This window comes from Micromonospora sp. CA-244673 (assembly GCF_050948395.1).
GTDB lineage: Bacteria > Actinomycetota > Actinomycetes > Mycobacteriales > Micromonosporaceae > Micromonospora.
In genome coordinates this window covers 557,635-668,202 of sequence record NZ_CP192019.1, presented here as the reverse complement: position 1 = coordinate 668,202, position 110,568 = coordinate 557,635, and the positions used below count along the sequence as shown (strand labels likewise).

Annotated in this window: 112 protein-coding genes, 1 tRNA gene and 1 pseudogene (2 of these 114 cut by a window edge); 54 read left to right on the top strand and 60 right to left on the bottom strand. The window is 73.9% G+C overall.

Going from position 1 to position 110,568, the window contains the following annotated elements:
• From ACQP12_RS03375 to ACQP12_RS03330, 10 genes are all read right to left on the bottom strand, one after another.
• Positions 1-102 carry the 5' end (the start) of a MarC family protein gene (locus ACQP12_RS03375; RefSeq protein WP_189193044.1) on the bottom strand. The gene continues 513 nt to the left of window position 1, outside the view, so the window shows 102 of its 615 coding nt (coding positions 1-102); the start codon lies at positions 100-102; its stop codon lies beyond the left edge, outside the window.
• Between the two features lie 31 nt (positions 103-133).
• Complete coding sequence (locus ACQP12_RS03370; RefSeq protein WP_433284933.1) at positions 134-1,000, bottom strand: PHP domain-containing protein; 867 nt, start codon at positions 998-1,000, stop codon at positions 134-136.
• Between the two features lie 21 nt (positions 1,001-1,021).
• On the bottom strand, positions 1,022-2,227 hold the full coding sequence (locus ACQP12_RS03365; RefSeq protein WP_433284931.1) for a hypothetical protein: 1,206 nt from the start codon (positions 2,225-2,227) through the stop codon (positions 1,022-1,024).
• A gap of 56 nt (positions 2,228-2,283) precedes the next feature.
• Positions 2,284-2,949 carry a SigE family RNA polymerase sigma factor gene (locus tag ACQP12_RS03360; protein ID WP_357940683.1) on the bottom strand — a complete coding sequence of 222 codons (666 nt, stop codon included), beginning with the start codon at positions 2,947-2,949 and terminating at the stop codon, positions 2,284-2,286.
• A gap of 102 nt (positions 2,950-3,051) precedes the next feature.
• The gene (locus ACQP12_RS03355; RefSeq protein WP_357940681.1) at positions 3,052-3,927 is read right to left on the bottom strand and encodes a PH domain-containing protein; all 876 of its coding nucleotides are present in this window, start codon (positions 3,925-3,927) and stop codon (positions 3,052-3,054) included.
• Between the two features lie 6 nt (positions 3,928-3,933).
• Positions 3,934-4,092, bottom strand: a complete 159-nt coding sequence (locus ACQP12_RS03350; protein WP_013283898.1) for a hypothetical protein — start codon at positions 4,090-4,092, stop codon at positions 3,934-3,936.
• A 118-nt stretch (positions 4,093-4,210) separates the two neighbouring features.
• Positions 4,211-4,852 (bottom strand): DUF6758 family protein, encoded by a 642-nt coding sequence (locus ACQP12_RS03345; protein WP_433284928.1) that lies wholly within the window; start codon positions 4,850-4,852, stop codon positions 4,211-4,213.
• 110 nt (positions 4,853-4,962) lie between these two features.
• Complete coding sequence (locus tag ACQP12_RS03340; protein ID WP_433284926.1) at positions 4,963-5,586, bottom strand: TrmH family RNA methyltransferase; 624 nt, start codon at positions 5,584-5,586, stop codon at positions 4,963-4,965.
• A 53-nt stretch (positions 5,587-5,639) separates the two neighbouring features.
• Complete coding sequence (locus tag ACQP12_RS03335) at positions 5,640-6,131, bottom strand: hypothetical protein (RefSeq protein ID WP_433284924.1); 492 nt, start codon at positions 6,129-6,131, stop codon at positions 5,640-5,642.
• Between the two features lie 92 nt (positions 6,132-6,223).
• Positions 6,224-6,739 (bottom strand): MaoC family dehydratase, encoded by a 516-nt coding sequence (locus ACQP12_RS03330; RefSeq protein ID WP_091314480.1) that lies wholly within the window; start codon positions 6,737-6,739, stop codon positions 6,224-6,226.
• 548 nt (positions 6,740-7,287) lie between these two features.
• On the opposite strand from ACQP12_RS03330, the gene trxA reads away from it, so the two are divergent.
• The 3 genes from trxA (at position 7,288) to ACQP12_RS03315 (ending at position 9,143) form a co-directional block, all read left to right on the top strand.
• Positions 7,288-7,656 (top strand): thioredoxin, encoded by a 369-nt coding sequence (gene trxA, locus ACQP12_RS03325; RefSeq protein WP_357940673.1) that lies wholly within the window; start codon positions 7,288-7,290, stop codon positions 7,654-7,656.
• Between the two features lie 147 nt (positions 7,657-7,803).
• Entirely contained in the window at positions 7,804-8,244 is a 441-nt protein-coding gene (locus ACQP12_RS03320) for a hypothetical protein (protein WP_433284921.1), read from the top strand.
• The gene (locus ACQP12_RS03315; RefSeq protein WP_357940669.1) at positions 8,241-9,143 is read left to right on the top strand and encodes an MFS transporter permease; all 903 of its coding nucleotides are present in this window, start codon (positions 8,241-8,243) and stop codon (positions 9,141-9,143) included. Before ACQP12_RS03320 ends, ACQP12_RS03315 begins: the two co-directional genes overlap by 4 nt.
• Here ACQP12_RS03315 and ACQP12_RS03310 read toward each other — a convergent pair.
• From ACQP12_RS03310 to ACQP12_RS03300, 3 genes are all read right to left on the bottom strand, one after another.
• Entirely contained in the window at positions 9,057-10,523 is a 1,467-nt protein-coding gene (locus ACQP12_RS03310) for a dynamin family protein (RefSeq protein ID WP_433284919.1), read from the bottom strand. The two genes, ACQP12_RS03315 and ACQP12_RS03310, sit on opposite strands and share 87 nt — an antisense overlap.
• Entirely contained in the window at positions 10,520-12,379 is a 1,860-nt protein-coding gene (locus ACQP12_RS03305) for a dynamin family protein (protein WP_433284917.1), read from the bottom strand. Before ACQP12_RS03305 ends, ACQP12_RS03310 begins: the two co-directional genes overlap by 4 nt.
• Before the next feature lie 101 nt (positions 12,380-12,480).
• Positions 12,481-13,395, bottom strand: coding sequence for an IniB N-terminal domain-containing protein (locus ACQP12_RS03300; RefSeq protein ID WP_357940663.1), 915 nt, complete (start codon positions 13,393-13,395; stop codon positions 12,481-12,483).
• Positions 13,396-13,684: 289 nt separating this feature from the next.
• Here ACQP12_RS03300 and ACQP12_RS03295 point away from each other — a divergent pair, with 289 nt between their 5' ends.
• The 6 genes from ACQP12_RS03295 to ACQP12_RS03270 all read left to right on the top strand — a co-directional run bounded on the left by ACQP12_RS03295 (position 13,685) and on the right by ACQP12_RS03270 (position 21,070).
• On the top strand, positions 13,685-14,953 hold the full coding sequence (locus tag ACQP12_RS03295) for an Hsp70 family protein (protein ID WP_433284915.1): 1,269 nt from the start codon (positions 13,685-13,687) through the stop codon (positions 14,951-14,953).
• A gap of 5 nt (positions 14,954-14,958) precedes the next feature.
• Positions 14,959-17,517, top strand: a complete 2,559-nt coding sequence (locus ACQP12_RS03290) for a LuxR C-terminal-related transcriptional regulator (RefSeq protein ID WP_433284913.1) — start codon at positions 14,959-14,961, stop codon at positions 17,515-17,517.
• A complete protein-coding gene (locus ACQP12_RS03285) occupies positions 17,514-19,451 on the top strand; it encodes a nitrate- and nitrite sensing domain-containing protein (protein WP_433284911.1) in 1,938 nt (645 codons plus the stop codon). The genes ACQP12_RS03290 and ACQP12_RS03285 overlap by 4 nt, the downstream gene beginning before the upstream one ends.
• Entirely contained in the window at positions 19,448-19,894 is a 447-nt protein-coding gene (locus ACQP12_RS03280) for a roadblock/LC7 domain-containing protein (protein WP_433284909.1), read from the top strand. The genes ACQP12_RS03285 and ACQP12_RS03280 overlap by 4 nt, the downstream gene beginning before the upstream one ends.
• Complete coding sequence (locus tag ACQP12_RS03275) at positions 19,872-20,252, top strand: DUF742 domain-containing protein (protein ID WP_357940653.1); 381 nt, start codon at positions 19,872-19,874, stop codon at positions 20,250-20,252. The genes ACQP12_RS03280 and ACQP12_RS03275 overlap by 23 nt, the downstream gene beginning before the upstream one ends.
• A gap of 71 nt (positions 20,253-20,323) precedes the next feature.
• Entirely contained in the window at positions 20,324-21,070 is a 747-nt protein-coding gene (locus ACQP12_RS03270) for a cellulose binding domain-containing protein (protein ID WP_433284907.1), read from the top strand.
• A 16-nt stretch (positions 21,071-21,086) separates the two neighbouring features.
• Here ACQP12_RS03270 and ACQP12_RS03265 read toward each other — a convergent pair whose 3' ends face one another.
• Positions 21,087-21,467 (bottom strand): thiol-disulfide oxidoreductase DCC family protein, encoded by a 381-nt coding sequence (locus ACQP12_RS03265; protein ID WP_357940649.1) that lies wholly within the window; start codon positions 21,465-21,467, stop codon positions 21,087-21,089.
• Between the two features lie 83 nt (positions 21,468-21,550).
• Here ACQP12_RS03265 and ACQP12_RS03260 point away from each other — a divergent pair, with 83 nt between their 5' ends.
• Both ACQP12_RS03260 and ACQP12_RS03255 read left to right on the top strand, forming a co-directional pair.
• Positions 21,551-23,599, top strand: a complete 2,049-nt coding sequence (locus tag ACQP12_RS03260) for an intein-containing Rv2578c family radical SAM protein (protein ID WP_433284904.1) — start codon at positions 21,551-21,553, stop codon at positions 23,597-23,599.
• Between the two features lie 352 nt (positions 23,600-23,951).
• Positions 23,952-24,359 carry a CoA-binding protein gene (locus tag ACQP12_RS03255; RefSeq protein ID WP_433284902.1) on the top strand — a complete coding sequence of 136 codons (408 nt, stop codon included), beginning with the start codon at positions 23,952-23,954 and terminating at the stop codon, positions 24,357-24,359.
• On the opposite strand, the gene ACQP12_RS03250 is transcribed toward ACQP12_RS03255, so the two are convergent.
• Positions 24,356-24,964, bottom strand: coding sequence for a TetR/AcrR family transcriptional regulator (locus ACQP12_RS03250; RefSeq protein WP_433284900.1), 609 nt, complete (start codon positions 24,962-24,964; stop codon positions 24,356-24,358). The genes ACQP12_RS03255 and ACQP12_RS03250 overlap by 4 nt on opposite strands.
• A gap of 94 nt (positions 24,965-25,058) precedes the next feature.
• Here ACQP12_RS03250 and ACQP12_RS03245 point away from each other — a divergent pair, with 94 nt between their 5' ends.
• Positions 25,059-25,709, top strand: coding sequence for a PH domain-containing protein (locus ACQP12_RS03245; RefSeq protein ID WP_433284898.1), 651 nt, complete (start codon positions 25,059-25,061; stop codon positions 25,707-25,709).
• Positions 25,710-25,782: 73 nt separating this feature from the next.
• On the opposite strand, the gene ACQP12_RS03240 is transcribed toward ACQP12_RS03245, so the two are convergent.
• Positions 25,783-26,979 carry an acyl-CoA dehydrogenase family protein gene (locus tag ACQP12_RS03240; protein WP_357940637.1) on the bottom strand — a complete coding sequence of 399 codons (1,197 nt, stop codon included), beginning with the start codon at positions 26,977-26,979 and terminating at the stop codon, positions 25,783-25,785.
• Positions 26,980-27,161: 182 nt separating this feature from the next.
• Here ACQP12_RS03240 and ACQP12_RS03235 point away from each other — a divergent pair, with 182 nt between their 5' ends.
• Positions 27,162-27,593 (top strand): DUF4190 domain-containing protein, encoded by a 432-nt coding sequence (locus ACQP12_RS03235; RefSeq protein WP_433284896.1) that lies wholly within the window; start codon positions 27,162-27,164, stop codon positions 27,591-27,593.
• Between the two features lie 3 nt (positions 27,594-27,596).
• Here the strand turns inward: ACQP12_RS03235 and ACQP12_RS03230 are convergent, their stop codons facing one another.
• Positions 27,597-28,487 carry an SDR family NAD(P)-dependent oxidoreductase gene (locus tag ACQP12_RS03230; RefSeq protein WP_433284894.1) on the bottom strand — a complete coding sequence of 297 codons (891 nt, stop codon included), beginning with the start codon at positions 28,485-28,487 and terminating at the stop codon, positions 27,597-27,599.
• A gap of 114 nt (positions 28,488-28,601) precedes the next feature.
• Here ACQP12_RS03230 and ACQP12_RS03225 point away from each other — a divergent pair, with 114 nt between their 5' ends.
• Positions 28,602-29,138, top strand: a complete 537-nt coding sequence (locus ACQP12_RS03225; protein ID WP_433284893.1) for a DUF4190 domain-containing protein — start codon at positions 28,602-28,604, stop codon at positions 29,136-29,138.
• A gap of 55 nt (positions 29,139-29,193) precedes the next feature.
• Here the strand turns inward: ACQP12_RS03225 and ACQP12_RS03220 are convergent, their stop codons facing one another.
• Positions 29,194-30,150, bottom strand: a complete 957-nt coding sequence (locus ACQP12_RS03220) for an HpcH/HpaI aldolase/citrate lyase family protein (protein WP_357940630.1) — start codon at positions 30,148-30,150, stop codon at positions 29,194-29,196.
• A gap of 126 nt (positions 30,151-30,276) precedes the next feature.
• On the opposite strand from ACQP12_RS03220, the gene ACQP12_RS03215 reads away from it, so the two are divergent.
• From ACQP12_RS03215 to ACQP12_RS03205, 3 genes are read left to right on the top strand one after another with little or no spacing between them, the layout of a single operon-like run.
• On the top strand, positions 30,277-31,101 hold the full coding sequence (locus ACQP12_RS03215) for an SDR family NAD(P)-dependent oxidoreductase (RefSeq protein ID WP_357940628.1): 825 nt from the start codon (positions 30,277-30,279) through the stop codon (positions 31,099-31,101).
• 49 nt (positions 31,102-31,150) lie between these two features.
• Positions 31,151-31,924 (top strand): GNAT family N-acetyltransferase, encoded by a 774-nt coding sequence (locus ACQP12_RS03210; RefSeq protein ID WP_433284890.1) that lies wholly within the window; start codon positions 31,151-31,153, stop codon positions 31,922-31,924.
• Between the two features lie 31 nt (positions 31,925-31,955).
• Positions 31,956-32,600 carry a hypothetical protein gene (locus tag ACQP12_RS03205; protein WP_357940624.1) on the top strand — a complete coding sequence of 215 codons (645 nt, stop codon included), beginning with the start codon at positions 31,956-31,958 and terminating at the stop codon, positions 32,598-32,600.
• Positions 32,601-32,603: 3 nt separating this feature from the next.
• Here the strand turns inward: ACQP12_RS03205 and ACQP12_RS03200 are convergent, their stop codons facing one another.
• Both ACQP12_RS03200 and ACQP12_RS03195 read right to left on the bottom strand, forming a co-directional pair.
• Positions 32,604-34,760 carry an APC family permease gene (locus ACQP12_RS03200; RefSeq protein WP_433284888.1) on the bottom strand — a complete coding sequence of 719 codons (2,157 nt, stop codon included), beginning with the start codon at positions 34,758-34,760 and terminating at the stop codon, positions 32,604-32,606.
• 54 nt (positions 34,761-34,814) lie between these two features.
• Complete coding sequence (locus ACQP12_RS03195) at positions 34,815-35,771, bottom strand: DMT family transporter (protein WP_433284886.1); 957 nt, start codon at positions 35,769-35,771, stop codon at positions 34,815-34,817.
• Positions 35,772-35,875: 104 nt separating this feature from the next.
• Here ACQP12_RS03195 and ACQP12_RS03190 point away from each other — a divergent pair, with 104 nt between their 5' ends.
• On the top strand, positions 35,876-36,571 hold the full coding sequence (locus tag ACQP12_RS03190; protein WP_357940618.1) for an HAD family hydrolase: 696 nt from the start codon (positions 35,876-35,878) through the stop codon (positions 36,569-36,571).
• Between the two features lie 52 nt (positions 36,572-36,623).
• Here ACQP12_RS03190 and ACQP12_RS03185 read toward each other — a convergent pair whose 3' ends face one another.
• Together ACQP12_RS03185 and ACQP12_RS03180 are read right to left on the bottom strand one after the other, a co-directional pair.
• Positions 36,624-37,154: a hypothetical protein gene (locus ACQP12_RS03185; RefSeq protein WP_433284883.1), complete on the bottom strand. Its 531-nt coding sequence runs from the start codon at positions 37,152-37,154 to the stop codon at positions 36,624-36,626.
• A gap of 56 nt (positions 37,155-37,210) precedes the next feature.
• Positions 37,211-38,080 carry a PhzF family phenazine biosynthesis protein gene (locus tag ACQP12_RS03180; protein WP_357940614.1) on the bottom strand — a complete coding sequence of 290 codons (870 nt, stop codon included), beginning with the start codon at positions 38,078-38,080 and terminating at the stop codon, positions 37,211-37,213.
• Between the two features lie 33 nt (positions 38,081-38,113).
• Between ACQP12_RS03180 and ACQP12_RS03175 the strand changes: the two genes are divergently transcribed.
• The 3 genes from ACQP12_RS03175 to ACQP12_RS03165 all read left to right on the top strand — a co-directional run bounded on the left by ACQP12_RS03175 (position 38,114) and on the right by ACQP12_RS03165 (position 41,317).
• Complete coding sequence (locus ACQP12_RS03175; RefSeq protein ID WP_357940612.1) at positions 38,114-39,400, top strand: magnesium transporter MgtE N-terminal domain-containing protein; 1,287 nt, start codon at positions 38,114-38,116, stop codon at positions 39,398-39,400.
• Positions 39,393-39,998, top strand: coding sequence for a DUF1003 domain-containing protein (locus ACQP12_RS03170; RefSeq protein WP_151463925.1), 606 nt, complete (start codon positions 39,393-39,395; stop codon positions 39,996-39,998). Before ACQP12_RS03175 ends, ACQP12_RS03170 begins: the two co-directional genes overlap by 8 nt.
• 170 nt (positions 39,999-40,168) lie before the next feature.
• Complete coding sequence (locus ACQP12_RS03165; protein ID WP_433284880.1) at positions 40,169-41,317, top strand: Mrp/NBP35 family ATP-binding protein; 1,149 nt, start codon at positions 40,169-40,171, stop codon at positions 41,315-41,317.
• Between the two features lie 167 nt (positions 41,318-41,484).
• On the opposite strand, the gene ACQP12_RS03160 is transcribed toward ACQP12_RS03165, so the two are convergent.
• Both ACQP12_RS03160 and ACQP12_RS03155 read right to left on the bottom strand, forming a co-directional pair.
• Positions 41,485-41,907, bottom strand: coding sequence for a preprotein translocase subunit TatB (locus ACQP12_RS03160; protein WP_357940607.1), 423 nt, complete (start codon positions 41,905-41,907; stop codon positions 41,485-41,487).
• 72 nt (positions 41,908-41,979) lie between these two features.
• Positions 41,980-43,287 carry a S1C family serine protease gene (locus tag ACQP12_RS03155; RefSeq protein ID WP_433289104.1) on the bottom strand — a complete coding sequence of 436 codons (1,308 nt, stop codon included), beginning with the start codon at positions 43,285-43,287 and terminating at the stop codon, positions 41,980-41,982.
• A gap of 284 nt (positions 43,288-43,571) precedes the next feature.
• Here ACQP12_RS03155 and ACQP12_RS03150 point away from each other — a divergent pair, with 284 nt between their 5' ends.
• Positions 43,572-44,144 (top strand): O-methyltransferase, encoded by a 573-nt coding sequence (locus tag ACQP12_RS03150; RefSeq protein WP_433289102.1) that lies wholly within the window; start codon positions 43,572-43,574, stop codon positions 44,142-44,144.
• Positions 44,145-44,157: 13 nt separating this feature from the next.
• Here ACQP12_RS03150 and ACQP12_RS03145 read toward each other — a convergent pair whose 3' ends face one another.
• Positions 44,158-45,618, bottom strand: a complete 1,461-nt coding sequence (locus ACQP12_RS03145; RefSeq protein WP_433284878.1) for a leucyl aminopeptidase family protein — start codon at positions 45,616-45,618, stop codon at positions 44,158-44,160.
• 144 nt (positions 45,619-45,762) lie between these two features.
• Complete coding sequence (locus tag ACQP12_RS03140) at positions 45,763-45,930, bottom strand: DUF3117 domain-containing protein (protein ID WP_013283866.1); 168 nt, start codon at positions 45,928-45,930, stop codon at positions 45,763-45,765.
• Between the two features lie 190 nt (positions 45,931-46,120).
• On the opposite strand from ACQP12_RS03140, the gene ACQP12_RS03135 reads away from it, so the two are divergent.
• Both ACQP12_RS03135 and ACQP12_RS03130 read left to right on the top strand, forming a co-directional pair.
• Positions 46,121-46,939 (top strand): PaaX family transcriptional regulator, encoded by an 819-nt coding sequence (locus ACQP12_RS03135; RefSeq protein ID WP_357940603.1) that lies wholly within the window; start codon positions 46,121-46,123, stop codon positions 46,937-46,939.
• A gap of 4 nt (positions 46,940-46,943) precedes the next feature.
• Positions 46,944-47,735, top strand: coding sequence for an enoyl-CoA hydratase/isomerase family protein (locus tag ACQP12_RS03130; protein ID WP_357940601.1), 792 nt, complete (start codon positions 46,944-46,946; stop codon positions 47,733-47,735).
• A 10-nt stretch (positions 47,736-47,745) separates the two neighbouring features.
• Here the strand turns inward: ACQP12_RS03130 and ACQP12_RS03125 are convergent, their stop codons facing one another.
• The 4 genes and pseudogenes from ACQP12_RS03125 to ACQP12_RS03110 form a co-directional block, all read right to left on the bottom strand.
• Positions 47,746-48,369: a hypothetical protein gene (locus ACQP12_RS03125; RefSeq protein WP_433284874.1), complete on the bottom strand. Its 624-nt coding sequence runs from the start codon at positions 48,367-48,369 to the stop codon at positions 47,746-47,748.
• A gap of 54 nt (positions 48,370-48,423) precedes the next feature.
• Positions 48,424-49,008 carry a DNA-3-methyladenine glycosylase I gene (locus tag ACQP12_RS03120; RefSeq protein WP_433284872.1) on the bottom strand — a complete coding sequence of 195 codons (585 nt, stop codon included), beginning with the start codon at positions 49,006-49,008 and terminating at the stop codon, positions 48,424-48,426.
• A gap of 43 nt (positions 49,009-49,051) precedes the next feature.
• Positions 49,052-49,549 (bottom strand): SRPBCC family protein, encoded by a 498-nt coding sequence (locus tag ACQP12_RS03115; RefSeq protein ID WP_357940595.1) that lies wholly within the window; start codon positions 49,547-49,549, stop codon positions 49,052-49,054.
• Positions 49,550-49,916: 367 nt separating this feature from the next.
• Positions 49,917-50,283 (bottom strand): annotated as a pseudogene (locus tag ACQP12_RS03110) (DivIVA domain-containing protein); the annotation flags it as partial.
• A gap of 174 nt (positions 50,284-50,457) precedes the next feature.
• Between ACQP12_RS03110 and folP the strand changes: the two are divergent.
• Positions 50,458-51,327, top strand: coding sequence for a dihydropteroate synthase (folP, locus tag ACQP12_RS03105; protein ID WP_433284870.1), 870 nt, complete (start codon positions 50,458-50,460; stop codon positions 51,325-51,327).
• Between the two features lie 6 nt (positions 51,328-51,333).
• Here the strand turns inward: folP and ndhC are convergent, their stop codons facing one another.
• Complete coding sequence (ndhC, locus tag ACQP12_RS03100; protein ID WP_154229793.1) at positions 51,334-51,711, bottom strand: NADH-quinone oxidoreductase subunit A; 378 nt, start codon at positions 51,709-51,711, stop codon at positions 51,334-51,336.
• A 129-nt stretch (positions 51,712-51,840) separates the two neighbouring features.
• On the opposite strand from ndhC, the gene ACQP12_RS03095 reads away from it, so the two are divergent.
• The 3 genes from ACQP12_RS03095 (at position 51,841) to ACQP12_RS03085 (ending at position 56,437) form a co-directional block, all read left to right on the top strand.
• A complete protein-coding gene (locus ACQP12_RS03095) occupies positions 51,841-53,274 on the top strand; it encodes a hypothetical protein (RefSeq protein WP_433284867.1) in 1,434 nt (477 codons plus the stop codon).
• A 288-nt stretch (positions 53,275-53,562) separates the two neighbouring features.
• On the top strand, positions 53,563-55,410 hold the full coding sequence (locus ACQP12_RS03090; RefSeq protein WP_433284865.1) for a 2-oxoacid:acceptor oxidoreductase subunit alpha: 1,848 nt from the start codon (positions 53,563-53,565) through the stop codon (positions 55,408-55,410).
• A complete protein-coding gene (locus ACQP12_RS03085; RefSeq protein ID WP_433284863.1) occupies positions 55,403-56,437 on the top strand; it encodes a 2-oxoacid:ferredoxin oxidoreductase subunit beta in 1,035 nt (344 codons plus the stop codon). The genes ACQP12_RS03090 and ACQP12_RS03085 overlap by 8 nt, the downstream gene beginning before the upstream one ends.
• A gap of 71 nt (positions 56,438-56,508) precedes the next feature.
• On the opposite strand, the gene ACQP12_RS03080 is transcribed toward ACQP12_RS03085, so the two are convergent.
• Positions 56,509-57,156 carry an FMN-dependent NADH-azoreductase gene (locus ACQP12_RS03080; RefSeq protein WP_433284861.1) on the bottom strand — a complete coding sequence of 216 codons (648 nt, stop codon included), beginning with the start codon at positions 57,154-57,156 and terminating at the stop codon, positions 56,509-56,511.
• 84 nt (positions 57,157-57,240) lie between these two features.
• Between ACQP12_RS03080 and ACQP12_RS03075 the strand changes: the two genes are divergently transcribed.
• The gene (locus ACQP12_RS03075) at positions 57,241-57,723 is read left to right on the top strand and encodes a MarR family winged helix-turn-helix transcriptional regulator (protein ID WP_357940580.1); all 483 of its coding nucleotides are present in this window, start codon (positions 57,241-57,243) and stop codon (positions 57,721-57,723) included.
• Between the two features lie 31 nt (positions 57,724-57,754).
• Here ACQP12_RS03075 and ACQP12_RS03070 read toward each other — a convergent pair whose 3' ends face one another.
• A complete protein-coding gene (locus ACQP12_RS03070; RefSeq protein WP_357940578.1) occupies positions 57,755-58,768 on the bottom strand; it encodes a potassium channel family protein in 1,014 nt (337 codons plus the stop codon).
• Between the two features lie 163 nt (positions 58,769-58,931).
• On the opposite strand from ACQP12_RS03070, the gene ACQP12_RS03065 reads away from it, so the two are divergent.
• Together ACQP12_RS03065 and ACQP12_RS03060 are read left to right on the top strand one after the other, a co-directional pair.
• A complete protein-coding gene (locus tag ACQP12_RS03065; protein ID WP_433284858.1) occupies positions 58,932-59,504 on the top strand; it encodes a helix-turn-helix domain-containing protein in 573 nt (190 codons plus the stop codon).
• A 126-nt stretch (positions 59,505-59,630) separates the two neighbouring features.
• On the top strand, positions 59,631-60,224 hold the full coding sequence (locus tag ACQP12_RS03060) for a ClpP family protease (protein WP_433284856.1): 594 nt from the start codon (positions 59,631-59,633) through the stop codon (positions 60,222-60,224).
• A 97-nt stretch (positions 60,225-60,321) separates the two neighbouring features.
• On the opposite strand, the gene ACQP12_RS03055 is transcribed toward ACQP12_RS03060, so the two are convergent.
• Positions 60,322-62,247 (bottom strand): adenylyl cyclase, encoded by a 1,926-nt coding sequence (locus ACQP12_RS03055; protein ID WP_433284854.1) that lies wholly within the window; start codon positions 62,245-62,247, stop codon positions 60,322-60,324.
• 96 nt (positions 62,248-62,343) lie between these two features.
• Entirely contained in the window at positions 62,344-62,700 is a 357-nt protein-coding gene (locus tag ACQP12_RS03050; RefSeq protein WP_357940571.1) for a winged helix-turn-helix transcriptional regulator, read from the bottom strand.
• Between the two features lie 123 nt (positions 62,701-62,823).
• On the opposite strand from ACQP12_RS03050, the gene ACQP12_RS03045 reads away from it, so the two are divergent.
• Complete coding sequence (locus ACQP12_RS03045; RefSeq protein WP_433284852.1) at positions 62,824-63,669, top strand: SDR family oxidoreductase; 846 nt, start codon at positions 62,824-62,826, stop codon at positions 63,667-63,669.
• Between the two features lie 40 nt (positions 63,670-63,709).
• Here ACQP12_RS03045 and ACQP12_RS03040 read toward each other — a convergent pair whose 3' ends face one another.
• Both ACQP12_RS03040 and ACQP12_RS03035 read right to left on the bottom strand, forming a co-directional pair.
• Positions 63,710-64,486, bottom strand: a complete 777-nt coding sequence (locus ACQP12_RS03040; RefSeq protein WP_433284850.1) for an HAD-IIB family hydrolase — start codon at positions 64,484-64,486, stop codon at positions 63,710-63,712.
• A gap of 176 nt (positions 64,487-64,662) precedes the next feature.
• Positions 64,663-65,364, bottom strand: a complete 702-nt coding sequence (locus ACQP12_RS03035; protein WP_433284848.1) for a VOC family protein — start codon at positions 65,362-65,364, stop codon at positions 64,663-64,665.
• A gap of 81 nt (positions 65,365-65,445) precedes the next feature.
• On the opposite strand from ACQP12_RS03035, the gene ACQP12_RS03030 reads away from it, so the two are divergent.
• Entirely contained in the window at positions 65,446-66,429 is a 984-nt protein-coding gene (locus tag ACQP12_RS03030; RefSeq protein WP_433284846.1) for a helix-turn-helix transcriptional regulator, read from the top strand.
• A gap of 14 nt (positions 66,430-66,443) precedes the next feature.
• Positions 66,444-67,181: a class I SAM-dependent methyltransferase gene (locus ACQP12_RS03025; protein ID WP_433284844.1), complete on the top strand. Its 738-nt coding sequence runs from the start codon at positions 66,444-66,446 to the stop codon at positions 67,179-67,181.
• A gap of 84 nt (positions 67,182-67,265) precedes the next feature.
• Here the strand turns inward: ACQP12_RS03025 and ACQP12_RS03020 are convergent, their stop codons facing one another.
• Positions 67,266-68,237, bottom strand: coding sequence for a helix-turn-helix transcriptional regulator (locus tag ACQP12_RS03020; protein WP_357940557.1), 972 nt, complete (start codon positions 68,235-68,237; stop codon positions 67,266-67,268).
• Positions 68,238-68,456: 219 nt separating this feature from the next.
• Between ACQP12_RS03020 and ACQP12_RS03015 the strand changes: the two genes are divergently transcribed.
• From ACQP12_RS03015 to ACQP12_RS03000, 4 genes are all read left to right on the top strand, one after another.
• Entirely contained in the window at positions 68,457-68,663 is a 207-nt protein-coding gene (locus tag ACQP12_RS03015; RefSeq protein WP_433284842.1) for a hypothetical protein, read from the top strand.
• Positions 68,654-68,923 carry a hypothetical protein gene (locus ACQP12_RS03010; RefSeq protein WP_433284840.1) on the top strand — a complete coding sequence of 90 codons (270 nt, stop codon included), beginning with the start codon at positions 68,654-68,656 and terminating at the stop codon, positions 68,921-68,923. Before ACQP12_RS03015 ends, ACQP12_RS03010 begins: the two co-directional genes overlap by 10 nt.
• A 62-nt stretch (positions 68,924-68,985) precedes the next feature.
• Complete coding sequence (locus tag ACQP12_RS03005; protein ID WP_433284838.1) at positions 68,986-70,413, top strand: CHAP domain-containing protein; 1,428 nt, start codon at positions 68,986-68,988, stop codon at positions 70,411-70,413.
• A 304-nt stretch (positions 70,414-70,717) separates the two neighbouring features.
• Positions 70,718-71,098 (top strand): VOC family protein, encoded by a 381-nt coding sequence (locus ACQP12_RS03000; RefSeq protein WP_357940551.1) that lies wholly within the window; start codon positions 70,718-70,720, stop codon positions 71,096-71,098.
• A 49-nt stretch (positions 71,099-71,147) separates the two neighbouring features.
• On the opposite strand, the gene ACQP12_RS02995 is transcribed toward ACQP12_RS03000, so the two are convergent.
• Positions 71,148-71,223 (bottom strand) — tRNA-Arg (locus ACQP12_RS02995).
• Positions 71,224-71,430: 207 nt separating this feature from the next.
• On the bottom strand, positions 71,431-72,810 hold the full coding sequence (locus tag ACQP12_RS02990; RefSeq protein ID WP_433284835.1) for a glycoside hydrolase family 6 protein: 1,380 nt from the start codon (positions 72,808-72,810) through the stop codon (positions 71,431-71,433).
• 209 nt (positions 72,811-73,019) lie between these two features.
• Between ACQP12_RS02990 and ACQP12_RS02985 the strand changes: the two genes are divergently transcribed.
• The 5 genes from ACQP12_RS02985 (at position 73,020) to ACQP12_RS02965 (ending at position 77,478) form a co-directional block, all read left to right on the top strand.
• A complete protein-coding gene (locus ACQP12_RS02985; RefSeq protein ID WP_433284833.1) occupies positions 73,020-73,484 on the top strand; it encodes a hypothetical protein in 465 nt (154 codons plus the stop codon).
• Between the two features lie 23 nt (positions 73,485-73,507).
• Positions 73,508-74,149 (top strand): PadR family transcriptional regulator, encoded by a 642-nt coding sequence (locus ACQP12_RS02980; protein ID WP_433284832.1) that lies wholly within the window; start codon positions 73,508-73,510, stop codon positions 74,147-74,149.
• The gene (locus tag ACQP12_RS02975) at positions 74,146-75,366 is read left to right on the top strand and encodes an FAD-dependent oxidoreductase (RefSeq protein WP_433284830.1); all 1,221 of its coding nucleotides are present in this window, start codon (positions 74,146-74,148) and stop codon (positions 75,364-75,366) included. Before ACQP12_RS02980 ends, ACQP12_RS02975 begins: the two co-directional genes overlap by 4 nt.
• Before the next feature lie 505 nt (positions 75,367-75,871).
• Complete coding sequence (locus tag ACQP12_RS02970; protein ID WP_433284828.1) at positions 75,872-76,537, top strand: hypothetical protein; 666 nt, start codon at positions 75,872-75,874, stop codon at positions 76,535-76,537.
• 290 nt (positions 76,538-76,827) lie between these two features.
• Entirely contained in the window at positions 76,828-77,478 is a 651-nt protein-coding gene (locus ACQP12_RS02965; RefSeq protein ID WP_433284826.1) for a hypothetical protein, read from the top strand.
• Between the two features lie 234 nt (positions 77,479-77,712).
• Here the strand turns inward: ACQP12_RS02965 and ACQP12_RS02960 are convergent, their stop codons facing one another.
• On the bottom strand, positions 77,713-78,375 hold the full coding sequence (locus tag ACQP12_RS02960; RefSeq protein ID WP_433284824.1) for a hypothetical protein: 663 nt from the start codon (positions 78,373-78,375) through the stop codon (positions 77,713-77,715).
• A gap of 106 nt (positions 78,376-78,481) precedes the next feature.
• Complete coding sequence (locus ACQP12_RS02955; protein WP_433284822.1) at positions 78,482-79,504, bottom strand: fatty acid desaturase family protein; 1,023 nt, start codon at positions 79,502-79,504, stop codon at positions 78,482-78,484.
• A gap of 361 nt (positions 79,505-79,865) precedes the next feature.
• On the opposite strand from ACQP12_RS02955, the gene ACQP12_RS02950 reads away from it, so the two are divergent.
• Entirely contained in the window at positions 79,866-80,387 is a 522-nt protein-coding gene (locus ACQP12_RS02950) for a hypothetical protein (RefSeq protein WP_433284820.1), read from the top strand.
• The gene (locus ACQP12_RS02945; protein ID WP_433284818.1) at positions 80,380-83,088 is read left to right on the top strand and encodes a M48 family metalloprotease; all 2,709 of its coding nucleotides are present in this window, start codon (positions 80,380-80,382) and stop codon (positions 83,086-83,088) included. The genes ACQP12_RS02950 and ACQP12_RS02945 overlap by 8 nt, the downstream gene beginning before the upstream one ends.
• A gap of 34 nt (positions 83,089-83,122) precedes the next feature.
• Here ACQP12_RS02945 and ACQP12_RS02940 read toward each other — a convergent pair whose 3' ends face one another.
• The 4 genes from ACQP12_RS02940 to ACQP12_RS02925 all read right to left on the bottom strand — a co-directional run bounded on the left by ACQP12_RS02940 (position 83,123) and on the right by ACQP12_RS02925 (position 86,288).
• Positions 83,123-83,989: a MauE/DoxX family redox-associated membrane protein gene (locus tag ACQP12_RS02940; RefSeq protein WP_433284816.1), complete on the bottom strand. Its 867-nt coding sequence runs from the start codon at positions 83,987-83,989 to the stop codon at positions 83,123-83,125.
• Positions 83,990-84,108: 119 nt separating this feature from the next.
• On the bottom strand, positions 84,109-84,705 hold the full coding sequence (locus ACQP12_RS02935) for a cell wall protein (protein ID WP_433284814.1): 597 nt from the start codon (positions 84,703-84,705) through the stop codon (positions 84,109-84,111).
• Positions 84,706-84,720: 15 nt separating this feature from the next.
• Positions 84,721-85,131 (bottom strand): hypothetical protein, encoded by a 411-nt coding sequence (locus ACQP12_RS02930; RefSeq protein ID WP_151463010.1) that lies wholly within the window; start codon positions 85,129-85,131, stop codon positions 84,721-84,723.
• A 128-nt stretch (positions 85,132-85,259) separates the two neighbouring features.
• Positions 85,260-86,288, bottom strand: coding sequence for a DUF4331 family protein (locus tag ACQP12_RS02925; RefSeq protein ID WP_433284811.1), 1,029 nt, complete (start codon positions 86,286-86,288; stop codon positions 85,260-85,262).
• A 277-nt stretch (positions 86,289-86,565) separates the two neighbouring features.
• Here ACQP12_RS02925 and ACQP12_RS02920 point away from each other — a divergent pair, with 277 nt between their 5' ends.
• The gene (locus tag ACQP12_RS02920) at positions 86,566-87,783 is read left to right on the top strand and encodes an MFS transporter (RefSeq protein ID WP_433284809.1); all 1,218 of its coding nucleotides are present in this window, start codon (positions 86,566-86,568) and stop codon (positions 87,781-87,783) included.
• A 41-nt stretch (positions 87,784-87,824) separates the two neighbouring features.
• On the opposite strand, the gene ACQP12_RS02915 is transcribed toward ACQP12_RS02920, so the two are convergent.
• From ACQP12_RS02915 to ACQP12_RS02875, 9 genes are all read right to left on the bottom strand, one after another.
• A complete protein-coding gene (locus ACQP12_RS02915) occupies positions 87,825-88,940 on the bottom strand; it encodes a magnesium and cobalt transport protein CorA (RefSeq protein WP_433284807.1) in 1,116 nt (371 codons plus the stop codon).
• Positions 88,941-89,004: 64 nt separating this feature from the next.
• A complete protein-coding gene (locus ACQP12_RS02910) occupies positions 89,005-89,703 on the bottom strand; it encodes a response regulator (RefSeq protein WP_357940517.1) in 699 nt (232 codons plus the stop codon).
• On the bottom strand, positions 89,700-92,255 hold the full coding sequence (locus ACQP12_RS02905; protein WP_433284805.1) for a DUF4118 domain-containing protein: 2,556 nt from the start codon (positions 92,253-92,255) through the stop codon (positions 89,700-89,702). The genes ACQP12_RS02910 and ACQP12_RS02905 overlap by 4 nt, the downstream gene beginning before the upstream one ends.
• An 84-nt stretch (positions 92,256-92,339) precedes the next feature.
• Positions 92,340-93,221 carry a potassium-transporting ATPase subunit C gene (locus ACQP12_RS02900; protein ID WP_433284803.1) on the bottom strand — a complete coding sequence of 294 codons (882 nt, stop codon included), beginning with the start codon at positions 93,219-93,221 and terminating at the stop codon, positions 92,340-92,342.
• Complete coding sequence (kdpB, locus tag ACQP12_RS02895; RefSeq protein ID WP_433284801.1) at positions 93,221-95,413, bottom strand: potassium-transporting ATPase subunit KdpB; 2,193 nt, start codon at positions 95,411-95,413, stop codon at positions 93,221-93,223. The genes ACQP12_RS02900 and kdpB overlap by 1 nt, the downstream gene beginning before the upstream one ends.
• Positions 95,414-95,433: 20 nt before the next feature.
• Positions 95,434-97,089: a potassium-transporting ATPase subunit KdpA gene (kdpA, locus tag ACQP12_RS02890; protein WP_357940509.1), complete on the bottom strand. Its 1,656-nt coding sequence runs from the start codon at positions 97,087-97,089 to the stop codon at positions 95,434-95,436.
• Complete coding sequence (gene kdpF, locus ACQP12_RS02885; RefSeq protein WP_357940507.1) at positions 97,089-97,178, bottom strand: K(+)-transporting ATPase subunit F; 90 nt, start codon at positions 97,176-97,178, stop codon at positions 97,089-97,091. Before kdpF ends, kdpA begins: the two co-directional genes overlap by 1 nt.
• A gap of 444 nt (positions 97,179-97,622) precedes the next feature.
• Positions 97,623-97,838: a hypothetical protein gene (locus ACQP12_RS02880; RefSeq protein WP_357941053.1), complete on the bottom strand. Its 216-nt coding sequence runs from the start codon at positions 97,836-97,838 to the stop codon at positions 97,623-97,625.
• 65 nt (positions 97,839-97,903) lie between these two features.
• Entirely contained in the window at positions 97,904-98,938 is a 1,035-nt protein-coding gene (locus ACQP12_RS02875; protein WP_433284798.1) for an extracellular catalytic domain type 2 short-chain-length polyhydroxyalkanoate depolymerase, read from the bottom strand.
• A gap of 160 nt (positions 98,939-99,098) precedes the next feature.
• Between ACQP12_RS02875 and ACQP12_RS02870 the strand changes: the two genes are divergently transcribed.
• The 4 genes from ACQP12_RS02870 to ACQP12_RS02855 all read left to right on the top strand — a co-directional run bounded on the left by ACQP12_RS02870 (position 99,099) and on the right by ACQP12_RS02855 (position 101,816).
• Entirely contained in the window at positions 99,099-99,848 is a 750-nt protein-coding gene (locus tag ACQP12_RS02870) for an Fpg/Nei family DNA glycosylase (protein WP_433284796.1), read from the top strand.
• Between the two features lie 130 nt (positions 99,849-99,978).
• A complete protein-coding gene (locus tag ACQP12_RS02865; RefSeq protein WP_433284794.1) occupies positions 99,979-100,734 on the top strand; it encodes an SAM-dependent methyltransferase in 756 nt (251 codons plus the stop codon).
• Between the two features lie 82 nt (positions 100,735-100,816).
• Positions 100,817-101,242, top strand: a complete 426-nt coding sequence (locus ACQP12_RS02860; RefSeq protein WP_357940499.1) for an ATP-binding protein — start codon at positions 100,817-100,819, stop codon at positions 101,240-101,242.
• A gap of 172 nt (positions 101,243-101,414) precedes the next feature.
• Entirely contained in the window at positions 101,415-101,816 is a 402-nt protein-coding gene (locus ACQP12_RS02855; RefSeq protein WP_433284792.1) for a hypothetical protein, read from the top strand.
• A 75-nt stretch (positions 101,817-101,891) separates the two neighbouring features.
• Here ACQP12_RS02855 and ACQP12_RS02850 read toward each other — a convergent pair whose 3' ends face one another.
• Positions 101,892-102,872 (bottom strand): aldo/keto reductase, encoded by a 981-nt coding sequence (locus ACQP12_RS02850; RefSeq protein ID WP_433284790.1) that lies wholly within the window; start codon positions 102,870-102,872, stop codon positions 101,892-101,894.
• 40 nt (positions 102,873-102,912) lie between these two features.
• The gene (locus tag ACQP12_RS02845; protein ID WP_433284788.1) at positions 102,913-103,752 is read right to left on the bottom strand and encodes a DUF3152 domain-containing protein; all 840 of its coding nucleotides are present in this window, start codon (positions 103,750-103,752) and stop codon (positions 102,913-102,915) included.
• Positions 103,753-103,917: 165 nt separating this feature from the next.
• Between ACQP12_RS02845 and ACQP12_RS02840 the strand changes: the two genes are divergently transcribed.
• The 4 genes from ACQP12_RS02840 (at position 103,918) to ACQP12_RS02825 (ending at position 107,483) form a co-directional block, all read left to right on the top strand.
• The gene (locus ACQP12_RS02840) at positions 103,918-105,111 is read left to right on the top strand and encodes a DUF2786 domain-containing protein (protein WP_433284786.1); all 1,194 of its coding nucleotides are present in this window, start codon (positions 103,918-103,920) and stop codon (positions 105,109-105,111) included.
• A gap of 103 nt (positions 105,112-105,214) precedes the next feature.
• A complete protein-coding gene (locus ACQP12_RS02835; RefSeq protein WP_357941051.1) occupies positions 105,215-105,577 on the top strand; it encodes a YciI family protein in 363 nt (120 codons plus the stop codon).
• A complete protein-coding gene (locus ACQP12_RS02830; RefSeq protein ID WP_433284784.1) occupies positions 105,574-106,818 on the top strand; it encodes an RNA polymerase sigma factor in 1,245 nt (414 codons plus the stop codon). Before ACQP12_RS02835 ends, ACQP12_RS02830 begins: the two co-directional genes overlap by 4 nt.
• 29 nt (positions 106,819-106,847) lie before the next feature.
• Positions 106,848-107,483: a dihydrofolate reductase family protein gene (locus ACQP12_RS02825; protein ID WP_433284782.1), complete on the top strand. Its 636-nt coding sequence runs from the start codon at positions 106,848-106,850 to the stop codon at positions 107,481-107,483.
• 253 nt (positions 107,484-107,736) lie between these two features.
• On the opposite strand, the gene ACQP12_RS02820 is transcribed toward ACQP12_RS02825, so the two are convergent.
• From ACQP12_RS02820 to ACQP12_RS02810, 3 genes are all read right to left on the bottom strand, one after another.
• Entirely contained in the window at positions 107,737-107,910 is a 174-nt protein-coding gene (locus ACQP12_RS02820) for a CsbD family protein (RefSeq protein ID WP_091260889.1), read from the bottom strand.
• Positions 107,911-107,983: 73 nt separating this feature from the next.
• Positions 107,984-110,236, bottom strand: a complete 2,253-nt coding sequence (locus ACQP12_RS02815) for a heavy metal translocating P-type ATPase (protein WP_433284780.1) — start codon at positions 110,234-110,236, stop codon at positions 107,984-107,986.
• A gap of 14 nt (positions 110,237-110,250) precedes the next feature.
• Positions 110,251-110,568, bottom strand: the end of a protein-coding gene (locus ACQP12_RS02810) for a hypothetical protein (RefSeq protein WP_433284778.1). Its footprint extends 663 nt past the window's final position; only the last 318 of its 981 coding nucleotides appear in the window; its start codon lies beyond the right edge, outside the window — the gene reads right to left on this strand; the stop codon is at positions 110,251-110,253.

Here is a 110,568-nt window from a genome sequence, read left to right as displayed (position 1 = left end):
GGCCAGCGGGCCGGTCAGGGCCAGGAAGATCGGCATCATGCCGGGCGGGTCGACGATCACCAGCAGGGTCACGAAGACCTCGCCGAAGAGCTTGAGATCCACTCGGACACGGTAGCCGCGTGGCCGGAACGCTTCAGCTCGAAGCGACCGGGGTCACCCCCCGGGCCAGTTCGACGATCCGCTCGTACGCCCCGGCGCCGGTGGTGAACGCGCCGAGCCGGACGGTCTTGTGCGTGCCGTGGAAGTCCGACGAACCGGTGACCAGCAGCCCCAGCTCGGCGGCGAGCGCGCGGACGTGCTCGCGCTCGGCCGGGCTGTGGTCCTCGTGGTCGGCCTCCAGGCCGGCCAGCCCGGCCGCGGCCAGGTCCACGATCAGCTCGTCCGGCACGATCCGGCCGCGGCGGCTGGCCCGGGGGTGGGCGAAGACGGGCACCCCGCCGGCCGCCCGGACCAGGGCGACCGCCCGGAACACGTCGATGTCCTCCTTGGGCAGCCGGTAGCGCTCGCCCAGCCAGCGCGGCCCGAACGCCTCGGTGGTGGTGGCGACGAGCCCCGCCCGGATCAGCGCCTGCGCGATGTGCGGCCGGCCGACCGTCCCGCCGGCGGCGCCGGCCAGGATCTCCGACCAGCTCACCGGGATCCCGTCGGCCTGGAGCAGCCGGACGATGCGCTCGCCGCGCTCCTCCCGGGCGCGCCGGACCCGGGCCAGCTCGGCGGCCAGCTCCGGTTCGGCCGGGTCGAAGAGGTACGCCAGCAGGTGCAGCGGGATCGCCGGCTCGACGCCGAACCAGCGGCAGGAGAGCTCGGCGCCCCGGATCAGGGTGAGCCCGGGTGGCAGGGCCGCGACGGCGGGCTCCCAGCCGGCCGTGGTGTCGTGGTCGGTGAGCGCCACGACGTCGAGACCGGCCGCGGCGGCGGCCCGGACCAGCTCGGCCGGGTTCAGGGTGCCGTCGCTGGCGGTGGAGTGGGTGTGCAGGTCGATCCGGGCGGCGGCGCTCACGCCGCCGACGCTACGCCCCGGTCAGGAGCGGGTGTCGGCCACCACCACGAGGCGCTCGCCCGCGGCCACCCCGTCGAGCCGGGAGGCGGAGGGGGCCTCGCCGGCCAGCACCCGGTCGGGCCGGACCCGGACCAGGCCGCCGGTGGCGTCGACGTGCAGCGCCGCCCCGTCGCGGGTCCAGGCCACCGCACCGGCGACCGCCGGGCCGGCCGGGTGGGTCGTGGCGGCGGCGCCGAGGTTGGCCAGGTCGACCAGCAGGGCGTTCCTGGGCGCGGCGTTGAGCAGCAGCCACCGCCCGTCGGCGGAAACCGCGCCGAGACCGTCGGTGGCCACCGCCGGGCCGCAGCCGGTGCGGACGGGGGTGAGTTCGCGGCCCGGGTCGAGCAGCGCCACGCAGGGCCGCCGGGGCGTGCCGGCGGAGACCAGGCCGACCACCCGGCCGTCGGGCAGCGTGCCGTAGACGCCGAGCACGTCCGGGTTCGCCGCGCCCGGCACCCCACCCGCCGGCCGCCGCCAGACGCTGACCCCGCCCCGGTCGGGCTGCCGGACCAGCACGGCGTCGCCGGCGAAGCCGATCGGCGTCGCCCCCTCGGGAGCCGCCGTCCGGCTGCTGGCCAGGAGTTGACCGCCGACCACGCCGGCCGCGGCCAGGTAGGCGCCGTCGCGCCAGGCGACCTGCCGCCCGTCGGCGGCCACCACGACGGCGTCCGCCCCGGCGAGCAGCACCTGCGGGTCGCTGCCGTTGGGCGGCACCCACCAGAGGGTACGGCCGGCCGGGGTGGCCGCCGAGGTGATGAGCCAGCCGCCGTAGTCCGGTACCCGCTGTGCCCGCTCGACGGCGCTCAACCCGGTCAGTTCCCGGCGCTCGCCACCGCTGGTGTCCAGCCGCGAGCCGGCGATCAGGTCCAGCTCGGCGCGGACCGGACCCTGCGCGGGCGCCGGGCTGCTGGCGGTGGGCAGCGGTGAGGGCGCGAACCCGCCCGGGTCACCGAGCACGACGGTGGGCGTGCCGCTGTGCCCGGTCGGCCCGCCGAGCTGGGCCATGCCGGTGGTGACCAGCACGGTCGCCACCCCGGCCAGGGCGAGCCCGGCCAGCGTCCGGCGCCGCCCGGCGGCCCGGGCCCGCCGGAGCGCGGCGCCGGCCGGGTCGGCGGCGAGCGGCCGGGACGTGGCGACGCGGCCGGCCAGCGTCTGCCGCAGCGCCCGTTCCAGCTCGTCCTCGGTCACGGGGAATGGACGCTTCGGGCCGGCCGTCCGGTTGTCGCAGTCCTCCGACGTGCGGCTCATCGGGATTTCACCGGGACGGACGCGGAGGGGCGCGCGGGAGCCGCGGCGGGTCGTGCGGCCGGCCGGACCACCGGCGGCGCCGGGGCGGGCGGGGCCGGCTGCCGGACCACCCGCGGCGGGGCAGGCGGCGCGGCCTTCTCCTCCGGCGCGGCCGGCAGGCCGAGGGCGGCCTCGGAGCCGAGCCGGCGGCGCAGGGTGTTCAACGCCCGGGAGGTCTGGCTCTTCACGGTGCCCGGGGAGATCTCCAGCAGGGCGGCGGTCTGGGCCTCGGACATGTCCTCGTAGAAGCGGAGCACGAGCACGGCCCGCTGCCGGGCCGGGAGCGCCTGGAGGTGCCGCCACAGCGCGTCCCGGTCGAGCTGCTGCTCGATCTCGTCGACCCCGGCCCGCTCGGGCAGCACCTCGGTCGGGCGTTCACCGTGCCAGCGCCGGCGCCACCAGCTCGTCGAGGTGTTGACCAGGACCCGGCGGGCGTACGGCTCGATGGCGTCGATCCCGCCGAGCCGCTTCCAGGCCAGGTAGGTCTTGGTCAGCGCGGTCTGGAGCAGGTCCTCGGCCGTCGCCCAGTCACCGGCCAGCAGGTAGGCGGTGCGCAGCAGGGCACCGGAGCGGGCCGCGACGAAGTCGCGGAACTCCTCCTCCAGCGGATCCCTGCTCGCCACGCCCACCTCCACACCCCGTCCTGCCTGGCAGGCTCCCACGGTAGAGCGGGGTGGGTCGACGGCAAAAGGTGCGCAGTTCCTCCGATGTTCGGACAGAAAGCTTCAGGCGCCGTCGTCGGCCTTCGCCTCGTCCTGCTCCTTGCCGATCCGCGCCTCGACGGCCTGCGGCTCGTACATCTCCTCCACGACGCGGAGGTAGAGCTCGTTCGGGTTGGGCAGGTTCTTGATCTCCCGGAGGGCCTGCTCCTGGCCGGCCGACTCCAGCACGAAGGTGCCGTAGTTGAGCGCGCGGCCGCTCGGGGTCTGCTCGTATTTCATGTCGGTGACCCGGACCAGCGGCATCATCGCCACCCGGCGGGTGATGATCCCGTTGACCACCATGACCCGCTTGTTGGTGAGGATGAAGCGGTCGTACCACCAGTCGGCGACCCGCCAGGCGACCCAGCCCATGACGGCGAACCAGAGCAGCACCGCGACGGTGGTCAGCGCCCCGACGTCGCGCCCGGCGAGGAAACCGGAGAGGTAGCCGAGCACGAAGGTCGCCGCGATGCCGACGATGATCGGCGTGGAGAGGTGCACCCAGTGCCGCTTCCACTCGCCCCGGAAGCGCTCCGTCGGGAAGAGGTAGCGGGCCGCCAGCGCGCTCGGCTCGTCCTCCATCGGCAGCACCCGGCGCGGCGCCATGCCGGAGGCGTCGGCACGCAGGCCGGCCAGCTCCTCCTCGGAGATCTGCGGGTTCTGGTAGCCGGCCTCCGGGTCGCGGATCCAGGCGCGGCCGGACCGCCCCTCCCCGGCGTAGCCCGGGCCGTCGCCGAAGGCGGCGTCGTCCGAAAGGGAGGGGCCGCCACCGTAGCCGGAACCGGAGCCGAAGCCCGGACCGTCGTCGGGGTCGATCCGAGGGATCGGCTCGGTGTCGCGCTCCCGGCGCTCCCGGTCGGGGTCGTCCGGGTCGAAGGGTGGACCGGAGGGGCTTCCCATGGGCGGCTAGGCGACCAGGTTGGTGAAGAAGTCGCCGAAGCCCTGCGCGATGTCCATGATGCCGCCGCCCAGGGACTTGAACACGTCGGCGGCGGAGTTCGGCCGGTAGGCAACGAAGAAGATCAAGAATGCGATGCCGGCCCAGGTGAGGACCTTCTTGACCATAGCGGGCCATCCTCTCGCGCGGAGCCGGGTCCGTTTACCGCAGCGGCACCCAGAGTATCAGTATGGTGTCGTAGAGTGAATATCTGCGTCTGTTCCCCGACTTGCCGGTGCCGGCCGGTCAGGCCCGTCCGTGCAGGTACGGAGATGGTGCGCCGTACACGAGCTCGGGCGGTGTCCACTCGGTGAGGTCGTGCAGCACGACTTCTTCCGCGAGGAGGTGACCCGCACTCGCCGGCCAGGCTATCGCATGGAGCCACATTCCCCGAGCCTCGCCGGCGTACGCGCTTCGATCGGTCGGGGAATTCACGAGCCACAGTGGAGTGGGATGGCCGCCCACCCGGATCTTGGCGTGCGGCACCCGTTCGGGGTGACCAGGGCCGGGATCGGTGAGCGCCTCCGCCATCTCGGGCCCCGGGTCGGGGCCGGGCAGGCCGGCGAGGCGGGAGCCCAGCCCGACGCCCGGCTCCTCGGCGACGAAGAGCAGGTCGGCCGGTCCACCGTCGAGCGGGGCCGGGCCGGCGCAGGCCACCGCCGTGGCGCGCACCCCGGAGCGGTCGTCCCCCACCCAGGCCACCCCGGTCAGCGTCCAACCGGTGGGCAGCGGCCACGGGCACCAGAGCGGCATTCCCGGCCGCCCCGCCGGGTCGGTGTCGGCGGCCACCCGCTCCACCACGCTCGCCATGATCTCGGCGCCGATGTGCTCCGGCACGTGCAGCGGCGGCACGGGACCGCAGCGTAGGCACCGGTATTCGCCGTGCATCAGGTCCGGCTCCCGGACCGTCCCCGCGCACCTGGGACAACTCACCGCGACACTCACGCCTTCACGGTCACCCCGGACCGCCGGGCCGTCAAGCGGAGCGGCCGGATCGGTCAGTCCGGTGGCGGCCCGGCGTACGCCCGGATCCAGGCGTGCATGGCGATCCCGCTGGCCACGCCGGCGTTGATCGAGCGGGTCGAGCCGTACTGGGCGATCGAGATGAGCTGGTCGCAGGCGTCCCGGGCGACCTCGGACAGCCCCGGCCCCTCCTGGCCGAAGAGCAGCACGCAGCGGCGGGGAAGCGTGCTGGTCTCCAGCGGCTTCGAGCCGGGCAGGTTGTCGATGCCGACCACCGGCAGCCGCTCCGCGGCCGCCCAGGCCACGAACTCCTCAATGGTCGGGTGGTGCCGGACGTGCTGGTAGCGGTCGGTCACCATGGCGCCCCGCCGGTTCCACCGCCGCCGCCCGACGATGTGCACCTCGGCGGCGAGGAAGGCGTTGGCGTTGCGGACCACCGTGCCGATGTTGAAGTCGTGCTGCCAGTTCTCGACGGCCACGTGGAAGTCGTGCCGGCGGCGGTCCAGGTCGGCCACCACGGCCTCGCGCCGCCAGTAGCGGTACCGGTCCACGACGTTGCGCCGGTCGCCCTGGGCGAGCAGCTCGGGGTCGTAACGCGGGTCGTCCGGCGGGTCGCCGGGCCACGGCCCCACGCCCACGTCGAGCTGGTCGTCGGTCACGATCTGCAGAGGGTACGGCCCGACCGGCGGGACGGCCGCCACGGGCCCGCAGGTCAGCGGAGGTCCAGCGCCCCGGCGAGCCGGTCGAGAAAGCGCCGGTCGGCGGGGCTCGGTGCGGCCTCGCCGGCCCGGCACACGCGCGCGGCCACCGACTCCACCCACTGCCGGTACGCCGCCGAGTCGGCGGGGTCGGCGCGCCGCCGCAGGACCCGTACCGCGGCCCGGGCGGCGGCGAGCAGGTCGACCAGGTCGGTGAGGCGCTCGTCCCGGTCGGTGGCGCCGTCGTGGCGGGCGTAGATCGCGGCGACCACGGCCCGGATCAGGTCGCTGTCGAAGGCCCGGCCGGCGGCCACCGCGTCCAGCCCCGCGAGCCCGGCGGCGACGCCGCGCGGCGGACGGCCCGGCCCGGGCGTGGCGGCGGCGACGAGGACCCGGCCGGGCAGGTCGGTCAGCAGGTCCCACTCGGCCGCGGAGTAGACGGCGGTGGTCAGCGGTGCGGCACGGCGGCCGGCAGAGGGCGGCTCTCCGGCGACGGAGTGGCTCATGGTGACCTCCGGCGTCAGCATATGCCCCGGAACGGGAAAAGGGCCCCTTCCCGACGGATCGGCGAAGGGGCCCTTCCGGGCGTAGGGAGAGGTCAGCGCGGCTCGGGGAAGCTGGGCCGCTCGGGGTCGACGCCCTCGGGCAGGGCGGCGGCCGCGTACTCCTTCTTGGGGACCATGACCTTGCGGCGGAACACGCAGACCAGCGTGCCGTCCTGGTTGTAGCCCCGGGTCTCCACCGCGACCACGCCGCGGTCCGGCTTGGAGGAGGACTCCCGCTTGTCCAGCACCGTCGTCTCGCCGTAGATGGTGTCGCCATGGAACGTCGGGGCGACGTGCCGCAGCGACTCGATCTCCAGGTTGGCGATCGCCTTGCCGCTGACGTCCGGCACCGACATGCCGAGCAGCAGGGAGTAGATGTAGTTGCCGACCACCACGTTGCGCTTGAACTGGCTCGCCGACTCGGCGTAGTGGGCGTCCATGTGAAGCGGGTGGTGGTTCATGGTGAGCAGGCAGAAGAGGTGGTCGTCGTACTCGGTGACCGTCTTGCCGGGCCAGTGCCGGTAGACGGCGCCGACCTCGAACTCCTCGTAGTAGCGGCCGAACTGCATCCTTGGTCCCCTTCGACGGGCGGCGATGGAGTTCGGCACAGCATGCCTTACCGCTTGTTAAGGCGGTGGACGGGGCGCAGCCGGTGCGGAAAAGTCACACCCGGACCGACCCGGGTGGAGACGCAATGAGCGGCGGGGCCCTCCCCGGCACCCGCCGCCCACGCTCTGATGCGACAGATTCTGCCGTACGCCGGTACTGTGACGACAGAGACGGACGTCACATTTATCTTTTCGTAACACTACGCGTAGTGACTCGTGATCACTCCACAAGCGATCTCCGCAGGCCGGATCCCCGCTTGTCAAGCGTCAAGTTACCGATTCGTAGCGCGAACCGGGCGCGATCTCCATGGAAACGCTCCCATCACGTCCCGTCACGCAAATGCGTCGTGCACTTGCGTTCCGCAGGACGGGGGTAAACAGACCTCGCTCGATGCGTCTCTCCGTCACCGCGGGGCTGCGCAGTGTTTGGTCGCGCACGTCACGGGAATGCCAAGCCATCCACCCTGGTTCCACGGGACGTAGGCAATCCGCGCTGATCGGAGAGTGCAATGGCAACGGTTGAGCTGACCACGGCCAACTTCGACGAGGTGACCGAACGCGACGGCATCGTCCTGCTCGACTTCTGGGCGGACTGGTGCGGCCCGTGCAAGCGCTTCGCCCCCGTCTACGAGCGCTCGTCCGAGAAGCACCCGGACATCGTCTTCGGCAAGGTCGACACCGAGGCGGAGCAGGAGCTGGGCGCCAAGTTCAACATCAGCTCCATCCCGACCATCATGGCGATCCGCGACGGCGTGATCGTCTTCGCCCAGCCGGGCGCCCTGCCCGAGTCGGCGCTGGAGAACCTGATCGAGCAGGTCGAGCAGCTCGACATGGAGGACGTCCGCAAGAAGCTCGCCGAGCACGGCCACCAGCACTGAGCCGACCGGCTCCGACACCACCGGCCGGGTCCCCACGGGGGCCCGGCCGGTGTCGTCGGGCGGGCCGGAAAGAGCGACACGGGCAGCGAGGAATGGACGACGGTACGACGTCTTCCGGCCATGTTCATCCCGTATCGTCACCAGCCGATGGAGACCTTGACCTCCCGCGGGCGTGCCGTCCGGCTGGGCGCCACTCTGCTCGGGCTGGCGCTGCTCCTTCTCGGCACCGTGCGCGGCACCGACGACGACTTCCCGTTCGGGCCGTTCCGGATGTACTCGACCTCGGACCCGCCCGACGCGCCCGCCCCCGACACCCGCGTCGAGGGCGTCGACCGCAGCGGGGCCGTGGTGCCGCTCGGCCAGGACGCCACCGGCATCCGGCGCGCCGAGATCGAGGGCCAGCAGGACCGGTACGCCGCCGACCCGAGCCTCCTGCGCCGGGTCGCCGAGGCGTACGCCGAGCGCCACCCGGCCGCCCCCGCGCTGGCCGAGGTGCGCATCGTGGTCCGCTGGTACGACATCCAGGGCGGCCGGCCGACCGGCCGCTGGACCGACCGCACCGCCGTACGCTCGGAGACCGTCCCGTGACCGGCTGGCTCACCGAGGCGGTCCCGCGCGGCCGGGTGGCCGCGTTCCGCACCCTCGTCTACCTCTTCGTCGCCGCCGACCTGGTGGTCTTCACCCCCTGGGTACGCACCCGGGTCGACGTGCCCGGCGACCTCTACCAGCCGCTGCTGATCGGCCGGCTGCTCCCGCTGCCCACCCCCACCCCGGCCCTGGTCGGCGTGATCTTCTGGGTGCTGCTGGCGGTCTCGCTGCTCGCCGCCACCGGCCGGGCGCCCCGGCTGCTCGGCTGGACGGTCTTCGCCCTCTACTTCGAGTGGATGATCGTCGCGATGAGCTACGGCAAGGTCGACCATGACCGGGTCGGGCTGCTCGTCGCGCTGGCCGTGCTGCCCACCGCCGGGCGGGCGCGGCACGGCGATCCCACCCGCACCGAGGCGGGCGGCTGGGCGCTGCGGGTCACCCAGATCGCGGTCATCTGCACCTACTTCCTGGCCGCCTGGGCCAAGTTCCGCTTCGGCGGCCTGGACTGGGCCACCGGCTCGGTGCTGGCCCGCGCGATCATCCGGCGCGGCACCGACCTGGCGGACGTGATCGCCCAGGTGCCGCACCTGCTGATCGTCGCCCAGTTCGGCATCCTGGCCTTCGAGCTGCTCAGCCCGCTCGTCTTCCTGCTGCCGGAGCGGTGGCGGCTGGCCATGGTCGGCTTCTTCTACTCGTTCCACCTGGTGACCATCGCGACGATCACCATCTCGTTCGCGCCGCACCTGGTGGCCATGACCAGCTTCCTGCCGCTGGAGAAGGTCCGCCCGATCGCGTGGCTCCGCCGGCGCCGGTCACCGGCCCCCCTCGGCCAGCTCGGCGAGCATCCCCTCGCAGCTGCGGACGACGACCTGGGCGCCGCGCCGCTGGGCCAGGCGTAGCAGCGGATCCTCCGCGCGGTTCCGCCACCGCCACTGGGCCTCCGAGGCGACGTCCCAGAGCCGGTGCACCGTCGCGTCGTGCTCCACGCCGAGCCGGGCCGCCAGGCCGACGCCGTCGCCGCCGACCAGCCGCGCGGCCTCCGCGGCCAGCTCGGCGTCGAAGCCGAGCCGGGTGGTCCGCAGCGCGGCGAGCAGGCGCAGCTCGCGGAACTCGTGCGCCCCGACGAGGATCTGCTCGACCCGGCCGAGCAGTTCCTCCGTGCCCCGGCCGGGCTCGGCCCGCAGCAACGCCTCGACGGCCGCCAGCGCCGAGCGCGCCTTGAGCGTGTCCCGCCGGTCGACGAGGAAGCGGGCCATCGACTCGCGCAGCTCGGTCAGGCCGCTGCGCCGGATCAGCTCGGCGGAGAGCTTCGCGCGGCTGTCGCACCCGGTGCGGATCAGCGTGGTCGCCAGCCGGATCCCGAAGAGCCCGAGCCGGTCCAGCAACGCGGCGCGCACCCCGGTGTCGAGCCGGACGGGCAGGTCGCCGCGGAGGAACCGATCGGCCGAGAGCAGGTGCGTCTCCAGCTCCGGCCGGGGCACCCGGGCCAGCGCCGCGAGCACGGCGTAGTCCGACTCGCTGAGAATCCGGCCGGCCAGGCCGAGCAGGCCGCTGCACGGGACGACGTGCACGCTGAGTTCGTTCACCCGCGGGTCCCGGTGCTGGCGGCGGGCGAGCCGGCGGGCGGTGAGCAGGCCGTCGATCCGCCCACCGCCGGTCTCGTCCACCCGGGACAGCACCATGATGACGTGCACCGCGGCGGCCTGCCCGACCGCGCTCTCCCGGCTGGTCTCCAGCACCCGCAGATCGCTGTCGCGGCCGTCGCGGGTCAGGTACAGCACCGCGTCCGCGTCCCGCAGCACCCGCTCCATCACCGGCGCCCGGCCCTGCTCGTCGCGACCGGTGGCCGGGGTGTCGATGAGGGTGACCTGGCGCAGCGTCCGGGTCGGCCACTGCACCACGATGTCGCGCAGCTCGCCCGCCCGCCAGCCGACGAGGTCCACCCGCATGCCGGTCGCCGACTTGGCGATCGCCAGCTCCTGCGGCGGCTGGCCGTTCGCGTACGCGGTGGCGCTCGGCTGCGGCCCGTCCTCGTACCAGGTGAAGACGGTGCTGCCGTCCACCCCGTCGACCGGCGCGACCTCCTCGCCCATGATCGCGTTCAGCATGGTCGACTTGCCGGACCGCCACGGGCCGGCGATCGCGATCCGCAGCGGCTGCTCCAGCCGCGCCAACTGGTGCCGCAGGTGGTCCGTCGCCCGGGGGTCGTCCCGGTAGTGCTGGAGCGCCTGGTGCAGAAGTCCCCAGACCGCCTCGTCCAGCCGCAGCCCGACCGTCACGGCCGGGGCTCCAGCGGCGCGGGAGCGGGTCGCGCGCCGGTCAACTGCTGGGCCTGCTCGAAGAGCCCGGCCAGCCGGGTCATCTTCACCCGGATCTCCCGCTGCCGCTGGTCGCGGACGGCCGCGTCGGTGTCGGCGGCCTGCTTGGCGCTGCGGAACGACCGGATGATGGCCTCCTGGAGTTCCTCGGTCAGCGCCGTGAAGTGGTCCCGCAGCATCCGCTGCACCTGCCGGACGGCGTCCCGGCGGTCCTTGGTGACCCGGACGAAGAAGTCGTCCACGTGCCGCTGGATCGCCGTCTTGACCACCGCCTGCCGGCGGCGGAGCAGCTGCTTGCTCTCGTCGCGGATGCTCTTCCCGCCGAACAGCGCGCCGACACCGACCGACAGCGGGTTGATCATGGGCATGCCGGCCAGCGTCGTCGCCAGCCCGACCATCAACAGGCCACCGTACGAACCCCGCATACCGCTGATCAGCTTCTGGCTGGTGGTGAACCGGTCGACGGCGGGCCGTTCCAGCTCGGGCAGGCCGTCGCCGAGATCCGGGGGCGTCGTCATCGACCAGGGGGGCAGCACGTCGCCGCCGTACCGAGCGAAGTTGTCCGCCACCCGCCGCGCGGCCCAGTCGCAGCGCCGCACCAGCCACTCGTGGTTGGCCTCCGCCGCCTCCGACAGGCTGCGTTCCAGCCACTCCTGGAACGTGTCCCAGCTGATCAGCGGGTCGGCGCTGTCGAACGCGTCGTCGACCTCGCGCAGGATCTGCCGGGTGCGGTCGCGCAGGTCGTACTCGATGTCGGACAGCAGGTCGGCCATCTCGTCGGCGAGCGTGTTCTGCCACCTCGTGGAGCAGCGGCGCAGCTCGTCGACCTCGCGCTGCGCCGCGTGCAGCCGGGAGATGGGGCCGGACTGCTCCTCGACCTCCTGGCTCTCCAGCTCGGCGCGCAGCGGCGCGGCCAGCTGTTCCACCACGCTCCGGGCGATCGCGCCGACCGCGGCCCGGGCCAGGCGGTCGGACTTGCCGGCGAGGTCCCGCTGCAACCGGCCGATCAGCACGGGAAAGCCGGACTCGGCGTTCAGCTCCCGGTCGTCCACGACGGCCGCGCGCAGCCGCAGGGCCGCCGAAACCGGGATGACCGGCGCCGGCACGCCGGCCTCGGCGAGGTGCTGCCGGTTGCGCTCGGCGACCGCGCGCCAGTCCGGCACGAGATCCGTCTTGGTCTGCACCAGCACCACGTTCGGGTGCGACCGCGCGACGTGCAGCAGCATGGTCAGCTCGCCGGCCGAGAGTTCCCGGGTGGAGTCGGAGACGAGCAGCACGGTGTCCGCCCACGCCGGCGCGGCGGCCGGGCCGGCCGCGCCCAGTGCGGCCGCCTCCTCGGTGCCCGGCGTGTCCACCAGCACCAGCCCGGAGCCGAGCAGCGCGCGCGGCAGTCCGATCTCGACGTACGCGGGCCCGCCGCCCGGCCGGCGGCCGAAGGTGCCGGCGACCCCGGCGGCGACCTGGTCCAGCGGCACCGGGGTCCGCTCACCGGTCACCGGGAGCACCGCGCCGGCGGCCCGGCCCGGGGTGGGAGGTGGCGTCTGGACCAGGGCGGCGGACGGGACCTCCGCGTGCTGCACCACGGTCGGCAGCACGGTGGTGCGGCCGTCGCCGACCGGGCAGGCCGGCGCGTTGACGATGGCGTTGATCAGCTGGCTCTTGCCCTGCTGCGACTCGCCAATGACCAGGACGCGCAGCCTGGGGTCCAGCAGTTGCACCCGCTTCTGCCGCACCGTCTGAAGCAGGTCGCCTCGCCCGTGTGCGCCGCACGTACGGGCGATCTCATCGAGCACATCCAGCCAGATCCCCGCGATCACGCACCAAGTGTGCTGATTTCGGCTCAATTATCAAGAGGGTCCTGAACGGAAGAGGAGCGGAAGGCCGGATCGGGCCTCCCGCTCCCTGCCTGAACCCTCCGTCAGAGCAGCCCGCCCAGCAGGCCGCCGTCGGACGAGGCGTGCACGTCGCCGTGGACCCCGGCGCCGTGCGCCCCGGCATCCCCGGTGAGCCCGCCGGTCAGACCGCCGACGGTGCCCGTCACGCCGCTCACCGTGCCGGTCACGCCGGAGAGCGTGCTGTCCACCTGGTGCGTCACACCGTCCACGGTGGCCGGCACGTGCACCGGCGGGACCACACCGCTGCCGTCGCCCAGGCCGAGCCCGCCCAGCGTCTGGTCGACGCCGAGCGAACCGACCACACCGTGGACCTGGGCCTGCGTGCCGGACAGGACACCCAGGTCGCCGCCGAGCACGCCGCCGTCATGCAGCAGGTCGGTGCCGGCCGTGGCGCCGAGCGGGTCGCCGACCGCCCCGGTGACATCCCCGACGACCGGGTCGACGGCGGTGTTCACCGTGCCCACCACGTCGGAGTCGAGGGTGTCCGCCACGTCGTGCACCGCGGTCAGGTCGGTGCCCAGCCCGCCCGGCCCGACACCCAGGCCGATGCCCGGGACCAGGGCCGCCCCGGCGTACAGGCCGGCCGGGTCGACCGCGATGGCGCCCAGCGCGCCGGCCGACACGTCCACACCGCTGTGCGAGCTGCTCACGCCGATCTGGTGCGGCACCGCCTGGACCTGGCCGACCACGTCGGTGACGTCGCTCGTGAGCGGGTCGAGCCCGAGCTGCCCGACCACGGGGGCCACCGGGGCGAGCCCCGCCGCGCCGGGGGCGTAGTCGACCACCAGCGGCACGACGTCCTGCACGTCGGCGGCGGTGACGTCGGTGAGCCCCGCGGCCTGCAGCGCGCCCTCCGGGTCGAGGTCGAAGGCCGACCGCGCGTCGGGGTCGGTGAGCAGGTTGAGCACGAAGTCGTGCAGGGTCTGGTGCGAATCCATGGGGGCTTCTCCTCGAACGTAGCGTCAGCACCGTCGTGCCGCGACAGTGACGCTAGGGCCGGGGGTCACCGGTCGTCATCGGGGCGCGACCCGCAACCGGCCCCCGCCGATTAGGGGCCCTCGCCCCCTCGTGCGTTAGGGGGACAGGGGGAGGCGGGCCGGCCGGAGTTAGGGTACCGGGTCGGAGGCGATCTCTGGTACGAACGTAGGAGCCCACGGGGTTCGCCGGGGGTGGGTCGCCACGGTGCCGACACCGTCCCCAGGCCACTCGCGGTGGAGGAAGAAACACATGCCGTACGTCCTGGGGTTGGACATCGGGAACACCGGCACGGCCGCCGCCGTCGCGAGGCGGCGGGGCGGGTCCTGGGCGCGCCCCGAAGTCGTCGCGCTGGGTGACCGGTCGGCCGCGGTGCCGTCGGTGCTGCACCTGGCGCCGGACGGGTCGCTGCGGGTGGGCGAGCCGGCGACCGAGGACCGCAGCGGCACCACCCGCGATTTCGTCCGGCGCGTCGGTGACGACGTGCCCCTCCTGCTCGGCGGCGAGCCCTGCCCGCCGGAAACGCTGGTCGCCGAGCTGGCGGCCTGGGTGGTGCACCGGGTCTCCGCATACGAGGCCGCGTTCGCCGAAGCCGTCGTGCTGAGCCACCCCGCCGGGTGGGGCCCGCACCGGCGTGACCTGCTGCACCGGGCGCTGTGGGCCCTCGACCTGCGGAACGTCACGCTGCTCCCGCGTACGGTCACGGTGGCTGAGAGCCATGCCGCGCGGGGCTTCCCGGGCACCACGGCCGCGGTCTACGCCCTGGGCGGCAACTCGTTCGAGGCGGCGCTGGTCCGCCGGAACGCGCGGGGCAGGTACGAGACGTTCGGCCTGCCGCAGGGCCTGGAGGCGCTCGGCGGCACCGACTTCGACGAGGCGCTCGCCGAGCACGTGCGCGCCGCGCTCGGCCGGGAGTTCGCCGGTCCGACCGGCGGGGAGGCGTACCCGACCCCGCACGGGCTGCTGGCCGAGTGCGACCGCGTCAAGCGCGAGCTGACCATCGGTACGGAGGCCGACGTCATGCTCACCCTGCCGAGCGGCCCGGTCCGGGTGCCGGTGACCCGGGCGCAGTTCGAGGACCTGATCCGTCCCGCGGTCCGCGCCACCGTCGACCTGCTGGCGCAGACCGTGCACTCCGCCGGCCTGACGCCGGCACAGCTCGACGGCGTCCTCCTGGCCGGCGGCTCGGCCCGGATCCCGCTGGTCACCGAACTGCTCGCCGCGGCGCTTCCCGTCCCGGTCGAGGTGGAGCCGGACCCTCAACTGACCGCCGCCACCGGGGCGGCGCTGGCCGCCTGCCAGGTGGTGGCACCGCGGCCGCGCCGCCCGGCCCCGGTCCCCGCCACCGCACCGTCCGGTGACGCGGGACCGGCCGTTCCGGCGCGGCGGCACACCGAACCCGACCAGCCCCGCCACGGTGAGCCCCCGGCCCGCCCCCCGGTGCGGATCACCCCGCTGAACCTGCCGAAGGCGTCCCGCCTGGCGCTGGCCCGCGGCCGGGGCCGGGACCGCGAAGGATGACCCACATGATCATGAATACCGTCACCGACGCCCGGCTCGTGCTGGGCACCGGGCCGACCGCCCTGCTCGGGGCGGTCGTGGCGGACCCCGGGCGCCCCCTCGCCGTCGGCGTGACGGGCCCCGGCGGCCACGGAAAGACGGCCCTGCTCCGGGAGCTGGCGCGGACTTACCGGGACGCGGGTGGCACGGTGCGGGAGGGCGCCCCGAGCCCGGACGTCCCGCTTGACCCCGGGGCCGTGCTGCTGGTCGACGACGCGCACCTGCTGGACGACGCGCGGCTCGAAACGCTGCGCCGGCTGGTGACCGGCGGCCGGCACCGGCTGCTGATCGGTTACCGCCCGTGGCCCCGGCCCGCGCCGCTGGCCGGGCTGGCCGAGGCGCTGAAGCGGGACGGCCGGCAGGTCGTGCTCGACCCGTTCACCGCCGAGCAGACCCGCGACTACCTCGCCGGCGTACCCGACCTCGGCCGGGCAGGCGAGCTGGCCGCGTTCGTGCACGCGCAGACCGGCGGGGTGCCGCGGGACGTCGAGCGGCTGGCCGTCGGGCTGCGCGGGTCGGCGAACCAGAACGCCCTGCCGACCGAGCCCCCGCGGCCGGCCGTCCTCGCGTTCGGGCCGGACCTGGAGGAGCTGCCGCAGGACGTCCGGCGGTTGCTGCTGGCCGTCGCCGCCGGGTTGCCGCTGCCCGTGGACCTGCTCGGCCCCCTGCTCGACCGGGAGCCGGCCGCGGTGGACGACCTGGTGGCGTACACCAGGGCGGCCGGCCTGCTCGGCGCCGACGGCCGGCTCGCGCCGATCGTGCGGCGGGCGGTCGTCGCGCTCAGCCCGGCCACCGAACGCACCGCCATCTGGCGCCGCCTCACCGAGGGGCAGCTGAGTCGTGGTGCGGCGGTGCTCCCGCTGGTCCGGTCGCTGCGCACGGCCGGCGCCCTCGACGACTGCCCGGCGGCGGCCCTGGAGGCCGCGGCCGAGGAGGCGCTGGGCGGTGAGCCGGCCCTCTCCGCCGAGCTGTTCGCCGCGGCCGCCGCGCGAGGGCTGCCGGCCGGCGCCCGCCAGGCCGTCGCGGCGGCGCTCGCCGGCGACCTGGAGGACGCGCTGCGGCTGGCGAACCGCCTGCTCGCGACGGCCCCGCCGCCCGTGCGGGCGGAGGCGGCCACGGTGGCCGCGACGGCGCTGGCGCACCGGGGCCAGGTGGAGCGCAGCGTCGAGCTGTACCGGTGGTCCGGCCTCGCCCCGTCCGCGGCGTTCGCCGCCGTCGGAGCGCTCGCCCTGGGCCGCCCGGTCGCGGGGGTCGACCTTCCCGACGATCCGGCCGGGGCGCCGCCGACCCTGCACGCCAGCGCCGCGCGGCTCATGGCCGAGGGGGTACGCGAGAGCATCACCGCCCCGCCGACCAGCGCCCTGTCCCGGCTGGTGCAGGCGACCGCACTGCTGGAGCCCGACGGGCGGCGGGTGCTCCTGCCGGACAGCCCGGCCGCGCTCGCCGCGTTGACGGCCGTCCACTGTGCCGAGCTGGACATCGCCGAGGGCGTGCTGGAGCGGGCCGTGGCGACCGGCATCGGTGGCCCGCTGATGGCCCGCCGCCACCGGTTGCTGCAGGCCTGGATCCTGATGGTCCGCGGCCAGACCGCCGCCGCGGCCGACCACCTCGCCGCGGTGACCGCCGGCGGCCGGCCGCTGGAGTCGCGCGACCTGCTCCTGGCCAGTGCGCTGCACCTCGGCATCGCGCGGCGCAACAGCGATGTCGCGGGGCTGCAACGCGGTTGGGGCCCGGCGCTGGAGGCCGTGGTCCGGCACCCGGTGGACCTGTTCACGCTGCTGCCGCTGGGCGAGCTCGCGGTGGCCGGCGCCCGGCTGGGCGACCTGGCCCGGCTGAAGCCCCACCTGCGGGAGGCGTGGCTGCTGCTGGACCGGCTCGGCGGCCCGGTGCTGTGGAGCGCGCCGCTGCACTGGACCGGGCTGCACGCCGCTATCCTCACCGAGGAGCCGGCGGTCGCCGACGCGCACGTCGCCGCCCTGCTCGCCGCCGCCGACCACAGCCGCTACGCCGCCGTGGCCGCCGGAGCCGCCACGGTCTGGGTCGAGGTGCTGCGCGGCGTCGTGGACCCGGTCCGGGTGGAGGCCGCCGCCCGTGGGCTGCACGACGCCGGGCTGTGCTGGGACGCCGCCCGCCTCGCCGGGCAGGCCGCCATCCGCACCTCGGACCGGCGTGCGATGACCACCCTGCTGGAGTGCGCCCGGGTGCTCCAGGCCCGGCCGCCCGCCCGCACCGACGCCGCGGGTGACGGCTCCGCGCCGGTGACCGACGCCGCCACCGGTCCCACCCGGTACCGGCTCAGCGACCGGGAGCACGAGGTGGCCGAGCTGGTGCTGGCCGGGTTGACCTACCGGGAGATCGGGGACCGGCTCTTCATCTCGGCGAAGACGGTGGAGCACCACGTGGCACGGATGCGGTCCCGGCTCGACTGCGCCAACCGGGCGGAGCTGCTGGCCCTCCTGCGCACCGTCGTGGCGGACCGGTCGAGCGCCGGCCGGCAGCCGTGGCCGGAACGGGACCCACGGTGAGCCGGCCGGCGGGGCGGACCGGTGACCGACGGACACGCCTGAAGCTCGGCGCGCTGGCCGCCGTGCTGCTGACCCTCTGGGCGTACGCGGCGGTGCTGACCGGCCGGGACGCCGCCGACCTCGTGCGGGTCCGGGCCCTGGCGGACACCCTCGGCCAGCCCACCGACCTGCTGATCCTCAACCTTCAGCTCGAACGCCGGCTGACCGCCGAGACGATCGCCGGTGCCGGACGGGCACGGGACGCCCTGGACGGGGCGCGGGACCGGACGGACGGCGCCGTCGCCCCGGTGCGCGCGTTCACCGAGGGCCACGACCCGCGCCTGCTCACGGCGGGAGCGGTGCGGGACCGGGCCGACGAGCTGGTCCGGCAGTTGACCGGGCTGGCCACGCTCCGGTCCGAGGTGGACGGCGGCCGGCTCGACCGGCCCAGCGCGGTCGCCGCGTACGACCGGCTTGTCGACGCCGCCTTCGCGGTGTACGGCCCGGAGTGGGGCGGGCGCGAGGACGAGCTGGCCGCCGAGACCCGCGCCGTCGTCGCGCTGGCCCGGGCCCGCGAGCTGCTCGCCCGCGAGGACACCCTGGTGACCGCCGTCCTGACCGCCGGCGGGGTCGGCGACGACGACCGGCGCCACCTGGCCGAGCTCGTGACCGTCCAGCGGTACGCCCGGACGGCGGCCGCCGCCGCGCTGCCGGCCGGCGCACGGGACCAGCACCAGCGGCTGGTGGAGGGCCCCCGGTTCGCCGGCCTGCTGCGGCTGGAGGACCGGCTGCTGCGGTCGGCGGACACCGGCGGCACGACCGGGATCAGCGCGCGGAGCTGGCGGCAGGCCGCCGACCCGGCCCTGAGCGGGCTGCGGGACCTGGTGACCACCACGGCCCGCGGCAGCGTCGAGCGGGCCGCGCCGGCCGCCGCGCTGGTGGTCACCCGGACCGGCGTGGTGGTGGGGCTCGGACTCATCGCCGTGCTCGTCGTGCTGGTCGGCTGGTCCCGCACGGTCCGCCGCCTGACCGACGGGCCGGACCGCTCGGAGACCGTTCCCCGGGCGGGCGCCCCGGGCCACGTCGCCCGCCGGACCGGCGACGACGGCGGTTCCACACCGACGGTGGCCGCCTCCGGCGAGCTGTTCCTGCGGCTGACCCGGCGCAACCAGGCCCTCCTGCGCGAGCAGCTCGACCTGCTGGGCGCCATGGAGCGGCGGGAGCGGACGGCGGAGGAGACGGCCGACCTGTTCCGGCTCGACCACCTCGCCACCCGGATCCGGCGCAACGTGGAGAAGCTGGTGATCCTCGCCGGTGCGACGCCGGCCCGCCGCTGGCGGCGGCCGGTGCCGCTGCTCGACGTGGTACGCGGGGCGGTCGCCGAGGTGCCGGACTACCAGCGGGTCCTGGTCGCGCCGCACTGGCCGTGGACGCTCGCCGGCTCCGCGGTCACCGACGTCGTCCACCTGCTGGCCGAGCTGATCGAGAACGGGCTGGCCTGTTCGCCGGAGCACACCACCGTCCGGGTCGCCGGCGAGCCGGGGCCGCAGGGCTGCGCCGTGGTGGTCCTCGACGACGGGCCCGGCCTGGACGCCGCCGCGCTGGCCGAGGCGAACGAACTCCTGGACCGTCCGCCGCCGGACAGCCCGCCCGCCGGCCGCGCCGGACTGCACGTCGCCGCCCTGCTCGCGGCCCGCTGCGGTGCCCGGGTGTCGCTGCGTCCCGGCCCGCGCGGCGGGACCGCCGCCGTCGTGCTGCTGCCCCACGGCCTGGTCACCGGAACCGCATCCGTGGCCGGACCGGCCCCGGCCACGCCCCCGCCGGCCGCGACGGTCCCCGGCGGCGCGCTGCCCACGCGGATCCGCCAGTCCGGGGCGGTCCGGCCCGCACCCGACGCCACCGTCCCCGACACCCTCGAGACAACGCTCCGCAACAGCGGGAGAGGACCCAGATGACACATTCAGCGGTCGCCACCGACAGCCTGGCCGCCGCCCTGGACGGCCTGGTCGACCGGGTCCCCGGGGCCGAGGTCGCCGTGGTCCTCTCCCCCGACGGGCTGCTGCTCGGCCGGTCCCGGCACGTCGAGGACCACGTCGCGGAGCAGGTCTCCAGCCTGGTCAGCGGGCTGTATGCATTGGGACAGGCTGCCGGGCGGGTGTGTGTCACCGGCGGGCTGCGGCAGGTCGTCGTGCAGATGTCGCGCTCGTTCGTGTTCGTCGCCACCACCCGGGGCGGAGCGATCCTCACCGTCCGGATGGGCGGCGACGCCGACGTCGGCGACATGGCGTACGAGGTGGCGCTGTTCGCGGCGCAGGCCGAGCGGGCCCTGCCCGTCTTCCTCGAACCGGCCCGGACGGTGACAGGCGGGATCAGCGGTGCGCACCACTGGAGACCATGACGAGGCGTGGTACGACGAGGACGCCGGGCCGGTGGCCCGGCCGTATACGGTGACGCGCGGCCGGATCACGTCCGACCACGGCCAGCTCGACCTGATCTCCCTCGTGGTGGCCCGGGGGGTGGCGCCGACGTCCGCGCAGCTGTTTCCCGAACAGGCCCGGATAGTCGAGCGGTGCCACCGTCCACTGTCGGTGGCGGAGGTCGCTGCCGACCTGGAGTTGCCGTTGGGTACCGTCCGGGTGCTGCTCGGCGATCTGCTGGAGGCCGGCCTGATCGAGACGCACGAACCACCGGCACTGTCCGGGGCGCCGACGAGGGAACTGCTTGAGGCGCTGCTCGACGGCCTTCGCACGCTGTGACGAGTGGTGACCGCCGGAACCGGGAACCGCGTACTCCGGCCCGATGGACGACCTGAAGGGGGAAAGGCCCAGTGCCGGCACCACCGTCCCCGCCACGGCGGACCCTGCCGATCATCCTGTTGGACGGGCTCGTCGCCGCGGTGGGGGCCGTGCGCCGCGCCGTCGTCGGCCGGCGGGACGGCTCGCGGCTCGCGTACGTGGCGATCGCCGCCTCGCTGGGGGTGCTGCTCGCGACGGCGTACTCGATCGTCACGGTGCTGCGCACGCCGGAGCGACTGACCCCGGTGGCCGTCGGGCCGGCCGGCAGCGTGCCGGCGACCGACCCCGTGGCGACCGGAACGCCGGAGGAGCAGCCCGAGCCGAGCGACGCCACCGCCCGGACGGCCACACCGCCCGTGACCACGGCCGCTCCCGCGGCGCCCGCCCCACCGGCCGCGCTGCCCTCGACCGGCGCGTCGACGGCGACCACCCCGGCGCCGCCCCCACCCGTCCCGCTGGGCGCCGCCTTCGCCGTCGAGGAGAACGCCCTGCTGAGCTACGGCGCCGCGGTGACGATCGACAACCCGGGCCCGGCGCCGGCGCCGGCCTGGACCCTTGTCGTCGTGCTGCCCCGCGAGTCGCTCCGGGTCACCTCGGTCACCGGGGCCCGGGCCAGCCGGGACGGCGCGACGTGGACCTTCGTGCCGGAGGGGGACGCCGGCCGGGTGCCGGGCCACGGCACGGTCCGGGTCACGTTCCGGGTGAGCGGCGCGGCGATCAGCGCCACGCCCACGGCGTGCACCATCGACGGCGCCGCCTGCACGGGGCTGCCCGGCTGACCGGCGGGCCGGGGCCTCAGTTGCGCCCGGCGGACGGGACCGCGCAGGCCGCGGTGCCGCCCGGCAGGCGGTGGCGGTTGCGGGCCACCCAGCGGTACGCCGGCCAGGCGGCGGCGCGTACCGGAGGGAACCGGAGACCGGCTCCGGCGGTCCGCCAGAGCGGGTTGCTGTCGCCGAGCAGCCGGGCGATGGCGTCCGGGCCCGCGGCGCGTACGCCGTCCGCGCCAACCCACTGCACCGCCTCGTCGCACTCGGCGACGGTCAGGCCGAGCGCGTCGAGGTCGGCGAACTGCCAGGGCAGCACCCGGGCCCGGGTCGGGATCCAGCGCTCGATGATCCGCGCGCACTTGGTGCAGAACGCGCAGTCGCCGTCGTAGACGAAGGTCGACGTCTCCATGCCTCCATCCTGCACCCCGTGGGTCCCACTCCGGTGGCCGGTGTCCGGCGGGTCACTTGCGCTTCGTTCGTACGCGTGTTCGAATGGAGCACATGCGCTGGGACAACCTCTCCGCTCCCCCGGACGAGGGGACTCCCGACGGGGCAGCGCCGGCGGCTCCACCCCTGCCGCTGGCGCTCCCCGGCGCGATCGCCCGCACGTTCGACACCCCCGGCTTCGCCGGCATGACCTTCTACGAGGTGCGGGCCAAGTCGATCATCAACCGGGTGCCGGGCCAGTCCCGCGTCCCGTTCGAGTGGACGATCAACCCCTATCGGGGCTGCTCCCATGCCTGCGTCTACTGCTTGGCGGGTGACACGCCGATCCTGATGGCCGACGGCCGCACGAAGCCGATCAGCGAGCTGGCGGTCGGCGACCGGATCTACGGCACCGAGCGGCGGGGCGCCTACCGGCACTACGTGGTCACCACCGTGCGCGCGAGGTGGTCGACGGTGAAGCGGGCCTACCGGGTGACCCTGGAGGACGGCACCACGCTGGTCGCCAGCGGCGACCACCGGTTCCTCACCGAGCGCGGCTGGAAGCACGTGACCGGCAGCATGCGGGGCGGCGGCCGGCGGCCCTACCTGACCACCCGCAACCGCCTGCTCGGCACGGGCGCGTTCGCCTCCGCCCCGAAGCGCTCGGCCGACTACCGGCGGGGCTACCTCTGCGCCATGGTGCGCGACGCCGACCACCCGGGCAGCCGCTTCCGGTTGGCCACTGCCGACGAGGAGGCGCTGGAGCGCGCGGAGCGGTTCCTGGCCGACGCCGGCATCGGCACGGGTCGGGTGTCCGGCCTGCCGGTCCGGGCCGGCCGCCGGTCGACCACCCCGATCCGCACCGCCCGCCCCGGCGACGCCGACGCGGTCGCCGGGCTGATCCGTCCCGAGGACGAGCCGACCGACGACTGGTGGCTGGGCTTCCTGGCCGGCACCTTCGACGCCGTCGGCAGTTGCCGGCGGGGCGTGTTCCGGATCAACGTGGGCGACGACGAGAGCCTGCGCCGGGCGGCCGCCGCCCTGGATCGGTTCGGCTTCCGGTGGGTGCTCGACGACCCGGGCAACCTCAACCGGGCCCGCCAGCTCCGGCTGACCGGTGGCCTGTCGGAGCGGTTGCGCTTCTTCCACCTGACCGACCCGGCGGTCACCCGCAAGCGTTCGATCGAGGGCATGGCGCTCAAGTGCCGGGCCCGGCTGCGGGTGGCGAGCATCGAGGATCTCGGGCTGGAGCTTCCGCTCTGGGACATCACCACCGGCACGGGCGACTTCATCGCCAACGGGGTGGTCAGCCACAACTGCTTCGCCCGCAACACCCACACCTACCTCGACCTCGACGTCGGCGCGGACTTCGACCGGAAGGTGATCGTCAAGGTCAACGCGGGCGAGCTGGTACGCCGGGAGCTGGCCGCCCCGAAGTGGCGCGGCGCGCACATCGCCATGGGTACCAACGTGGACTGCTACCAGCGGGCCGAGGGCCGCTACGAGCTCATGCCGCAGATCCTCGCGGCGCTGCGGGACTTCGCCAACCCGTTCTCGATCCTGACCAAGGGCACGCTGCTGCTGCGGGACCTGCCGCTGCTGCGCCAGGCGGCCGAGGTGACCCGGGTCGGGTTGTCCTACTCGGTGGGGTTCGTCGACGAGGCGCTGTGGCGGGCGGTCGAGCCGGGCACGCCGAGCCCGCGTCGCCGCCTCGACGCCGTACGCCGGCTCACCGACGCCGGTTTCTCCGTCGGGGTGCTCATGGCGCCGATCCTGCCGGGGCTCAGCGACGGCGACGAGTCGATCGACGCGACGGTGGCCGCGATCGCCGCGTCCGGGGCCACCAGCGTCACCCCGCTGCCGCTGCACCTGCGCACCGGCGCCCGCGAGTGGTACGCGCGCTGGCTGGCCCGCGAGTTCCCGCATCTGGTCTCCCGCTACCGGCAGCTCTACCAGGCCGGGGCGTACGCGCCGCAGGCCTACCAGCGGGAGGTGACCGCGCGGGTGCGGATGGCGGCCCGCCGGCACGGGCTGCACCGGGGCGAGGCCGGCGACAACCGGCAGCTGCCCGCCGCACCGGCCGCCCCGGCGGCCGAACAGCTCTCCCTGCTGTAGCCGCGACCGCCTACGATGCGCCGTGGGAGGCGCTCGGCGCGGAACTGCCGGTCGGGCCGGGCGTGGCCGGCCGCTACCTGCGCCCGCCGGTCGTCCGGCCGGACTTGATCCGCCGGGTCGGCCGGGGACTACGACCAGGCATCTTCGTGGCGGTCCGGGAGCTGACCGTCGCACCGGCGCTCCTGGCCGTCGCCATCCAGCACTACGCCAGTCACCCACAGCACCGGGCGGCCATCGGCACCACGGCGGAGTACCGCCCGACTCCGGCACGCCCCCACCGCGGCTGCTCAGCGCACCGCCTGACGAGCGGCACCGTCGGGTCGCCGAGGGTCGGCCGGGTTAGGCTCGGCGAATGCGTTCCGCCCAGCAGATCCTCGCCGATTCCGCCGTGATCGCCGTCGTGGGGGCGTCCCGCGACCCGGGCAAGGCCGCCCACCGCGTGCCGCTGGAGATGCAGCGGCACGGCTGGCGGATCATCCCGGTGAACCCGACTGTGGACGAGCTGTTCGGCGAGAAGGCGTACCCGTCGCTGGCCGACATCCCGCACCCGGTCGACCTGGTGGACGTGTTCCGCCCGGCCCGGGACGCCGTCGAGGTGGTCCGGCAGGCGGTGGCGATCGGCGCGCCGGCGGTCTGGTTGCAGCTCGGGATCTTCTCCGACGAGGCGCGGCGGATCGCCGAGGAGGCGGGGATCGACTACGTGGAGGACCGCTGCCTCATCATCGAGCGGGCCGCCGGTGGCCTGACCCGGCGCGGCTAGTCCCCACTCCCACGATCAGGATCGGGGCCGAACAGCAGGTCGAGCTGGGTGTCGAGGGCGGCCAGCGCGGTCTCCGGCGGGTAGTGCCCGCCGATCAGGTAGATGCCGAGGCCTTCCATCACGGCGAGCAACCCGACCGCGGCCCGTTCGGGGTCCACCCCGGGGTTGGCGCCGGCCCGGATCTGGCCGGCGATGAAACCGAGGAGGGCTGCCGTCTCGTCGTGCAGCGCGGCGGCGACGGCGGGGCGCACGGCGGTGTAGGCCAGGAACGCGAGGGCGACCCGGCCGTCGGCGCGGCGCTCCTCGTCGAGGGGCAGCAGCTCGGCCAGCATGGTCCGCAGCAGCGTGCGGGGTGCCGGCGTCGCGCCGAGCGCCCCGAGGGCCCGGGTCACCCGGGCCTCGTTGCGGTCCCGGACCACGGCGAGCGCGAAGGTCATCATCTCGTCGCGGGTGCGGAAGTAGTGCTGCACCATCCCGGCGCTGACCCCGGCCGCGGCGGCCACGTGCCGGAGGCTCACGGCTTCCAGGCCCTGCTCGGCCGCGACCCGCATGAGCGCGTCCGCGATCAGCGCCCGGCGCTCCCGGTGGTCGACCCGCTTCGGCATTCCCCCATGCTTTCACAATACGACCGCATTGACACGCCGCCCGCGAGCGTTTACGTTGCGACTGCATCGCAAAACGATCGGAGGGGGGATCGACATGAGGAAGGCACTCGGCCTGCTACGGCGGGTGATCGTCTACGAGTGGCGAATGTGGCGGAGCCTCTTCCGCTGGCTCCTGCGCCGGCCCGTCGCCCCTTCCGAGGAAGCCGGAGCCTTCGGCTATATCGGTGCGGTGAGGCCGATCCTGATCGCCTTCATCGCGCTCTCCGCCGTCGAGATTCCGATCTTCGACGTGATCATCCGGCACACCATGTCCTGGCAGGCGGCGCGTGAGGTCGCGCTCGGGCTCGGCATCTGGGGAGTGCTGTGGATGATCGGCCTCTACGCCGCCCTCCAGATCCACCCGCACGTCGCTCACCCTGCCGGCCTGCGGGTCCGCAACGGTTTCTCGGTGGACTTCACCGTGCCCTGGGAGGCGGTGGCCCGGGTCGACGCCCGGTACCGCTCGCTGACCGGGAGCCGCACGGTGCAGGTGGAGCGGACCGAGGCCGGGACGGTGCTCAACATCGTCACCGGCAAGCAGACCAGCGTGGACCTGGTGCTGCACCGCCCGCTCTCGGTCCCGCTGCCGAGCGGCCCCAGCGAGCCGGCGACCGAGATCCGGCTCTACGCCGACGACCCCGGCGCGCTGGTAAGGCTGGCCCGCCAACACCTACCGACGCCAAACCCCACCACCCGGCCGCGTTGATCAAGAGGTCTGCGTCACCGGCAAGGTCGGATCCGACGCAAACTTCTTGATCAACGCGGTGCGCCGGCACGGCTCAGAGCTTGTACTCCTTCAGCAGGCCGCGGCTGATGATGGTCTTCTGGATCTCCGAGGTGCCCTCGCCGATCAGCAGGAACGGGGCCTCCCGCATCAGCCGCTCGATCTCGTACTCCTTGGAGTAGCCGTAGCCGCCGTGGATGCGGAACGCTTCCTGGACGACCTCGGCGCAGTATTCCGAGGCGAGCAGCTTGGCCATCCCGGCCTCGACGTCGTTGCGCTGGCCGGCGTCCTTGAGCCGGGCCGCGTTGACCATGAGGGCGTGGGCCGCCTCGATCTTCGTACCCATCTCGGCGAGCTTGAACGCGACGGCCTGGTGCTTCGCGAGGGGCTGGCCGAAGGTGCGGCGCTGCTGGGCGTACGCGACGGCCAACTCGAAGGCGCGGATCGAGATGCCGCAGGCGCGGGCGGCCACGTTGACCCGGCCGACCTCGATGCCGTCCATCATCTGGTAGAAGCCGCGACCCACCTTCTCCTCGCCGCCGAGCACCGCCGACGCGGGGACGGTGACGCCGTCGAGCACCATCTCGGTGGTCTCGACGCCCTTGTAGCCCATCTTGTCGATCTTGCCGGGAATGGTCAGGCCGGGGGCGGTCTCGCCGAAGCCCGGCTCCTTCTCCAGCAGGAACGTGCTCATGTTGCCGTAGACCGAGTCGGCCCCGGTGTCGGTCTTGACCAGGGTGGCGACCACCGAGGAGTACGCGCCGTTGGTCAGCCACATCTTCTGGCCGTTGAGCACGTAGTTGTCGCCGTCGCGGACCGCCCTGGACTTGATCGCCGAGACGTCGGAGCCGCACTCGGGCTCCGACATGGAGAAGGCGCCGCGCACCTCGCCGGTGGCCATCCGGGGCAGCAGCCGGGCCTTCTGGTCGGCCGAGCCGTGCTGGGAGATCAGGTACGCCACGATGAAGTGGGTGTTCACGATGCCGGAGATCGACATCCAACCCCGCGACAGCTCCTCCACCACGAGGGCGTAGGTCAGCAGGGACTCGCCGAGACCGCCGAACTCCTCGTCGATGGTGAGGCCGAACAGCCCCATCTCGCGCATCCCGTCGAGGATGTCGGTGGGGTACTCGTCGGCGTGCTCCAGCCGCTGGGCGTGCGGGATGATCTCCTTGTCGGCGAACTCCCGGACGGTTTCCAGAATCGACCGCTGCACGTCGGTCAGGCCGGGCGTCTGGGCGAGTCGGGCCATCTCAGCCTCCGGGGGATCGGCGCACTACTCGTGGGTAACTGAACGCTGGGTCAGTATCGGCCCCGGGACCGGCGGAGCCAAGGTGACCAGTCCACACAACCGCTGTGAAAAGGTTCACCGCTGCGGGTAGCGTCCGCAAGAGAGAGGGCCGTCGACCTGCGAGGCGAGGGGGCGAGGAGGGCGTGAGCCAACCACCCGGTGAGCCGGACCAGCCACCGTCGCCGTACGAGCCGCCGGCCTACGGCCAGCCGTACGGGGAGCCGCAGCAGCCGCACTGGGGGCACCGGCCGCCCGGGGCAGCCCAACCGCCCTACGCCCCGCAACCCCCGTACGGCCAGTACGGGCCGCCCGGCCCCGGCCCGCAGCCACGCGGCGGCGGCCCGAACGTGCTCGCCATCCTGTCGCTGGTCTTCGCCTTCGTCTTCGCCCCGGCCGGCATCGTCTGCGGCCACCTGGCCAAGCGGCAGATCCGGCGGACCGGCGAGGAGGGCGACCAGCTCGCCACCTGGGGGCTGATCCTCAGCTACGTCTTCACCGCGCTCGGCCTGCTGATCTGCTGCGGCTGGATCGGCCTGGCCATCTGGGCCAACTCGGACAACGGCAGCACCTACTGACCGTCAGCGGAACTCGGCCTCCCGCACGCTGTTGCCGCCGTCGACCACCAGCATCTGCCCCGTGATGTAGGAGGCGGCCGGCGAGCAGAGGAAGGCGATCGCCGCGGCCACCTCGTCCGGCGTGCCGGGGCGGCCGACCGGGGTGCCGAGGCCCTGCTTGATCTCGACCATGGTGGACGCCGCGGTGTGGATGATGCCCGGCGCCACCGCGTTCACGGTCACCCCGTCGGCGATCATCTCCATGGCCAGCGCCCGGGTCAGCCCGACCACGCCGGCCTTCGCCGCCGCGTAGGCGGCCTCGGTGGGCAGCGCGTTGACCGGCCCGGCGGTGGCGGCCAGGTTGACGATCCGCCCCCAGCCCCGCTCGGCCATCCCGCTGATGAACGCGCGGCTGCACAGGAACGCCGTGGTCAGGTTGCGGTCGATCTCGCCGCGCCATTCGTCGTAGGTCAGCTGGGCCACCGGCCGCAGCACCTCGGGGCTGGCCCGGCTGGCCAGGCCGGCGTTGTTGACCAGCACCTCGACGTCGCCGAGCTGCTCGGCCACCGCGTCGGCCAGCGCGCCCACCTCGGACTCGTCGGTGAGGTCCGCGACGAAGCCGGTGACGCCCAGCTCGCCGGCCCGATCGTGGATCCGCCGGGTGGTGGAGACGATCGCCACCCGGGCGCCCAGGTCGGCGAGGCGGCGCGCGGTGGCGTACCCGATGCCGTCCGGACTGCCCGCGCCGGTGACCAGCGCGACGCGGCCGTCCAGGCGCATGGTGGTCGGCTCCTCCAGGGGTGCCGGCTGGTCCTGGTCGGCGGAGCCCGTCGGGGTGCCGCCGCGGGGCCGGCGCACCAGGCCCGGCCGGCTGACGTCCCGTCGGGACCGACCACCGCGCGCGTCAAGTGCCATGCCGCGATCCTGCCCGCTGTGGACGTTCCGGGCAACGCGGCACCCGGAAAGGGGGCCCTGCGACTTGCCCGCCGGTGGCTACCCTGACCGCACCACGTCCATGGAGATGATCTGATGACCTATTCCCCACCGCCCGGTGGTTGGCACGACCCGTCGGCGGCCGGGCCACAGTCGAGCCCGCCGGTCGACCCGACGATGCCGATGGCCGGCAACCCCATCCCGACCCAGCCGACGTCGGCGGACCCGTACGCGCCCGCCGACCCGTACGCCGCGCCCGGCTACGCGCCGCCCGGCAATCCGTACGCCGCACCCGGCTACCCGCCGGCCGGCGACCCCTACGCGGCAGCCGGCTACCCGCCGGCGGCGTACCCCGGCTACGCGCCCCCGTCCAGCAAGACGAACACCCTGGCCATCGTGGCGCTGGTGCTCTCGCTGGTCGGCTTCACCTCCTGCATCACCGCCCCGATCGGCGCGATCATGGGCCACGTCGCCCGGAAGCAGATCCGGCAGACCGGCGAGCAGGGCGAGGGCATGGCGAAGGCGGCCATCATCGTGGGCTGGATCCTCACCGCCCTGCTGGTGCTGCTGATCATCTTCTACGTCGTGATGATCATCATTGCCATCAACTCGGACAGCTCCAGCACCTACTGACGCGGACGGGCCGCCCCGGTCGCCGGGGCGGCCCGTCGCGGTCAACGGCTCGCGGTCACTCCGACGGCGGGGTGAACGACGTGGTGCGGCTCATCCCGGCGGCCCGGCCCTTGGCCGCGATCACCAGCGCCATCTTGCGGGACGCCTCGTCGATCATCTCGTCGCCGAGCATCACCGCGCCGAGCTTCCCGCCTGCCTCCGAGGTGTAGAAGTCGTACGCGTCGAGGATCAGCTCGGCGTGGTCGTAGTCGGCCTGGGCCGGGGAGTAGACCTCGTTGGCCGCGTCGATCTGGCCCGGGTGCAGCACCCACTTGCCGTCGAAGCCCAGCGCCGCCGAGCGCTTCGCCACCTCGCGGAACGCGTCGGTGTCCCGGATCTGCAGGAACGGGCCGTCGATGGCCTGCTTGTCGTGCATCCGGGCGGCCATCAGGATCCGCATGAGGATGTAGTGGTAGGGGTCGCCCGGGTAGTCCGGGATCAGCGCGCCGACCACCAGCGACTTCATGTTGATCGAGGCCATGAAGTCGGCCGGGCCGAAGATGATCGTCTCGACCCGGGGCGAGGCGGCGGCGATCGCGTCGACGTTGACCAGGCCGGCCGCGTTCTCGATCTGCGCCTCGATGCCGATCCGGCCGACCTCCAGGCCCAGGGTCTTCTCGATCTGGGTGAGCAGCAGGTCCAGCCAGTGCACCTGCTCGGCGTTCTGCACCTTCGGCAGCATGATGCAGTCCAGGTTGGCCCCCGCGCCCTCGACCACCTCGATGACGTCCCGGTAGGTCCACGGCGTGGTCAGGTCGTTCACCCGGACCACGCGGGTCTTGCCGGCCCAGTCGCCCTCGTTCAGGGCGGCGACGATGTTCTTGCGGGCGTCCGGCTTCGCCAGCGGGGCGACCGCGTCCTCCAGGTCGAGGAAGACCTGGTCGGCCGGCAGGCCCTGGGCCTTGCCGAGCATCTTGACGCTGGAGCCGGGTACCGCGAGGCAGGACCGGCGGGGGCGACCGACTGCGGCCATGGGTGCGCTCCTTCCAGCGTCCGGCGGGCACGCCGACGCCTCCAGGTGAAAGACGAGAACTTAACGATCCCAAAGGGCGTTGTGACGCCACGGTAACCTCGTGCCGTGACCGGGGTGAATGGACCTGTGGAAGATCTCACTGAGCGTCGGACCGTGGTGGTGACCGGCGCCAGCTCGGGCATCGGCCTCGCCGCCGCGGTCGACCTGGCGCGACGCGGCGACCGCGTGGTACTGGTCGGCCGGGATCCGGCCCGGCTGCGCGCCGCCGGGGAACGCGTCCGCGAGTGCTGCGGCGAGCAACCCGAGCTGTTCCGCGCGGACTTCGCCGTGCTGGACGACGTGCGCGGGCTCGCGGAGCGGCTGCGCGCGGCGTACGACCGGATCGACGTGCTGGCCAACAACGCCGGGGCGATCGTGCTCCAGCCCATCACCACGGTCGACGGCTTCGAGCTGAGCATGCAGGCCAACCACCTCGCCCCGTTCCTGCTCAGCAACCTGCTGCGGGACCGGGTCGGCCGGATGGTGGTGACCGCCTCGGGCGCGCACCGCAGCGGCGCGCTTGACCCCGACGACCTCAACGCCGCGCTGCGCCGGTACCGGCCGATGCGCGCGTACGGCACCAGCAAGCAGGCGAACATCCTGTTCACCGCCGAGGCGGCCCGGCGCTGGCCGCGGGTGCCGGCGCACTCGTTCCACCCGGGCGTGGTGCGGACCCGGTTCGGCAACGAGAGCCGGCTGGTCGCCCTCGGCATGCGGCTGCTCCCGTTCCGCAGCCCCGAGCGGGGTGCGGAGACCCTGGTCTGGCTGGCCAACCAGGACCCGGCCCGGCTGGTCGACGGCGGCTACTACGCCGACCGGCGGCTGCGCCGGCCGCTGCCCAAGGCGGCCGACCCGGCGCTCGCCGCCCGGCTCTGGACGGCCAGCGCCAAGGCCGTCGGGATCGACGCCTGAACCGTTTCCGGGTGCCCCCACCGGGCGGGTCGCTGCCATACTCCGCCGCATGACCGAGCACGAGGGAGCGACCCTGCACGTCGGGGGCGCGGACGCCGAGCTGGCCGCCCGGATCGACCGGGAGCTGACCGCCTTCAACAACGCCGAAACCGGCGCCACCGACGAGGCCGACCTGACGGTCCGCGTGGTCGACGCCGGCGACGAGCTGGTGGCCGGGCTGACCGGGTGGACCTGGGGCGGCCGGGCCGGGATCAACACCGTCTGGGTGCGGGCGGACCGCCGCCACGAGGGTTGGGGCGGCCGGCTGCTGCGCGCCGCCGAGGAGGAGGCCCGGCGGCGCGGCTGCACCGAGATCTCGGTGGCCTCGTTCTCCTTCCAGGCGCCGGACTTCTACCGTCGCCACGGCTACACCGACACCGGCATCCGGGACGGCATCCCGGGCGGCCACGTCGACCACCAGTTCTGGAAGCCGCTCGACACGGACCCGGCCGGAGTCCTCCGGGTGGTCGCCCTGGTCGACCTGAGCCCCGGCCCCGAGGCCGGCCGCCGGTACGAGGACGCGGTGCTCGCCCTGCTCGGGCGGCACGGCGGGCGGCTGGAGCGCCGGCTGCGCACCGGGGACGGGAAGACCGAGGTGCACGTGATCCGCTTCGCGGCGCGGGCCGGCTACGACGCCTTCCTGGTCGACCCGAGCGGGTCGCGCTGCGAGCCGCACTCGGCGACGCCGCCCCCACCACCCAGGTCCTCGACGTCCACGACGTCTGACCCGACTTCCCTCTTCCCCCTCACCTCATCACGGTCGGCCGGCGGGAACAAGACTTGATCTTGCAGCCGACCACGCGCAGGGTCGAGGCATGGACTTCGATCCCCTCGCCACCGCGCGCCGGGCCCTGTGGATCGGTGGCGCCCAGTGGGCCGGCAAGACGACCCTCGCCGTCACCCTCGCGTTGCGGCACGGCCTGACCGCGTACCTCTACGACCGGCACGACGCCCGTGGCCACGAGGACCGGCGGGTGGCCGACCGGGTCCGCCGCGGCGATCCGCCCGCCGGTCCCGAGCCGGACGCGGTCTGGGTGGACCCCGACCCGGAGCGGATGGCGGCCGAGACACTGGCCGCGTTTCCACGCCGGTTCGCCTGGGTGCTGGACGACCTCAGCGCGCTGGTCAGCGGCCGCCGGGTGGTGGCCGAGGGTTGGGGACTGCGGCCGGAGCTGGTCGCCCCGGTCGTCGAGTCGACCGGACAGATGGTGGTGCTCGTGCCGACGCCGGAGTTCCGCGCGTACCAGATGACGCGGCTGCCCCGGGCGACCGCGCGCCACCCCGGGGTGCGCGACCCGGAACGGGCCTGGCGCAACCGGATCGCCCGCGACGAACTGGTCGCGGCCGACGCCGTGGCCCAGGCCCGGGGCCTGGGGATCCGGGTGGTCGAGGTGGACGGGAGCCGGGACGCGGAGACGGTCGCCGCGCTGGTGGCCGACCACTTCGCGGCGTACCTCTGACGCTCACTCGGCGAGGTGGACCGGGACGGTGGTGACCACCACGCCGGGCAGGGCCCGCAGGGCGGCGCGGAGCCGCTGCTCGGCGCGGCTGTGCAGCGGGCGGTGCCAGCGGCGGCGGAGCACCACCTCCGGCACGATCACCGTCAGGGTCAGCTCGGGCCGGTTGGTGTGCAGCGCCTCCAGGTAGTGCGCGAGCGGCCCGATCACCGCCCGGTACGGCGACACGATCGTCTCCAGCCGCAGGTGGTCGCCCCAGGCCCGCCACTGCTCACGGAACCGGTCCGCCTCGCTCTCCTCCGGGGCGATGTGCACGGCCAGCGTCGGCTGGCCCAGCGACGCCGCGTACGCCAGGGCGCGCAGCGACGCCCGGTTCAGCCGGGCCACCGGCACGACGACCAGGTGGCGTACCTCCTGGGGCAGTTCCTCGCCCTCGGCGGACCCGGCGGGTCCGGGCGGCGCGGTCACGGGCGGGTGCAGCGCCAGCGCCCGGTGCAGCGTGGCGTAGTGGCGGTGGATCCGCCGGAAGAGCAGAACCAGCAGCGGCACCGCGACCACGACCACCCAGGCGCCCTCGGTGAACTTCGACACGGCGGCCGTCAGCAGCACCAGCCCGGACAGGGTGGCGCCGACGGCGTTGACCGCCAGGCGCCGGCGCCAGCCCCGCCCCCGGCGACGCCGCCAGTGCACCACCATGCCGGCCTGGGACAGGGTGAAGGCGAGGAAGACGCCGACGGCGTAGAGGGGAATCAGCGACGCGGTGTTGCCCCGGAAGGCGACGAGGATGAGCCCCGCGGCGAGCGCCAGCGCGACCAGGCCGTTGCTGAACGCCAGCCGGTCTCCCATGTGCAGGAACCGGCGGGGCACATGGCCGTCCCGGGCCATGAAGAAGAGCAGCCGGGGGAAGTCGTTGAACGCGGTATTCGCCGCCAGCAGCAGAATCAGCGCCGTGGTGGCCTGGAGGATCGCGTACCAGGGGCCGGGCGGGAAGGTCACCCGGCCGAGCTGGGACAGCAGCGTCTCGCCCGGCCTCGGCACCAGGCCGTCGAGGTGGACCAACCCGACCAGGCCGGCGAAGAGCACGACCAGCATGGCGACCATCCAGCCCAGCGTGGTGCGGGCGTTGCGCCATTCGACGCGGCGGAACGCGGGCACCGCGTTCGAGACCGCTTCGATGCCGGTCATCGACACCGCGCCGGAGGAGAACGCGCGCAGCACCAGCAGCAGGCCCAACCCCTCGGCGGCCGGCACCGCCGGCGACGGCACCGGCGCGAAGCCCCGGCCCGCCGCCCGCGCGTAGCCGACCACCAGCAGCGCCACGACCGCCACCACGAAGGCGTACGTGGGCAGCACGAAGATGTTCCCGGCGGTGCGTACGCCGCGCAGGTTGCCGGCGAGGACCACGGCGATCACCAGCACGCCGAGCGGCACCGTGGCCGGGGCCATCGCCGGCAGCGCCGAGGTGACCGCGTGCACGCCGGCCGACACCGACACCGACACGGTCAGCACGTAGTCGAGCATCAGCCCGGCCGCCGCCGCCAGCCCGGGGGTGCGCCCCAGGTTGTCCCCGGCCACGATGTACGACCCGGCTCCGTGCGGGTACGCCGGGATGGTCTGCCGGTAGGACACCCCGACCGCGATCATCAGCAGAACCAGCAGGCCGGCCAGCGGCAGGGAGAGCCCGAGCGCGGCGCTGCCGGCCAGCAACAGCACGCCGAGCATCGCCTCCGGCCCGTACGCCACCGAGCTGAGCAGGTCGGAGGAGAGCACGGGCAGGGCGACCAGCTTGCGCATCCGCTCGTAGAGCACGGAGGCGCTGGAGATCGGCGGGCCGAACAGCGTCCGGCGGGTCCGGGAGAGCAGCCGGCCGGCCCGCGAGCCGGGCACGCGGGCCGGCTCGCGGGCGAGCAGTTCGTCCGGCTCCTCGACGGTGAACATCTCGATCGGCGCCAGCCGGCCGAACCGGGTCGGCCGCGGCGACCGCCCGCTGCGACCGAGCGTCGGGTCGATGGGCAGGTCGTCGGGACGGCGGGGCTCCCGCCAGCGTTCCCCGATCCGGCCCAGGGCTGCCCGCTCGCCGTGGCCGAGCGGCGGGAACTCGGCCGACGGGGTGACGATCGTCCCCCGCTCGGCCTCATCGCCGCCTTCCCCTGCCGCTTTCACCCCCCGCACTTTCACCGAAACCGGTCCGGCGGGGAGCACTTTCCGCGAAAGCGGTCACTCGATCAGCGGTGCGGGGTCGGCGGGGACCGCCACCGGAACGGCGCGGCGGCCGGCCCGCGCCCCGCCGAGGATGACGACGGCCACGCCGGCCAGCAGCAGGGCCAGCCCGGGCAGGGCGAGCGGGCGGGGCAACTGGCCCAGCCAGACCCCGGCGATCAGCGCCGCGCCCGGCGCCTCCAGCAGGATGAGCACGCTGATCGTGGTGGCGGAGACCCGGTGCAGGGCGTAGTTGAACATCGAGTGGCCGAGGAGCTGGGCGCCGGCCACCAGGCCGAGGATGGCGAGCCAGGTGCCGCCGTCGTAGCCGTGCAGGCGCACCCCGCCGGCCAGGCAGACCACCAGCAGGATCGCCGCGCAGACGCCGTAGCAGATGGTGGTGTAGGTGGTGGTGCTGATGCTGGCCCGGGCCCGCTCGCCGAAGGCGGTGTAGACCGCGGCGAACATGCCGCCCGCGACGGCCAGCAGGTCACCGGCGAAGGCCCGGCCGGAGACGCCGAAGTCGGCCCCGGTGGCCAGCACCGCACCGAGCACGGCGACCGCGATGCCGGCCCAGACCGCCGCGGGCAGCCGCCGCCCCTGCCAGCGGGCGATCAGTCCCTGCCAGACCGGCTGGGTGGCGCCCAGCGCGGTGGCGGCGGCCACGGAGGTGAGCTGCGCGCTCGGCATCCAGGTGGCGAAGTGGGCGGCCAGCGCCACCCCGGAGAGTACGCAGTAGAGCCCCTCCCGCCGGCCCGCGCCGACGGTCAGCGCCCGGAACTCGGCCCGCCGCCGGGTCACCGAGACGGGGCCGAGCACGGCCAGCGAGAGCACGTTCCGCCAGAAGGCGATGGCGAGGGCCGGGGCGGCGGCGAACGCGACCAGCGGCGCGGAGGACGAGACGGCGGTGACGGCCAGCGCGAGCGCGCCGACGGTCAGCGCGTCGAGCGGCGGGCGGTGTGGGGCGTGGGGCACGGAGAGCAATACTCACACGCCGCCGGACACCACGGACGGTCAGCACTCCGTTACGATCATGCGCGTCCCGGCGATCCTCCCTCGACGTCCGGAGCCGTACCCCCATGCCCAGATACCAGGCGGTGCTGTTCGACTTCTTCGGCACGCTGACCCGCTGCGTCCAGCGCGGGTCCGCTCACCGAACCATCGCCGAGCTGCTCGGCTGCTCGGCCGACACCCTGATCGAGGTCCTCGACCGCAGCTACTACCAGCGTGCCAGCGGGCGGTTCGGCAACGCCGAGGCGACCCTGCGCTGGGTCTGCGGGCAGGCCGGCGTGCACCCCTCCGACGAGGCGGTACGCGCCGCCGTCGCCTCCCGGCACCGGGCGGTCCGCGCCGACACCCGGCTGCGCGCCGAGGCGGTGCCGGTGCTGGCCGCGTTGCGCGGGCAGGGCGTCCGCACCGGCCTGATCAGCGACTGCACGCACGAGCTGCCGGCGTTCCTGCCCCAGCTGGCGGTCGCCCCGCTGCTCGACGTTCGGGTCTTCTCGGTGCAGGTCGGCCGCTGCAAGCCCGATGCGGCGCTCTACCTGACCGCCTGCCACCGGCTCCACCTCGCCCCGGCCGACTGCCTCTACGTCGGCGACGGCGGCAGCCAGGAACTCACCGGCGCCGAGCGGGCCGGCATGACCGCCGTCCGGCTGGCCGCCCCGGACCTCGCCCGTCACATGGTCTTCAACGCCGACCACGGCTGGGACGGCCCGGCGCTGACCTCGCTCACCGAGGTGCTCGATCTGCTCGACCCGGTCGCCGTCGGCTGAGCGGCGTCCACCCGGCCGCGCAGCACGTCCGGGGCGGACGGGCCGGGGCGGCTCAGCGCCGGCGGACCTTGTGCAGCCGGAAGGGCTTGCGGGTGGCCCGCACCGCCGTCGTCTCCCGGGGCTGCTCGGCGAGCGAGCCGGCCGGCAGGTCGGCGCCGGCCACGGCGGTGCCCGCCGGGCTCAGCCGTTGCAACGCGCACCCCTCGGCCGCCCAGCGGGCCACCAGGTCGGCGGAGGGGCCCGGGGTGTTCAGCCGCTTGGCGGCGACCAGCGGCGCGGCCGTCTCCCACTCCTCGCTGCCCGGCCGCAGCCGGGTCACGCGGGCCGGCCAGGTCACGATCCGCCCACCGTGGTCGCCGCGCAGGGTCACCTCGGCCGTGCCCGCGTCGGCCAGCCCGGGGGCGGACTGCTCGCCCGGACCGCTCACCACCAGCAGCGCGCCGTCGAGCGGAAGGCACCAGAGGCCGTACGCCGGGCCGCCGTCGACGCTGACCCAGCAGACGGCCGCCTTCTTCATCGCCTCGTCCACCAGCGGTGCGGCGGTCCGCTCGACCTCGTCGCTCACTCCGGCATCCTCCCCCATCCCGGCCCGGCCGGGGACGTTCCCAGCGGCACGCTACCGCGCCGCGACCCGCCGCCTCAGCCCACGAAGGGCGGGACGGCGATCTCGCCCCGGGCCACCGGCATGACGTGGCCGGCGACGGTCGCGCCGACCGCCACCCCGCCGGCCGCGGTCACCGTGCAGGCCAGCGCGGACGGCCGGTTGATCTCGATGCCCTGGCGGACCGCGTACTCGGAGCGGCCCTCGCCGGGCAGCAGCCCGCTGGCCACCAGCCAGACGCCCAGGCCCAGGGCGGCCGAGCCGGTCGCCGGGTCCTCCGGCACGCCGAGGCCCGGCACGAAGACGCGCGCGTGCGCGGTTTGCGAGTCGGCGTCCCAGGAGAAGACGCTGACGTGCTCCACGCCGTACCGCTCCGCCGCCGCCGCGTTCACCTTGGCGCGAGCCACCGCGTCCGGGCGTACCGGAAGGTAGGGGAATTCCAGCCCGCAGCCGGCGACCCGGGGCGCCGGGCCGGCGTGGTCGGCGGCGGAGAGGCCGGCCATCTCCAGCAGCGGCTCCGGGTCGAGCTCGGGCCCGAGGGTCGGGGTGCCCCCGGTGAGCGTCGCCCCGGTGGGGGTGACCTCGATCGGCAGCACCCCGGCGCCGCACTCCTGGGTGACCCTGCCCACATCGAACATGCCGCGCCGGCTCGCGGTCACGGCGGCGCCCACGCTGGGATGCCCGGCGAACGGCAGTTCCTCGGCCGGGGTGAAGATCCGCGCCCGGTACGTCGCTCCGACCTGCGTGGGCGGCAGCACGAACACCGTTTCCGACAGGTTGAACTCCACCGCGAGGGCCTGCATCTGCTCGGTGGCGAGCCCCTCCGCGCCGAACACCACGGCCAGCGGGTTGCCGGCGAACGGGCGATCCGTGAAGACGTCCACGATCTCGTAGGCCAAGGTCGACATGTTGATAAACACTAGGCCCTTAGGCTGGTGCCCGTGAGCACGCCGAACCGGGTCTACATCGCTCGACTCGCCGGAGTCGCCGTCTTCGACCCGAACGGCGACCAGGTGGGCCGGATCCGCGACGCCGTGGCCCGGATGCGGCCGACCCAACGGCCGCCCGAGGTGGTGGGGCTGGTGGCCGAGATGCCGATGCGGCGGCGCATCTTCCTGTCCATCAACCGGATCACCTCCATCGACCCGGACGCCGTGGTGCTGGGCAGCGGCACCCTCAACCTGCGCCGGTTCGAGAAGCGCCCGAACGAGCTGCTGGTGCTCCAGGAGCTGCTGGACCGGCGGGTCCAGCTGGACACCGGGCAGGCCGGCTCGGTGGTCGACGTGGCCATGGAGCGCAGCCGCGGCGGCGAGTGGGCGCTGACCCGGGTCGCCGTCCGCGAGCAGACCAGCCGGCTCGCCCGCCGCGGCCACCTGCACCAGGTGGAGTGGGACCGGGTGCGCGGCCTGGGCGGCCTCGCCGACAGCCGGGGTACGGCCAACCTGCTCGCCGTGCTGGAGGACATGCGCCCGGCCGACCTGGCCAACGCCCTCCAGGACCTGCCCGACGCCCGGCGCAACGAGGTGGCCGCCGCGCTGGACGACGAGCGCCTCGCCGACGTGCTCGGCGAGCTGCCCGAGCACGACCAGGTGGAGATCCTGGCCGCGCTGGACCGGGAACGCGCCGCGGACGTGCTCGAGGAGATGGACCCGGACGATGCCGCCGACCTGCTCAACGAGCTGCCCCCGCCGGAACAGGACGTGCTGCTCGACCTCATGGAGCCGGACGAGGCCACCCCGGTCCGCCAGCTGCTGCGCTACGCCTCCGGCACGGCCGGCAGCGTCATGACCTCCGAGCCGGTGATCCTGCCGCCGGACGCCACGGTGGCCGAGGCGCTGGCCCGGATCCGCGAGCCGCAGCTCTCCCCCGCCGTGGCCGCGCAGGTCTTCGTCACCCGCGCCCCGCTCACCACGCCGACCGGGCGCTACCTGGGCATGGTCCACTTCCAGGCGCTGCTCCGGGAGCCCCCGGCCGACCTGCTCGGCGGGGTCGTCGTCAACGACATCGACCCGCTGCGGCCCACCACCCCGCTGCCCGAGATAACCCGCCGCATGGCCACGTACGACCTGGTCGCCATGCCGGTGGTGGACCGCACCATGCGGCTGGTCGGCGCGGTGACCGTGGACGACGTGCTGGACCACTCGCTGCCGCGCGACTGGCGGGACCGGGACGCCATGACCGGCGCGCCGGTCGACGACGACGCGCCGCTGGACGGCGACCATGGCTGACCAGCGACGAGAGCGGCTGGACCAGCCCCGGGCGCCCCGGGGCCTCCGGCTGCCGCGGATCGACGCGGAGACCTTCGGCCGCTGGTCGGAGGGGATCGCCCGGGGCATGGGCACCGCGAACTTCATCGTCTACATGACGTTGGTGATCGCCGCCTGGTTCGCGTGGAACACCCTGGCTCCGGCGAACCTGCGCTTCGACCCGTACACCTTCACGTTCCTGACCCTGGTGCTCTCCCTCCAGGCCTCGTACGCGGCCCCGCTGATCCTGCTCGCGCAGAACCGGCAGGCCGACCGGGACCGGATCGCGCTGGAGGAGGACCGGCGGCGGGCCACCATGCAGAAGGCCGACACGGAATACCTGGCCCGGGAGATCGCCGCGCTGCGCATCGCCCTGGGCGAGGTGGCGACCCGGGACTTCCTCCGCTCCGAGCTGACCCGGCTGGCCGAGGAGCTGGACGAGGCGGCCGAGCGGCGGCGGAAGCTGGAACGCCGACAGCAGGAGCGGGAGGCCCGGCGGCAGGCCGGCGGGGAGCCGCTCGACGAGCCCCGCGACGACCTCGACGGCGACTTCGCCCGCGACGGGCGGTTCGAGGGCTGAGCCCGGAACGTATTGAACGCCGCGCGCCTCAAGGGGCCAGGCGAGCGGCGTTCGATCCGATCGTCCCACTTCGCGGCACGGGCCGTCCACCCCTCGGGCGGCCATCGATTCGCTCACACCGGCCCACGCCAGCGGCGGACGCCGATGACCACCGACGTAGCATTGCGGACATGTCAGCACCCGTCAGCACCATCTCCGACGCGATCCAGGCGGCCCTGGCCACCGTCAACGACCCGGAGATCCGTCGGCCGATCACCGAGCTGGGCATGGTCCGTTCCGCCGAGGTCGGCGACAACGGCGTGGTCCGGGTCGAGCTGCTGCTCACCGTGGCCGGCTGCCCGCTGAAGGACAAGCTGCGTAGCGACATCACGGCCGCCGTCGGGGCGGTGCCCGGCGTGACCGGCGTCGAGATCGAGTTCGGTGTGATGAGCCCGGAGCAGCGCCAGGAGCTCCAGTCGAAGCTGCGCGGCGGCGGGGCCACCGCCGAGCCGGTCATCCCGTTCGCCCAGCCCGGCTCCCGCACCCGCGTCTACGCGGTCGCCAGCGGCAAGGGCGGCGTCGGCAAGTCCAGCGTCACGGTCAACCTGGCGGCCGCGCTGGCCGCCCGCGGCCTCTCGGTCGGCGTGGTGGACGCCGACATCTACGGCCACTCGGTGCCCCGGATGCTCGGCGCCGACGGCGCGCCCACCCGGGTCGAGGACATGATCATGCCGCCGCAGTCGCACGGCGTGAAGGTCATCTCGATCGGCATGTTCACCCCGGGCAACGCGGCCGTCGTCTGGCGCGGCCCGATGCTGCACCGGGCGCTGCAGCAGTTCCTCGCCGACGTCTACTGGGGCGACCTGGACGTCCTCCTGCTCGACCTGCCCCCGGGCACCGGCGACATCGCGATCTCGGTGGCCCAGCTCCTGCCGAACGCCGAGATCCTGGTCGTCACCACCCCGCAGGCGGCCGCCGCCGAGGTGGCCGAGCGGGCCGGCGCCATCGCGCTGCAGACCCACCAGCGGGTGGTCGGCGTGATCGAGAACATGTCGTGGCTGGAGCTGCCGGACGGCTCCCGGATGGAGGTCTTCGGGGCCGGTGGCGGCGAGGCCGTCGCCGAGTCGCTGACCCGGACCATCGGCGCGCAGGTGCCGGTGCTGGGGCAGATCCCGATGGACACCCGGGTGCGCGAGGGCGGCGACGCCGGCAACCCGATCGTGCTGGCCGAGCCGGACGCCCCGGCCGCCCGGGCGCTCGTCCAGGTCGCCGACCGGCTCGCGGTGCGCCGCGAGTCCCTGCTCGGCAAGCCCCTGGGCCTGAAGCCCGCCGGTCGCTGACCGCCCCTCCCGCCCTCCCCGCACCGACCCTCCCCGGCCCCGCCGCGGAGGGTCGGTTCCGTTGATCATGAAGTTGTTGTCACGCGCCTCGGCGTGTCAGGACAACAACTTCATGATCAACGGGCTGGGGCGGGGAGCCCCCCGGGGGGGTGGGGTGGGGGGTGGGGTCAGGTGGCGTCGTCGTAGGACGGGCGGGGGGCCGGTGCGGTCGTGCCGCCGGTGGCGGTGGCCGGGCGGGTGCCGTTGGTGCGCAGGTCGGCCGCCTTGGCCACGTCCTTCAGGTCCTCGTGCACGCCGGTGACGTCCGAGCGGATGTTGTCGTACATGCTCTGCAGCGGCTTCCGGAGGGCCTGTTCGTCCTCCTCGCTGAGCAGGTGCTTCCGGATGAACGCCTTCGGGTGCAGGTCCTCCAGCTGGATGTCCGTGCCCAGCTCGCGGCTCAGGTCGCCGGTGGCGTTCCGCGCCATGTTGCGCAGGTTGCGGACCATCCGGAGGCCGTCGTTGATCACCGTGGGCAGCCGGTCCCCGAAGATCAACAGTGCCAGGAGCAGCAGGGCGCCGATCTCCCACCAGTTCAGGTTCTCGAACACTCGGCCTCCTCGTGGCGCGTCAGGGCAAGACTACGCACGTCAGGTGGCCGGCCGGGAGGGGGTGAGGGGACCTCACTTGGCGTCTGCGGCGAGCGTCACCGAGGCGTTCTGCCGGTTGGACCCGCGCCGGTACTCGACCGTCACCACCGAACCGGGGGCGTACTTGCGGACCAGGGCCACCAGGTCCGTCGGGTCGTTCATCGGGTGCCGGTCCAGCCGGAGCACCACGTCCCCGGTACGCAGACCAGCCGCCGCCGCCGGACCGGCCGGCTCGACGTTGTTGAGGCGTACGCCGCCGCCGCTCACACCGGTGCCGCCGACCTGGGCGCCGATCACCGTACGCCGGGCCTTGCCGGTGCCGATGATGTCCTCGGTGACCCGCTTCGCCTGGTTGATCGGGATGGCGAAGGCGAGCCCGATGTTGCCGGCCTCCTGCCCGTCGGCCACCAGGGACTTGATCGTCGAGTTCACCCCGACCACCCGGCCGGCGCCGTCGACCAGCGGGCCGCCGGAGTTGCCGTGGTTGACCGCCGCGTCGGTCTGGATGGCCGCGTAGTAGCGGGTCGGCCCGCCCGGCTCGCCGGCCATCATGGTGCGGTCCAGGGCGCTCACGATGCCGGCGGTGACCGTGTTGGCCAGGGAGAGCGGCGAGCCGACGGCGAGCACCGGGTCGCCGACGGCGAGCGCGTCGGAGTCGCCGAACTCGACCGGCTTCAATCCGGTGCGGGTCACCTTGATGACGGCGATGTCCGACTCCGGATCCTGCCCGACGACGGTGCCCGGGGCGGTGCTGCCGTCGTTGAAGACCACCGTGGCCTTGCCGGGCCCGCCCGCGACCACGTGGTCGTTGGTGACGATGTGCCCGTCGGCGCTCACCACGAAGCCGGAGCCCTCGCTGGTGCCGCCGAGGCTGGCCACCCGGACGGTGACCACGCTGGGCAGCACCTTCTCGGCGACCCCGGCCAGTGAGTCGGGCTTGCGCTGGGCGAGCGCCGGGGCCTGCCCGGACTGCGCCCCCAGCGTCGGCATCGCACCGCCGGTGCGCAGGAACGCGTAGGTCAGGGCGCTGCCGAGCGAGCCGGCGAGCAGGGCCGTGATCAGCGAGACCAGCACCACCTGGCGCAGGCCCGGCCGCCTCGGCGCGTCGGGGTCGGTCACCGGTTCCGGCTCACTGCTCCCGGGGAGCGGCGCGGCCGGGACCACCACGGCAGCGGGCGCGTACGGGTCGCGCCAGGGGTCGGCGAGCGCGTCGGACCACCAGGGCGAGGTGCCGCCCCCGGCGCCCTGCGGTGGCTGCCCCGGCGGCGGCCCTCCCGCCGGTGCCGTGCCCCCGCCGGGCTGGCGCCAGTCCCAGCCGTCGGTCACGTCGGTGCCTCCCAGTCCGTCCCCCAGGCCCCGACGGGCGGTCGGCGGAGCCGGCCGTGCCGCACGGGACTCCGTCCAGGATTGCACGGATGCCCCGAGCGGAGTCAGGGGTTGCCGCGCGTGATCGTCTGAGGGCCGACTCGCGGCTGCGCGTGTCGAGGCGCGCCTCTAGGCTCTCAGTGCCAACCGACCCCTCGCACCAGTCCGCCCGGAGGTGTCCCATCGCCACGGTCGCCGGCTCCGGCAACTCGACCGCCCAGGTGCTCCAGTTCGCCGAGTCGTACGTCACCGAGGATCTCGTGCTGCGGACGGCCCGCGCCCTCGCCCACGAGGTGGGCGTGGACGCGGTGACGCCGGGCGCCGGGGCCGCGCTGCGCCTGCTCGCCGCCGCCGGGAACGCCCGGGCGGTGGTGGAGATCGGCACCGGCACCGGGGTGAGCGGTGTCTGGCTGCTCCGGGGCATGCGCCCCGACGGGGTGCTCACCACGATCGACGTGGAGGTCGAGCACCAGCGCATCGCCCGGCGGCTGTTCCAGGAGGCGGGTTTCGCGTCGGGGCGCACCCGGATCATCACCGGCCGCGCCCTCGACGTGCTGCCACGGCTCGCGGACGGCGCCTACGACCTGGTCTTCGTCGACGCCGAGGCGACCGGCTTCGCCGCCTGCGTGGACGCCGCCCTGCGGCTGCTGCGCCCCGGCGGGGTGCTCGCGCTCAACGGAGCCCTGGCCGGCGGCCGGATCGGTGACCCGGCCGCCCGCGACATGGAGACCGTCACCGTGCGGGAGACGATCAAGGCGATCCGCGAGTCGGAGCACTGGGTGCCGGCGCTCCTGCCCGTCGGGCACGGCCTGCTCGCCGCCGTGAAGGGCTGACCACCGCGCCCGGTCAGCCCAGCGTGGCCAGCCAGCGCAGCAACCCGCGGACGCCCCAGCCGGTGGCGCCCTTGACCAGCTCGCCGTGCACGTCGTCCGACCAGGAGGGCGCGGACATGTCCATGTGCACCCAGCGGTCGCGCAGGTCGCCGGTGAACTCGCGGAGGAAGAGCGCGGCCACCACCGAGCCGGCGCCCCGGCTCGGTGAGCTGTGCAGGTCGGCGATGTCGCTGCCCAGGTACTCGACGTAGTCGTCGGCGAGCGGCATCCGCCAGGCCCGCTCGCCGGCCGCCGCGATCGCGCCCAGCAGGTCGGCGGCGAGGTCGTCGTTCTCGCTGTAGAGGGCGGCGTGCCGCTTGCCCAGCGCCACCGCGTTCGCCCCGGTCAGGGTGGCCAGGTCGACCATCAGGTCGGGCTTCAGCTCCCGGACGGCGTACGCCATGGCGTCGGCGAGGACCAGCCGGCCCTCGGCGTCGGAGTTGGTGCTCTCGCTGGTCAGGCCCCCGTAGTGGCGGATGATGTCGCCGGGGCGGAACGCCGAGCCGCTGACCATGTTCTCGGCGAGCGGGGCCAGCGTGGTGACCCGCACCGGCAGGTCCAGCGCGGCGGCGCCCAGGGTGGCGGCGACCACCGCGGCGGCCCCGGCCATGTCCTTGCGCATGAGCTTCATGGCCGGCACCGGCTTGATCGAGATGCCGCCGGTGTCGAAGGTGATCCCCTTGCCCACCAGCACCACGTGGGTACGCGCGCCGGCCGGCCGCCAGTCCAGCTCGACCAGGCGGGGGCCGCTGGCCGAGCCGCCGCCGACGGCCAGGATGCCGCCGAAACCCTCGGCGTCCAGTTCCTCCGGGCCGCGTACCCGCAGGTGCAGGTCGGCGCGGCCGGACGCGGCGGAGGCCACCTGGGCGGCGAACCACTCCGGGTTCTTGGTGGAGGAGGGGGTGTTGGTCAGGTCCCGGGCCAGCCGGGTCATCTCGGCGGTGGTCCGGGCTGCGGCCAGGGTCGGCGCGAGCGCCTCCGGGTCGCCGACCACGACGTCCACCTCGGCCAGCGCGGGCGTGCCGCCGGCCTGGGTGAGCCGGTAGCGGTAGGAGCCGAGCAGCAGCCCCTCGGCCAGGCCGCGCAGCGCGTCGGTGGCCTCGTCCGGCAGCGTGATGGTGATGTGCGTCTCATCCTTGGCGGCCCGGGCGAGCGCCGCGCCGGCGACCCGCCAGCCGTGCTCGCCGCCCTCGCCGACGCCGAGCAGCCAGAGCCGGGCCGGGGTGCCGCCGGGACGCAGGTGCTCCCGCACCTCACCGGCGGCGCCGCTGAGCCGGGCGGCGGGCAGCAGCGCCGCCGCCTCGGCCCGGACGTCGTCGCCGGGCGGAACGGCGGTGGGAACCAGCGCGGCGGGCGCGTCCGGCCCTTCGGGACGAACGGGCAGGACAAGGGTGTCGGGCCGCGTGGGCCCGCTCACCAGACGAATGGCCAGCACGCTGGACCGTACCTCCGAAACTGCTCGAAGCGGGACACTTTGCCGCTCACCGGGCGAGGAAGGCCCTGAGCCACCGGCTCTGCCGGTGGCTCAGGGTAGGGCGAACCGTTCGCACGACGGACGTCGCGCGAACCGCTCCCCGCATCAGCCGGCAGCCGCCTTCAGCGCGTCACCCAGCGCGGTGGCCTCGTCGGGAGTCATCTCGACGACGAGCCGGCCACCACCCTCCAGCGGGACCCGCATGACGATGCCCCGGCCCTCCTTGGTGACCTCCAGCGGACCGTCGCCCGTCCGCGGCTTCATCGCCGCCATGTTGTCTCCCCTCAGACCTACACCAGGGTCGGTGGGTTGCCCCACAGCCACTTCGTCATGACCACCCGCAACCGTCGCGGGGGCGTCGACCAACGATTTTCCCTGATGAACACCGCCGGACCCAAACCGAAGCAGCATTGATGTAACAGCATCTAGCTTATCTTGGATAGGCCTGTCACAATGTGCGGTCATGCAGGCACGGTCGGCACTCTTCGACCTGTACGGCGACCACCTCCGGGCGAGGGGTGGCCGCGCACCGGTCGCCGCCCTGGTCAAGCTGCTGGCACCGCTCGGGATCGCCCCGCCGGCGGTCCGCACCGCGGTCTCCCGGATGGTCCGTCAGGGCTGGCTCGAACCGCTCCGGCTCGCCTCCGGGCCCGGATATTCGATCACACCGAAGGCGGCCCGAAGACTGGACGAGGCGGGCGCCCGGATCTACCGCACGGGGCGGCACGCCTGGGACGGACGGTTCGACCTCCTGGTGCTGGACGCGCCCGCGTCCCGCCGGGACCGGCAGCGACTCGCCGCCAACCTCACCTTCCTCGGCTACGGCACGCTGGACGACTGCACCTGGGTGGCGACCCGGCCGGGCGAGGACGTCGACGTCCTGCTCGCCGAGGCCGGGGTGCGTTTCGAGCGGTTCACCGCCGCGCACGCCTCCGGCACCCCCGGCGCCATGGGGGTGGTCCGCCGCGCCTGGGACCTGGCCGAGATCGGACGCGCGTACGAGCGGTTCGTCGCCGAGCAGAAGCCGTTGCTCACCGGGGTCACCGTGCGCAGCAGCGACGAGGAGGCGTACGCGGCCCGGTTCCGGCTCGTGCACGCGTGGCGTACCTTCCTGTTCCGGGACCCGCAGCTGCCGCCCGCGCTGCTCCCCGAGCGCTGGCCGGGCAGCAGCGCCGCCAGTTTCTTCGACCGGCACGCGGCCCGGCTCCGGCCGGCCGCCGACCGGTACGTCGAGCAGTGCCTCGACGCCAGCAACCGCCTCGCCCGACAGAAGGGTCGTTAGAGACGTGACCGAGCCCCTGCTCGTCGACCGCACCGACGCCGTCGTCACCCTGACCTTGAACCGCCCGACGGCGATGAACTCGCTCGACGTGGCGCTCAAGGAGGCGCTGCGGGACACCCTGGCCGAGCTGGAGGCCGACCGGTCCTGCCGGGCGGTCGTGCTGGCCGGCGCGGGCGGCTCGTTCAGCGCCGGGCAGGACCTGCGGGAGCACGTGCAGACGCTGGAGTCCGCCGACGCCGACCCGCTGGGCACCGTGCGGGCCCACTACAACCCGATCGCGGCCCGGCTGGCCAACCTGCCCAAGCCGGTGATCGCCGCGGTCCGGGGCATGGCCGCCGGGGCCGGCGCCTCGCTGGCGTTCCTCGCCGACTTCCGCGTCGGCGGTCCGAAGACCCGGTTCCTGATGGCCTTCGCCGGCGTCGGGCTGGCCGCCGACACCGGCGCCTCCTGGACGCTGCCCCGGCTGGTCGGCCACGCCAAGGCCGTCGAGCTGCTGATGCTCGCCGAGCCGGTGGGCGCCGAGGACGCCTGCCGGCTGGGCCTGCTCACCCGGCTCGTGGACGACGACGAGCAGGTGCTCCCGGCCGCGCAGGAGCTGGCCGCCCGGCTCGCCGCCGGCCCGACCGTCGCGTACGGGGCCATCAAGCGGCAGCTCTCCATCGCCGACGCCGGCACCCTGGCCGACGCGCTGGCCGCCGAGGCTCAGGCCCAGGCGATCTGCGGCGCCACCGCCGACCACCGGGCCGCCACCATGGCCTTCGTGAACAAGCAGAAGCCGGTCTTCGAGGGCCGCTGACCGGCGCGGGTCAGTCGTCCTCCTCGGGATCCTGGTTGGCCTCGGCGCCCAGCACGAACGCCTGCATGGCCAGCTCGTCACCGGCCGGCGAGACGAAGGCGGGCAGCTCGCGCGGGCCCAGCTCCTGCACGTAGGCCCAGAAGAGCCGGACCGCCTCGGCGGGCGAGGCCGCCTCGATCGGCAGGTCGAGGCTGACCAGCCAGGAGCGGCGGGCCGGCGGCGGGCCGATCCGGTCGGCCAGCTCACGGAAACGGCCCGGGTCGAGCCCGGTGACCGGCCCGCCGGGGGCCAGGCCGCCGACCGGCACCGGCTCGTCCAGCACCCGCCGGGTGTACGTGACCACGAGCGCCCCGGGACCGGCCTCGGACTGCGGGTCGTCCGGGTCCTCCCGGGTCTCCGCCGTGGCCGGTGCGACCCGGCCGAGCGCCACCAGCCGCAGCGGTTCGTCGACCAGCACCGCCACCGGGTCGCCGGGCCGGGGCCCCGCGGCCTGATCGAGCCCGGTCAGCTCCAGCGTGTCGTGGTGCACCAGCCGCTCGGCCTCGTAGCGCTCGGCGGGCAGCAGCACCGCCCAGGCGCCCGGGGCCGCGCCGCCCTCGATCGTCCCGCTCGTCCGCGGCTCGGTGTCGGTCATGTCCCAATCCCATCACGCCGGAGCGGGGCCGGTCCCGCCGCGTCCGCCGCCGGGTCAGGCCTCCGGACGGTCGCGGGCCGCGTGGCAGCCGGCGAGGTGGTCGTCGACCATGCCGGTGGCCTGCATCAGCGCGTAGGCCGTGGTCGGGCCCACGAAGCGGAAGCCGCTCTTCTTGAGCGCCTTGGCCATCGCGGTCGACTCCGGGGTCAGCGCCGGCACCTCGGCGAACGACCGCGGCCGGGCCGCCCGCGGCGGCGGCGCGTAGGACCAGAGCAGCGCCGAGAGGCCGTCGGGCAGCGCCAGGGCCGCCCGCGCGTTGGCGATGGCCGCCTCGACCTTGGCCCGGTTGCGGACGATCCCCGCGTCGGCCAGCAGGCGGGCCACGTCGGCCTCGCCGTAGCCGGCGACCTTGTCGATGCGGAACTCGTCGAAGGCGAGCCGGAACGCGGGCCGCTTGCGCAGGATGGTCAGCCAGGACAGGCCGGACTGGAACGCCTCCAGCGTCAGCCGCTCGTAGAGCGCGTCGTCGCCGCGCAGCGGCCGGCCCCACTCCTCGTCGTGGTAGACGGCGTAGTCCGGGGTGCTCGCCCCCCAGGCGCAGCGGGGCAGCCCGTCGGCGCCGGTCACCAGGTCAGTCACGCCGTACACAGTAGGCCAGCCCACCGACAGCGGGCGGCGACAGTCAGGGCAGCCGGCCCTGCTCGACCAGCCGGGCGAACTTCTTCAACGCCTGGGTCAGGCTGAACTTCGAGCCGGGCCAGAGCACCGGCCAGGCCACCCGGCCGGCCGGCCCGCCCGGCAGGTGGAACCACTCGTGCCAGACCACCTGGGTCCGGTCCCGTTCCATGGGGGTGCAGCGCAGCACACCGGGCCCGCGGAGCAGCTTGCCGCAGTGCACCACGCCGACCTCGTACGGCGCGTCCACCCGGACCACCCGCATCTCGTCGCGGAGCACGGCCGGGCCGAGCGTGGTGACCGCCTCGACAAGGCTCCCCTCGCCGCCGTCCCCCTCGACGACCCGGACCGTGGTGAGCGGAATCCAGTCGGACTGTCGCTCCCAGGAGGTCAGCGCCGCGAAGACGCGCTCGGCCGGCGCTTCGACGATCACCGATGCGGTGACCTCGGCGGCCCCGGGCTGCGCCGCCTCGGCGAAGCCGGCGCCACCGCCCGCGCCGGTCACGCGGACTCCGAGCGGACAACGGGCCCGCGCTCCCGGTCGGAGTCGGTGCCGGCCTGAGCGGTCCGGCCGTTGCCGTGGGTGGCCTCGGCGGCCGGGGCGGCGTCGCGGGTGGCCTCCGCGGTGGGGTCGCGGTCGGTCGGGGTTGCGGTGGGGTCGGCGGGCGGCCGGAGGCCGACCTCGGGCGGAGTCGCCACCGGGGTCGCCACCGGCGCGACGGGGGCCGGCCCACCGGTGGCCGGCACGGGGGCGGCGGACGGCAGCGTGGCCACGTCCTCGACGGCGGCGGCGGCCGGGGCCTCCGCCACGCCGGCCTCGGCGGAGACCGGCGTGGCGGAGGCCGGCGGCGGGGTGGGGGCCTCGGCCTCGGAACCGGTCGCGGCGGCCTCCGCGCGGGCCCGGCGCAGCGCGTCGGCCTCCTCGGTCCGGCCCTCGCGGAGGGCGGCGTTCTCGGCCTCCAGCACGCCGATCAGCTCGGTCTTGTAGCCGATGTCGTAGGCGGCCCGGCGCATCGCCGCGTCGACCTGCGCCATCCGGTAGCCGCGCAGCGCGGTGTCGAAGCGCACCTCGGCGACGTCCGACTCGTCCAGCGGGCGGCTGCCCGGCAGGGGCACGGCCCGGCCGTCCGGCTCGGCGGGCGCCAGGCCCGGATCCCGCCCGGAGACCAGCACCGTCACCCCGAACACCACCGCCGCCACGGTCAGCGCGACGACCAAGAGGAGCAGAACCTCACCCATGGGGAGATCGTGGCATGCGGGCGGGGATCGGGCGAGCCCTCCGCCGCCTCCGATCGGAATCGCCGGCGCCCGGCTCCTGCGGGCGGGGAGGGGACGGTGACGCCGCCCGGCCCGGGCCGGGCGGGACCGGATAGCGTCGGGAGCGACCAGTGGAAGATCGGCGAGGAGGCGGGCATGACCGGGGCGCTGCGGCTCGGCGGGCGGACCTTCTCCCCCGGCGACCTCGTCGTGATGGCGATCGTCAACCGCACGCCGGACTCGTTCTTCGACCGGGGCGCCACCTTCGCCCAGGACAGCGCGCTGCGCGCCGTCGAGCGGGCGGTGACCGAGGGCGCGGAGATCATCGACATCGGCGGGGTGAAGGCCGGGCCGGGTGACGAGGTCGACGTCTCCGAGGAGATCCGCCGCACGGTGGACACCATCGCCGCGGTCCGGGCCGCCTTCCCGGACGTGGTCATCTCGATCGACACCTGGCGCGCCGAGGTCGCCGTGGAGGCGGTGGAGGCCGGCGCCGACCTGCTCAACGACACCTGGTCGGGGGCGGATCCCGCGCTGGCCCGGGTCGCCGCGGCGACCGGCGCCGGGCTGGTCTGCTCGCACGCCGGTGGGCTCGCCCCGCGGACCCGGCCGCACCGGGCCGCGTTCGACGACGTGGTGGCCGACGTGGTCGGGACGGTCACCGGCCTGGCCGAGCGGGCGGCGGGCCTCGGCGTACGGCGGGACGGGATCCTGATCGACCCGGCGCACGACTTCGGCAAGAACACCCGGCACTCGTTGGAGATCACCCGGCGGCTCGGCGAGCTGGCGGCCACCGGCTGGCCGCTGCTGGTGGCCCTGTCGAACAAGGACTTCATCGGCGAGACGCTGGACCTGCCGGTGCCCGACCGGCTGGAGGGCACCCTGGCGGCCACCGCCGTCTCGGCCTGGCTCGGCGCCCGGGTGTTCCGCGCCCACCAGGTCCGCGAGACCCGCCGGGTGCTGGACATGGTGGCGTCGATCCGGGGGGACCGGCCACCGGCCCTGACCCGGCGCGGGCTGGCCTGACCGGGGTCAGGTCCAGCGGAGGATGTTCCGGCGCCAGGCGTAGAGGATGCCGAGCGCCACCACGGCGACGAAGACGCCCATCTCCACCACGGTGGTCACGCCGAACCCGGGCCGGTCGAAGACCAGCGCCCACGGGAAGAGGAAGACCGCCTCCACGGCGAAGAGCACGTACAGGTAGGCGTAGACGTAGTAGCGGATCTGCATCTGCGCCCAGTCGCCGCCGACGGGGTCGAGACCGCACTCATAGGTGGCCCGCTTGCCCCACGGATCAGCCGGACGGCCAGGACGTAACACCCGATTGGCCGAGAACGCCGTAACGAAGAAGAGCACGGCGGCAAGGAGCAGGAGACCGAGCGTGGCGTACGAGCCGAGGTAACCGGTCACGGTCGGGAGCCTACCGGGCGGGCCGTCGGGCCGCCTCGAACCCGTTACGGATTTGTTTCCTCGCGGTACTAGTGCACCAAGGCAACTGTTGCCAAATAATGAGAGCTCACTGAGCGTCACGGAGGACAGATGCCCCGCCCCCGCGTACGGCCTGCTCGGCGCGCCGCGCTCAGAGGCACCCCCGCGCTGCTCGTGCCCGCGCTGCTCGCCGGGATCGTGGCGGCCGTCGCGGTGGGGCCGGCCTGGGCGGCGGCCTCGCCGACCGTGACCGCCGCGGTCCGGGCGGCCGATCCGGGTGACCCGGGTGAGCCGGGCGGCGAGCCCGGCGATCCGACCGAGGCCACGCCCACCGTGACCCCCACGACGACGGGGCCGGCGCCCACCAGCCCGCCGCCGACGGAGGAGGTGCCGTCGACCACGCCGGCGGCACCGACCAGCACCCCGCCGGCGCCGACGACCACGGCCCCGGAACCGGCGCCCACCACCACGGCGCCCACCACCACGCCGCCGCCCCCGCCGGCCGGGCCGCCGCCCGTTGTCGCCCCGCCCCCGCCGGGCCAGCCGGCGGGCAGCCCGCTCGGCGTGCGGGTCACCACCGACGACGTCGTGCTGACCCCCGCCTACTGGAACGCGGACAGCACGGTGACCACGCTGCGGGTGACGGTGACCAACACCGGTGGCCGGCCGGAGCTGATCCGCCTCGGCTACACCCTGCCGCCCGGGCTGACCGACGCCGGCACCCCGGGCTGCGCCTCGGCCGGCGGCGGCAGCCACCGCTGCGGCGGGTGGGCCACCGCCCCGGGGGACCGGTTCCGCGCCGCCATCCGCGTCCGGGTCGCCGGCACGGCCTGGCGGTCCATGCCGCTGAGCGGGTCGGTCCAGGTCACCGCCACCGCGCCCGGGGTGGCCGGCACGGCCGGCGACGACGAGGGCTTCGCCGTCCTCTTCCCGCCCGGGCCGCCGGTGCCCGGCATCTCGCTCCGTGCCGACGAGGTGCTCTTCGACATCAGCGGCGCGCCGAGCACCCTGGGCGTACGCCTCGGCAACACCGGCAAGGTCGACGCCTCCGGCCGGGTCGACGTGGTCCTCCCCGCGGGGGTGACGGTCACCGATCCGCCGGCCGGCTGCGCCGCGGCGGGCCCCGACCGGACCCGGTGCGAGCTGGGCACCGTCCCCGCCGGCCGGACCGTCGACCTGCGCCTGCCGGTGACCGCCTCGACGGAGGCCCAGCGCCGGGCCCCGCTGGCCGGCGCCGCCGTCGGGCGGCTGGATCCGCGCAGCGGGCGCGACCGGCAGGTGCAGATGAGCTTCCGGATCACCGCCGCGGCCGCGCTGGCCACCCCGGCGGTCGTGACGCCCGCCCCGACCGGTTCGCAGGGCGTGGTGGCCGCCGCCGCGCCGGCCGCCGACGACGACGCCACCTCGATGCACGGGACGGCGGTGGCCCTCATCGGCGTCTCCGGCCTGCTGGTGGTGCTCGCGCTGGCCCTGGCGACCACCTCGCTGCGCCGCCGCACGGGAGCCGCCACCGCGGAGCCGGTCGCCCGCCCTGCCGAGGAGTGAGTTGCGGATGCGTCCGGCTGGTTGCGGTGATCTGAATTACGGGCTGCGGTACTAAACACCGCAAAGCCGGGCATACACCGGCCCGATCAGGTCCCATACGTCGGACCTCCACCAAGGTTGCCCTAAGGGACCGACGTAGGCTCTGACGTGAGAGATGAAGCGGGTCGGACCAATCGACGGACGGCCGGCGGCAGCAGCGCGTCTAGGAGGGCACGTGGCCGGGCAAGGCGGGGTCTCCATCATGTTCAGCCGCCCGTGCGACGGCGCTCAGCGAAGCGAGGTGCGGGCGTGACCAAGCAGATCCGTCAACTCGACCGGGTGGTCATCCGGTTCGCCGGCGACTCGGGCGACGGCATGCAGCTCACCGGTGACCGGTTCACCTCGGAGACGGCCCAGTTGGGCAACGACATCTCCACGCTGCCCAACTTCCCGGCCGAGATCCGGGCCCCCGCCGGCACCCTGCCGGGCGTGTCGAGCTTCCAGGTGCACTTCGCCGACTACGACATCCTCACCCCCGGCGACGCACCGAACGTGCTGGTGGCGATGAACCCGGCCGCGCTCAAGGCCAACCTGACCGACCTGCCGCGCGGGGCGGACATCATCGTCAACACCGACGAGTTCACCCGGCGCAACCTGGCCAAGGTGGGCTACGCGACCAGCCCGCTCGACGACGACTCCCTCGCCGGCTACGTGGTGCACCCGGTCGCCCTGACCTCGATGACGGTCGGCGCGCTGGCCGAGCAGGAGGTGTCCAAGAAGGACGCCGAGCGGGCCAAGAACATGTTCGCGCTCGGCCTGCTGAGCTGGATGTACTCGCGCCCGTACGAGTCGACGCTGCGGTTCCTGGAGCGCAAGTTCGCGGCCCGCCCCGAGCTGGTCGCGGCGAACGTGGCCGCCTTCCGGGCCGGCTGGAACTTCGGCGAGACCACCGAGGACTTCTCCGTCCGCTACGAGGTCAAGCCCGCGAAGATGCTGCCGGGCACCTACCGGAACATCACCGGCAACGCGGCGCTGTCGCTGGGCCTGGTGGCCGCCGGAGTCCGCTCCGGGCTGCCGGTCTTCCTGGGCGCGTACCCGATCACGCCGGCCTCGGACATCCTGCACGAGCTGAGCAAGCACAAGAAGCTCGGCGTGGTCACCATGCAGGCCGAGGACGAGATCGCCGCCGTCGGCGCGGCGCTGGGCGCCTCGTACGGCGGCTCGCTCGGCGTCACCACCACGAGCGGTCCGGGCGTGGCACTGAAGAGCGAGACGATCTCGCTGGCCGTGGCGCTGGAGCTGCCGCTCGTCATCGTCGACGTGCAGCGCGCCGGGCCGTCCACCGGCATGCCCACCAAGACCGAGCAGGCCGACCTCAACATGGCCCTGTACGGCCGGCACGGCGAGGCCCCGGTCGCGGTGATCGCGCCCAAGTCGCCCGCGGACTGCTTCCACGCGGCCCTGGAGGCCGCCCGGATCGCGCTGACCTACCGCACCCCGGTGCTCCTGCTGTCCGACAACTACGTGGCCAACGGCTCCGAGCCGTGGCTGCTGCCGGACGTGGAGAGCCTGCCCGACCTGCGGGTCGAGTTCGCCAGCCGGCCCAACGGCGAGGACGGCGCCACCTTCCTGCCGTACCTGCGGGACCCGGAGACCCTGGCCCGACCGTGGGCCATCCCGGGCACCCCGGGGCTGGAACACCGGATCGGCGGCCTGGAGAAGGCCGACAAGACCGGCGACATCTCGTACGACCCGGCGAACCACGACTTCATGGTGCGCACCCGGGCGGCCCGGATCGAGACCATCCCGGTGCCGGACGTCGAGGTGGAGGACCCGGACGGCGACGCCCGGGTGCTGGTGCTCGGCTGGGGCTCGACGTACGGCCCGATCGGGGCGGCCTGCCGGGGCCTGCGGCAGCGCGGGCTCGCCGTCGCCCAGGCGCACCTGCGTCACCTGGCCCCGATGCCGGCCAACCTCGGCGAGGTGCTGCGCGCGTACGACCGGGTGGTCATCCCCGAGATGAACCTCGGCCAGCTCGCCCACGTGATCCGGGCGAAGTACCTGGTCGACGCGATCGGCTACAACCAGGTCCGCGGCCTGCCGTTCACGGCCGCCGAGCTGGAGACGATGCTGGAAGAGGTCCTGAAGAATGTCTGAGCCCGTCGCCCTCAAGCTCACCGCCAAGGACTTCAAGTCCGACCAGGAGGTGCGCTGGTGCCCCGGCTGCGGCGACTACGCCATCCTGGCGGCCGTCCAGGGCTTCATGCCGGAGCTGAACATCCCCCGGGAGAACGTCGTCTTCATCTCGGGCATCGGCTGCTCGTCCCGCTTCCCGTACTACATGAACACCTACGGGATGCACTCGATCCACGGCCGCGCCCCGGCGATCGCCACCGGCCTGTCGGTGAGCCGGCCGGACCTGTCGGTCTGGGTGGTCACGGGTGACGGCGACGCGCTCTCCATCGGGGGCAACCACCTGATCCACGCGCTGCGCCGCAACGTCAACCTCAAGATCCTGCTGTTCAACAACCGGATCTACGGCCTGACGAAGGGGCAGTACTCGCCGACCTCCGAGATCGGCAAGGTCACCAAGTCGACGCCGGTCGGCTCGGCGGACTCCCCGTTCAACCCGCTGTCGCTGGCGCTCGGCGCGGAGGCCACCTTCGTGGCCCGGACCATCGACTCGGACCGCAAGCACCTGCAGTCGGTGCTGCGGGCCGCCGCCGCGCACGAGGGCTCCGCGTTCGTGGAGATCTACCAGAACTGCAACATCTTCAACGACGGGGCGTTCGACCCGCTCAAGGAGCCGGCCACCCGGGACGACTTCCTGATCCGGCTGGAGCACGGGCAGCCGATCACCTTCGGCAAGGACGGCCAGTTCTGCGTCGTCCACCCGCCGGGCGGCTTCGGGCTGGAGGTCCGGGAGACGGCGGCCACCCCGGCGGAGGAGATCGTGGTGCACGACGCGGGGGTCGCCGACCCGGCGTACGCCTTCGCGCTGTCCCGGCTGCCCGGGCTGGACCTGCGGAACACCCCGATCGGCGTGTTCCGCTCGGTGAACCGCTCCTCCTACGACCGCGTGGTGCAGGAGCAGGTGGCGGCGGCGAAGGCCGGCGTCGACCAGACCCCCGAGCAGCAGCTCGCCGGGTTGCTGTCGGCCGGCGACACCTGGACGATCCTCTGACGCGTCCCTGACGAGGACCGCAAGGGCGGGCCGTTCCCCGAGGGGAGGGCCCGCCCTTTTTCGTCGTCGGGTCAGGCCACCGCGGAGGCCGGCACCCACAGCTCGTCGATGGTCCGCTCGGCCGCCGCGAGGCTCTGCTCGTGCAGCGGGATCAGCTCGGCCATGGCCGGGGTGACCGGCGCCAGGGTCAGCTCGGCCGAGATGAAGCGCGGGTCCAGGCCGGTCATCGACAGGCCGTGCGGCAGCCAGGGCTCGGCGTGGTCCCAGCCCTCGCGCGGCGTGCCCGGGCCGTAGCCGCCACCCCGGGTGCCCAGCACGATGAACTCGCGCCCACCGAGCAGGCCGGCCCCGGTGGCCGGGTCGTACGCGATGCCGGGCGCGATGAGGTGGTCGACCCAGGTCTTCACGCTGCTCGGCGCGCCGTAGTTGTAGAGCGGGAGGCCGAGCAGGATCGTGTCGGCCCGCTTCACCTCGTCCACCAGCCGCTCGCTGAGCTGCCAGGACGCGCGCTGCGCCGGGGTGTGCTGCTCCGCCGGCACCATCCGCGCCAGGCCGCTGGCCTCGTCCAGGTGTGGCAGCGGCTCCCGGCCGAGGTCGCGGTGGGTGACGGTGCCGCCCGGGTGGGCGGCGCGCCACGCGGCGGCGGCCCGGGCGGTGAGCCGCCGGCTGACCGAGTGCTCACCCCGGATGCTGGAGTCGATGTACAGCAGGTGTGCCATTTGGTTAACCCTCCACGGATCGTTTGTGTAGCGCCAACCATTTATAGCAGGCCGATGTTCCACGCCGTGCGTAAACTGGGTCACATGCCAGCCCTGCCCGTCGAGGAGTCGGAGCACCGCTCCGGGCCGCTGCTCGACCATCTGGCCCGGCGGATGCGGCTGCGCTCCGAGTCGGTGCTGGCGCCCCTCGGCCTGCGCCCCCGGCACCTCGTCGCGCTCACCGTGCTGCGGGAGTCGGGCGGCATCAGCCAGCAGGCGCTGGCCGGCACGCTGCAGATCGACGGCACCAACGTGGTCGGGCTGCTCAACGACCTGGAGGCGGAGAGCCTGGTCGAGCGGCGACGGTCACCCGAGGACCGCCGCCGTCACGTGGTCAGCCTCACCACGGCCGGCGCGAAGCGGCTCCGCGAGGCCGAATGCGCCCTCGCCGGGGTCGAGGACGAGGTGCTCGGCGCGCTGCAGCCGGCCGAGCGGGACACCCTCTACGACCTGCTCCGCCGGGCGACCAGCGGCCGCCAGGTGATCTGCGCCGGGGAGTCCGGCGACGAGCCGGACGTCGCCTGCTGACCGCCGGGCCGGCGGGCGGGTCGGGGGAAGGTCAGACCGTCGCGGCGGACTGCGGCCGGTCGTCGCGGACGTGGACCAGCATGTCGCCGGTCTCGATCACCGCGCCGGCCCTGTCGTTCAGCGTGACCACCTTGCCTCGGCGGACCAGGGCGATGACAAGCGACTCCAGCTCCCGGGGCGAGCGGCCCACCTCGCTGCGCTCGGCGGAGCGCATGGCCAGCGCCATGCCCTGACCGGGGGTGAGCAGGTCCTCCACCACGTCGATCAGCGGCGGGGCGGAGGTCGACAGGCCGAGCAGGCGGCCGGCGGTCGCCGAGGAGACGATCACGTGGTGCGCCCCGCTCTGCTTGAGCAGCGGCGCGTTCTCCGCCTCCCGGACCGCCGCGATGATCCGCACCTGACCGGCGGTGAGCTGCCGGACGGTCAGCGCCACCAGCACCGAGGCGTCGTCGCTGTCGGTCGCGATGATGACCGCCTTGGCGGTGCGGACGTGCGCCTCCTCCAGCACCGACGAGCGGGTGGCGGAGCCCTCGATGGCGACCAGCCCGGCCGAGGTGGCCTGCCGCAGCGCGGGGCCGCTCCGCTCGACCACCACGATCTTGGACTTGTCCAGACCGTTCTCCAGCAGCGCGGTGACGGCGCTGCGGCCCTTGGTGCCGTAGCCGCAGATGATGACGTGGTCCTTCACGATTTTCCTCCACCGCGTCAGGCGACGGCCGGTCCGGTACTGCTCGGTCAGGACTTCCAGGGTGGTGCCGACCAGGATGATCAGGAAGAGCACCCGGGCGGGGGTGACGAACAGGACGTTCACGAGTCGCGCCGAGGACGCGGCCGGGGTGATGTCGCCGTAGCCCGTGGTGGAGAGCGAGACCACCGCGTAGTAGAAGCAGTCGAGGAGGGTGAGGCCGTCCTCGTTGACGTCGCGGTAGCCGTCGCGGTCGATCCAGACCGCCGCCACCACGGCCAGGACCAGGCCCAGGGCGGCGAGCAGGCGCAGGCTCAGCGCGCTCAGCGGCCCCCGCCGTTGCGCGGGAAAATGGATCACCGTCGGCCCTGCTCCGCCACCGTCGCCTGCACGCCCACAACATAGCGGGTACGCCGGGATCCGGCCGGCCGGGGCAAGGTGCCGGCCTGGCCGGGCCCGTGTCCGTCGCCGGGACGGGGCATGATGGGGACGTCCGGGGGACGACGACCGCGAGGAGGCCCGCATGTCGTTGCTGCGACGGGTGATCGGTGGGGTGCTCCGCCGGGTACGCCTGCGTCAGGGCCGCACCCTGCGCGAGGTGGCGCTGGCGGCCGGCGTCTCCCTGCCCTACCTCTCCGAGGTGGAACGCGGCCGCAAGGAGGCGTCCTCCGAGGTGCTGGCGGCGATCTGCCGGGCGCTCGGCATCCACCTGTCGGACCTGCTCGAGGAGGCCCGCGACGAGCTGCGCCGGGTCGAGCGGCGGGCGCCGGTGACCTCCGGGGTGACGCTCGCCCGGCTGGACCGGGTGCCGGCCACCCGGACGGGGCCGCAGCTACGCGCCGGCGGGCCACGGCTGCACGCCACCCGGCGGCCGGTCGCCCCGACCCCCCTGCTCGGTGGGGTGTTGCGGCCGGCGGGCACCGGGCCCGCGCCGGTCGGCCCGGAGCTCGGGTACGCCTCCCCCACCGCGTTCGGCACCGGCACAAGGATCTGGCTGATCCCCTCCGCGCCGGCCGCCCGCCACCGTCCGCGTACCTCCGTCACGCTGGCCCGGCGGCGGGCCCGGGCCGGCCGGCGGCGGCTGACCGCCGCCTAGGTTCTGCCCAGGGCGGATCTGCCCCGGGCAGAAACCCTGGGCCCCGGGGTGCCGGCCGCCGGAGGCTGGAGACCGCCGGTTGCCGGGCGGTCCCTCGCCCACCGGCGGCACGGAGGTGGTCAGGTCATGGCATACGGCATCTGGATGCTGGACGAGGGGCAACCGACCCTCGGCGACCGGGTCTTCGAGAAGCTGCTCAAGGAGCGGATCATCTTCCTCGGCACCGAGGTCACCGACGCCTCGGCCAACCAGATCTGCGCGCAGATCCTGCTGCTGGCCGCCGAGGACCCGGAGCGGGACATCTTCCTCTACATCAACTCCCCGGGCGGCTCGGTCAGCGCCGGGATGGCCGTCTACGACACCATGCGCTACGTCAAGAACGACGTGGCCACGCTGGCCCTCGGGATGGCCGGCTCGATGGGGCAGTTCCTGCTCTGCGCCGGCGCGGCCGGAAAACGGTTCGCGCTGCCGCACTCGCGGGTGATGATGCACCAGCCGTCCGGCGGGATGGGCGGCACGGCCGCCGACATCACCATCCAGGCGGAGAACATGCTGCACGTGAAGCGGACCATGCAGGAGCTCATCGCCCAGCACAGTGGGCACACGCTGGACGAGATCCAGCGCGACTGGGACCGGGACCGCTGGTTCACCGCCGAGCAGGCCCGCGAGTACGGCCTGATCGACCAGGTGGTCACCCGCGCCGAGCAGCTCCCCGCCTGAGCGGGCGGCCGACAACGCGGCCGGCCGGCGGCGGACGCGCCCCCTCGATCGCGTCCGTCGCCCCCGCGCGGGTGGCCGCGGTGCCGCCGGATCGAGCCTATGGGCGGGATTCCCAGCGTGCACGGGACGACGGGTGCAGCGTGTTCCGGCGAATTCTCGTTACATCGCCCGGACGAACACCGGCCGGCCGCGGGGCGCGGCCGGCCGGTGTCCTGATCGGCGGATCAGGGATAGCTGACCACCGGGCTGGTGCCGTACGAGCCGACCACCGGGGTGCCGGCCTCGTTGACGGTGCGCTCGATGCCGCCGCTGCCGTCCAGGAACACGGTGATCGCGTCGTGGAACCGCACGCCGGCCCGGCGCGGCGCCTCGATGGCCCGGTCGCAACGGATGTCCACCTGCTGGTTGAAGTACGAGTAGACCCCCAGCCCCCACGCCTCGTGCTCACGCACGTGGTCGGCGACCTTGTAGGACGCCCAGCCGTTGCCGGTCGGGCTGCGCCAGGCCGCCTGGCTCGGCGGGTCGTAGGGCAGCTCGCTCTGATGAAGACGGTCCGGCCGCGCTCGCCGTTCCAGATGGTCTGCCAGCGCTGGTAGTGCTCGACGAAGAGCCCGTACGCGGTCACGTCGTCGCCGTTGACCACCACGCCGGTGGCGGCCGTGTTGACGGTCCAGCCGATGGTGCCGGCCTTGCCGTGGTCGCCGCGCCAGGCCCAGATGTTGTCGATGAGGGTGTGCCGGCTGTTCACCACGAGGCTGGTCACCGCCCGGCCCGCGTACGGGCCGCCGATGCGGAAGAAGACGTCCTGGAGCGAGATCGGGTTGCCGGCGTGCGACCGGTGGCTGTGCCGCTTGCCGACCTCGACGAGCACCTCCGACTCGACCGGCCCGGCGTCGACCAGCACCCCGGCGATCCGGACGCCGTCCACGTCTTCGATCCGGAGGGCGGCGTCGCCGGTGGTCGGGGCGAGGCTCGGCATGCCGAGGCCGAGCACGACGGTGTCCGGGTGCTTGACCCGCAGCGCCCGGTCCAGGTGGTAGACGCCCGGGGTGAGCAGCAGGTGCCGCCCCCGCGAGAGTTCCTGGTTGATCCGCTTGGCCGAGTCGGTGGGCCGGGCGATGAAGAAGTCGGACAGCGGCAGCGAGGGCACCGGCGGGGCGCCGGCGGCCCAGGTGGTGCCGGCGGTGTCGCGGCGCAGCCGGGGAACGGCCACCCGCCAGCGGCCCGCGCCGTCCACGAAGAGGTACGGCTTCTCCCGGGTCACCGGGCTGGTCGGCAGCGTCGTGTAGGGCGGGTCCGGGAAGCCCTGCGCGGGCGCGCCGACGACGCCGGAGAAGACCTGGTTCCAGACCCCGTTGGTCCAGTCGCCGCCGAGTTCGCTGTCCCGGGTCAGCCACTGCTGCTGGGAGCCGTTGATGGTGATGCCGTCCACCTTGGAGTCGGCGATGTAGCCGCCGCTGGAGTAGCCGCCGTTGCCGGGTTCCAGCCAGAGGATGCCCTTGATGTGCACCCGGCGCATCGGGGAGGCCTGGGAGACCGCCCACTGGTTCGACCAGTCGGTCGGGGTGACGGCGAGGTTCTCGGCCGAGCGCCAGAAGTTGGTCAGCGCGGAGATGCCGGCCGGGGAGTTCGGGTCGGGCTGGCCGATCACCCGCACCGCGCCGTGGATCTCCACGTCGTCGGGGTGCGCGCCGACGCCGGCCACGGTCGTGTAGTAGCCGAGCCGGGCGTTCACCTCGTACCGGCCGGGCTTGAACAGCACGGCGTACCGGTCGAGGCCCATCTCGTTGTGCTCCTGGGCGGCGAAGAGCTGGTCCAGGGTGGACTGGATCTCCTCGACCGGGGTGGTCGGGTCGTACACGAAGACGTTGGGGCCGAAGTCGGGCTCGGCGCCGTCGCCGTGGCCGTGGCCGGCCGGGGACGCGGCGGCGGGCACGGCCGGGAGCCCGAGGGCGGTGACCGACGCCGCCGAGGCGGCGGTGAGGGCGAGGAAGCGGCGGCGGGAGGGGTCGAGTGGTCTCATCTGCCTGCCTGTTCGGTGATGGGGGAAGGAGAGCGCTCTCTGCGCGTTCCTACCGCATCGACACCGATCCCGCCAGACTCGGCCCCGGTTCCGGAACTAGGCCCGCGCGTCGTAGCGGGCCCGGGCGGCCTCCACCTCCCTCAGGTGGGTGGTGGCCCACGCCTCCAGGCCGGCGACCAGGTCGAGCAGGCTGCGGCCGAGGCCGGTGAGCGCGTAGTCGACCCGCGGCGGCACGCTCGCGTGCACGGTGCGGGTGACGATGCCGTCGCGCTCCAGGCCGCGCAGGGTCTGGGTGAGCATCTTCTGGCTGATCCCGTCGATCCGCTCGGCCAGCTCGCCGTAGCGCTTGTCGCCGCCGGCGAGGGTGAGCACGACAAGCACGCTCCAGCGGTCGCCGATCCGGTCCAGGACCTTCCGGCTGCCGCAGTTCCGGTTGAACGGGTCCGCCTGCACGTGGTCACTCTCTTTCAGTGCGTACCGAACTTGAAGGTGCCTACTCTCCAACGGGAAGTGTCGGGGAGTTGTTCCCGTTGGCCAGGGAAGACAGCTGACGTCGCCACCAAACAGGGAGTGCTCATGTCCATCGTCGTCACCGGCGCCACCGGTCCGCTCGGCCGCCAGATCATCTCCTCGCTGCTCGAGCGGGACGTACCCGCCAACCAGATCGTGGCGGTCGGCCGGGACGTCGGCCGGCTCGCCAGCCTCGCCGAGCTGGGCGTGGTCACCCAGCGGGCCGACTACGACGACCCCGGGTCGCTCCAGGCGGCCTTCGCGGGCGCCGAGAAGCTGATGTTCGTCTCGGGCAGCGAGGTCGGCAAGCGGGTGGTGCAGCACGGCAACGTGGTCACCGCCGCGCGGGAGGCCGGCGTCGGGCTGATCGTCTACACCAGCATCGCGAACGCGGACACATCCACCCTGGCGCTCGCCGCCGAGCACAAGGCGACCGAGCAGCTGATCCGCGACTCCGGCCTGCCGCACGTGTTCCTGCGCAACAGCTGGTACCTGGAGAACTACACGGCCCAGCTCCCCACGTACCTTCAGCACGGGGTGGCGGGCGCGGCGGGTGACGGGCGGGTCAGCGCCGCCACGCGCGCGGACTACGCCGAGGCCGCGGCCGTGGTGCTCACCGCCGAGGGCCAGGCCGGCAAGGTGTACGAGCTGGGCGGCGCGCCGTTCACCCTGACCGAGCTGGCCGCCGAGATCTCCCGGCAGGCCGGCGCGACAATCTCCTACCTCGACCTGCCGGTGGACAAGTACACCGAGCTGCTGGTCGCGGCCGGCCTGCCCGAGGGCTACGCGGCCGTGCTCGCCGACGGCGACCGGGGCCTCGCCCAGGGCGAGCTGGCGGTCGGCGACGACCTGGCCAAGCTGCTCGGCCGCACCCCCACCACGCTCGCCGAAGCGATCCGCGCCGCCCTCTGACGCCCGCCCCTGGCCGCCGCCCCGCCCTCCGGGACGGCGGTCAGGCCGGCTCGGCCCGCAGCTTCACCAGGTCGTCGACGAGGGCCTCCACGTAGTCGGCCGTCTCCTCCCAGCGGGTGACGGCGACACAGCGGATGCCCATGGCCTTCACCGGGTAGTCGTTGCCGCCCACGTCGAGCCGGTCACCGACGAAGAGCACGTTGTCGATCTTCAGGTCCAGGCACTCCAGCAGCTTCCGCATGCCGTACGCCTTGTCGACGCCCTTGCGGGTGACGTCGATCGAGGTCGAGCCGCCGCCCCGGACCTCCAGGTCGGGCAGCTTCGCGGCGACCGCGTCCCGCAGCCGCTTCTTCTTGCTGCCGTCCGGGTCCCAGCCGTACTTCTCCGCCGGCGGCGCGGACTGGCCCAGCGCCGAGAAGGTGATCTGGCTGCCCCGGTCCTCGATGATGTCGCCCCAGGTCTTCGCCTCCCAGAGGTCGAGCGCCTGCGCCGACTCGGTCAGCGCGGCGACGACCCGGGCCTTGTCGGCCTCGGTCAGATCCTCGGCGTAGACCTGCCGCCAGTCGCCGTCCAGCCAGCGGTAGTAGCGGGTGCCGCAGGTCGGCATCAGGTGCAGCCGGCCGCGCTGCTCCTCGGTGAGGTCGAGGTGCGCCAGCATCTGCGCCTGGAACTGCTCGAACCGGCCACCCGAGATGACCAGCACATCCACCTCGGTGAGCAGGTGGCCGAGGAGTTCCGCCATCCGACGATCGATCTGGGACTTGGAAACCGCCAGCGTGTCGTCCAGGTCGAACGCCACCACTCGAAGATCGTTCACGAAGTACCACCATGTCGTCGCGGGCAGGCCAGGACTAGCAGGGTACCGACGTGAGCCACTGCCACCCCGATGGCCCGGGGCTGGCGCCCGGTCGAGGCCGCGGATTTCACCGCGCGGCCCCTCGCACGCAGGTTAACAGCGCGGACCGGTGGAGACCGGCCCGTTCCGGAGGCCGATCATGCCGGCGGGGTCGTCCCGGGCGGGGCTCCGGCCGCGGGGTCGAGCCAGCCGGCCGTGCCGACGCAGGCCTCGTTGCCCTCCGGGTCGGCCAGCACCCAGAACGACGGGGCCTGGGAGTCGTCCACCAGGCGCCCGCCCGCCGCGACGGCCGCCGCGACCCGGGCCTCCGCCCGGTCGTACGGGACCCAGACGTCGACGTGCATCCGGTTGCGCTGCGGTCGCGGGGCGTCCATCTGCTGGAACCAGAACGCCGGGCCGCGCCCCCGCGCGTCGACCAGGTCCTCGGGGCTGCCGGCCCGGTGCTCGTAGCCGAGCAGGGCGCGCCAGAAGGGGGTCACCGCCGGCAGGTCGAGCGCGTCGACGCTGACCTGGACGGACTGCACGGCCGCCGGGTCCGCGGGCAGGCCCAGGTCACGGGCCAGCGCCGAGATCCGCCGGGCCAGGTCGAGGTCGCGGCCGGTCAGACCGTAGTGCTCGGCCGTGCGGGTGACCAGGCGTACGGCCACCCCGTCGCGCCGCAGGTCGACGTCCGGCGAGTGCTCGTCCAGGCCCGGCAGCTCACCGATCGCCGCGGCGAGGCGTACGCCGGCCGCGTACGACCCGGTGCGGAACCACGCGCACGCCCCCTCGCCCAGCACCCGCCAGTCCACCGCCCCCGCGGCCGCATGGAACTCCGCCGCCGTGATCCGCTCGGTCACGTCCACTCCCCTCGTCGTCTCGCCCGAGTCTCCCGCCAGTTCCCGACACCCTCTGTCGTATATGTGCGCGACCATGGTGAGGTGCGCGCGTCGCGGATGATGACCCTGCTGTTGCAGCTCCAGGTGCGGGGCCAGGCCAGTGGCCGGGAGCTGGCCCGGCGGCTGGAGGTCAGCGAGCGCACGGTCCAGCGGGACGTCGAGGCACTCGTCGCCGCCGGCATCCCGATCCGCGCCACCCGGGGGCCGGCGGGCGGCTACCGCCTCGACCGCGGCTACCGGACCCGGCTCAACGGGGTCGGGCTGGACGAGGCCGGCGCCCTCGCGTTCCTGGGTCTCGCCGGCCCGGCCGAGCAGCTCGGCCTGGGCGAACTGCTGGAGGGGGCGCGGACCAAGGTCTGGGCCGGCCTCACCGGCGCGGCGCGGGAACGTGCCGGCCGGACCACCGAGCGGTTCCACCTCGACCCGACCCGCTGGTACGGCGCGCCCGAACCGGTGCCCTGCCTGCCCGACCTCGCCGACGCGCTGTGGCGCGACCACCGCATCCGCATCCGGTACGTCCGGGACGGCCGCCCGGTCACCCGGGAGGTCGATCCACTGGGGCTGGTGCTCGCCGCCGGGGACTGGTACCTCGTGGCGCTGCGGAACGGCCGGCGGCGCACCTACCGGGTCTCCCGGATGCGCGCGGTGGAACTCCTCGACGAGTCGGCGGCGCGCCCGCCCGGCTTCGACCTCGCCGCGGCGTGGGCCGAGTCGCGCCGCGCCCTGGAGGACGAACCCGTCGCCGTCGAGGTCACCGTACGCGTCGCCGCGGCGGCGCTGCCCCGCCTGCGCCGCCTGGTGCCGGTCGCCGGCAAGGACCGGGTGCCCGTCACCGCGACCGGCGAGATCGTGCTGACCGTGCCGTTCGAGAACCTCGGCTGGGCGCGGTCGGCCCTGCTCGGCCTGGGCTCGGCGGTCGAGGTGCTGGCCCCCGCCGAGCTGCGTACGCAGGTGGCCGACGAGCTGCGCGCGGCCGCCGCCCGGTACACACCCGGAAAACCCGGTGGACAGCGCCCGCATCGATGACGATGGTGGGCACCATGCGCCAGGAGGAGATCTGGGACGCCGAGACGGCCCAGCGCTACGACACACCGGGCACCGGGATGTTCGCGCCGGACGTCCTCGGGCCCACGGTGGACCGCCTCGCCGCCCTCGCGGATGGCGGACGCGCCCTGGAGTTCGCCGTCGGCACCGGCCGGGTGGCCGTCCCGCTGGCCGAACGCGGCGTGCCGGTCACCGGGATCGAGCTGTCCGCACCGATGGTCGCGCAGCTCCGGACGAAGGCCGACGAGGCCACGATCCCGGTGGTCGTCGGCGACATGGCGACGGTCACGGCACCCGGCACGTTCACCCTCGTCTACCTGGTCTACAACACCATCTCCAACCTGCTCGACCAGGCGGAGCAGGTGGCCTGCTTCCGCAACGCGGCCCGGCACCTCGGCCCCGGCGGGCGGTTCGCCATCGAGCTGTGGGTGCCCGAGCTGCGCAAGCTGCCCCCCGGCCAGCAGGCGACGGTGTGGCGCGCCGAGCCCGGCTACATCGGCCTGGACACCTACGACGTGCTACGCCAGCAGGTCGTGTCGCACCACTTCCAGTTCGGCGAGGGCCGCGAGGCGCGGGTGTTCCGCAGCCCGCACCGATACATCTGGCCCGCCGAGCTGGACCTCATGGGCCAGCTGGCCGGCTTCGAGCTGGAGTCCAGGCACGCCGACTGGTCCGGGGCCGAGTTCACGGCCGAGTCCCGATCCCACGTCTCCGTGTACCGCCTGCCCCGTTGACCCGCCGGGCCGGGACAGCATTGCGGCGGGTCACCAGCCGGTGCCGATAGGGCCGCAGGGCGAGGCGGGCGACAAGGACGCCGCTCACACCCACCCGTTGCGACTCGCCTGCACACCCGCCTGGAAGCGGCTCGCGGCGTTCAGCCGCTCGGTCAGCGAAGTCATCATCCGCTGGACGCTCCGTAGCGAGATCGCCATCTTCCGTGCCGCCGATTCGTCGGTGTGGCCGCCCGCGAGGAGCCGAAGGAGAGCATTCTCCTGCGGGGAGAGGCCACGCTCGTCGAGCGCGCCCTGTTCACCGAAGGGTGTCGCGCTCTGCCAGACCTGTTCGAACAGGGCCACCAGCCCGGCGATGACGCCGGGACTGTGCAACTCCAACGCCCCGCGCCGCGAGTCCTCCGGGTCGATGGGAACGAGCGCGGTCTTCCGGTCGACGATCACCAGGCGCATGGGCAGCGTCGGCGCGGTGCGGGACTGGCCGCCCGTGCTCGCCATCCACCGGGCGTGCGCCAGGGTCGCCGGGTCGTTACGGAAGCTCTCCTGGTAGACGTTGCGGATCACCACGCCGCGCTGCAGCGCGACCTGGTTGAGCGGCCCTTCCGCCTGCATGGTGTCCGGGCTCTGGGCGCGCCCCGTGGTGAAGGAGAGGCACTCGTCGCGCGCGGAGTGGGCCAGTTCGGCCAGGCGCTCCCGAACGCTGTCGACGCCCTCCAGGATCCGGCCCTCGCCGGCCCGGTTGCGGTCGTCGTGGGCGCTGGCGATGGCGACGATCGCGGCCCTTGTCGCCTCGACCTGCCGCTGCCGGACCGCGACATCCGCCTCCACCTTGGCCAGCAGCGCCATCAACCCCGCCTGCGGCCGCATGGCCCGGACCTGATCGCCCCGGTCGTCCAGTCGCACCAACGCGAGATCGGCCAACACGTCCAGAGCCTCGCGGACCTGGTCCGGCGAGACGGCCAGGCATTCGGCCAGGCCTGCGACGTTCAGGTCGGGACGCTGCAGCATGGTGCGGTAGACCATCTCGTGCTGCGCGGACAGCCCCAGTAGATCGAACATCGTCCCTCCCCGTGTGAGACCGACGCCGACATTGTGCCGTGGGCCCGCCGATCGCGTGGCCCCCCATTGACGCTGGCGTGATCCCGCCAGGCGGTCTCACGCCCGCCGCGAACCGGTGACAACGGCATCCGGACCGGCGATGCTTTTCTCAGCGCGACGGAAACCACAAAGTCTCGCAAATCTCGCTCCAATCAAATCCTTCGGGGAGGATCGATCACCATGCCCGCGTACGCCAATTTTGCCTGCCGGCTGACCACACTCGCCGTCGCCGCACTGGCAATTGCCACCGCATTGTTCGCGGGCCAGGAAACAATTTCGGTCGCCGCCGAGGGATTCGGCTGGGGAACCGCTCCGGCGACCCAGGTGCTTGCCGAGGGATTCGGCTGGGGCACGCCGGCGCCGACGAGCCCGGGGACGTGGGCGTGATGGTGGCCGCGCATCTCCGCATCACGCCGCTCGACTCGGCGATCACCCTCGCCCCGCAGGTCCTGCGGGACCTCATCTACGCGCATGCGGTACCGACGGACGGCATGGAGCACGTCCGCGTACGTGCCGGCCCCCAGGGTGTCGATGTCCTGGCGTTCGTCGACAACGACGACCCGGAAGCGGCCACCGAGATCCTGCACAACGTGGTGCGCGCCGCGATTCGTCAGGAACCCCTGCTCCGCCTGTGGCGGATCATCTGACCCCCCATTCATGCGACAGCTCCACATTCGAAAATGTCACGACGAAACTTTTTGGAGACACGATGAGAAAGCTCAGCAACCTCCGCAGGCTGGCCACCGCCGCAGCGACGGCGGGCATCATTCTCGGCATCGCCGCCGCCCCGCCGGCGGCTCAGGCGGCGCCGAGCGGCGACGGCATAGTGGCGATCGCGAAACGGGAGCTCAACGACTCGAGTCGGAATTACGAGATCCCGGTCAACTGCAGCTACTACGGCGGCACCATGTTCGGCTGGCCCTCCTGCGGCGGCAGGTCCGGCTGGGGCGGCGGAGGCTCCGCCTACGCGTGGTGTGCCGCGTTCGCCAAGTACGTGTGGCGGGAAGGGGGTGTCACCACCGACCTCTCCCAGATCAACGGCTACGCCGCGTCCTTCCGGACCTACGGGCAGAACCACGGCACCTGGCACGCTCGCGGCAGCTACGTTCCGAAGCCGGGTGACGCGGTCGTCTTCGACTGGGAGCACGACGGCGTCATCGACCACGTCGGCATCGTCAAGTACGCGTCGGGAAGCAACCTCTACACCATCGAGGGCAACACCAGCGATCGGATCGCCGCGCACACCTACTACAACTACGCCAGCAACTCCGACGTCGTGGGCTTCACCACGGCGGCCGGGGTCACCGGCAGCACCCCGCCGGCCGAGCGGGACCCGTGGATCGCCGACGTCAGCGGCGACGGCTTCGCCGACCTGGTGGCCACGAAGACCGACGGTTCGATGCAGCTGTTCTCGAACAACTACACCCGCGACGGCGGCGTCCCCTACGGCGACGTGCGCCAGGTCGGCAGCGGCTGGAGCAACTACGACCGCCTGATCAACGCCGACGTCACGGGCGACGGCTTTGCCGACCTGCTCGGCGTCAAGGCCGACGGCACCATGTGGCTGTTCTCCAACAACTTCAACCGTGACGGCGGCGTCCCCTACGGCGACGTGCGGCAGGTCGGCAGCGGGTGGAACAACTACGCCCGCATCGTCCCCGCCGACGCCAACGGCGACGGCTTCACCGACCTGCTCGGCGTCAAGGCCGACGGCACCATGTGGCTCTTCTCCAACAACTTCGTCCGCGACGGCGGAGTCCCCTACGGCGACGTGCGCCAGATCGGCTCCGGCTGGACCAACTACGCCCGCCTCGTGCAGGCCGACGCCAACGGCGACGGCTTCACCGATCTGCTCGGCGTCAAGGCCGACGGCACCATGTGGCTGTTCTCCAACAACTTCGTCCGTGACGGCGGCGTCCCCTACGGCGACGTGCGCCAGATCGGCAGCGGCTGGACCAACTACGCCAACATCGTCCCCGCCGACGCCAACGGCGACGGCTTCACCGACCTGCTCGGCGTCAAGGCCGACGGCACCATGTGGCTCTTCTCCAACAACTTCGTCCGCGACGGCGGAGTCCCCTACGGCGACGTGCGCCAGATCGGCTCCGGCTGGACCAACTACAACCGCCTCGTCTGACCACCGCGACGCCCAGGCGCGCCCGGCCTCCCGGCCGGGCGCGCCCGCGTGTCACGTAAAGGTTCGCCTCGAACGACAGCTCCGCGGCTCCCTCAAGTGGCGCCTCCGGGGTGTGGCGCAAAGTCGGCTGCCCTACCGCGCGACCTGCGGCCCTCGCCTGGCAGCCCGGCCGGGCGAGGGCCGGAAATCACTTAGCCCCTGCTCGCCTCGCCCGGTACGGTCGCGAAATGTTCTCGCTGCGGGAGCCCATGAGATGCGCGTGCGGCCACCCCGACAGTTCCCGCCCTGAGAGTAGGTTTCGTCAATGGCATGCCGTATCAGCGAGCTCGTGCTCAAGTGCCGCGACCCCGAGGTGCTGGCGCGGTTCTGGTGCGAGGTCCTGGACTTCATCGAGCTCGATCGCGAAGCGGACGGCTGCATCGAGATCGGTCCGCGCGAAGGGTTCGGCGGCCCGCAGCCGACGATCTTCCTCATCCGCAACGACGAGCCGAAGAACGAGCATGCCCGGCTGCACATCGACGTCAACGCCACCGACCGCGATCAGGACGCCGAGCTCGAACGCCTCCTGGCCGCCGGGGCCAAACTCGTCGACATCGGCCAGCCCGCGGAGGCGTCCTGGCACGTCCTCGCCGATCCCGAAGGCAACGAGTTCTGCCTGCTCAAACGCCGTCTCGCCCCACTCTGACGGCCCTCGTCGGCAACGAGAGCACCGCCGACCGGCAGCAGAGCCGACCTGGTGCCCCCGGCAGGATTCGAACCTGCGACACACGGTTTAGGAAACCGATGCTCTATCCCCTGAGCTACGAGGGCGCGAGGGCCCAGTCTAGCGACCTTGGGGTTCGCCCGGGTTGGCCGGTAGTGGCCCACGTTCACCCAGGTTCCCCGGACCCCTGTTCTCCCAGCCCAGGACCGTCAGCCAAGCGATTGTCAACGGCCGGTCCGGCCCGTACCGCAGGACGGGGACGGGCCCGGCGCGGAGGGTGGTCCTCCGCGCCGGGCCGGGACATCGGGTGACGGTCAGCCGGCCGCGCAGGTGGCCGTCGCGCCCGGGCCGGTGCCGGTGCCCTGGAAGCCGAAGTTGGTCGACTGCCGGGCGCCGACGTGTCCGTTGTAGCTCACGTTGGTGAACCGGACGGTTCCGCTGGTGCCGCTGGCCTGGGCGTTCCAGGCGCCGGTGACCGCAGCGCCGCCGGGCAGCGTGATGGTCACGGTCCAGCCGTTGATGTCCGCCGAGCCGGCGGTGACCGTCACGCTCGCGATGAAGCCGCCGGACCACTGGTTGACCGCCACCGACGCGGAGCAGCCGTTACCGGTCGGCGGCGTGGTGGTGGGGGGAGCCGTGGTCGGCGGCGCGGTCGTGGTCGGTGGAGCGGTGGTCGGCGGCGTGGTCGTCGGCGGCGCGGTGGTGGGTGGGTTGGGCGCACCGTTGGCCAGGCTGTAGGCCAGGTCGGGCTGGAACGAACCGGCCGTGTACCGGCAGCCGTCCGCCTCCCCCGGCGGCTTCACCCAGAGGTACGCGTCGATGTTGCCGTCGCCGGTGCTGGTCGTCGGGTACGTCCCGATACGCCGGTCGGTGTTGTCGTCGGCGCACCAGTCCCCGCTGGCACCCCCGTTCCGGCTGGTGTCGATGACCTGGCGCTTGCCCGGGATGCCCATGCCGGCGAGGGCGGAGATGACCGCCCGGCCGAAGTTCGCCTCGCCGGAGGTGGAGTTGAAGTTCGAGACGTTGGTGAAGAAGCCGTCGGCGTACTGCACGCCGGCCGCCCGGAGCCGGTTGGCCTGTTCGCCCGCGCTGTTCCAGGTGGAGTGGCCGCCGTCGAGGTACACCTTGGCGTTGGGGTTGGCCGACTTGATGGTCTGGGTGGCCGTCGTGAGCGCCTGGTTACGCGCGCTGATCTCGCCGGCGCTCAGGCACGTCTGCAGGGCGAGCGAGTCGGTTTCCAGGATGATCATGACGGTCTGGTTGCCGAGCCCTCTGGCGAAGTTGGACACCCACGTCTGGTACTGGTTGAGGTCCGGCGCCCCACCTGCGCTGGCCCCGCCGCAGTCCCGGTTGGTGATCTCGTACACCGAGAGCACCGGGATCTGCTGCGCCGCGTTGGCGGCGCCGATGAACCCGGAGACCTCGGACTGCACGGTCGACGGGTTGAAGTTGGCGAACCAGCGGGCCTGCGGCTGACTCGCGATCTTGTCCCGGATGACGGCGGCACGCGAGTCGCCGGGATTGGCGGCGACCCAGCGGACGACGGCCGAACTCGGGTCGCGGTAGAGCGATCCGGACACCGTGCCGGCGGACGCACCGCCGACGGCGAGGCAGACGCCGACGGCGGTGGCGCCCGCGACGACCGCCACGCTGATGGCCGCCGATCTGCGGCGGAGCGAGGAGAGGGTAGCCACGACGTGTTGCCTCCTGATCGCATAGATGTTTCTAAGTTTGTGGGAGCGTTCCCATGGACGGTAGCGGAGGCGCGCGCCGCTGCCAAGACATGAAAGCTCGTCGTTGCGCCAGCGGCCGGCTGAGGATCTTGGCAAGATAGTTGACTCTGACTAGTCGATCCCGGATAGTCGGTCGTGACCAGAGCGCTGTCGATCAAAGGAGCACTGCGATGAACGAGCTGCCCGTCGCCGAGCCGGTCCGCGTGCCGGCCAACCACACCGTCACCAAGCACCTCGGGCACTGGACCACCGAACGGCGCTTCGAGGTGCGCAACCACCGCGGCCACGTCGTACTGGACCTGCGCTCCCCGCGCATCCCCGACGGCGACATCGAGATCGACATGGACATCGACCACGGCGTGGTCAAGCTGCTCCTGCCCGAGGACGCCGTGATCGACGACTGGGACCTGCGGCGCTCCGGCCGCGGCAAGATCAAGGATGCGGTGGGGCCGAACGCCGGCGGTGGCCGGCGCGTTGTCCTCGCCGGATCGATGCGGGACGGCGAGATCCGGGTGCACCGCGGCGGGATCGCGATGCTGTCGGCGATGTTCTCCAAGGCGTACCTGGCGGACCTGCGTCGTGCACACCGCGAAGGCGGACGCCCGACGGTGGACGATCCGACTCGTACCGCCTGACCCCTACACCGAGGAGAAGCTCCATGGCGACCAAGCGGAAGGTCAGCAACCTGCTGGCGCTGGCCGTGCTGTCCTACCTCACGCAGCGGGCCATGCACCCCTACGAGCTGAGCCGCACGCTGCGCGACAACGGTGACGACCGCAGCATCAAGTTCAACCACGGCTCGCTCTACATGGTCGTGCAGCAACTGGAGAAGGCCGGCTACATCGCCGCGCAGGAGACCAACCGCGAGGGGCAGCGACCGGAGCGCACCGTCTACGCGCTGACCGACGCGGGCCGCCACGAGCTGCGCGAGTGGCTGCGCCACCTGCTCGGCGAGCCGGAGCACGAGTACCCCAGCTTCGTGGCAGCGCTGTCGCTGATCGGCGCGCTGCCACCCAGCCAGGCGGTACCTCTCCTGCGCCACCGGCTGCAACGGCTCGCCGAACGGGCCGCAGAAACCCGGCGCCTGATCGACACCGCCCTGGCCCAGGACGTACCCGAACTGTTCCTCATCGAGGAGCAGTACCGACTGACCATGAACAACGCCGAGTCCTCCTACGTCACCTCGCTCATCGAGAAGATCACCGACCCGCGGACCGGCTGGGCCCCGATGTGGGCCGAATTCCACGGCGAGACGTTCCCCGCGCAGGCACCGCCCGACGCAGAAGGGCAACAGACATGACCGACACCCGATCCGCGCTCGTCATCGGCGGCGGCATCGCCGGCCCGGCCACGGCGATGGCGCTACACAAAGCCGGCATCGAAGCCACCGTGTGCGAGGCGTACCACAGCACCGCCGAGGCCGTCGGCGGCGGGCTGAGCATCGCGCCCAACGGCCAGGCCGCACTCGCCGTGCTCGGCGCCGAGGACGTGGTGCGCCGCATCGGCATCCCGATGACCGCGATGGTCATGCAGAGCTGGACCGGCAAGCGGCTGGCCACCTTCGGCGGCACCGACCCGGCCGAGCCGATCGGGCACTTCGTCTGGCGCGGCGAGCTCTACCAGGGCCTGCACGAGGAGGCAGCCCGCCGGGGCATCCGCACCGAGTACGGGCGGCGGCTGGTCCGGGTGACCGAGACCGCCGACGCCGTGACCGCGCACTTCGCCGATGGTGCGGAGGCAACCGCTGACATCCTCGTCGGCGCCGACGGGATCCGGTCGACGGTACGGCGCCTGATCGACGGGGCCGCACCGAGCCCGCGGTACGCCGGCCTGGCCAGCTTCGCCGGCCGTATGGCGGACACCGGCGAGCCCTCGACCAACGGCGCCATGCACATGGTCTTCGGCAAGCGCGCGTTCTTCGGGTACCAGGTACTGGACGACGGCAGCGGCGGCTGGTTCGTCAACCTGCCGCAGAAGACCGCGCAAAGCCTGCCCGACGCCAGGCGCGCCGGCGCCGAGCTCTGGATCCGCGAGCTGACCCGCGTGTTCGGCGAGGACCGCACCCCGGCCGCCCGGATGATCGCCCGTACCCGCCCCCAGGACCTGCTCGTCGTCGGGCCGATGGAGGACATCCCGACAGTACCGACCTGGAGCCGCGGCCGGATGGTGCTCGTCGGCGACTCCGCGCACGCCACCTCCCCCAGTTCCGGGCAAGGCGCATCGCTGGCCGTCGAAGGCGCCGTGCAGCTGGCCCGCTGTCTACGCGACCTACCGCACGAGCAAGCATTCGCGGCCTACGAGCGGCTACGCCGCGCCCGGGTCGAGAAAATCATCGCGGCCGCCGCGCGTACCAACACCAACAAAGCGGCCGGACCCGTGGCCCGGGTGCTGCGCGACCTGATCCTGCCAACCGCGCTGAAGCTGCTCGCCAAGCCGGAGAAAATGGCCTGGCAGTACGGATACCGCATCGACTGGGACGCGCCGGTCGGCCCGGCGCCGGAGACGGCCCGACCCTGACGACCGGCGGGTGGGCGCGTCGGCCAGGAGTGACCCGCGTTGCCCTTCCGCCGGCCGCGGCTGCGGCGCCGCCTGTTTCGCTGGTCGGCGCCCACCCCGGTGTGTTGGCCGTGCCCGACCGGTCGAGCCGGGCACAATCACGGGCATCGACGTGAGCAAGAGGTGCTCGCTGCGGAGGTGTCCGTTGACGCGGTGTCCAGGCCGACTGGCTCGATGGGCGCTGCGGGGCGTGCTCCTGTGCGGCGGATTCGTCGGCGCGTGGGCCCTGTCCGACGCCGTCGCACCCGACGCGGCCCAGGCGGCCGAGCCGGCGCGGCCCTGCGTCCTGGGGGACGTGCTCGACGGCGTCCGGACGATCGTCGGGCAATCCGTGCTCTCTCCGCCGCACCTGCCGACGCCGCCGCCGACCAGGAACGGCGGAGTCGACACTGAGGGCGCCCGGGCCGTGGGCCGGCCAGCCGCCGGCGATCGGCCGGTACGTCCGGCGGCACGCGGGGTGCTCCCGGTGCAGCGGGTGATCACCCCGGTGACGCGTCCGGTCGTGGATCTGGCAGCACCCGTCCTGGAGAAGATCGCACCGGCCCGGCTGCTAGAGCCGGTCGCCGAGGTCGTCCGGCCGGTGACCGAGCCGGTCGTCGACCTGCTGCCGCCCGTCCTGGCCCCGGTGCTCGACCTGACCGCGCCGATCATCGGGCCACCCGCCGCGCCGTCCACTCCGCCCGGTGGTCCGATCCCCGGTGGTCCGATCGCCGGTGGTCCGATCGCCGGTGGTCCGATCGCCGGCGCACCCGCGCCGGCCGGCGGCACGCCGGCGGCGGGCACTCCCCCACCGCTCACTCGCCCTGCTCCGGCGGCCCTCGTGCTCCCGGTGAAGGCTCCGGCTCCTCGAACGGCGTTCTCGCCCGCGGGCCGCGACGGGGTGCCGTCCGGGCACGCCGGGGTGCGGGTTCCGTCGCCCGGCGAGCCCGCGCCCGCCCCCGGCGACACGCCCGCCTCCGCGCCCGTCCCGGGCACCAGCGTCAATTCCGGTGCCGGCGCGGGCGGGCCCGGCATCCCCGCTGAGGGCTCTGCTCGTGCCTGGGAGCCGGTGCTGCGGGCTCTGGGCTGCGACCGTGGTCGCTGCGACACCCTCGTGAGCCGGTCGAGTCAGCCGGACCCCGGACCCGCCTGAGGCTCCTGCCGGCGAACCGGCCGGACCCCCGCCTGCAACGGCGCGCTGTCCGTCCGCCCGGAGGGCTGCGCGTCCTCGCCGTCGGGCGGCTGGCCGTAGCGGGGCCGGCTGAGCGGCCATCGCCGCCAGTCCTCCGACTTCCCCGTCCGCCCCCGCGTGACGACGCCCGCCTCCGGCCGGTGTCGCCGCCCACCGCTGGGCCGGGGCCCCGGAAACGTCCGGGGCCGATCGTGCCCGCACCTCGGCAACCGCCGTCCACGAACCAACCGCATCGTGACCAGGAGAACTCCGTGAACCACGCCCTGCCTGTCTGCCGCGCGGGATGGCGCGACATCGGCGACATCGTCGCTCTCGTCGCCGGTCCCTTCGCCGAGAGCGCCACCGGCGCCTGGCTCGTGCCCGACGACCGCCGCCGCCGGAAGGTGCTCACCGCCGTCGTCCGCGTCTGGACCGAACACGCTCTCCTCTGCGGCGAGGCCTACCTCCTGCGGGATCGCTCCGCCGCCGCCGTCTGGCTGCACCAGTACGGCCCCACCCCGGCGTCCCACGGGTACGGGGAACGCTTCGCCGTCGCCTGCGCCGATCACCTGGACCGCTTCCTGCAGCTCGACGACGCGCTGGGCGCGCACCGGCCCGCCGGCCCGCACAACCACCTGGCGTTCTTCGCGGTGACCGCACAGCCGCACCGGATCAGGCGCGCCACCGCCCTGCTGGCCGTCAGCAACGCCCGGATGGGTCAGGCCCGGGTTCCCACCTACACGGAGGCGACCACCCCGGCCGACCGGGACCTGTACGCCCGCCACGGCTACGTCACCCACCAGCCGTTCACTCTCCCCGACGGCACCACGACCTACCCGATGTGGCGGAGCCCGGGGCTGCGCGAGCCCGGACGCCGCCTCGCCCGGCCGGCGATCTGCCCGTACGCCGCGATGTCGGCATAGGTCAGCGGGCGGCTGGCCGTCCGTCGGGGAATGACGGGCGCGACGGCTCGACAAAAGGAGCCCTCCGGATGGTTCCGGGCGAAGGCCCCGGGTACGAGCTATCTGCGCACCGGCAACCGAGCGGGCCGCCCGGCGCCGAGGCGTCGGCGGCCCGATCGAGGCTCGGGGCGCGTCAGCGCCGGGACCACTGGTGCTGGAGGTTGATGGCCTCGACCTCGATGCCGCTCATTGTGGTCAGGGGTGCCGCCCGCCGCCGCTCCGCCCTCGCCGCCACGCGAGGCGGAGACCGAGGGCCCGGGAGCCGGACACCGATCGGGCGAGATGGTTCCTGTTCTGGTGGACGTACGCGGAGATCAGCGCGACGAGGAAGCTCAGGCCCGCGAGCCAGGCCAGCCACTCCCCGACCGAGGCCAGCAGCGGAAGGGTGACGAACAGGCAGGCGAACCCGGACAGCGGGAAGACCAGTTGCAACCCGAACTCGTACAGCAGGGACCGGGAGCCCCTCTGCTGCGCGTAGAAGTCGTCCCAGCGGAAGACCCGGTCGTCACCCGAGCATTCGAGGGCGACCGGCCGGAGGACCTCCCGGATGTAGCTGTTCGCCGCCTCACGATCCCGCCGCCGCCGGAGGATGGTGATCCCGGAGATCGCCGCCAGCACCGGCACGGCGAGCAGGAGGCGGGGGTCGGCCCGGTTGGCCACCACGAACCCCAGGATCACCGCCACCACGGTCAGGTAGGCGCCGACGAGAGCGTGCGACGCGGCGGATTTCTGCGCCATGACGGCCCGGATCGCGGTGTATTCCGCGACGAGCAGGTTGGTGCGGTTGTCAACGCGAGCAGCGGCCGCCTCGTCGCCGGGTGGGGCACCTCTCGGACGGGCCAGGTCATTCCACGTCACGCATCGATGATGGCAACCCTCCACAAGGCTCCGTCCGACCGGCCCCGGGTTGATCTCCGATTGCCGCTCACCGCCACGCGCGCTCCGTCCCTAGCCTGCACGGGCCCTACCCTGCACGGGAGCCGACGTCGTCCAGGTGGCGCAGCGCCTCCGCCCAGGAGCGACCCAGGCTGGTCTCGTGGTAGCCGAGACCGTGCTCGGCGCAGAACCGCCGGATCAACGGCTGGGCCTGACGCAGGTTGGGGCACGGCATGCTCGGGAACAGGTGGTGTTCGATCTGGTAGTTCAGGCCGCCGAGCACCGTGTCGACGAATCTTCCGCCGCGCACGTTGCGGGAGGTGAGCACCTGCCGCCGCAGGTAGTCAAGGTCGTCCTCGGCGTCGAGGATCGGCATGCCCTTGTGGTTGGGAGCGAACGAGCTGCCGAGGTAGAGGCCGAGCACACCCTGGTTGACCAGGATGAACGCGACCGCCTGCGCCGGGCTCAGGACCAGGAGGACGGTGGTGAGGTAGCCGCCCAGGTGCAGGGCCAGCAGTCCGGCTTCGGCGGCCCGGCGGGGAAGGGGACGCGGCCGGACGACGGCCCGCACGCTGTTGGCGTGCAGGTGCAGGCCCTCCAGCAGGAGCAGCGGGAAGAAGAGGTACGCCTGGTGGCACGCGATCAGCGCGGCGACGCCGCGCCGTCGCCGGGCCTGGCCGGCGGTGAAGGACAGGGGTGCCACCCCGATGTCCGGGTCCCTGCCCTCGGTGTTCGGATGGGCGTGGTGCCGGTTGTGCTTGTCCACCCACCAGCCGTAGCTGATCCCGGTCAACAGGTTGCCGTGCAGGATGCCGATCAGGTCGTTGGCCCGCCGCGAGCGGGCTATCTGCCGGTGACCGGCGTCGTGGCCGATGAAGCCGGCCTGCGCGAAGACCACGGCGAGGGCCACCGCGAGCACCAGCTGCCACCACGACTCGCCCCACCGGACGAACACGGCCCACAGCCCGGCGTAGCAGCCGACGACGAGACCGATCCGTACCGCGTAGTAGCCGCGCCGCCGTTCGAGCAGGCCCGCTGCGCGGATCTGCCGGGACAGGTCGGCGTAGTCGCTACCCCGCCGGGGCTCGGCACCGATCCCGATGTCGCTCACGACGGCCTCCCCTGCCGGTCCGTGCCCGATGGTGGACTCAGCGGTGCCGGCCCGGCCGGCCGCCCCGGTCACCGTCAATTTCAGCACCGGCGAGCCTGCCGGGGCGGATTGGCGCATCGCGTCGAAAGAAGGATCGGGGTCGTGGCGATGCCTGGAGCGGGCGCGGTCGTCCACGCCAGGCGACATGCTCACCGTACGCCTCACGGAGTGCCACCGCACCCAACCAGCGGAGAGCTGCGCGGCGACCCCGGCACATCTCCGAGGTTACTGTCCGATTGCTGATCGTCACACAGGGTGTTCCGCTCCTACCCTGACGCCGGAAGCCGCCGCTTCCCGACCACCGGCCAGGAGGCGCGACGGCATGATCCCGACCAGGTCCGCTCCGGACACGAGCACCGAGGACGACCTCGTCCGCGTGGCGATCCGCGCGGTCGCGCCCGAGGAGGAGCACCTGCTGCCCCACCTCAGCCCCGCCTACCGGCGCCGTCCGGGCCGGTGGCGGCGTGATCCCCGCGCGCTCGTCCAGGTCGGCGGTGGTGAGGCCGGCGGCGGCGGCTTCCCCGAGGTCGTCGAACCGGTGCTGCCGTACGTCATGGTGCTGTGCGGCGTCGGCCTCGCGGCGTTGCGGGACGCCGTGCGGGCCGAGGCCACCGACGCGGTCCGGGGTGGCCTGCGGGCGCTCGGCCGGCGGTGGCCGTCCCGCCGTGCGCCGGAGTTGCCGGTGCGGCTGCGGCCGGGCCAGCTGCTGCGGATCGAGGAGGCGGTCACGGCGGCGGCCCGCGACCCGCGCTGGCAGCTCACCGAGGACCAGGTCGCCGTCCTGCGGGACGCGGTGCGCGAGGCGTTCGTGGCGCGGTTCGGCACGGACGCCGACGGTGGGTGAGCCGCGGCCGGGGACCCCGCACCCGCCACTCCCCTCGGCCACCCTGGGCCGGTTCGTCGCCGTGGTGACGGCGGTGATCGGGACCAGCATGTTCGGCTGGCAGATCGTCCTCATCGATCCGGCGGTCACCCGGGAGCGCGCCGTCTGCCTGGCCGGGTTGGCCGGCCTGCCACCGCCGATCGACGTACGGGCCGGCACGGTCGACGCCGCGTCGGCGGACGCCGTGCAGCGCTGCCTCGGCACCCTCGGCGCGGACGTGCTGCGGCAGATGCTCACCGGGCTGGCGGTGCTCGTGGCGGTGACCGCGCTGGTCTACCTGGCCGCACCCTGGGTCGAGCGACGGCTGCGCGGCCTGCGCCGGCTGGACCGGGTGCCGGGCACCGAGGCGCTGCGGGCCGACCTGGCCACGCTGGTGCGGGAGGCCGGCCTGCGGCGGGCGCCCACCTTCCTGGTCTCCCGGTCGGCCCGGGTCAGCGGGAACACCTTCGGCACCGTCGCCAGCCGGTACGTCCGGCTCGACCTGGGGCTGGTGCACGCCCACCGGACGGCCCCGGCCCGGTTCCGGGCCGTCGTGCTGCACGAGCTCGCCCACCTGCGCAACGCCGACGTGGACCTGACCCGGCTGACCGTCGCGCTCGCCTGGGCGTTCCCGCTGGGCGTGGTCGCACCGGCCGCGGTCACGTTCCTCAGCGCGCTCCACGCTCCGGACCTGGCCCGGAACGTGTGGCGGCTGGCGCTGTTCGCCGTGGTGGTGCAGGTGTCCGCCTGGTCGGTGCTACGCGCCCGCGAGTTCGCCGCGGACGCCCGGCTGGGCGGCGACGACGCGACGACCGCCCGGGCGCTGCTCGGCGTGGGGCGGCGGCCCACCGGGTGGCGGGACCGGCTGGCCGCCCTGTTCCGGTTCCACCCGCTGGCCCAGGCCCGCGCCGACGAGCTGGAGCGGCCGCGACGGCTGGTGTCCGCCCGGCCGGTCGAGGCGTTCGGCGCCGGGCTGGCGGCCGGCATCGCCGCACCCCCGCTGGTGGACCTGCTGTCCCACCTGCCGCGCCCGCTGGCCGGGCTCGACCCGGTCGCCGGCGGCTCGCAGGCGGCGGGGCTGCTGCTCGGTGCACCGCTGGCGCTGGTGCTGACCGGGACGCTCTGGCGGTCGGCCTGGTGGGCGCGGCGGCACGGTGACCGGCCCGTCCGGGGTGCCGCGTTCGGGGCGGCGCTGGTGATCGGGCTGCTGGTCGGCCGGCGGCTGGCCTGGTCGGCCGGGTACGCCGACGACCGGCCGGTCTGGTGGGTGGAGCTGGCGCTGTCGCTGTGCGCGGTGGCCGGCGGTGCCCTGCTCGGGCGGTGGGTGGCGCTGGGCGCCGACGCCTGGCTGCGCCGGCTCCCCCGGCACGCCGAGGGCCGTGCGGTGCGGCGCGTCTGGGCCGCCGCCGCGCTGGCGACGACCGTGCTGACCGCCGGCTTCCTCGGCGCGCTGCTGGTGCTGGACGCCTGGCTCGCCGACGGCGACCTGAGCATGCTGCGGCTGCTCGCCGCCCGGGAGGGGCATCCGGACCGGGTCACCGTCGTGACGCTGGCCGACGCCCTCGCCCTGCACGTACGGGTCCTCGCCGACCAGGCGCCGTACCTGCTGGCCGCCCCGCTCGCCGCCGCCCTCTTCCCGCTGGTGGCGACCGGCGCCAGCGCCCGGCGGGCGCTCCGGGTCGGTGCGGTCACCGGGATGGTGGCAGCCGTCGCGCTGCCGGTGGTGGTGGCCGGCGCGGCGGTGGCCGCCCGCGACCCGGGCCTCGGGCCGGCGACGCTGCGCGGCCTGGTCGACGGGCACACCCTGCTGCCCGTGACGCTGGTCGAGGCCACCGCCGCGGTGGCGGTCGTGGCCGGCCGGCGCGTGTCGATCTGGCACGGCACGCTCGCGGCGCTCACCGCCGGGCTGTTGCTGGCGCCGGCGGTGCTGGCCGCCGGCGTGCTGCTCTCCTGCGATGTGGGCCCGCCGGGCGGGGGGTGCGCGGGACCTGACCGGGCCGCGGTGGCCCGCGCACTGGGGCACGCCCTGCTCGTCGCCCCGGTGTTCGCCACGCTCGCCGCGGCGCTCGGCGCCGCCGCGACGGCCGCGCTGGCCCGGGTCGGCCCAGGGCGCCGGCCGGCCGGGGTGACGGCCGCGGCCGTGCTGCTCGGCCTGGCCGCCGCCGTCGTCTCGGCGGACGGGCCGGGCAGCGCCACCGTGCCGGTGGAGCGGGACGGCTGCCTGGTCGGGGTGTGGCGGCTCTCCGCGGGCCGCTACCACGCGCAGGTCGCCACGGACTCGGTCCTGGGACGGCTGGCCGGGCTGACCACGGCCGCGTCCGTCGACCTCACCAGCGGGGCGTCGACCGGGTTCGCCACGGCGTACCGGGCCGACGGCACGGCGACCGACCTCTACGACCTCTCGGTGGCCGAGGGCACGTTGAACGGGCACACCGTCCGGCAGGTACGCCGGGGCACCCAGACCTACCGGTGGACGGCCCGGGCCGGCCGGTACACCCAGCGGAACGTGGTGACCACCGGCGACCTCGTGCTGCTGCGGGTGGACGGGCGGGAGGCCGACGTGACCACGGTGGTGGACGACTCGGCCAGCACGTACCGGTGCGGGCCGGGCGAGCTGGTGATCAGGTTCGACGGCGACGACGGGTCGTGGGGCGAGGAGACCTTCGTCCGCAGCCCGGCGTGACGGGACCACCGCAGCCGGTGGTCCCGTCCGCCCGTCACGCGGGCACCACGTCCAGCCGCGGGCCGGCGGGTCGCCCGGCGCCGGCCAGGGCCAGCAGTGTCTGCCCGGTGGCGTCGTCGACGACGGCGACCCGTACCGCGTCGGGCCCGCCGTCGACCAGCGGGACGGCGAAGACCGCCGTGGCCGGCCGGCCCTGGTAGCGCGCGGCGTGGCCGACGAAGCGCCACTCGCCGTCGTCCCAGTGCTCGCGGACGTCGGAGCGGAGCAGCGGCGCGACCCGGCGATAGGGGTCGCTGAGCTGGACCTGCTGCACGGTGGCGAGCAGCGGCAGCCCGGTGCCGCCGCGCAGCGGGTTGGTCAGCCGGGCGCGCAGCCGGCGCAGTGGCAGCAGCCAGGCGGCGTCCAGTTCGGGGGACAGCGCCACCACGGCCGCCGCCTCGGCCAGCAGCGCGGCGCCGCCGGCCAGGGGACGGCCGGTGAGCGCGGCCGGCCAGCCGCCGGGGGCGAGGGTGGCCAGCCCGGCCGCCGCCACGAGCAGCGCGGCCCGGCCGAGGCTGCGACCGGAGACCGGGGTGGAGCGGCTGCTGAGGCAGCCGCACGAGGAGGTGGGGGCGGCCCGGCGGGCGTACGCCAGGTAGCCGAGGAAGCCGACGGCCACGGCGGTCGCGACGGCGGTCTCCAGCCGCAGCGCGGGCGGCAGCAGGAGGAGCGCGCCGAGGATCAGCTCGACGGCACCGAGCAGCCGGTACGCGGGCAGCGCGCGGCGCTCCCCGATCAGCCGGACGAGCGCGGACCGCCGGGCGACCGTGGCGGCGTGCCGGTTGAGAAGCTTCACGCGGGCCGACCAGATCAGCACCGCGCCGACGACCAGCGGTTGCAGCGCCGCGATCATCTCGATCATGGGTTCTCCCCTCGGGTGGGCCGACGGGTGGCGCCCGGGCGGTCCGTAGGGTGACCCGCCCTGCGACGGCTCCAGCTCGGCGCGTCTGCGCCGTGACCTGGAGCCGTCGGGCGTACCGGTCAGGCGGCGGCGTAGACGGTGGCGATGTCGATCTCGTTGGTGTCCGGGTGCCAGGCGCCGAGCACCTGGACGTGCCGGCCGACCCGGAGCAGGGACAGGTCGCTGATGGCCGGGGTGCCGTTGTAGACCGCGGCGGAGCGGCCGGGCACGACGTGGGCGACGATGCGCTGGCCCTTGTGGTCGAGGTGGAGCAGGTTGCGGCCGACGGCCGCGATGTGGGCGTGCAGGTTGACGATGTTCACCCAGACCGAGTCGGCGGCGAGCGTGCCGTCGGGCAGGCGGACGCCGCGGGCGTAGAGCCCGTCGCCGGTGGCCACCTGGTCGAACGTGGTCGGGTGCAGTTTCCAGATGCTCGTGCCGTCGGTGATCCGGATCGAGTGCAGCACGGTGTCGGATCCGGTGACCAGCAGCAGGTGGCCGGAGATCTTGCTGATCCGGCCCTCGACGAAGTTCGGGTCGGGCGTGCCGGGCTCGACGGTCGCCGGCTCGGCGGCGAAGGCCGCCTCGGGGGCGAGCGAGCCGAGTCCGGTGGCGCCTACGACGCCGCCGAGCGCGGCGGTGGCGAGGAGACGGCGGCGGTCCATGGTCTGCGGCATGACGAACCCTCCCGTTCAGACGGTGTCGACCGAGCAGGGCCGCAGCCCCACCGAGAGACTGCCGATCGCACTGAACGCCGCGGGCGTCAGGTCGATGATCCGGTTGCTGCCGCAGGCCGAGCCGCAGCAGGTGCGCTCGCCGCAGAACAGGTCCGTCTGCGGGCCGCAGTCGGCGATGGTGGTGCCGACGCGGGCGCCGTTGCAGAGGTTGGTGGTGTAGTGGCGGAAGCCGCAGGTCCGCCGGCTCATGCTGAGCCCGCAGGTGTCCGGGTGGGTGATGGCCCAGCACGCGTCCGAGGTGTTCGGCCAGGCGTGCTGGTAGTTGCCCGACCTGCAGGTGCCACAGGCGCCGCCCCCGGCGGTGCCGCACGGTCCCCAGGCGGTGCCGCAGCAGAACCAGGACACCTCGCCTCGTATGGCCGCCATGGATACCTCCTTCCCGATCGTTGATCGACAACGATGGATGTCGATATAGATGGCGATTGTTATGACAGAAACCATCCACGTCAACAGGCGGGCCGAAGATTTCCTACAGGCGGAATTCGCTCAACGGGTCACTTCCCGGCGGGGACCACGTACGGGAAGGAGGCGGCGCGGGCGTCCTTCGCGACGTCCGGGGTGAGGCCGGACGTCATGCCGGTGTTGAGCACCAGGGAGAACATCACCTCGGGCACGTTGTCGGCCATGGTGCGCCCGTTGCGAACCGCGAACCCGTAGTTCGCCGGGGTGCCGACCTGGTAGGACAGCACGTCCGGGTAGACCTCGCGGGCCACGCTCCAGCCGTACGCGCCCGGGTCGGGCGCCGTGCCGTTCGCCGCCACCACCCGGGCGACGGTCGACGCGATCTCCGCGCCGTCGGCCCGCAGGTCCTCGCAGGGGTGGCGGGTGTTGGCGGGGTTCGAGAAGTCGGTGTCGGTGGGCCAGAAGATCGGCCACATCATCGGGTGGCCGGCGCGGTTGATCTGGCGCCAGCCGCCGGCGTCGGTGGCCAGCTTGGTGGCCGCCCAGACGCCGATGCGGGTGCCCACGGACAGCATCCGCTCGTCCCGGGACACCTCCAGCACGATCGAGTCGACGGTGGTGCCGGCGAAGGTGTTCTTCGCGTTCTCCGGGCGCCAGGTCGAGCGGTCCAGCCGGGCGCCGTTCTTGAAGGCGTCGTTGACGGTGGCGAGCTGGTCCAGGTCGATGTAGAAGGGGTCGGTGATCCGCCCGGCCCAGACCCGCACGTTGCCGCCGGTCACCTCCTCCCCGGTACGCCCCTGGGCGACCGGCGTGCCGGTGGCGCCGTCGTCGTAGGCCTCGGCGCCGGTGAGGGCGTGCACGGTGAGTTCCTGCCGGCCCTCGCCGTCGAGTTCGCCGAAGGCCACCCGGTAGGTCAGCGCCTCCATCTCGCTGCCGTCGACGTGGACCTTGAACTCGTACCGCGCCTCGTGGTGGAAGCCGGGCTTGATGTCGGCCCGGGTCACCGAGCTGTTGACGTCCATCACCAGGACGGTTCCGCGCTCGCCGTCGAAGACGAAGAGGTCGTCCAGGTAGAGCTGGCCGCTCTGGGCGGCGAGCGGGGTGTCGAGGTGGTGCGACATGGCTGTCTCCCGGGTCGGCGGCTGGGCGCGGCAGGCCCGAGCCTATCCGGGCATTCCGCTGCAAAAGGACCGAATAACCACTTCCCGCCGGGGCCCGGGGTGGGCTACCGTCGGCCGGTGATCCCGGTGGAGGCCGCGGCGGCCGCGTACGCCCAGTGGCTCACCCCTGCCCTGCCGCTCTACGGCAACGACCACGAGCGGGCCGACTTCGCTCCCTGAGGCGCCCCGGCACCGGACGCCCCTCTTCCCTCTCACGTCGCACCGGGAGCGATGCCTCATGTCCGTCGACAGTTCCGGGATCCGGGCGGTGCTGCGCGCACCCCAGGTCCTCCGGGTCCTCCTCAGCAGCCAGGTCGGCCGGCTGCCCACCGCCAGCGGGCCGCTGGCGCTGCTCCTCTTCGCCCGCCAGTCGCTGAGCCTGGCCGCCGCCGGCCTGCTGGTGGCCGCGTACACCGCCGGAATGGCCGTGGGCACGCCCCTGCTCGCCCGGGCGGTGGACCGCTGGCGGCAGCCGCCCGTGCTGTGGGCCGCCGCGATCCTGTCCGGCCTCGGGTTCGGCGCGGTGGCGCTGACCGGCGGGCACCTCACCGGCGCCGTGGTCGGCGCGGCGGTGGCCGGGCTCGGCACGCCGCCGTTGGAGGCGTGCCTGCGTACCCTCTGGCCCGCCCTGCTCCCGCCCGCCACGGTGCCCACGGCGTACACCCTGGACATCGCCGTGCAGGAGGTGATCTTCGTGGTCGGCCCGCTGGTCACCCTCCTCGCGGTGACCCTGGCCGGCCCGCCCGCCGGGCTGGTCGCCGCCGGGGTGTTGCAGCTCGCCGGCACCGCGGCGTACGCGCTCAGCCCCGCCGTCCGCGCGTGGCGCGGCGTGCCGGCCCTGCGGCACTGGGCCGGCCCGCTGCGCGTACCCCGGTTCGCCGTTCTGATGGCCGGCGTGGTCGGCGTCGGCGCGGCCGTCGGCAGCATCGCGGTGGCGGTGACCGGCTACGCGGAGGCGGCCGGCGACCGGCAGCTCAGCGGCTGGCTGCTCGCGGCGCAGGCGGCCGGCGCCCTGGCCGGTGGCCTGCTCTACACCCGGGCCCGGCCGGGTGGGCCCGGGCGACTGCCGCTGCTGGCCGCCGCGCTCACCGTCGGCTTCCTGCCGTTGCTGCTCGCCCCCGGCCCGGTCCCGATGGCCGCCCTGCTCGTGGTCAGCGGGCTCGCGCTGCCGCCGCTGCTGACCGCCGTCTTCCTCACCGCCGAGCGGCTCGCCCGGCGGGGCACGGTGGCCGAGGCGTTCGCCTGGGTGAGCACGGCGTTCGTGGTGGGCAGCGCCGCCGGCTCGGCGCTCGCCGGCCCGCTGGTGTCGACCGACCTCCGGTACGGCCTGGCGGTGGCCCCCGCCGCCGCGTCGCTCGGCACGGTGGTGCTCTGGGCCGTCTCGCGCGGAGACGGGCGGCGACGGCCGGGGAACGGCAGCGAGCCCGGGGCGGAGGTCTACGCTCGGTCCTCATGACACCCGCGTCATGCTGCTGCTCGACCGCTGTCGAACCGGGCTCAGAGCCAGCCGCGGCGCTTGAACAGCAGGTAGAGGGCACCGCAGACGGCCGCCATCAGGGCGACCGCGAACAGGTAGCCGTATCGCCAGCCGAGCTCCGGCATGTGCACGAAGTTCATGCCGTAGACCGTGCCGATCAGGGTGGGGGCGAACAGGATCGCCGCCCACGCCGACACCCGCTTGATCTCCTCGTTCTGCTCGAAGCTGGCCGCGGTCAGGCTGCGCATCTCCTCGTTCTGCGCCTGGGAGACGAGGGTCGCGTTGACGGTGAGGATGCTCTGCAGCAGGTGCCGGAAACCGTCCACCCGCTCGACGACCTGGGTGAGGTGGTCCGCCACGTCGCGCAGCCGGCGGCGCAGCTCCTCGTCGGTGCCGTACCTGTCGAAGCCGGCCGTGAGGGCGTCGACGACCTTCAGCAGCGGGCGTGCCGCCCGCTGGAACTGGATGACCTCCCGGCTCAGCTCGTAGATGCGGCGGCTGGCGTTCGGGTCGCCGCCGAACACCTCGGTCTCGATCTCGTCGATGTCGTTCTCGAGCCCGGCGACCACCGGGGCGTAGCCGTCGACCACCCGGTCGAGCACCGCGTACAGGACGGCCTCGGGTCCGAGCGCGAGGACGGCCGGCTCCGCCTCCATCCGGCGCCGCACACCGGCCAGGTCGGGCGCGCCGCCGTGCCGGACCGTGATCACGAACCCGGGCCCCAGGAACAGGTGCACCTCGGCGAACTCGACCGCCTCCCGCGCGTCGAGGTAGCGGGCCGCGCGCAGCACCACGAACAGGGTGTCGCCGTACCGCTCCAGCTTGGGCCGCTGGTGGGCGTTGATGGCGTCCTCGACGGCGAGCTCCGGGAGCTGGAACTCGGCGGCCAACGAGACGATCTGCTCCGGGCTGGGCCGGCACAACCCGATCCAGGCCACGGACCGGTCGAGCTCCTGCAGGCAGTGGAACGTGTCGGCGAGACTGACCGGTGAGGCACGCCGTACCCCGTCGACGTAGACCCCGCTGTCGACCAGCCCGGCGGGCCGCTCCCCCTCGGCCGCGCCCCCGTCGGTGGCGTGCTCGTCCAGGCGGCGGCCGAACCCCGCCGACGGCGCCGGGAACCGGTTGTCCGCCATGCCCTCCCCCGCTCGTCGGCCGGCTCGCCGAGTCCCCCGCGGCGGCCGGGACAAACCCGGCGGCTCACGGGCGGTAGCGGTAACCCATGCCCGGTTCGGTGATCAGGTGCCGGGGCCGGGCCGGGTCGTCCTCCAGCTTGCGCCGCAGCTGGGCCATGTACTGGCGCAGGTAGTTGGTCTCGTTGTGGTACTCCGGGCCCCACACCTCGTGCAGGAGCTGACGCTGGCTGACCAGCTTGCCCGGGTGCCGCAGCAGCTTCTCCAGCATCGCCCACTGGGTGGGGGTGAGCTTGACCTCGACGCCGTCGTCGCGGGTCACCACGCGGTCGGCGAGGTCGACGGTGTGCCGGCCGATCCGCTGCGTGGCGACGGATCCCGCGCCGGCCGGGTCGGCCGGGGAGCCGGTGAGCCTCCGGGTCACCGCCCGGATCCGGGCGAGCAGCTCGTCCACCCCGAACGGCTTGGTGACGTAGTCGTCGGCGCCCGCGTCGAGCGCGGCGACCTTGTCCTCGCTGCCGGCCCGGCCGGAGAGCACGATGATCGGCACACCGGTCCAGCCACGCAGGCCCCGGATGACCTCGGTGCCGTCCAGGTCGGGCAGGCCGAGGTCCAGCACCACCAGGTCCGGTGGGTGGCCGGCGGCGGCCTTCAACGCGGCCGTCCCGCTGTCGGCCACCGCCACGTCGTAGCCGCGGGCCCGCAGGTTGATCCGCAGGGCGCGAAGGATCTGCGGCTCGTCGTCGACCACCAGGATGCGGGTCATTCCTGCGGCCCCTCCGCGTCGATTCCGCCGCTGCCGGCCGGCAGCCGCAGCACCATGGTGAGACCGCCGCCGGGCGTGGTCTCGGGGGTGATGCTGCCACCCATCGCCTCCGCGAGCCCCCGGGACAGCGCCAGCCCCAGCCCGACCCCGGTCTGGTTGTCCCGGTCGCCGAGGCGTTGGAACGGCAGGAACACGTGCTCCCACTGGTTCTCCGGTATGCCCGGGCCGGTGTCGATCACCCGCAGCTCGACCTGGCCGGCGTGCGCGCTGGCCGTGATCGCCGGCGGGTGCCCAGGCGGGCTGTGGCGCAGCGCGTTGGCCACGATGTTGACCAGCACCCGCTCCAGCAGGCCGGGGTCGGCGAGGGCCGCGGGCAGGTCGGGCGGGATGTCCGTGGTCACCTCGGCCGCCGACGGGCCCAGCTCGTCCAGGGCGCGGGGTACGGCGTCCTCCAGCCCGATCGCGGTGGCGGTGACGCCCAACGCGCCCGCCTGGAGCCGGCTCATGTCGAGCAGGTTCGCCACCAGCCGGCCCAGCCGGTCCAGCGACTCGTCGGCGGTGGCCAGCAACTCCTCGCGGTCGTCGGCGTCGAACTCCACGTCGTGGCTGCGCAGGCTGCTCACCGCCGCCTTCGCCGACGCCAGCGGCGTACGCAGGTCGTGGCTGACAGCGGCGAGCAGCGCGGTGCGCATCCGGTCGGCGGCGGCGAGCGGGCGGGCGGTGGCGGCCTCCTCGGCGAGCCGCTCCTGGCGCAGCGCGACGGCGGCCTGGGCGGCGAACGCCTCGACCACCCGGCGGTCCGCGGCCTCCAGCCGCCGGCCGGCGAGCACCACGCTGAGCCCGTCGTCGACCGGCACCACGGTCTCCCCGGCGCTCGGACTGCCCGGCGGGGCGTCGCCGACGCAGGCCACCACCCGCCAGGCCGCCGCCTCCCGGTCCCGGGCCGGCCGCCCCTCGGCCTCCGCCACCAGTTCCAGCACGCTCACGGCGCGGAGCGCGAAGGTCTCCCGCAGCCGGTCCAGCAGCGCGGGCAGCGGCCGTTCGCCGCGCAGCACCCCACCGGCCACGGTGGCCAGGGTCTGCGCGTCGGCCGAGGCCCGGGCGGCCTCCCGGGTACGCCGGGCAGCCACGTCGACCACCCAGCTCACCGCGATCGCCACCCCGACGAACACACCGAGGGCGAGGAGGTTGTCCGCCTCGGCGATGGTCAGCGTGTGGAACGGCGGGGTGAAGAACCAGTTCAGCAACAGCGAGCCGCCGAGCGCGGCGACCAGGGCTGGCCACATCCCGCCGACCAGCGCCACCCCGACCACGCCAGTGAGAAAGAGCAGGATGTCGTTGGTCAGGGTGAGGTCGGGCAGGGCCGCGAGCAGCAGGGTCAGCAGCGGCATGCCGAGGACCGCGAGCGCGAAGCCGAGCAGCCGGCGGCGCCGGGACAGCGCCGCGGGCACGGCCGCGCCGCGGCGACCGCGTCCCGCCTGGGCGTGGGTCACGAGGTGCACGTCGATGGCGCCGGAGAGCGCCGTGGTGGTGACGCCGACCCCGCGCGACAGCAACTGCGCGAACCGTCCCCGCCGGCTGGCCCCGAGCACCAGCTGGGTGGCGTTGACGCCGCGCGCGAAGTCGAGCAGCGCCGCCGGGATGTCGGTGCCGAGCACCTGGTGGTAGGTGCCGCCGAGACTTTCCACGAGGACCCGCTGCCGGGCCAGCTGGGCCGGGTCGGCGCCGGCCAGCCCGTCGCTGCGGGCCACGTGCACGGCCAGCAGCTGGGCGCCCTTGCTCCGGGCGGCGATCCGCGCCGCCCGGCGGACCAGCGTCTCGCCCTCCGGGCCGCCGGTCAGCGCGACGACCACCCGTTCCCGCGCCTCCCAGGTGTCGGAGATGCCCTGCTGGGAGCGGTAGGCGTCGAGCTGCTCGTCGACCTTGTCGGCCAGCCAGAGCAGCGCCAGCTCGCGCAGCGCCGTGAGGTTGCCGACCCGGAAGTAGTTGCCGAGCGCGGCGTCGATCTTGTCGGGCCGGTAGATGTTGCCGTGCGCCATCCGGCGGCGCAGCGCCTCCGGCGTCATGTCCACCAGCTCGACCTGCTCCGCGGCACGGACCACCTGGTCCGGCACGGTCTCCCGCTGGGTGGTGCCGGTGATCTGCGCGACGACGTCGTTGAGCGACTCCAGGTGCTGGACGTTGACCGTGGAGAGCACGCTGATCCCCGCGTCGAGCAGCTCCTGGACGTCCTGCCAGCGCTTGTCGTGCCGGGAGCCGGGGACGTTGGTGTGCGCCAGCTCGTCGACCACGACCACCTCGGGCCGGCGGGCCAGCACCGCGTCGAGGTCCAGCTCGGTGAAGTCGACGCCCCGGTAGCCGATCGACCGGCGCGGCACCACCTCCAGATCGCCGATCATGGCGGCGGTGTGCGGCCGGCCGTGCGTCTCCACCAGCCCGATCACCACGTCGGTGCCGCGCTCGGCGCGGCGCTGGGCCTCCTCGAGCATGGCGTACGTCTTGCCGACCCCCGGGGCGGCCCCGAGATAGATCCGCAGTTCTGCCCTGGCCACGGCACCATCTTCCCTTCACCGACGGAGGGGACCCCGCTTATCGCCTGGCGATGTGGCGGGGCCCCCTCTCGACGGGCCGAACGGTCAGCGCGCCGGGAACGTCCGGTCGAGCGCGAGGTTGAGTTCCAGGACGTTCACGCCGGGCTCGCCCATGAAGCCGAGCGACCGGCCGGTGGTGTGCTCCGCGACCAGCCGGCGGATCGCCGCCGGGTCGGCGCCGCGCTCGCGCGCCACCCGGCCCACCTGGATCTCCGCGTACGCCGGGGAGATGTGCGGGTCGAGGCCGCTGCCGCTCGCCGTGACCGCGTCGGCCGGTACGGCCGGCTTCGCCGGCGCGTCCCCCCGGACCGGGGTGACGACGCCGCCCTCGGCCACGTAGTCGTGGCCGGGCTGGGCGGGCTCCACCGGGACGCCCTGCCACATCGCCACGAAGGGCGTCGCCGGCGCGGCCTGGTTGACGCTGACGACCCGGGTGACCGGGCCGGTCAGCCCGCCGGCGCGGAACACGGCCAGCACCGCGCCGACCCCGTCGGGCGTGCAGTAGGGCCGCCGCCCGTCGACGCCGTCGAGCTCGCCGACCGCCCTGCTGCGGGTGCAGACCTGAGTGAGCAGGCTCTGCGTGGAGTCGCCGGGGTCGGCGGCGATGGTGTCGACCACGCTCTCCGGGCCCAGGTTGCTGGCCGAGGTGGCGGTGGGGTCGTAGCCGTCGCCGGCCGCCGACGGCCGGGACTGGAAGTAGCGCGGCACGGGGTTGCCGTCCGCATCGGTGAAGGACTGGCCGATGAGTGAGCTGCCCACGGTCCTGCCGCTCACGGTCACGAGCGAGCCGTCGGCGCGGCCGTCGAGGCCGGGGATCCGGCCGGCGGCGACCAGGGCCAGCGGGTACGCGAGGCCGAGCAGGACGGTGAACACGAGCAGCGCGCGGAGGGCGGCCAGGTGTTGGGCGAGCCAGGTAGGGAGGCGCATCACGAGATCCCCGGAATGAACTGGATGAGCAGGTCGATGAGTTTGATGCCGACGAACGGCACGATGATGCCGCCGAGGCCGTAGAGCCAGAGGTTGCGGCTGAGCAGCTTCGACGCGCTCGCCGGCCGGTAGCGCACGCCGCGCAGGGCCAGCGGGATGAGCGCGACGATGACGATCGCGTTGAGGATGACCGCGGCGAGGATCGCCGACTCCGGGCTGGACAGCCGCATGACGTTCAGCGTGTCCAGGCTCGGGTAGATGCCGGCGAACATCGCCGGGATGATCGCGAAGTACTTGGCGATGTCGTTGGCGATCGAGAAGGTGGTCAGCGCGCCGCGGGTGATCAGCAACTGCTTGCCGATCTCCACGATCTCGATGAGCTTCGTCGGGTCGGAGTCGAGGTCGACCATGTTGCCGGCCTCCTTGGCGGCCGACGTGCCGGTGTTCATGGCCACGCCGACGTCGGCCTGGGCGAGGGCCGGCGCGTCGTTGGTGCCGTCGCCGGTCATGGCGACCAGCCGGCCGCCCTGCTGTTCCTTCCTGATCAGCGCGAGCTTGTCCTCGGGGGTGGCCTCGGCGAGGAAGTCGTCCACGCCGGCCTCGTCCGCGATGGCCCGCGCGGTACGCGGGTTGTCGCCCGTGATCATCACGGTGCGGATGCCCATCCGGCGCATCTCGTCGAAGCGGGCGCGCATGCCGGCCTTGACCACGTCCTTGAGGTGGATGACACCGAGGGCGCGGGCCGGCTCGCCGTCGACGTGCTCGGCGACCACCAGCGGGGTGCCGCCGGTGCCGCTGATCCCGTCGACCAGTTCGCCCACCTGCTCGGTCGGGTGGCCGCCGTTCTCGCGTACCCACTTCATCACCGCGGCGGCGGCGCCCTTGCGGATCTGGCGGACGCCGCCGCCGGCGCTGTCCGGGCCCAGGTCGACGCCGCTCATCCGGGTCTGCGCCGTGAACGGTACGAAGGTGGCGTGCGGGATTAGTCCCGGTTCGCGCTCGCGGAGCCCGAACTCGTTCTTCGCGAGCACCACGACGGAACGGCCCTCGGGGGTCTCGTCGGCGAGGCTGGACAGTTGCGCGGCGTCGGCGACCTCGGCGGCGGTCACCCCCTCGACCGGGAGGAACTCGGCGGCCTGCCGGTTGCCCAGGGTGATCGTGCCCGTCTTGTCCAGCAGCAGGGTGTTCACGTCGCCGGCCGCCTCGACGGCCCGGCCGCTCATGGCCAGGACGTTGCGCTGCACCAGGCGGTCCATGCCGGCGATGCCGATGGCCGACAGCAACGCCCCGATGGTGGTGGGGATGAGGCAGACCAGCAGCGACACCAGCACCACGCCGCTGACGCCGGCATCGGTGATCGCGCCGGTGTCGGGGGCGGCCGCCTGGTAGCCCTTGGCGAAGATCGCCAGCGGCTGGAGGGTCACCACGGCCAGCAGGAAGATGATCGTGAGCGCGGCGAGCAGGATGTTCAGCGCGATCTCGTTCGGGGTCTTCTGCCGGTTGGCGCCCTCGACCAGGGCGATCATCCGGTCGATGAAGCTCTCTCCCGGCTTCTGGGTGATCCGCACGATGATCCGGTCGGAGAGCACCCGGGTGCCACCGGTGACCGCGCTGCGGTCGCCGCCGGACTCCCGGATGACGGGCGCGGACTCGCCGGTGATCGCCGACTCGTCGACGCTCGCGATCCCCTCGACCACGTCCCCGTCGCCGGGGATGATGTTGCCGGCCTCGACCAGGACGATGTCGCCCTGCCGGAGTTGCGGCGCGGGGACCGCCTCGTCGCGGTAGGCGTTCGCCGCCGCACCGGGCGTCCACCCGACGAGGCGGGTGGCTACGGTGTCCTGCTTCGCCTGCCGCAGGGCGGCGGCCTGGGCCTTGCCCCGGCCCTCGGCGACCGCCTCGGCCAGGTTCGCGAAGACCACGGTGAGCCACAGCCAGACGGTGATCGCCCACGCGAAGACCGACGGGTCGGCGACCGCCAGGGCGGTGGTGAAGACGGCGCCGATCTCCACGATGAGCATCACCGGGTTGCGCCAGAGGGTGCGGGGGTCGAGCTTGCGCAGCGCGTCCGGCAGCGACCGGATCAGCTGCTTGGGGTCCAGCAACCCCCCGCCGACCCGGTTGCCGTGGCGGGCGGGGGTTCCGGCCACCGGCTCCTCGCCGGTGCCGGATGTCACGGACGTGACGGACATGTCCTCGTTCCTCATGGTGGTCACAGCCCCTCAGCGAGGGGGCCGAGCGCGAGTGCGGGAAGGAAGGTCAGCGCCACGAGGACCACCGTGACGCCGACGACCATCCCGACGAAGAGCGGTCGGTGGGTCGGCAGGGTGCCCTCGGACGCGGGAGTGGGCTGCTGCCGGGCCAGCGAACCGGCCAGGGCGAGCACGAAGATGATCGGCAGGAACCGGCCGAGCAGCATGCAGAGCCCGAGCGCGGTGTCCCACCACGTGGTGTTCACGGTGATGCCGGCGAACGCGGATCCGTTGTTGTTGGCGGCCGAGGTGAAGGCGTACAGCACCTCGGAGAGGCCGTGCGGGCCGACGTTGAGCGCGGTGGCGTTGTTGCCGGTGGCGAACGCCGCCGCCGTGCCGGCCAGCACCAGCGCCGGAGTGATCAGGAAGTAGAGCGAGGCGAGCTTGATCTCGCGCGAACCGATCTTCTTGCCGATGTACTCCGGCGTCCGGCCGACCATCAGGCCGGCGACGAACACCGTGATCACCGCCAGGATCAGCAGGCCGTAGAGGCCCGAGCCGACGCCGCCGGGCGCGACCTCGCCGAGCATCATGTTGCCCAGCGTCATCATCCCGCCCAGCGCGGTGTACGAGTCGTGGAACGAGTTGACCGCTCCGGTCGAGGTGAGGGTGGTGGCGGCGGCGAAGGTCGCGGAGTTCGACACGTCGAACCGGACCTCCTTGCCCTCCAGCGCCGCACCGACGGCCTGCGGGACGGTGCCGTGCCCGGCCAGCTCGAAGACGTTGGTCAGGGTGACGCTGGCCAGCGCGAGGATGGCCATGACCGCGGCGATCGCGTAGCCCTGCCGGTTCTGGCCGACCATCCGGCCGAAGACCCGGGGCAGGCTGAACGGGATGAGCAGGATCAGGAAGATCTGCAGCCAGTTCGTCCAGGCCGTCGGGTTCTCGAACGGGTGGGCGCTGTTGACGTTGTAGAAGCCGCCACCGTTGGTGCCCAGCTCCTTGATCACTTCCTGGCCGGCCACCGGGCCACCGGTCAGGTGCTGTGTCCCACCGGTCAGCGTGGTGACGTCGGTGCCGCCGGAGAGGTTCTGCACCACGCCGCCGATCATCAGCGCGAGCGCGCCGAGCACGGCGACGGGCAGCAGGACCCGCAGGGTGATCCGGGTCAGGTCCACCCAGAAGTTGCCCAGCCCGCCGGTGCGGCTGCGGGCGAACCCGCGGATCAGGGCCACCGCCACGGCGATGCCGACCGCGGCGGAGACGAAGTTCTGCACGGCCAGGCCGGCCATCTGCACGAGATGACCCATGGTCGACTCACCCGAGTACGACTGCCAGTTCGTGTTGGTCACGAAGGACACGGCGGTGTTCCAGGCGCCGTGCGGCACCACGGGGTCGAAGCCCAGCGAGAGCCAGAGCCGGTCCTGCACCCGCTGGAACAGGTAGAGGAACAGGATCGAGACGGCCGAGAAGGCCAGCACGCTGCGGGCGTACACGCCCCAGGTCTGCTCGGCGGCCGGGTTGACGCCGACCAGTCGGAAGATCCCACGCTCGACGCGGGACTGCCGGCTGCCGGACACCACCCGGTACATGTGGTCACCGAACGGCTTGTGAACGGCGACCAGCGCCGCCACCAGGGACAGCAGGAAGATGACACCGGCTGTTGTCATGGTCATCAGAAGCGCTCCGGGAACAGCAGGGCGACGACCAGGAAAAGGCCCAGGCCGATCGCCAACACCAGGCCGGCGGCGTTCACCGCGCTCACAGCTTCTCCACACCCCTCACCACGAGGGCGAGCGCCGCGAACAGCACCACCGTCACCAGCACGAACACCACGTCAGACACGGCTGACTCCTCTTACCGGACGTTGTCGGGCGACCGCCTTCGGGTCGCGCCGAGCCATCACAACGCCGGATCGGGCGCGCGGACAGGGGCTATAACGCGACCGTGACGGCCGCGGCCGGTTTCTTGACGCGCCTTTCACGCGGAGCGCACCGCGGGTGAGCCGGGTCACCCGGCGCGAGAGTCAGCGGTCCGTGTCGAACGGCGGCGACCAGGGCTTCGGCCACGTCGCGCCGTGCGGGGAAATGCCGTCCGTGCGATGTCCGGCATGGTGGCCGGTGGGACGGTGGAGAGCTACGGGAGGTCGCCGCGTCACTGGTCGACGGCGCGGTGAACGGGCCGGGGGGCTGACCGGCCCGTCAGGGTCTCAGCGACGCACCTCACGCCAGCCGGTGCCGCTGCCGCGCCACGCCCCGGCCAGGATGCTCGCCGAGCCCCGGCTCGGGCACTCCTGGATCTTCGACCGGCCGGCGGTGCCGCCGATCTGGGCCTGCACCTCCCAGCGCTGCCCGTCGGTGCGGATGTAGACGTCACGACGCCCACGAGGGGCGGTGACCCCGTTCCACCAGTGCTCCTCGACCATCACGTGGTGACGGTATCGCAGGAGCCGACCGGCCCGCACCTGCCGGTACGGGCCGGATTCCCGGCTCAGCCGTCGAGGCGGCGGACCATGTTCATGATCGTCTCGACCTGGGCGCCGCCCTTGATCGGATAGTTCGTCGCGCCGAGGTAGCCCCACCAGTCCCAGCAGCCGTTCGGGTTCACCCCGCTGGAGATCGCCTGCGGATAGAGCACGATGAGCCGGTTGGTGTCGGCGTACTGGTTGAGGTTGGCCCGGTCGACGAAGGCGGTGCCGACCCTGGCGTACCCCTGGGCGCAGCCGTGCAGGGCGACAAGCAGTCGGCAGGTGGTGCCGGCGGCGCAGGCGCTCGGCACGTAGGCGAAGCCGTTGGCGTCCATGCTCAGCCCGTTGGCCCAGCCGTTGGTGGCGAAGGTGTCCTGACCGAAACGGATCAGGGTGCCGCCCAGCGGGCCGGTGTTCGGCGCGGAGACCGAGCCGAGCAGCTTGCCGAGGAAGGCGCCCTGCGGGTCGGTGCCGCAGTCGGCGAGGAACGGCGAGGCGGTGGCCGTGCAGCCGACCGTGCCGTACGGGGTGACCCAGGAGTGGCCGGCCGCGCTGCCGGAGTCGTAGCGGACGCTCGCCCCGAAGTCCTGGTAGTAGCGGACCAGGTCGTCGGTGACCGACTTCTTCACCGTGCTGTCGTTGCCGCCGTGGTAGACGTACACCGGCTGGCCGGCGAGGTTGCCGGTGCCGTCCACCCAGCCGTAGGACGCCCAGGTGCGGGTGTAGCTCTCCAGCGTGGCGACGTGGGTCGGGTAGAGGTTGTCGCCGCAGCCGTAGAGCGCCTGGGCGACGTTGTTCTGGGCGCAGTAGTAGGGGCCGGCCGCGAAGATCGCGGCGCCCCGGATCCGCGCCGAGTAGGCGACCTGGAGCTGGGTGGCCAGGTAGCCACCGGAGGAGACCCCGGCGACGTACACGGCGGAGATCGGGTAGGTGCGCAGCGAGCCGGCGACCGGGGTCTTGGTGTAGGGCGTGCTCGCGGCCCGGGCGGCGACGCCGCCGGGCAGGACCAGGAGGAGGGCCGCGGCGAGGGTGGTGGCGGCTTTCCACGGTGTCTTCATGGCGTTCTCCCGTCGGAGCGCCGGCGGGACGGCCGGCGTGCCGGCACGCTAACGTGACATAGACCACAGCAGATATCCGTGCGGCCGACACCTGCGGGACGGCGAGGGTGTGGCCGGCCCACGGTCGTTTCCGCCCCGGCCGGTCGGGTACGCGCCGGACATGCCCGAGGGCCACCTCATCCACCGGTACGCGCGGGAGCAGCACGACGCGCTGGCCGGGCGTGACGTCACGCTCTCCAGCCCCCAGGGCCGCTTCGACCCGGCCCCGTACGCGGGCCGCCCGCTGCGGGCGGTCGAGGCGGACGGCAAGCACCTGCTCTACCACTTCCCCGACGCGCCCGCCCTGCACGTCCACCTCGGCATGCGCGGCCTGTTCCTGCGCTACGACGACCCGGCCGCGCCGCCCCGCCCCGGCACCCGGCTGCGGCTGGCCGGCCCGACCGTCGCGTACGACCTCATCGCACCCATCCGCTGCGAGCCACTGCCGGCGGACGCGGAGCGCGCCCTGCGGGCCTCCCTCGGGCCGGACCCGCTGCGCGCCGACGCCGAACCGGCCGAGGCGGTCCGGCGGCTCACCGCGACCGGCGCGCCCGTGGGCGCGGCGCTGCTCGACCAGGCCGTCTGGGCCGGCATCGGCAACGCGTGGCGGGCCGAGCTGCTCTTCCTGGCCGGGCTCGACCCGGACGCCCGGACGGTCGGCGCACCAGCGGCGGAGCGGCTGTGGCGCCTCGCCGTCGTTCACCTCGCGCTCGGCCGGGACCTGGGCCAGGTGGTCAGCGACCCGGCCGCGCCGGACGAGCGGTGGGTGTACAAGCGGGAGCGCTGCCGCCGCTGCGGCAGCCCGGTGCGGACCTGGCAGGTGGGCGGCCGGACCGCGTACGCCTGCCCGGTGGACCAACCGGCCGGTTAATTCGGTTGGCGGCCGGCAGGCTGGTGACTAGCCTCGCCGCCAACGTCACTCCGACTGCCTGAAGAGGGTGTTTTGGTGCCCGTGCCGAGCGATTCCCGCCTCGTTCCGACCTCCGCACCCTTCCCTTGGAGTGACCGCTTTGGATCTGCCACGTAGCTTCACCATCCGCGAGGGCGACCTCCGGATCCTCAACCCGTTCGACGACGCCAAGCTCGCCACCCTGGGCCGGGCGATCAAGCTCCGGCCCGGCACGTCGATCCTCGACCTGTGCAGCGGCAAGGGCGAGCTGCTCTGCACCTGGGCCCGGGACCACGGCGTCACCGGCACCGGGGTGGACATCAGCACCGCCTTCACCGCCGCCGCCCGGGCGCGTGCCGCCGAGCTGGGCGTCGCCGACCGGGTCCGGTTCGTGCACGGCGACGCCGCGACCCACGTACCGGAGCAGCGCGTCGACCTGGCCGCCTGCGTCGGGGCGACCTGGATCGGCGGGGGTGTCCCCGGCACCCTGGAGATCCTGGAGCGCGGCCTGCGCCCCGGCGGGATGGTCCTGGTGGGCGAGCCGTACTGGCGGCTCGACCCGCCCGACGAGGCGACCGTGGCCGCCTGCCACGCCCGCTCCCGCGACGAGTTCCGGGATCTGCCCGGGCTGGTCGGGCTCTTCGGCGAGTGTGGCTGGGACGTGGTCGAGATGGTCCTCGCCGACCAGGACAGCTGGGACCGGTACGCCGCCGCGCACTGGCTCAACCTGCGCCGCTGGCTCGACGCGAACCCCGACGACGAGCTGGCCGGGGAGCTGCGCCGGGAGCTGACCGAGGAGCCGCTGCGGCACGTCCGCTACCAGCGCGAGTACCTGGGCTGGGGCGTCTTCGCCCTGCTCCGCCGCTGAGCGGCCGGGCCGGCTCCCGGGTGTGATCCGGGAGCCGGCCCGGGCCGGCTTAGCGAGCGGCTACGCAGGGTAAGGCCTGTTCATGGGACAGCTGCGAACCTCACCGCCGCCGCCGCAGGCCGCCGAGCTGGAGCAGTGGGTGCTCGCCACGGCCGAGGAACTGCGCGCCCTGCGGGCCTCGCTGCGCGAGGCGCTGACCCGGCACGGCCTGGTCCAGGGCGAGGATCTCGACGAGGTGCCCCACCTCGTGGTGCTCGTCGCCACCGAACTGGCGACCAACGCGCTGCGGCACGGCCGGCCGCCGACGATCGTCACCCTGCTCGCGGCCGACGACTGCTTCCTGCTCGACGTGGCCGACCACGACCTCAGCACCGTCCCGGGGCAGGGCGACATCCACCCGCTCGACTCGGGCGGGCGCGGGCTGATGCTGGCCGAGTCGGTCTCGCTCGCGGTCGGCTGGTACGCCACCGACGACACCAAGAACATCTGGGCCTCGTTCCCCCGCTGACCCGTCACAAATTGCTTAACAAATTGTTCTCCGCTTGCTGTGATCTGCTTTACACCGTCCGCAGTGGACGACTCGTAGGGTCCTTTTCGCACCGCCCGGGAGAAACCCTCCCGCCGGTCGTCCCGAGAAACCGCGGGAGATCCCCGCGACTATTCGCAAAGGACCTGAACAGATGCGCAAGCTCACGCGACCCCTCGTCCTGACCGGCATCGCCGGGGCCCTGCTCGCCCCGTCCGCCGCCCACGCCGCGACCCCGGAGCCGACCACCGCGCTGCTGGGCACGTACGCCTTCGGCCGCGCTTCGGTCATCGGCGAGGCCGGCCGGACCGCCGGCGCCTGGGAGGCGTTCTCGGTGCGGTCGGGCTTCGCCGGCGACGACCTGATCGTCACCTACCGGCCCCGCACCGAGGCGTTCCCGGCGGAGCAGCAGGTCTACACCGCCGCCTTCGACCAGGTGTCCGACGCCCAGGCCGAATGCCGGCAGGTCGGCGCCGAAGGAGTCGCGCGCCGGGTCTGGGTGTCGTTCCGCTGCCGGACCGGCTTCGCCCCCAGTTACACCCTGTTTGTGCGCTGACGCCGCGGGCGTCGAATTCCTTCCGGCATTTCGCCGGCCCGGCGAATTGCGCCGGAAAATCATTCCGAAGACCGGCTACTGGAACCCCGCCACCGGGTGCGGGACGTAGGGCGCCTCCAGGGCGGCCACCTCCTCGTCGGTCAGTTGCAGTTCCAGCGCGGCCACCGCGTCGGTCAGGTGGTGCGGCTTGGTCGCACCCACGATCGGCGCGGTGACCGCCGGGTTGCGGGCCACCCAGGCCAACGCCACCTGGGCCCGGGGAACGCCGCGCGCCGCCGCGATCCCGGCCACCGCGTCGACCACCGCCCGGTCGTTCTCCTCGGTACGCGCGTACAGCGCGCGGCCGAACTCGTCGGTCTCCGCCCGCGCGGTTTGCTCCCCCCAGTCCCGGGTGAGCCGGCCCCGGGCCAGCGGGCTCCACGGGATCACCGCGACGCCCTGGTCGAGGCAGAGCGGGAGCATCTCCCGCTCCTCCTCGCGGTAGAGCAGGTTGTAGTGGTTCTGCATCGAGACGAACCGGGTCCAGCCGTGCCGCTCGGCGGCCCAGAGCGCCTTGGCGAACTGCCACGCGTACATCGAGGAGGCGCCGAGGTAGCGGACCTTGCCGGCCCGGACCAGGTCGTGCAGTGCCTCCAGGGTCTCCTCGATCGGCGTGCCCGGGTCGAGCCGGTGGATCTGGTAGAGGTCGACGTAGTCGGTGCCCAGCCGGCGCAGGCTCGCGTCGATCTCACTCATGATGTGCTTGCGGGACAGCCCGCCCCGGTTCGGCCCGGGGCCCATCCGGCCGTGCACCTTCGTGGCGATCGCCACCTCGTCGCGGCGGGCGAAGTCCCTCAGCGCCCGGCCGACGATCTCCTCGCTGGTGCCGTCGGAGTAGACGTTGGCGGTGTCGAAGAAGGTGACCCCCAACTCCAGCGCCTGCTGGATGAAGGGGCGGCTCTCCTGCTCCGACAGCGACCAGGGATGCCCGCCGCGGCTCGGCTCGCCGTAGCTCATGCAGCCCAGGCAGAGCCGGGACACCTCCAGGCCGGTGGACCCGAACTTGACGTACTCCATGGGGTCCATCTCACCACCGGCGGGCGGGCGCCGCAGGCCGTCAGTCCTCGGCCGGGATCGGGTCGTCGTACTGGCCGGAGGGGCCGCTGTGCAGCTCGCCGTCCACCCGGGGCCACGCGTTCGGGGTGCAGCCGTGCAGGCCGAGCGTCTGCTGTTCCATGACCGGCGCCGGGCCACCGGCCCGGGGGCACAGTTCGTGGCCCCGGCCGAGCCGGTGCCCGACCTCGTGGTTGAGCAGGTACTGCCGGTAGAGGCCCAGGTCGGGGAACTGCGGCACGCCGTGCACCCAGCGGGCCACGTTGATCACCACCTGGTCGCCGTTGCGGCAGGAGGTGTAGTGGTCGGTGGTGTCGGCGCAGAGCCGGCCCCGCGTCACCGGCGTGGTCAGCTGCACCGTGAAGTCGGCCGGATCGTCGCGCCCCACCCGCTGCAGCCGCCACCGGCCGCCACCGGTCCAGCCGCGCGGATCGGCCAGCGTCGCCGCCACCTCCCGCGCGAAGCGCTCCACGTCGAGGTTGCCGATGCCGTCCTCCACGGCGACCCGGTAACGGAGCAGCTCACCACCTCGACCCGCCACCGCGCCGACGCCGGTGGCGGTGCGGAACCGGCCCGTACCCCGGTCCGGATAGCTGATGCCCGGCGGCACCCGGCCGGCGGCCGGGACCGGCGGCGCGGCGGGCGTGGTCACCGCCGGGCGGGCAGGCCCGGCGGCCGGCGCGCCGGGCCGCACGCCGGCCGCGACCAGCAGGTCCGGGTGACGCCGGGCCGCGTACCCGGCGAGGCCGGCCGCGACCAGCAGCACCACCAGGGTCAGGGTGCCGGCGCGGGACGCCCGCCGCCGACGGTGCAGACCCCGGTCCCGCCTGCCCCGCCCGCCCACGTCGATCTCCGTCCGCCGCGCCCGCCCCGATCCGGTCAGGAGTACGGACGCCGGGCCCGGACGGATGAACGGTGAGCGCGGTCACCGGCCGGAGGCGTGCCCGCGCCGGTACCGTTCGTTGCCGGGTGCGCGACCCGCCGCCTGCCGCCAGAGAGGGAGCCACCCGTGCCGGATGCCGAGCAGGCGCTCGCCGACGCCCTCGCGGCGGCCCGCGGCACCGACGTACGCGCGGCCGAGCGGGCCCTGGACCGGCTGGTCGTCGGCGACCCGCCGGCCGTGGACGCGGCGCTCCTCACCCGGCTGACCCGCGGCGTGGCGCGGCTCTGGCCGCGCGGCTGGCAGCCCGTGGACCTGGAGCGGCTCGCCACCCGCCGGCTGACCCCGCGGGGCGCCCGGCTGCTCCGGGACGTGCTGGCCGCGCAGCGGCGCGCCATGCCCGACCCGGTCCCCTCCTGGTTCGACGACCAGCTCGCCGAGCTGGGCGCCCGGTGGGACGGCGATCCGGGCTGGCTGAACCGGCGCGCCGAAGGCGACCGGATCAGCGCGCTGCGGGACGCCGTCGACGCGCTCGCCCTGGTGGCGGGGTTGCCGCCGATCGCGGTGCTCCGCCCGCCGCCGGGCGGACCGGCCGCCGCCGCGCACGCCGCCGCGCCGGCGACCGGCTCACGGATGCTGGACCGGGTCCGCGCGCTGCTGGCCAAGGCCGAGTCGACCACGTTCCCCGCCGAGGCGGAGGCGCTCACCGGCAAGGCGCAGGAGCTGATGGCCCGGCACAGCATCGACGCCGCCCTGCTCGACGCCGCCGCCGAGCGACCCGACCGGCCCGGCGGTGTACGGCTCGGCACCGACGCCCCGTACGCCGCGGCGAAGGCGCTGCTCATCCAGGAGGTGGCGGCGGCCAACCGCTGCGAGTCCATCTGGTCCGACGACCTCGGCTTCGCCACCGTGCTCGGCTTCCCGGCCGACCTGGCCGCGGTCGAACTGCTGCACACCTCGCTGCTGGTGCAGGCCACCGCCGCGATGCTGCGTGGCCGGGGCGAGCGCCGCAAGGGCAGCGGCCGGCGTACCAAGGGCTACGACGAGTCCTTCCTCAACGCGTTCGCGCTGCGGATCGGGGAGCGCCTGCGGTCGGCCACCGCGGCGGCGGCCGAGGAGCGGGCCGACGACCGGCTGCTCCCGGTGCTCGCCGCCCGCTCGGACGCGGTCCGGGAACGGGTCGACCAGCTCTTCCCCGGCGTCACCCGGCACCGGCTCCAGGTCCGCGACGCGGAGGGCTGGACCTCGGGCACCACGGCCGCCGACCGGGCCTCCCTCGACGCCGGCGCCCCGACGCGCCGCCCGTTGCGCGGAGGTCGCTGACTTTTCCTCGGGGAAGATGTCGGATCAGACGAACCCGCTCCGACCTGTCTGCGAGAGGCGCCACCGCCGGTGGCCCGAACCCGAGGAGTGCACCGTGAAGTACATGCTGCTGATCTGGAACCGGCCCGGCTTCGTCGAGGAGCTGTCCGAGGAGGAGCGGAACGCGATCTTCGGCGAGGTCGACGTGATCATGAAGGAGCTGACCGAGTCCGGTGAGCTGGTCGGCGGGGAGGCGCTGGCCCACCCGGCGCAGACCCGCACCGTCCGGGCCGCCGCCGGCGGCGGCACCGAGGTCACCGACGGGCCGTTCCTGGAGAGCAAGGAGCAGTTCGCCGGCTACCTCACGGTCGACTGCGAGACCCCGGAACGGGCCGCCGAGATCGCCGCGCGCTGGCCGGACGTCGCGCACGGCGTCGGCGTGCTGGAGGTGCGGCCGGTGATGGAGCAGGCCGGGACGGAGATGTGACCGACCGGGCGGTCGAGGACCTGCTGCGCGCCCTCGCGCCGCAGGTCCTCGGCGTGCTCGTCGGCCGGCACGGCCAGTTCTACGCCTGCGAGGACGCCGTCCAGGAGGCGCTGCTCGCCGCCGCGACCCAGTGGCCCGCCCAGGGCGTGCCCGACCATCCCCGCTCGTGGCTGGCCACCGTGGCGACCCGCCGGCTCACCGACGAGTGGCGCAGCGAACGGGCCCGCCGGGACCGTGAGGTCGCCGTCGCGGTCCGGGAACCGGCGTACGCGGCGGTCACCCCGGCCGCCGACGAGGAACCGCCGGGCGGGGACGACACCCTGAAGCTGCTCTTCCTCTGCTGCCATCCGGCGCTCACGGTCAGCGCCCAGGTGGCGCTCACGCTGCGGGCCGTCGGCGGGTTGAGCACCGCCGAGATCGCCCGGGCGTACCTGGTGCCGGAGGCCACCATGAGCCAGCGGATCCGCCGGGCCAAGCAGCGGATCGAGGCGGCCGGAGCCCGGTTCGCCATGCCCTCGGTGGCCGACCGCGACGCGCGGCTGCACGCCGTGCTGCACGTCCTCTACCTGGTCTTCAACGAGGGATACACCGCCTCCAGCGGGGCCGAGCTGCACCGGGCCGAGCTGACCGGCGAGGCGATCCGGCTGGCGCGGGAGCTGCGCCGGCTGCTCCCCGACGACGGCGAGGTGGCCGGGCTGCTGGCTCTCATGCTGCTCACCGAGGCGCACCGGGCGGCGCGTACCGGCCCGGGCGGTGAGCTGGTGCCGCTGGCCGAGCAGGACCGCACCCGCTGGGACCGGGCCGGGATCGACGAGGGGGTCGCCCTGGTCACCGAGGCGCTCACCTGGTCGGCCCCCGGCCCGTACCAGGTGCAGGCCGCCATCGCGGCGGTGCACGCCGAGGCGCCCACCGCGGCCGACACCGACTGGCCGCAGATCGTCGCGCTCTACCGGGTGCTGGCCCGGCTCGCGCCGAACCCGATGGTCACCCTCAACCAGGCTGCCGCGGTGGCCATGGTGGACGGGCCGCGGGCCGGGCTCGCCCTGCTGGCGCCGCTGGACGCCGACGAGCGGACCGCCGGCCACCACCGGCTCGCCGCCGTCCGCGCCCACCTTCTCGAACTGGCCGGCGACCGGGAGGCCGCCCGCACCGCCTACCTGGCTGCCGCCCGCGCCACCGTCAGCCTGCCCGAGCGGCACTACCTGGAGGTACGCGCAGCCCGGCTGGCCGGCGACCGATGAGTTCCGCCGGCCGGGAGGGTCCACCTCGCATGGGAGAGGTCACCAGTCAACTGTCGGTGTCGCTGGACGGGTACGTCGCGGCGCCGGGGCAGAGCCGCCAGGACCCGCTCGGCCGGGGCGGCCTGCGGCTGCACGAGTGGTTGTTCGCCAGCGAGAGCTGGCGCGGGCAGCACGGGCTGGCCGGCGGGGAGCGCAACGTCGACGCCGCGCTGGTCGACGAGATGATCGCCGGAGTCGGCGCGTACGTGATGGGGCGCCGCATGTTCGGCGGCGGCGAGGGCGCCTGGGACCCGGACTGGACCGGCTGGTGGGGCGACGACCCGCCGTGGCGGGTCCCGGTCTTCGTGCTGACGCACCACCCGCGCGAGTCGCTGACGATGCGGGGCGGGACGGAGTTCCACTTCGTCACCGACGGCATCGAGGCGGCGCTGGCCCGGGCCCGCGCCGCGGCCGGCGACCTCGACGTGGCCGTGGCGGGCGGAGGCAGCGCGGTGCGGCAGTATCTCGCCGCCGGCCTGCTCGACTCCCTCTGGCTGCACGTCGTGCCGATCGTGCTGGGCGGCGGCACGCCCCTCTTCGACGGCCCGCTGGACGTGCCCCTGGAACCGGTGCGGGTCGTGGCGGCCCCCACCGTGACGCACATCCGCTACCGGGTCGACCGCTGACCCGTCGGCGTCAGAACAGCCGGCCTCGGTACGGGTGGGGCCGGCCCCACCGCTCCTCCCACTGCACCAGTTCGGCCTGCCAGACGGGAAGGTCGGGCCGGTACTCGCGGACGAGGTCGGGGTTGTCCGGGCGGCTCGCCAGGAACCGCCAGCGAGCGCAACTCGCGACTGTGGACGATTCGGTGTGGAGCGTCTGCCACGCCGTGGGCCGGGCCGGCAAAGGGTTGCCGGCCCGGCCCACGGACAGGGGTGGTCAGCTCTTGAAGGCGTCCTTGATCTTCTCGCCGGCCTGCTTGAGGTTGGCGGCCGCCTGGTCGTTGCGGCCCTCGGCCTCGAGGCGCTCGTCGTCGGTGGCCCGGCCGACGCCCTCCTTGACCTTGCCGGCGGTGTTCTCGGTCGCGTTGTCGATCTTGTCGTCGATGCCCATGAAAACCTCCACTCAGCAGCTTTCGGTGACGTCAGCGGAGTACCCCGACGGCCGCCCCGCGAATCCCCGGCCGTCAGGCGACCGGGCGGAAGCGCCGCAGCCGGAGGCTGTTCGCCACCACGAAGACCGACGAGAAGGCCATCGCCGCGCCGGCGATCATCGGGTTGAGCAGGCCCGCGGCGGCCAGCGGCAGGGCCGCCACGTTGTAGGCGAAGGCCCAGAACAGGTTGCCCTTGATGATCGCGAGGGTGCGCCGGGAGAGCCGGATGGCGTCGACGGCGGCCGTCAGGTCGCCCCGCACCAGGGTCAGGTCGGACGCCTCGATGGCCACGTCCGTGCCGGTGCCCATGGCCAGCCCCAGGTCGGCCTGGGCCAGCGCGGCGGCGTCGTTGATCCCGTCGCCGACCATGGCCACGGTCCGCCCCTCGCCCTGGAGGCGCTCGACCACGGCCACCTTGTCGGCCGGCAGCACCTCGGCGATCACCTCGTCGATGCCGACCTCGGCGGCCACCGCCTTCGCCACGGTGGCGTTGTCGCCGGTGAGCAGCACCGGGGTGAGCCCCAGCTCGCGCAGGCGGGCGACGGCCGCCCCGCTGGTCGGTTTCACCACGTCGGCCACCGCGAGGACGCCACGGGCCCGGCCGTCCCAGCCGGCCAGGACCGCCGTCCGGCCGGCGGCCTCCGCGCCGGTCACCGCCCGCACGACCTCCTCGGGTACGTCGAGACCGCGCTCGCGCAGCAGCCGGAGCCGCCCGACCACCACGTCGCGGCCGTCGACCGTGCCGGTCACGCCGAGGCCCTCGACGTTGGCGAAGCCGGCCACCGCGGGCAGCGGTCCCGCCGCGGCGGCGCCGTCGGCCACGGCGCGGGCGATCGGGTGCTCGGAGGCCCGCTCCAGCGCGCCCGCGAGCCGGAGCAGCCCAGCGCGGTCCTCGCCCTCGGCGGGCAGCACGTCGACCAGCGTCATCTTCCCGGTCGTGACGGTGCCGGTCTTGTCCAGCACCACGGTGTCGACCTGGCGGGTGGATTCCAGCACCTCCGGCCCCTTGATCAGGATGCCGAGCTGGGCGCCCCGCCCGGTGCCGACCAGCAGCGCGGTCGGCGTGGCGAGCCCCAGCGCGCACGGGCAGGCGATGATCAGCACCGCCACGGCGGCGGTGAACGCGGCCGTCGTGCCACCCCCGGTGCCGAGCCACCAGCCCAGCGTGCCGGCGGCCAGGGCGATCACGATCGGCACGAAGACACCGGAGATCCGGTCGGCGAGCCGCTGCACGGCCGCCTTGCCGGTCTGCGCCTGCTCCACGAGCCTCGCCATCTGCGCGAGCTGGGTGTCGCCGCCGACCCGGGTGGCCCGGACGACGAGCCGGCCGCCGGCGTTGACGGTGGCGCCGGCCACGGTGTCGCCCGGCCCCACCTCGACCGGCACGGACTCGCCGGTGAGCATGCTGGCGTCGACCGCCGAGGTCCCCTCCTCGACCACGCCGTCGGTGGCGACCTTCTCACCCGGGCGCACCACGAACCGGTCGCCGACCACGAGCTGGTCGACCGGGATCCGGGTCTCCTGCCCGCCGCGCAGCACCGCCACGTCCTTGGCGCCCAGCTCCAGCAGGGCGCGCAGGGCGGCGCCCGCGGTCCGCTTGGACCGGGCCTCGAAGTAGCGGCCGGCGAGGATGAACACCGTCACCCCGGCCGCGGCCTCCAGGTAGATGTTGCCGGCCCCGTCGGTGCGGGTGATGTCGAAGCGGAACGGGTGCGTCATCCCGGGCATCCCGGCGTCGCCGAGGAAGAGGGCCCAGAGCGACCAGCCGAACGCGGCGAGGGTGCCGAGCGAGACCAGCGTGTCCATGGTCGCCGCGCCGTGCCGCAGGTTGATCCAGGCGGCCCGGTGGAACGGCAGGCCGCCGTAGACCACGACCGGGGCGGCCAGGGTCAGCGACAGCCACTGCCAGTAGTCGAACTGCCAGGCCGGCACCATGGCCAGCACGATCACCGGCACGGTCAGCACGACCGACACCCACAGCCGGGTACGCAGCCCGAGCAGCTCGTCCACCGGCTCGGCGGTCGCACCGTCGGCGACCTGCGCGGGCGGCGGCGGGACGACGGCCGTGTAGCCGGTCTTCTCCACGGTGGCGATCAGCTCGGCCGTGGTGACCTCGTCGGCGTACCGGACGGTGGCCTTCTCGGTGGCGTAGTTGACCGTGGCCTCGACACCGTCCATCCGGTTGAGCTTCTTCTCGATCCGGGCGGCGCAGGAGGCGCAGGTCATGCCGCCGATCGCGAGTTCGATCTGGTTCGGCGCGACCGGCAGGGACTTGGCGGTTGTCATCGCGGCACCTCCGGTCAACTGTGCCCGTGCCCCGGGGCGCCGTGGCCGGCGTCCGGGGTCGGTGCGGTCGTGGGGGCCGGCGGGGCGGGCGCCGGCGTGGCCTGGTCCCCGGCCAGCACGGTGAACTCCGCGGTGTGCACCGCGTCGCCGTGCCGGAAGTCCAGGTAGAGACGGTACGCGCCGGCCGAGGGCACCTCGGCGGCGAACGTCACCGCCGGCCCGGCCGGGGTCCGCCCGTCGCCGGGCGCGCCCTCCGGGTGCACGTGCAGGTACGCGAGGTCGCCCTGGCGCAGCGCCACCAGGTGCCCGTACGCCCCGAGGTAGGGCTGGAG

What these genes read in the sequence shown, in the direction of transcription:
- ACQP12_RS03085 (WP_433284863.1), top strand. Translation starts at nt 55,403, where the DNA reads ATGTCTGAGCCCGTCGCCCTCAAGCTCACCGCCAAGGACTTCAAGTCC.
- ACQP12_RS02950 (WP_433284820.1), top strand. Translation starts at nt 79,866, where the DNA reads ATGATCCCGACCAGGTCCGCTCCGGACACGAGCACCGAGGACGACCTC.
- ACQP12_RS03355 (WP_357940681.1), bottom strand. Translation starts at nt 3,927, where the DNA reads ATGGGAAGCCCCTCCGGTCCACCCTTCGACCCGGACGACCCCGACCGG.
- ACQP12_RS02930 (WP_151463010.1), bottom strand. Translation starts at nt 85,131, where the DNA reads ATGGCGGCCATACGAGGCGAGGTGTCCTGGTTCTGCTGCGGCACCGCC.
- ACQP12_RS03245 (WP_433284898.1), top strand. Translation starts at nt 25,059, where the DNA reads ATGAGGAAGGCACTCGGCCTGCTACGGCGGGTGATCGTCTACGAGTGG.
- ACQP12_RS03320 (WP_433284921.1), top strand. Translation starts at nt 7,804, where the DNA reads ATGGAGACCTTGACCTCCCGCGGGCGTGCCGTCCGGCTGGGCGCCACT.
- ACQP12_RS03135 (WP_357940603.1), top strand. Translation starts at nt 46,121, where the DNA reads ATGCAGGCACGGTCGGCACTCTTCGACCTGTACGGCGACCACCTCCGG.
- ACQP12_RS03330 (WP_091314480.1), bottom strand. Translation starts at nt 6,739, where the DNA reads ATGCAGTTCGGCCGCTACTACGAGGAGTTCGAGGTCGGCGCCGTCTAC.
- ACQP12_RS02935 (WP_433284814.1), bottom strand. Translation starts at nt 84,705, where the DNA reads ATGCCGCAGACCATGGACCGCCGCCGTCTCCTCGCCACCGCCGCGCTC.
- ACQP12_RS03280 (WP_433284909.1), top strand. Translation starts at nt 19,448, where the DNA reads ATGACACATTCAGCGGTCGCCACCGACAGCCTGGCCGCCGCCCTGGAC.
- ACQP12_RS03350 (WP_013283898.1), bottom strand. Translation starts at nt 4,092, where the DNA reads ATGGTCAAGAAGGTCCTCACCTGGGCCGGCATCGCATTCTTGATCTTC.
- ACQP12_RS03300 (WP_357940663.1), bottom strand. Translation starts at nt 13,395, where the DNA reads ATGGATTCGCACCAGACCCTGCACGACTTCGTGCTCAACCTGCTCACC.
- ACQP12_RS03185 (WP_433284883.1), bottom strand. Translation starts at nt 37,154, where the DNA reads ATGGGGGAGGATGCCGGAGTGAGCGACGAGGTCGAGCGGACCGCCGCA.
- ACQP12_RS03255 (WP_433284902.1), top strand. Translation starts at nt 23,952, where the DNA reads ATGCGTTCCGCCCAGCAGATCCTCGCCGATTCCGCCGTGATCGCCGTC.
- ACQP12_RS03080 (WP_433284861.1), bottom strand. Translation starts at nt 57,156, where the DNA reads ATGGCACACCTGCTGTACATCGACTCCAGCATCCGGGGTGAGCACTCG.
- ACQP12_RS02835 (WP_357941051.1), top strand. Translation starts at nt 105,215, where the DNA reads ATGCTGCTGATCTGGAACCGGCCCGGCTTCGTCGAGGAGCTGTCCGAG.
- ACQP12_RS02815 (WP_433284780.1), bottom strand. Translation starts at nt 110,236, where the DNA reads ATGACAACCGCCAAGTCCCTGCCGGTCGCGCCGAACCAGATCGAACTC.
- ACQP12_RS03060 (WP_433284856.1), top strand. Translation starts at nt 59,631, where the DNA reads ATGGCATACGGCATCTGGATGCTGGACGAGGGGCAACCGACCCTCGGC.
- ACQP12_RS03065 (WP_433284858.1), top strand. Translation starts at nt 58,932, where the DNA reads ATGTCGTTGCTGCGACGGGTGATCGGTGGGGTGCTCCGCCGGGTACGC.
- ACQP12_RS03205 (WP_357940624.1), top strand. Translation starts at nt 31,956, where the DNA reads ATGGACTTCGATCCCCTCGCCACCGCGCGCCGGGCCCTGTGGATCGGT.
- ACQP12_RS03180 (WP_357940614.1), bottom strand. Translation starts at nt 38,080, where the DNA reads ATGTCGACCTTGGCCTACGAGATCGTGGACGTCTTCACGGATCGCCCG.
- ACQP12_RS03260 (WP_433284904.1), top strand. Translation starts at nt 21,551, where the DNA reads ATGGAGCACATGCGCTGGGACAACCTCTCCGCTCCCCCGGACGAGGGG.
- ACQP12_RS02915 (WP_433284807.1), bottom strand. Translation starts at nt 88,940, where the DNA reads ATGGCGGACAACCGGTTCCCGGCGCCGTCGGCGGGGTTCGGCCGCCGC.
- ACQP12_RS03345 (WP_433284928.1), bottom strand. Translation starts at nt 4,852, where the DNA reads ATGCACGGCGAATACCGGTGCCTACGCTGCGGTCCCGTGCCGCCGCTG.
- ACQP12_RS03015 (WP_433284842.1), top strand. Translation starts at nt 68,457, where the DNA reads ATGCCCGCGTACGCCAATTTTGCCTGCCGGCTGACCACACTCGCCGTC.
- ACQP12_RS02900 (WP_433284803.1), bottom strand. Translation starts at nt 93,221, where the DNA reads ATGCGCCTCCCTACCTGGCTCGCCCAACACCTGGCCGCCCTCCGCGCG.
- ACQP12_RS03005 (WP_433284838.1), top strand. Translation starts at nt 68,986, where the DNA reads ATGAGAAAGCTCAGCAACCTCCGCAGGCTGGCCACCGCCGCAGCGACG.
- ACQP12_RS02880 (WP_357941053.1), bottom strand. Translation starts at nt 97,838, where the DNA reads ATGGTCGAGGAGCACTGGTGGAACGGGGTCACCGCCCCTCGTGGGCGT.
- ACQP12_RS03140 (WP_013283866.1), bottom strand. Translation starts at nt 45,930, where the DNA reads ATGGCGGCGATGAAGCCGCGGACGGGCGACGGTCCGCTGGAGGTCACC.
- ACQP12_RS02820 (WP_091260889.1), bottom strand. Translation starts at nt 107,910, where the DNA reads ATGGGCATCGACGACAAGATCGACAACGCGACCGAGAACACCGCCGGC.
- ACQP12_RS03335 (WP_433284924.1), bottom strand. Translation starts at nt 6,131, where the DNA reads ATGAGCCACTCCGTCGCCGGAGAGCCGCCCTCTGCCGGCCGCCGTGCC.
- ACQP12_RS03240 (WP_357940637.1), bottom strand. Translation starts at nt 26,979, where the DNA reads ATGGCCCGACTCGCCCAGACGCCCGGCCTGACCGACGTGCAGCGGTCG.
- kdpA (WP_357940509.1), bottom strand. Translation starts at nt 97,089, where the DNA reads ATGACCATGACAACAGCCGGTGTCATCTTCCTGCTGTCCCTGGTGGCG.
- ACQP12_RS03055 (WP_433284854.1), bottom strand. Translation starts at nt 62,247, where the DNA reads ATGAGACCACTCGACCCCTCCCGCCGCCGCTTCCTCGCCCTCACCGCC.
- ACQP12_RS03025 (WP_433284844.1), top strand. Translation starts at nt 66,444, where the DNA reads ATGCGCCAGGAGGAGATCTGGGACGCCGAGACGGCCCAGCGCTACGAC.
- ACQP12_RS02985 (WP_433284833.1), top strand. Translation starts at nt 73,020, where the DNA reads ATGAACGAGCTGCCCGTCGCCGAGCCGGTCCGCGTGCCGGCCAACCAC.
- ACQP12_RS03165 (WP_433284880.1), top strand. Translation starts at nt 40,169, where the DNA reads ATGTCAGCACCCGTCAGCACCATCTCCGACGCGATCCAGGCGGCCCTG.
- ACQP12_RS02860 (WP_357940499.1), top strand. Translation starts at nt 100,817, where the DNA reads ATGGGACAGCTGCGAACCTCACCGCCGCCGCCGCAGGCCGCCGAGCTG.
- ACQP12_RS03020 (WP_357940557.1), bottom strand. Translation starts at nt 68,237, where the DNA reads ATGTTCGATCTACTGGGGCTGTCCGCGCAGCACGAGATGGTCTACCGC.
- ACQP12_RS03225 (WP_433284893.1), top strand. Translation starts at nt 28,602, where the DNA reads ATGACCTATTCCCCACCGCCCGGTGGTTGGCACGACCCGTCGGCGGCC.
- ACQP12_RS02855 (WP_433284792.1), top strand. Translation starts at nt 101,415, where the DNA reads ATGCGCAAGCTCACGCGACCCCTCGTCCTGACCGGCATCGCCGGGGCC.
- ACQP12_RS03220 (WP_357940630.1), bottom strand. Translation starts at nt 30,150, where the DNA reads ATGGCCGCAGTCGGTCGCCCCCGCCGGTCCTGCCTCGCGGTACCCGGC.
- ACQP12_RS03125 (WP_433284874.1), bottom strand. Translation starts at nt 48,369, where the DNA reads ATGACCGACACCGAGCCGCGGACGAGCGGGACGATCGAGGGCGGCGCG.
- ACQP12_RS02870 (WP_433284796.1), top strand. Translation starts at nt 99,099, where the DNA reads ATGCCCGAGGGCCACCTCATCCACCGGTACGCGCGGGAGCAGCACGAC.
- ACQP12_RS02920 (WP_433284809.1), top strand. Translation starts at nt 86,566, where the DNA reads ATGTCCGTCGACAGTTCCGGGATCCGGGCGGTGCTGCGCGCACCCCAG.
- folP (WP_433284870.1), top strand. Translation starts at nt 50,458, where the DNA reads ATGACCGGGGCGCTGCGGCTCGGCGGGCGGACCTTCTCCCCCGGCGAC.
- ACQP12_RS03170 (WP_151463925.1), top strand. Translation starts at nt 39,393, where the DNA reads ATGGCTGACCAGCGACGAGAGCGGCTGGACCAGCCCCGGGCGCCCCGG.
- ACQP12_RS03250 (WP_433284900.1), bottom strand. Translation starts at nt 24,964, where the DNA reads ATGCCGAAGCGGGTCGACCACCGGGAGCGCCGGGCGCTGATCGCGGAC.
- ACQP12_RS03000 (WP_357940551.1), top strand. Translation starts at nt 70,718, where the DNA reads ATGGCATGCCGTATCAGCGAGCTCGTGCTCAAGTGCCGCGACCCCGAG.
- ACQP12_RS02825 (WP_433284782.1), top strand. Translation starts at nt 106,848, where the DNA reads ATGGGAGAGGTCACCAGTCAACTGTCGGTGTCGCTGGACGGGTACGTC.
- ACQP12_RS03075 (WP_357940580.1), top strand. Translation starts at nt 57,241, where the DNA reads ATGCCAGCCCTGCCCGTCGAGGAGTCGGAGCACCGCTCCGGGCCGCTG.
- trxA (WP_357940673.1), top strand. Translation starts at nt 7,288, where the DNA reads ATGGCAACGGTTGAGCTGACCACGGCCAACTTCGACGAGGTGACCGAA.
- ACQP12_RS02980 (WP_433284832.1), top strand. Translation starts at nt 73,508, where the DNA reads ATGGCGACCAAGCGGAAGGTCAGCAACCTGCTGGCGCTGGCCGTGCTG.
- ACQP12_RS02925 (WP_433284811.1), bottom strand. Translation starts at nt 86,288, where the DNA reads ATGTCGCACCACCTCGACACCCCGCTCGCCGCCCAGAGCGGCCAGCTC.
- ACQP12_RS03045 (WP_433284852.1), top strand. Translation starts at nt 62,824, where the DNA reads ATGTCCATCGTCGTCACCGGCGCCACCGGTCCGCTCGGCCGCCAGATC.
- ACQP12_RS03095 (WP_433284867.1), top strand. Translation starts at nt 51,841, where the DNA reads ATGCCCCGCCCCCGCGTACGGCCTGCTCGGCGCGCCGCGCTCAGAGGC.
- ACQP12_RS03190 (WP_357940618.1), top strand. Translation starts at nt 35,876, where the DNA reads ATGCCCAGATACCAGGCGGTGCTGTTCGACTTCTTCGGCACGCTGACC.
- ACQP12_RS03210 (WP_433284890.1), top strand. Translation starts at nt 31,151, where the DNA reads ATGACCGAGCACGAGGGAGCGACCCTGCACGTCGGGGGCGCGGACGCC.
- ACQP12_RS02910 (WP_357940517.1), bottom strand. Translation starts at nt 89,703, where the DNA reads ATGACCCGCATCCTGGTGGTCGACGACGAGCCGCAGATCCTTCGCGCC.
- kdpB (WP_433284801.1), bottom strand. Translation starts at nt 95,413, where the DNA reads ATGTCCGTCACGTCCGTGACATCCGGCACCGGCGAGGAGCCGGTGGCC.
- ACQP12_RS03290 (WP_433284913.1), top strand. Translation starts at nt 14,959, where the DNA reads ATGATCATGAATACCGTCACCGACGCCCGGCTCGTGCTGGGCACCGGG.
- ACQP12_RS02875 (WP_433284798.1), bottom strand. Translation starts at nt 98,938, where the DNA reads ATGAAGACACCGTGGAAAGCCGCCACCACCCTCGCCGCGGCCCTCCTC.
- ACQP12_RS03230 (WP_433284894.1), bottom strand. Translation starts at nt 28,487, where the DNA reads ATGGCACTTGACGCGCGCGGTGGTCGGTCCCGACGGGACGTCAGCCGG.
- ACQP12_RS02850 (WP_433284790.1), bottom strand. Translation starts at nt 102,872, where the DNA reads ATGGAGTACGTCAAGTTCGGGTCCACCGGCCTGGAGGTGTCCCGGCTC.
- ACQP12_RS03265 (WP_357940649.1), bottom strand. Translation starts at nt 21,467, where the DNA reads ATGGAGACGTCGACCTTCGTCTACGACGGCGACTGCGCGTTCTGCACC.
- ACQP12_RS02940 (WP_433284816.1), bottom strand. Translation starts at nt 83,989, where the DNA reads ATGATCGAGATGATCGCGGCGCTGCAACCGCTGGTCGTCGGCGCGGTG.
- ACQP12_RS02975 (WP_433284830.1), top strand. Translation starts at nt 74,146, where the DNA reads ATGACCGACACCCGATCCGCGCTCGTCATCGGCGGCGGCATCGCCGGC.
- ACQP12_RS03295 (WP_433284915.1), top strand. Translation starts at nt 13,685, where the DNA reads ATGCCGTACGTCCTGGGGTTGGACATCGGGAACACCGGCACGGCCGCC.